The following is a 115,343-nucleotide window of genomic DNA, read 5'->3' on the forward strand; positions in this document are numbered from 1 at the left end:
ACAAGTTCCGACCAAACAGGTTATGCCATGCTGTTTCAGTCGTGACGCGGATAGGCAGATAATGTTCCGGATCAGCACCGACATGCAGTTCTGACACAAAATGGTCATGTTGAGCCAGGTATTCTTCGACACGATCCCACAGGGCATCGAATTTCTCTGTATCGATGGGGCGGTTAATGGTGCCCCATTCGATCAGATCCGAGGTGCTGGGCTCATCCACGATAAAGCGGTCCATGGGTGAACGGCCGGTGCGTTCACCCGTAGTGACTACCAGGGCACCATTGGCCGCCAGTTGGCCTTCACCACGTTGCACAGCCAGCTCAATCAACTGGGCATTGCTTAGGTTCGTATAGGTTTTCACAGCACTCTCGTCAATGGTCGTCATATTTGATGTGTCCTAAGGCGTTGCCGTTCCGCAAACGAAATCCCCTGCAGCAGGGTGGTTCAAGATGAATTCGTCGATATGTCAGCGAAACTATCGGTAAAACTCTCTCGAGTTAGCTTAATGATTTCGAGGGGAATTCTGCCAAGGCCCACGAAAATGGGTCGTTATTATGTCAAAAAATGCATAGGGGGCGAAGTCATTCTCGTTCGTTACGCGTGACTAAAAAGCCATGTAGCACCATTACATAATTTTTCTTTATAAAAAACATGTGGTTAGGTGCTTATAAGGGGTATTGGGTATGGCTTATGAGCCATTTCTTGTAGTCGGCCCGAAAGCCGACTGCAACAAGTCCTCTTTACACCTTATGCATCATCACTTTTAAGCATCACCGCTTTAGCGTGATGTTTTTGGCGTGATGTTAATGCAGTGTCGGTGCATCCTGTCCGTCAATTAATGCGTCCACCTCGGATGCGGAAAATTCATACGGAGTATTACAGAAATGACATTGGGTTCTGATGGCCCCTTGTTCGGCAATAATGTCACGTAACTCGGTTGCGCCAATATTTAAAACAGCTTGAGCTAGGCGCTCGCGTGAACAAGTGCAGCCAAAATGTAATGAGCGTGGCTCAAAAACGCGAATCGGTTCTTCGTGGAATAATCGAGTCAGCAAGGTGGCCTGTGGCAGCGTGAGCATTTCTTCGCGAGTGAGTGTTTGGGCCAGTGTTGTTAAGCGTTCCCAGGCATCAGGATCTTGATTTTGCTCATCATCGGGTAAGCGCTGAAGGAAGAAGCCTGCTGCGGTGTCATCGTTGGCCGCGAGCCACAGCTTGGAAGGTAGCTGTTCTGATTGAGAAAAGTACGCTTCAAGGCAGCTGGCAAGATCGGGTTGATCAAGTGCGACGATACCTTGGTAGCGGTGACCCTCTTTCGGGTCAATCGTGATGACCAGCTGACCACCGCCAAGCAATGTTTGAAAATCGCCTGTAGGGGTTGTCTGTTCATCATAGCGAGCGATGGCGCGTAGCTGACCGCCAGGATTTGATTCTGCCATTAATAAGCTGACAGGCCCTTGCCCTCGGACTTCTAAGCTGAGCGTGCCGTCTATTTTGACGGTGGCTGTCAGTAAGGCAACGGCAGCCAGGAGCTGTCCCAGCTCGCGGGTGATATCCGGCGAGTAATGATGGCGCTGAAGCACTTCGCCAAAGCTGTCATGCAGTGTGACCAGCTCGCCTCTAACGGCTGTCTGGTCAAACATGAAGCGTTGGATTTGATCATTATCGATACTCATGGATGAGGGGCTCTCATTTATTCTGTATTGCGACGCTTGAATTGATGAATCTGGCGTCGGGATTTTTTATCAGGCCGGTGATCAGGCGCAAGTTGAGTGTCGCGCATGAGTTTACGGCTGGCGGCTTGTTGGGCTCTGTGCGCTTGGCTACGCTCGGTTTCCTGATAAAGTTTTTGGGCTTCTGAAGCGGGGCCGCGCTTCTCTGAAAGGGCCTCAACAATCACTTCCATTTGTTCGTGGCCGCGTGAAAGCTCAAGGCGTGTGCCTATTTTGAGGCCGCGCCCTACTTTGGGCCTTTGCCCGTCACAGCGTATTTTACCCCCTTCAATGGCGGCCTTTGCCAGCGAGCGGGTTTTATAAAAACGAGCTGCCCATAACCATTTATCAAGACGAACGGTGGACTGTTGATCCGAGCCCAAGGGGTTGTCGTTATCAGTGGCGTGTGAGGTTTTGGACATAGTGGGTCTCATGATTGGGTCAAATGATAAAACTGATCAATCGCCGGGTATTCAGTCAAGGTTCTTTCCGGTGAACGGCTGTCCGGTTGTGCAATTGTCAGTAACCACTGAATGCCATAATGCCGAGCGCTGTTTAATACCTGCTCGTTATCATCAATCAGTAATGTCCGTTGTGGTTTGAAAGGAGAACGTTGATTCAACGCATGCCAAAATACGGGGTCTTCTTTGGGGAGACCGAGATCGGCTGAACTCACGATTTCATCGAGGTACTCAGTAAGGCCTGTGGCCTCAAGTTTCAAGGCCAACCCCGGACGATCGGCATTGGTGGCCAAAATGACTTTGGGGTCGGCCTGTTTGAGCCATTGTAAGAAGTTTAGGGCATCAGAACGAAAGCCAATCAGGTGCTGCACTTCTCGTTTTAAGGCCAAAATGTCGACACCAAACTGATCACTCCAGTAATCCAAGCTATACCAGTTTAAGGTACCTTTTTCTGCCATGATACGAGGAATGATATAATCACGTGCTGCATTCTGATCCAACCGGTGTAATTGAGCGTAGCGTTGTGGCAAGTGTTCAAGCCAGAAATGACTGTCGAAATGAAGGTCCAGTAGGGTACCGTCCATATCGAGCAATACTGTATCGATTTGATGCCAGTCAATCATCGAAGACCTCTTGCAGCGGCGAGCGTTAAGGGTTCATTTATTAGCGTAATACGCTCAGAGTGAGTGGCATTGACGTTCTCCATACGTGTCGATAAATGAAATGACACGATGTGATCGGCGCCACTTGCGTCTTTATGAGATGGCCCTCATTGTAACGGATCATCACTCAGGGTGTCCTCATTCCCCTGATGCCCAATGAGCCCAAGCCCGGAGCCAGAGGTACTCATGCCAGACAGACCTAAAATCCTCTCTAGTCGGATGGTGGCGCATAGTCGCCTGTTTGAAGTTGAATCGTTGGATCTGCGTTTTTCTAATGGGGCCGAACGAACCTATGAGCGACTGGTGAATCATGGTCATGGGGCTGTGATGGTGGTTGCTGTCGACTTAGACTGTCGTGTTTTGATGATTCAAGAATATGCCGGGGGCTTACACGAGTACTGCTTGACCTTGCCTAAAGGGTTGGTGGAGCCAGGGGAAGATGCCCTGGCAGCGGCTAATCGTGAGCTGATGGAAGAAACCGGATTTGGCGCTCATCACCTTGAACCGTTGGTCGATTTGAGTCTGGCGCCCGGCTATATGGATCATCGGATGCAAGTGGTGTTGGCACGGGGGTTGTATCCCGCCAAGTTAGAAGGTGATGAACCGGAGCCTTTGATTGTGTCATGGCATCGGTTGGATGATATTTTGTCCTTATTAAACCGAGATGATTTTCACGAGGCGCGAGCAGTTGCCGCTTTGTTCATTGCTCGGGAACGATTGATTCAGGTTGGTGATCGAGGAGCAACATGATGGTGCTTGAACACCCCTCCCGGATGGCTCGGGAGTTGGGGCGTATTTGTCGGGATGCCAGTGCGGCGATAATGAAAGTCTATAACCAACCCCAGCAGCAGTGGGATGTGAAGACTAAAGCCGATGACTCTCCCGTAACCGCCGCTGATTTAGGCGCGCATAAAGTCATTATGCGCGGTCTGAGTCAGATGATGCCGAGGCTACCGGTATTATCTGAGGAGTCAGCCAATGTGGCCTGGTCAGCGAGAAGTCAATGGGGCCGTTATTGGTTAGTTGACCCCCTCGATGGCACGCGTGAATTCCTTGATCGTAATGATGAGTTCACGATTAACATTGCCATGATTGAGCATGGCCAACCGTTATTTGGCATGGTGCATGTCCCCGTGACTGGCGTGACTTATTACGGTGGGCGTTCCTGTGGCAGTTATCGACAAGGTTTAGAGGGGGAGCCGGAACGCTTGGAAGTGCGATCTCTTCGGTTGCCTCAAATTGATGTGGTGGCCAGTCATCGTCATGGTAATGAGCAGATTCAACCGTTGCTTGATGCGATGCAGCAACAAGGGATGAATGTCGCGCGTCGGCAGATCGGCAGTTCTCTTAAACTGTGTATGATCGCAGAAGGTCAGGCGGATTTTTATCCGCGTATCGGCCCCACCTGTGAATGGGATACCGCTGCTGCTCAAGCGGTGATCGAAGGGGCTGGCGGCAAAGTGCTGGATCTTAATTTCAAAACGCTGGCGTACAATCAGAAAGATTCACTGATGAATGCGTGGTTTATGGTCCTAGGCGACCTGCACCATCCTTGGCAAAACTGGCTCACGCCTGCATTGGAGCAGCTGAGGTTGGATGAGCAGGAGGCCGCCGAAGCGGACTCCTGATGTCTTTCCATCGGTAACGGGTTCATCTGTATTGGATGATCGTACTGAAATATTAGTCTTCGAGTTGATAATCAATGCGAGTCACGACACGGATTTTTTTCACCTCCGGCGTATAACTGTCGAGATCATTGATACTGAAGTAACCCTGTTCTGCATGCCGAATGCCGCCAACCTGGGCGCCGGAATCACGTGCAAAGCGTGCTGCCGCTTCTCGGGCATTGGCGGTTGCTTGGGCGATCATTTCCGGCTTGATATCATTTAAGCGTGTAAATAAAAACTGTGGGCGGTATTCATAGCTTTGGGTCAGCGCTACTCCTTGGCGAATGACTTGTCCCACTTTTTGCATCGTGGCTTTCACGCGGGCGACGTCATGGGTTCTCACCAGTAACGTTGGGCTAGACTTGTAACGTGCTTTAGGCTGTTGATTGCCATAGTTATTGATTTGCATATCTTCAATACTGGGCATCGACATTTGCAAGTCTTCGGCTTTGAATCCTGCATCGAGTAGAAACTGGCGTAACAAATCTGCCTGACGCTCGACCTCTTGTTGTACTTGATCGAGCTGATTACCTGTGACCAGAAAGTTGAGCGGCCAGAGAGCGAGGTCGGCGTCAACCTGGCGTTCCGCCAGCCCCTTTACGCTGACTTGGCGGCGACTGTCCTGATAGGCATTTAACGCTTGTGCGATTAAGGCTGCCGCGATCACTATCCCCAATGAGACAATGGCGGCGCCGAGCCAAGCGTGTGATGGCTTATTCTGATCGGTCGTCATGACATGGAGCCTCCTGCCGGTTGAAATCACTGTTCAGCATAATTTAAAGCATGACACTGAGACTTGGCTATTGTCGGCAATGAGCGGCAGTCCATATGGCCTCAATCTATGCGGCCCCCATCGGTAAGTGAGGACCCTCATTCAGCGTCAATATTTTGGCGCCATTTCACTGTGCTGTGATGATTCTTAATTGAAATCAACACACTTCAGCCCCATACCTGTGGCAGAGGCCATCTCGGCCAGGCAATCATAGCGTCGGAGACAGATTATGAGTGAGCACGATAGGCCACACGATGATGATATTGAAATCGCAACGGATGACATTGAGCCTGAAATCAGCTCTTCTGGCATGTTAGCGCTCCCTGAAGATGCGCTTCCGGAAAAAATTTATTTGATGCCGACTCATAACCGGCCCTTCTTTCCGGCTCAGATTCAACCTTTAGTGGTGCCACGGCGACGCTGGGAAGACACGCTCGAGCAAGTAGCCGAAGATGAACATCATGTGATGGGGCTGATTTATGCTGGAGAAGAGCCCCAGGCCGATATTGATCCTCACGAGATGCCACATATCGGAACCGCGGTGCGTATTCACCGCGCTCAGACAGAGGGCAACCGGCTGCAGTTTTTAGCGCAGGGTTTGAAGCGTTTTCGCATCAAGCGTTGGCTGACAGATGAAGCCCCTTACTTGGTTGAGGTGGAATACCCGCGTGAGCCGCTCGAAGATACTGACGAGGCGCATGCATATGCGATGTCCATTATCTCCGGGATCAAAGAGCTGTTACCGATTAACCCGCTTTATGGGGAAGAGTTAAAGCATTACTTGAATCGCTTTAATCCCAATGAGCCTGGTCCCCTAACGGATTTCGCCGCCTCGATTACTGCGACCTCTGCTAAAGGCGACGAATTGCAGCGGGTACTGGAAACCTTAGCCGTGTTGCCGCGGATGCAAGTGGTGTTACCGCTGCTGCGCAAAGAAGTCGAAGTCGCCAAGCTGCACAACAAAATCAGCGAAGAGGTGAATGAAACCATTCAGGAGCGCCAGCGCGACTTCTTCCTGCGTGAACAATTGAAGGTGATTCAGCGCGAGCTGGGGATTACGAAAGACGATAAAGAAGCGGAAGCGGAAGAGTTTGCCCAGCGTCTGGAAGGCAAAACGCTGCCGCAGAAAGTGGATGATAAAATTCAAGAAGAGCTGAATAAATTATCCATGCTTGAAACCGGCTCGCCGGAATATGCGGTTACACGTAACTATCTGGATTGGATTACCAGTCTGCCTTGGGGGATTCAGGTTGAGGATAACCTCGATCTGGCGCATGCCCGCAAGGTTCTGAATGATGATCATGATGGTTTGGACGATGTCAAAGATCGGATCGTTGAATTCCTCGCTGAAGGTCATTTCAAAGGCGGCGTGGGTGGTTCGATTATTCTGCTGTCAGGTCCTCCCGGTGTCGGTAAGACCTCTGTCGGGCGTTCCATCGCCTCTGCATTGGGTCGGCCTTTCTATCGCTTCTCGGTTGGCGGTATGCGTGATGAAGCTGAGATTAAGGGGCATCGTCGGACTTATATCGGTGCCATGCCTGGTAAGCTGGTCCAGGCATTAAAAGAGTCTGAGGCCGAAAACCCGGTCGTGTTACTTGATGAAATCGACAAAATGGGCAGCAGTTTCCAGGGTGATCCCGCTTCAGCGTTGCTTGAGGTGTTGGACCCTGAGCAAAATGTGAATTTCCTCGATCACTATTTGGATGTGCGCCTGGATTTATCCAAAGTCCTGTTTATCTGTACCGCCAATCAGCTGGATACGATCCCCGGCCCGCTATTGGACCGTATGGAGAATATTCGTCTGTCTGGTTACATTGCAGAAGAAAAACTGGCGATTGCCAAGCACCATCTCTGGCCTCGCTTGCTTAAGCGAGCAGGCTTGTTGAAAAAACAAGTGGATATTACCGAGCCCGCCTTAAAGCAGATTATTGAAGGCTATGCTCGAGAGGCGGGTGTACGCCAGTTAGAAAAACAACTGCACCGGGTGTTGCGCAAAGCTGCAGTCAAACTGATGGAAGACGAGGAAACCTCTATCCGCGTCGGTCTCAAACAGTTGGAAGATTATTTGGGTGCACCGATCTTCCGCAAAGATCCGCTGATGGCTGGCGTTGGGGTGATTACCGGCTTGGCTTGGACCTCTATGGGAGGGGCCACGCTGTCGGTGGAAGCTAACCGTATTCACGGCCTTGATCGTGGTTTCAAATTGACCGGTCAGCTCGGAGATGTGATGAAAGAGTCCGCTCAAATTGCCTATAGTTATATTATGGGCCATTTGAAGACGCTTAATGCTTCTGCTGACTTTTATGATAAGAGCTTTATCCACCTGCATGTGCCGGAAGGGGCAACCCCCAAAGATGGCCCTTCTGCAGGGGTGACGATGGCGACGGCATTGCTGTCACTGGCTCGGAATGTGAAGCCCAAGCCCGTTGCCATGACCGGTGAACTGACTCTCACCGGGCAGGTGATGCCGGTGGGCGGTATCCGCGAGAAGGTGATTGCGGCACGTCGTAGTGGGATCTATGAACTCATTCTGCCGGAGGATAATCGTCGGGATTATGATGAATTGCCGGATTATCTGAAAGAAGGGATGACCACCCATTTTGCTCGTCGTTATAGTGATGTCGCAGCCGTTGCGTTACCCGAGACTAAATCAAGCCGTAAGCGCTCGAACGGATAATGCTCTTGCTGGTCCCCTATCTCATGGCGGCGCTTTGATCGCCCGCCATGAGGAACACTGGAATGCGTTCCCATTAAGGAACGCATTCTTTATAATTAAGTGTATTGCTATCTACTTCGGGCGGCAAAATGGGACTTCAGGAAATTGCAGTGGGTGGAATTTTTCTCAGTCCAATGTTGATCTTTGCACTCATGGGCTTTGTGGCTGCTGTGATTGTGCGCTGGGGGTTGCACCGGTTTTTACGCCGACGTGTTTGGTGGCACGAAGCGTGGTTTGATGCCTCCCTTTTCATTGTCCTGACGGCAGCTTCTGCATTCGCACTGTCTTGAGCGAATCGTGGGCGCAGGTTTCTTTTTTTGTGGTCTCTCCTACTGTGTATGTGAGCGGTGTACAGACGCGACTGCAGACCGTTCAATTCATTCGATATTGACTCCCCCCAAGCGCTACTGAGAAAGGCGTATTATGCGAAAAGGCTTACGGATTCTAGTGACACTGTTGGTGGTTGCGGCGGCGATAATGGCTGGGCTGTGGTTATGGCATTATTACCTCTACACCCCTTGGACTCGTGATGGCCGTGTACGCGCAGAAATTATTACGATTGCGCCTGATGTATCCGGTTGGGTGGACGAGTTATCGGTTCAGGATAACGGCTGGGTCTCAAAGGGGCAGAAGCTGTTTACCTTGAATGATCAGCGCTACCTCGCCGCAGTCGATAAAGCTAAAGCGGTTGTGGCCAATCGTGAAGCGACGCTGGCGCTGAAAAGGCATGAATCTGAACGACGCAAGCAGTTAGGTCGCGAGGCGATCAGTGCTGAGGATCAGGAAGTGGCACAAATTAATCGCGATGTCGCTGCTGCCGATTTACAGCAGGCTCAAGCCGCATTGGCCAGTGCTGAAATCGATTTAGATCGAACCCTTGTCCGAGCACCGGTTGAAGGCCATGTGTTGAATATGCATTTGAATGCGGGTAACTATGTCAAAGCGGGTCAAGCTGTGATGGCTTTGGTCAAAGCCGATTCTTTCTATGTGACCGGTTATTTTGAAGAAACCAAGATGCCTGATATTCATCAGGGCGACCCGGCTGAAGTTATTTTAATGAATGGCGACACTCATTTAAAAGGCCATGTGGCGGGCATTGGCCGTGGTATTGCCGATACGAATACGGCGACCAACAATCAATTATTGCCGCAAGTTCAGCCCACCTTTAATTGGGTTCGATTGGCGCAGCGTATTCCCGTGCGCATCACGCTGGATGAGGTGCCAGACGGCACGCTGTTAAGCGCCGGAATGACGGCAACGGTAAGGATTCTCAAAGCACCAGAACGTCATGAGCCGGATGCCCAGGCTTCTGAGCATTAGGCCCCACTGTTATGAATCCTTTTTTTGAGGCCTATCTGACCCCGTCAGCCAGTGCCGTAAAGTTTGGCATAAAGGCGACGTTGGCGATGTTCGTCGCCCTATACCTTGCGCTATGGCTGGATTTGGATCGCCCTTATTGGGCGTTGATTTCAGCCGCCTTCCTGCAAATTCGTCCGATGAGCGGCATGGTGATTGAAAAAGGCCTTTGCCAGCTCGGCGGTACGGCCATTGGCGCGCTGGTGGCGATTGTCATTATGTCACTGTTTGCACAAGCCCGAGTGCCGGCGATTGTGTCGCTGACCTTGTGGATTATGCTCTGTAGTTATGCCTGCTCCTTGTTACGCAATAATTATTCTTTTGGTTGCGTGATGGCCGCCGTCACGGCCATGTTGGTGGTGGTTATTTCAGGCAGCAATCCGGGAAGTGTATTTGATGTCGCGGTCGCTCGTTTGTCTGAGTTAGGGCTCGGCGCGATTTGTGCCACTTTGATTAGCTCTTTGTTATGGCCCACTCGGGTCAGTGATCATCTGGCACAGCAAGCCGATAAAGTGGTTAATGAAGCCTTTTTACAAGCGGCTCAGCGATTAGAAGGCAGCGATGTTGAGGCCGATCTCCAAGCGTCTCTGACTGGGAGCCTACAGCCATTGACGATGCTGGAAACCGACAGTCAGGCGGCTCGATTTGAAGATCCCGATGGCAATGCGAGAGTTAGGGCGACACATGTCTTGACCCGGCATACCTTGCGTTTACTGGCGACCTTGCAAGCGATGAACCGTATTTTAAGGGATCGGGAAACCGTTATTGATACGGACTTGCGTGAACTTATTGTGGCGACTGGGGAGGGGTTTCGCGAGTCAGAACAAGTCAAAGGCGTTGCCCCGGCCAAGCAGCATATTCATGCGCTTCGTCACCGGGCTCACCAGCTATCTTTGGCTGGCCGTGAGCCTTTACAGCAACGTATCGGTCATGGATTAACGGAAATTCTAAACCATGCACTGGTGATGCTGGATGCCCGTCAGGCGATCAGTGCGCCGAGTGGGCGTAAGTTAAAAAGTGCCCCTCTATCCTGGCATCGGGATCACCTCGCCGCCTCTTTAAATGGCATGCGTTCAGGCATTGTCTTTGCACTGCTTGCCCTCTTTTGGTTGGCGACAGGATGGCAGAATGGGCAAGTGGCCATGTTGTTGGGAACGATGTTCTCGACCTTCTTTGCCAGCCGTGAGAATCCGGTAGCGATGGCGATGATGTTTTTTAAAGGAATGCTGGCCGCGATTCCAAGTGCTTTCTTATTTGGTCACGTGCTGTTATCTCAGGCTGATGGTTTTATTCCTTTGGTTCTGGCGTTCGGGCCGCCTCTTTTTTTGGGGCTGATGGGCGCTGGTAATATGAAAATCATGGGGTATTGCCTGCCTTTTACCGTGTTTAATATTCTGCTAACGATGCCCGGTAACGGGATGGATTTTTCTTTTGATAGTTTTGTGAACCGGGCCTTGGCGGTCATTATCGGGCTCTCTGCTGTGGTGATGAGTTTCCGATTGATTCCTGGTTTGGGGGCAACCATCCGACGACGGCGCCTAGTTGCGGCCATTGGACGTGATTTGGATGAACTTCCCCGACTCCCTGTGAACGAGGCTGAAAGCCGATTTGTGGGGCGTATGGCGGATCGTATTTTGGCGATGGCACGTCATGACGATACCTTGCCTGAACAACGTCGACATTTATTTGGTATTGGGCTCGTTGGACTTGATATGGGGCACAGCTTATTACGGCTGCGTCGACGACTCCCTCAAGAAGACAATGTGTCCCGCGCTTTGGCGCGTTTTCGCCAAACCTTAGCTGAAGCCTATGTGGCCAGTGCTTATGGCCGTGAAATCACCGGTGAGCTATCAGTCGCCGCCCAGCAGTTGATCTCGGCGGTCGAGACAACAGAGGTGATGACGCCTGAACGTTTGGCTTTATTTCAAGGGCTGTTGCAACGCTTGGAACTGACGCTGTGTCAGCAAAGTGAGCGCATCGCTGAACATTATGTGACCTGATCAGGCGGTTTTGACGTCCCTTTGAGGTCTCATCGTTTCAGTGGAAGTCAGGGTACTGAATCGCCGTAATGATCCAGCTGATGTCTGGGCCTTCGCCCTGGGGCTGAGTGACGATGTCATCGAGCCCTTTCCCTAAAAGCTGGCGCACAAAAGGCGCATCAATGCTGAGTGCGCCTTTAGAGGCATCGGCTTCATCTGGTCCGACGATACGATAGTGAGCTTCGGCTCCCGTGTCTTCATCTTCGAGGGTTACTAGGGCGCCAAAATAAATTTTGCCGGGGTCGGCCGGTAATCGGTCAACGACTTGTAAGGCATCAAGCCGGATATCCAGATAGCGGATGCGTGATAAGGTTCGATTCAGTTCGCGTTTGTTATAGGTGTAGTCTGCGTTTTCACTGCGGTCGCCGTTGGCGGCGGCTTCATTCACCTTTTGTGCTAACTCAGGATGCTTGACCCGCCATAACCACTCACGGGTCGATTTGAGGCGTTCGTAACCCGCCGGTGTGATTAAATTTGTTTTATGCTCGGCACGGGGGTCTTTCGACGGATCCCGCCAGCGACTCATATTTCGTCCTTTCATATCACGAGTGCCCTACGTTTGATCACATACTTCAATACAGGAACCCCTGAGGGCTCAAGTGAGCCCTCAGTGTCAATATGGTGTTGTGGCTGTCCGGTATCGCGCTGCTTAAGTATGGAATTGACGAATACGGGCACGCAACTGTTCCGCATTATCTGACAACTGCTGACCCGCATCGACCAATTGTTGAATGTCATGACGTGTTTGATCGGCCACGTCGGTAATACGCGTTAGACTTGCGCTGATTTCTTCGGCGACCTGACTTTGCTCTTCAACAGCACTGGCAATTGCAGCATTTTGGGATTCTAGATCGGCAATGGACGTCGTGATTTCGGCAAAGGCTTGGCCTGCTTGAGTGGCGCCTTCGACTGTTTCTTCGGCCAGCGCTCGGCTGCTCGACATGACATTAACCGCATCGCGTGCACTATTTTGCAGGTTGCGAATCATCGTTTGTATTTGCTGTGTGGAGTCATGAGATCGACTGGCTAGCGAGCGCACTTCATCCGCCACAACCGCGAACCCTCTTCCGGCATCACCGGCTCGAGCGGCCTCAATGGCTGCATTAAGAGCCAGCAGGTTGGTTTGTTCGGCAATGCCCTCGATGACCTCCAAAATTGTACCAATTTCACTGGTGCTGGTATCGAGTGCCTGAATCACACTCCCGGCCTGTTCTAGTTGGCGGGCCAATTCCTGTACACGTTCATTGTTCTGGTTGATGGTTTCCAGGCCGTTTTGCGCTTGCTCACGTACTCGGTTGACTTGTTCGCTGGCATTTTCTGCTGAAGAGGCGCTGTCTTGCGCGGTTGCCGCCATTTGCTGCATGGCCGTAGCCGTTTGTTCCGTTTCCTGTTCTTGGTTTTCTGCACCTTGACGAGTTGAGGAAGCAATATGGTTCAGCTCTTCAATGGTATGGGTGAGTGATTCAGCTGAATTACCCGCATGTTCTACAACTTCCTGGAAGCGGTCCAGCATGTGATTAAATGCGGCTGCCATTTGTCCTAGTTCATCCTGACTGTCGACGACGACACGACGGCTTAGGTCGCCGGAAGCACGAACCTCTAACATAATGTGTTGAAAACGCGTCAGGCGTTGTGTGATTGCGCGGATAATTAATAGCGCTGACCCCCCCACGACGATGGTCAGAATGACCACCGTCAGGGCATAGGCCCGTAACGCTTCCCAGAAAATACTGGTCATATCATCCAGGTAAATACCATTGCCAACAATCCATCCCCAGGGTTTGAATCCTTTGACATAGGCGATTTTTTTGACCGGGTCATCATTCGGAGCATTCGGTTTTGGCCATAAATACTCAATGAAACCTTCATCTTTTTGCTTGACGACTTTAACGAATTCGGCAAATAGTTTTTTACCTGTTGGATCCGCAAAGTTGGAGAGATCTTTTCCATCCAATGTGGGCTTAATCGGATGCATCACCATAACGGCTTGCATATCATTCACCCAAAAGTACTGTTGCTTTCCGTAATGTAAGCTTTTGAGGGCTTCTAGGGCCTCATGTTGTCCCTCGGCATCATCTAGCTCACCTGATTGAACACGCTGATAGTAGTGTTCAATCAAGCTATAGGCGGTTTCAACTTCATGCCGGGTTTGCTGTTTGCGATCAGCCAGCAAGTTATGAGTTAAAGACCAGAGAGAAACGGCGACCAGAAATGCGGTGCCAGTGACCATTAATCCAATGATCGCCCAGAGTTTATATTTGATTTTGATCTGGCTGAGCCGGAATGCCATGAAGTCCATCCCTCTTATTTTATAAGCACACCATCATGAATGGAGAGTGATCGAGTGTGCAAGCGCTGATGAGTCGATTATCCGGGTTTAGCATGGTATGTCGTTGACTGTTCGTCGAGCTCGCATGATTTATAAGATATAATCAGCATGCTTGTTTACGCTACACTATATTCAATGGGGGCAGAAGATTGAATCTTGATCCATTCGTCTTGTGGTCTATCTTTTGTTCTCCGCGTGTTACGATCGACCTTATCATTATAAAGTGCACTTCACGGCATGTGCTAGAAACATGGTTCGGACCCGCTGAAAGGTGATGTGGCACCTAGGGGGATTGAAGAGAGGAGGTATAGCCGTAGAAAGAATGTGATATAAAAGTGACCATCCTATTCAGTCATGCGTGAAGGATGTGGGTGTAGAAGGGATTTGTTAGCCTATTCTTTTTACTCTGGAGATCCGTCACATGACACCCTCTGATGCCCTTGCAAAACCCCACCAAGATGATTGGACACTGACTTCACAGCAGTGTGTCTATCAAGGTTTTTTTTCATTGGATAAACTGATTCTGAACCACCGACGCTTTGATGGCAGTTGGCAAACGGGGGTTACCCGTGAGTGTATGCGTCGAGGAATGGCGGTCGGTGTTTTAGCTTATGATCCTTGGCAAGATTCCGTGGTCTTGGTTGAGCAATTTCGTGTTGGCGCGCTTAATCATCGTCAAGGCCCCTGGTTGACGGAGTTAATTGCTGGGCTGGTTGAGTCTGGTGAAACGGTGACTGACGTCGCTATCCGAGAAGCTCAAGAAGAAGCCGGCTTGTCATTATTGGATTTAAGCCCCATCTATACTTACTTCAGCAGTCCCGGTGGCAGTGATGAAACGGTGAGCCTCTGGTGTGCCATTGTCGATAGCCGAGGTGTAGGTGGTTTGCATGGTTTGGCTGAAGAGCATGAAGATATTCAAGTTAAGGTGATGTCTCGTACTGACGCTCTCGCGTTGATGGGGCAGGGGGTTGTCGATAATGCGATGGCATTGATTGGGCTTCAATGGCTGGCGTTAAACGCTCAGAAACTCCAAACCCGTTGGGCCACGCAACCTGTTGGGCAATTGTCACCTTTGAGTGATGGCGATATTTCTGATTGATGATCTGGAGTAACTTTTATGCTGTGTGATCGTAATGTGTATGATCATACCTATACCTATCGGTGTGACGCTTGGGCGTTGAATAGGGTTTGGCATGTCCGTTCAGCATAATCGGCCGAATCGCCGAGCCAAACCTTATGTCGCTGATTTAAATCGGCTACAGGCTGAATGTGCCGCAAATTACCACCTACTTTGTCGCTTGATGCCTGAGGATGGAGAGCAAGCCAGCTGGCACTTACATGGCCATGGTCGTGACATGGGGGATGTCAGTCTGAAGCGACTCGAGCGTAGTCGCTATACAGATGTCGTGGAAGTCGTACAAGGGCCCCACTGGCATGATTGGCTAGCACCGACGCGAATGAAAGTGCGTGTTTATCATGATGCCCAAATGGCAGAGGTGGTGGCCTATCAAAGTCGTTATGCTCAGCACGGGCGCTATGAGTACCCTAATGACGCCATGTTTCAGCCTGATGAGAAAGTTCAGCTCAATGGCTTTTTGGGAGAGTGGCTCAAACATTGTATGGCTTATGGCCATAGTCAAGACAATCCGGTCGCAGGTCTGCTTTCCCGTTCATGATGTCATCTTCTACTTTCCTATTAAATTATTCATTGATGGGTCAGGCTGTGTAAGATTATCCACAATCGATGGGTGTATCTTTGTGGATAGTTTGAGGGTAACAGGTATGAGCCTTGCCTGACTCTTCTCATTCTTTTGTTGATTAAGTCTTAACCATCTCGTTTAATCATCGCCCCAATCTGCGCTGGTGCTGCGCCGGAGGCTTTATGTCACATCATCCCCATATGATTATTGGTTGGAAAGAGGTCGTGAGTCTGCCGGATCTCAAACTAGAGCTGTGCGCCAAAATTGATACCGGGGCGAGAACGTCTGCCCTTCATGCGACACAAATTGAGTTCTTTGAACGTGAGGGGCGCCCTTGGGTGCGCTTTCTTACTGCGCATGAACAATTGGTGAATACGACAGCGATCAGTTGTGAAGCACCGTTATATGGCCATCGAGAAGTTAAAAGTTCTAATGGTGAGCAGCAGATTCGACCTGTGATTAAGACTCATCTTGAAATGGGTGAATTTCGCGAGTCGATACATTTGACCTTGGTTGATCGGAGCTCCATGAAATATCCCATGCTGTTGGGGCGGCGAGCGATGGAGCGTCATATCTGGGTGGCACCAGGGGCGGCTTATTTATTAGGCCAGCCTTGATCGGATTGGCACAGATTTTAATGCCTTGTCATGATGGGGTTGTTCCCGATAGTTATATTGATCGTCGGTGATTCATTATCTCAATGGTTCACTGGCGGTACTTCAAATGCTGAGCTTATTAGTCCCATTCGGGCGAGCTGCGCTTGAAGTATTGATTGCTGAGAGGTTGCTCTCTGCGGAGGATTCATGCGTATTGCGGTTTTATCGCGGAATAGCCAGTTATATTCCACACGGCGTTTGGTTGAAGCGGCTCAAGAACGAGGCCATGAGGTCAAAGTGATTGATACGTTGCGTTGTTATATGAACATTGCAATGCATCGGCCTCGGATTCATTACAAAGGGCAAGTGCTGGATGATTTTGATGCTGTGATTCCCCGTATTGGTGCTTCACTGACGTTTTATGGCTGCTCTGTCGTGCGTCAGTTTGAAATGATGAATTGTTACAGTCTGAATGAATCTGTGGCTATTGCCCGCAGCCGGGATAAGTTACGCTCACTACAGCTGTTATCGCGTAAAGGGGTAGGCTTGCCCGTGACCGGCTTTGCACATTCCCCTGACGACATCCCTGACCTGATTAAAATGGTCGGTGGCGCGCCTTTAGTGATTAAGTTGCTGGAGGGGACTCAGGGGATTGGTGTGGTCTTGGCTGAGACTGAGAAAGCGGCTGAAAGTGTGATTCAGGCGTTTATGGGGTTAAAAGCCAATATTATGGTGCAAGAGTATATCCGTGAGGCTTGCGGTGCTGATATTCGTTGTTTTGTCATCGGTGATCGTGTGGTCGCTGCGATGAAGCGTCAAGCGATGCCGGGAGAGTTTCGCTCGAATCTGCACCGTGGTGGTTCATCTTCTCTCATTAAAATCACCCCTGAAGAACGCTCTACTGCGATCAGGGCGGCCAAGGCCATGGGGTTAAGAGTCTGTGGTGTTGATTTGCTGCGCTCTAACCATGGCCCGGTGGTGATGGAGGTGAACTCCTCGCCGGGGTTGGAGGGCATCGAAACCGCGACTGGGCAAGATATCGCCGCTAAAATTGTGGCTTATATTGAAAAAAATGCGGGTCCTAATCAGACCAAGACCCAGGGCAAAGGGTAGTGGTCAGGTTGAGGGTTCGATACTTTCGATCAATATTATTTTTCAATCAATATTTTTTCGAGCACGTCTGATCAAATTCGTACTTTTGACCTGAACAGGATAGGGGCAACGTCATGCTGGATGCAGCGCTGGATTGGCAATCACCATTATTACAGGAAGCTGCCATCAAACTGTATCAGCAACAGTCAATCCAGGCTGATGAAGTGTCAGCCCCGCTAATTTCTGCCTTACTGGATAGCCACTGGTTGATCGCTGATGAGCTGTCGCAGCATTATGTGCTGACGGATCGAGGGGCAACTGGAATAGAGCAACTGTTGGATCTTCGTGTACCTCATTGGCGTCGGTTAGCGGATCACCTGGATGAAGGGCTTGGCGAGCAGCGCCGACAGATGCTGACCAAATGGCACTTCCTAGAAGAGCGTTTGCGATCGGATGTGCCTCATGTGCTGAATCGAAACGTTGCTGAGGCGTCTTTGGGGTGTGAGGCTCAATACTTGAATGATCCGCTCTTCAATGAGCCTTTACCCGATATCAAGCTGACGGAAGATCGGACCTTACATTTGCGGGGGCACTTGGACTTGCAGCTGCGGCGTGAGAGCAGACCTGCGATTGCGTTATCGGCGATCTGGGCGCAGCTCCATGAAGCGGTATTGTCTGAGCGTGATCTGCTGGATGTGACTGAGCCTGAAGGCGACATGCCTTTTATGGTGATGACGGTGGAGGACCGAGGCGTCTTTATGGATTTGCCGGTGCCTGATCAGTTGCTGCTCGTCTGGGCTCCCGGCCCAGATACCACCTTGGTGTCACAGCTATTGCGCTGGATTCCCCAGTTTGTGCCCCATGTCCATTTTGGTCATTTGGATCATCGAGGCTTGTTATTGGCCGAGCAATTGGGTCGTGAGAGTCTGCGCCCGGTACGACGCTTTATTCCTGGTTTTTGGCAGGAGTACTGTGAGCTTTATGCCGAACCTGTCGTGTCAGAGCAAGCTCGAGGCGAGCCTTGGCAAGGACACATTAAATCTGTAGCGCTCCTGGATTTCCTGATGCGTGAAGGGCTATGGATGAAACAAAGCCCATTGGTGTTGGATGTGCGCCTGCACGACGAGATTCGTCGTTTGTTGGGCTGAATACCTTGATGATGTCTCAGAACGGTCGCTAAACACTGTTGGTTTAAGTGCCGCGGGTTTGCCCCAGCTGATAGAGAAAAAGAGCTTGGTAAAAGGCGTGTGGTAAGTGAATACGTCAAAAAGGCGAGGGAAGTGGCGTCAGGGAAAAGATGAGCTGTGAAGCGTTAGTCTAAATAAGTGGCCCTGAAGTCAGTATCTCAATAGAGTTTAATGAAGGACAGAGTTTAATGAAGTGACGTGTGTTTAAACGGAAAAAGCCCGCTGTTTGAACAGCGGGCTTTTTAAATCCTGGCGCGCTCGGGAGGATTCGAACCCCCGACCCCTTGGTTCGTAGCCAAGTGCTCTATCCAGCTGAGCTACGAGCGCATTCAAGGCTGATTATCTTGTCACTCGACAGCGGGAGTGTGTTATTTAATTAATGATAAGTCATTATCTTAATCAATAACCTCTTGAAGATGGCGCGCTCGGGAGGATTCGAACCCCCGACCCCTTGGTTCGTAGCCAAGTGCTCTATCCAGCTGAGCTACGAGCGCATCATTGATCTGCCAAAATCAATCTAACTTATGAAATAAGTTAAATGATCTTGGCGGAGAGGGAGGGATTCGAACCCTCGATACGGGATAAACCGTATACTCCCTTAGCAGGGGAGCGCCTTCAGCCTCTCGGCCACCTCTCCTCAAGAACGGGGCATATAGTACCATGAAATTTGTCGCTGTCTACCCCTGTTTTTAAAAAATTCAGTAAGTTGCAGTACATTCAAAAAGCTAGGTCTTTCATCAGCGGAACGAGATGAGTCTTTTCCACATAAAAAAACGCCGCCTAGATGGCGGCGTCGTGATACCGGGGCGAGTGATCACTCGTCTTCAGCTTTCTCGCGCTGAATCCGTTGATAAATCTCTTCACGGTGAACGGCAACTTCTTTTGGGGCATTCACACCGATACGGACCTGGTTGCCTTTGACACCCAGGACTGTAACTGTAACTTCATCCCCTACCATTAAAGTTTCACCGACACGGCGCGTCAGGATTAACATGGCGGAATCTCCTTATTAGAAACAGACTTCCAGAATCGTTCGTTCAAGCAAGTACGATGTCCTCGTAAGCCTCTGGTTTGACGTTAAGTCAATGCTGAGGTTCAGACATCTGATAAAAAAGTGCTTCAGTAGTTCGATGCATCCTCATCGCGACAACCTACTAAATCACTCAATTATTATCGGGTAGAAATGAAGAATTTAAAATATTTTTTTACGATTGATGACATTGTAAAAACACTATCGGAAGCACAACGGCTTCCGATAGATTGAATATGCATTAAATTCAACAGTCTCAGCACCCCATCGCGTCGTTAGTATAGACACAATGAGGTACTTTTTGAGTGCTATTTTTTAGCGCTCTTTTTGATCCTGTGCAGCTTTAGATGTTTAATCATCTTCGCTCGGTTTATCTAGGCCAAACGCGGTATGCAGCGCACGAACGGCTAGCTCTAAGTGTTTTTCGTCAATCACGACGGAAATCTTGATTTCTGAGGTCGAGACCATGCGGATGTTAATGTTTTCTTGAGCCAGCACTCGGAACATTTTAGAAGCAATACCGGCATGTGAACGCATGCCCACACCGACCAACGAGACTTTGACAATACTGTCATCTCCTCGCAATTCCCCCCCGCCTAAGTCTGGAATCACCGTTTCTTCCAGAATCTTACGCGTTTGTTTGTAATCACCTTTGGCGACAGTAAAAGTGAAGTCGGTATAGTCACCGGCAGGGGCGACGTTCTGCACGATCATATCGACTTCAATATTGGCATCGGCAATCGGACCGAGAATACGGCCCGCAACACCCGGGACGTCGGGGGTATTCAGCAGGGTCAGCTTGGCTTCATTGGCCGTAAAAGCGATACCGGAAATTAACGGCTCTTCCATGGAATCCTCGTCTTGGTCAGAGTCAGCAACAATCAGAGTGCCCGGGCCTCCATCTTCGAAGCTAGAGAGCACCCGGAGCGGGACATTGTATTTACCGGCAAACTCGACAGCGCGAATTTGCAGCACTTTGGAGCCCAGGCTTGCCAGCTCCAGCATTTCTTCGACGGTAATGCTGTCGAGGCGCTGAGCTTTTGAGCAGACCCGCGGGTCGGTGGTGTAAACACCATCCACATCGGTATAGATTTGGCATTCATCGGCTTTGAGGGCCGCTGCCAGGGCGACGCCTGTGGTGTCAGAGCCGCCACGGCCTAGTGTGGTGATGTTGCCTTCTTCATCGACTCCTTGGAAGCCTGCGACAACAACAACACGCCCGGCGTTCAGGTCTTCACGCATTTCGTCCGTTTCAATACGCTGAATGCGGGCTTTTGTATGGGCGCTATCGGTAAAAATACCGACCTGAGCGCCCGTGTAAGACGTTGCTGGAATGCCTAGTTTTTGCAGCGCCATGGCCAATAAGGCAATGGTGACTTGCTCACCGGTCGATACCAACATATCCAGCTCGCGGGGAGACGGTTCATCGTTGATTTCGCTGGCCAGCCCAATGAGACGATTAGTTTCGCCGCTCATGGCTGAGACCACGACCACGACATCATCGCCGTTTTCGCGAAACTTGCGTACGCGTTCTGCGACAGCCATGATGCGCTCAACAGAACCGACTGAAGTCCCTCCAAATTTTTGTACGTAGAGTGCCATAAGGTTCCCGTGTCGGTAAGTGGCTGATTAAAATGAAAAAACCGGGCCCTTCAGGAGGACCCGGCTTACCTCACTGACTCATCTGTTCGACGACCCAGCCCTGAACCGAAGTTAATGCATCCGGTAATGCTGAGGGGTCTGTGCCCCCAGCTTGGGCCATATCCGGGCGGCCGCCACCTCGCCCGCCTACTTGTTCGGCGACATGATTTACCAGCTTGCCAGCATGCACAAATTGCTGTGCCTGCCCCGTAACTCCGGCAATCAAATTCACTTTACCGTCATGGCTTGCCGCTAACAAAATGGCCGCATTCGGCAGCTTCTGTTTGAGCTGGTCCATGAGACCACGTAGACCTTTGCCATCGGCACCTTCTACGGTTTTCACCAGTAGCTGGATATCGTCTTGCAGTGCGATCGCCTCATCGGCTAATGCATTGCCGGCGTTGGCGGCTTGCTTGGCTTTTAGCTGCTCAAGTTCACGCTCTAGTTCACGATTTCGGCCTTGTAGGGCGTCTAATCGTTCACTTAGCTGCTCTGGTTTAGCCTTAAGGCTTGCGGCAGCTTGCTGCAAGCGCTTCTCTTGCTCCGTCAACCAACGTAGCGCGGCTTCTCCGGTGATTGCCTCAAGGCGACGAACCCCCGATGCGATACCTGACTCAGCAATAATATGCAGCAGACCAATGTCACCGGTTCGGTTGACATGGGTGCCCCCACACAGCTCAACCGAGAAGTGATCGGTGCCCATGCTTAGCACACGGACTTGGTCCCCATATTTCTCACCAAATAGTGCCATCGCGCCTTTTTGTTTCGCGGTTTCAATATCGGTGAGCTCGGTGGTGACGGGGGTGTTAGCACGAATTTGACTGTTGACCAGGGTTTCAATTTCACCCAGCTCTTCAGCGGTTAAGGCTTCGAAGTGACTAAAGTCAAAGCGTAATCGCTGACTATTGACCAGTGAACCTTTTTGCTGCACATGATCGCCCAACACTTGTCTTAGCGCGGCATGTAACAGGTGGGTGGCGGAGTGATTGAGTGCTGTGGCCAGGCGAATGCGATCATCAACGACGGCATCAACCATCTGGCCTAAGGTTAACGTGCCTTCGACCATTACACCGTGATGCAATGTAGCGGTGCCCACGGCGGTCGTGTCTTTCACTTCAAAGCGATGGCCATTCAGGCCAATAATACCGCTGTCACCGACCTGACCGCCTGACTCGGCATAAAAAGGCGTACGATCCAGTACGATGACACCTTCGTCGCCTTCGGCCAGTTGTTCAACACTATTGCCCTCTTGCAGCAATGCGACAATTTGGCCTTTGTCAGTGGTCTGGTCATAACCGGTAAAATCCGTGTCGACATCGACGCGAACCAGTTCATTGTAGTCAATGCCAAACTGGCTAGCGGCTCGGGCGCGTTCACGCTGGGCTTCCATCGCGGATTCAAAACCGTCAAGGTCCAGCGTTAAATCACGTTCGCGCGCGATATCACCGGTCAGGTCAACCGGAAAACCGTAGGTATCATAGAGCTTGAAGACCACTGCACCTGGAATCACTTGGCCTTTCAGCTCGGCCAGATCTTGTTCCAGAATTTGCAAGCCGTGTTCCAGTGTGCGAGCAAACTGTTCTTCTTCTTTGGCCAGTACTCGCTCGATCATTGCCTGTTGATCTTTGAGCTCGGGATAGGCTTCTCCCATTTCAGCGACCAGTGCCGCCACAATGTGATGGAAAAAGCTACCTCTTGCCCCCAATTTGTGGCCATGGCGACAAGCTCGGCGGATAATACGACGCAGCACATAACCGCGACCTTCATTCGAAGGCATCACGCCATCGGCAATCAGGAAGCTGCAAGAGCGAATATGATCGGCCACAACGCGCAGTGAAGGCTGGTCTTCGTTAGTGCAGCCAATCGCTTGTGCTGATGCGTTCAATAAGTCTCGGAAGAGGTCGATTTCGTAGTTGGCGTGCACGCCCTGCAAAATCGCGCTGATACGCTCCAGGCCCATCCCTGTATCTACCGAAGGTGCGGGCAGAGGTTGCATTTCACCGCTGCTTTGGCGATTGAACTGCATAAAGACGATGTTCCAAATTTCAATGAAACGGTCGCCATCTTCTTCCGGTGAGCCAGGCGGGCCGCCCCAGATGTGTTCGCCATGGTCGTAGAACACTTCGGTACAAGGTCCACAAGGGCCGGTATCGCCCATCGCCCAGAAGTTATCCGACGCGTAAGGGGCCCCTTTGTTATCACCAATACGGATAATCTTGTGGTCAGGAAGACCGACTTGCTTGTGCCAGATGTCATAAGCCTCATCATCATTTTCGTAAATGGTGACGAGTAACTTCTCGACGGGTAGGTTTAGCCATTCTGGCGAAGTGAGAAACTCCCAGGCAAAGGCGATTGCATCTTGTTTAAAATAATCACCAAAGCTGAAGTTCCCCATCATCTCAAAGAAGGTATGGTGACGGGCGGTGTAGCCGACGTTTTCCAGGTCGTTATGCTTGCCGCCAGCACGTACACACTTCTGTGCTGTGGTGGCACGCGTGTAAGGGCGTTTTTCGGCCCCCAGGAAGCAGTCTTTAAATTGGTTCATCCCTGCATTGGTAAACAGCAGGGTCGGGTCGTCGTGCGGTACCAGCGAGCTGGAACGGACGATCTGATGGTTCTTTGACTCGAAGAACTTCAGAAAGGCCTGGCGAATTTCAGCAGTCTTCATCGCTCACATCCGAAGAATCACGGGATTTCCCACTGCTTAGGCAAGCGGGTCAAAGGGGGTTATTATACGAGGTCGCTGAAAAAATGATAACTACAGCTGCCTATTGCGCTGACAGGTATCATAAAAGTGGACGTGCATTGAGGGAAGCTCTGTTCCGTCGGTCGTTCAGTAAGCCGCTTGAAGGGCTTGATAGGTCTGCTCGCTGCTGAAGCCTCGTTGTTGTAAAAAACGTATCATTTTAGACTTCTGATTGGGCGTTGTGGGCGAGGCCTCCGGCCCAAAACGCTTATACAGAGCGGTTGTCGCTTGATTGATCCAGTCGATACCTTCTTCTTCTGGTGTGATCTCAAGTGCCCACTCAATTAACTCATCACTGACCCCGCGTTGTTTTAACTCATACCGAACTTTGACTGGGCCTTGGCCTTTGAGTAAGCGTTGGCGGGTGAAAGAGGCGGCGAAACGTTGGTCTGAAAGCCAGTTTAAGTTTTCCAGTTCATCTAGCAAGGCATCAAGGACTTCGGGTGAAGGCGGAGTGAAATCTTGGCTTTGCTTTGGGGCAAGACGGAGCTTCTGTGCCAGTTCCTGGCGACTGTGCTCTCGTTGAGCCAGCAGTCGAACGGCGCGATCGTAATGCCAAGGGGCTTGATCAGCAGCCTCCCCAGAGGCTGCTGTAGGGGTCTCAATCAAGGTCTTGTCAAACACCTTTATTCGCCATCTTGTTCAGTAGATGCCTGTTTGCTAGAGGCGTCCGGTTGTGCTTCAGCCGCTTCTTGAGGATCAACAGGCGTAAGGTCTTTCAGCAGCTCAGCGCGAATTTGAGTTTCAATTTCTTCCATTACGGCTGGGTTATCTTCCAAGAATTGGGCGGCGTTGGCCTTGCCTTGTCCAATTTTGCTGCCTTTGTAGCTATACCAAGCGCCGGCCTTATCGACCAGCTTGCACTGAACGCCCAGGTCGATGACCTCTCCTGCATGATAAATGCCTTTGCCATACAGAATCTGGAATTCAGCCTGCCTGAAGGGCGGCGATACTTTGTTCTTGACTACTTTGACGCGGGTTTCATTGCCGGTCACTTCATCCCCTTGTTTGACTGCACCAATACGGCGGATATCCAGTCGAACAGAGGAGTAGAATTTCAAGGCATTCCCACCGGTTGTGGTTTCTGGACTGCCGAACATCACGCCAATTTTCATTCGGATCTGGTTAATAAAGACCACCAAACAGTTGGCATTTTTGATGTTGCCGGTAATTTTGCGTAGTGCCTGAGACATTAAGCGCGCTTGCAGGCCTACATGGGAATCCCCCATTTCACCTTCGATTTCCGCTTTGGGCGTCAACGCGGCGACTGAATCCACAATAATGACATCGACTGCACCAGAGCGGACCAGCATGTCGGTGATTTCCAGGGCTTGTTCACCGGTATCGGGCTGGGAGACCAAGAGATCATTGACCTCAACGCCTAATTTTTCAGCATAGGTGGGGTCCAGGGCATGCTCTGCATCGACAAAGGCACAGGTTTTACCCTGTTTTTGTGCCTGGGCAATGACCGACAACGTCAGCGTCGTTTTGCCGGATGACTCAGGGCCATAAATCTCAACAATACGACCATAGGGTAAACCACCAATACCCAAGGCAATATCCAGGCCTAAAGACCCTGTGGACACTGCAGGCATGGCCACGCGCGGCTGATCGCCCATGCGCATGATGGCCCCTTTGCCAAATTGACGTTCGATCTGGGAAAGCGCTGCACCCAGCGCACGCTGGCGGTTTTCATCGACAGCCATGGGCAGTCCTCACGTTTTAGAGTTGATCTCAAATTGATTGATCTTGAGCTTGGTTATTCAACCCAGAAGGCGTCAATCAATCAGGTCATGAATCAATGGTCACTATCAGTTTATGCTGAGAGTGAATGATAATTGGCTGTATAGATTACCAGTATTTTGGCGAACTTCAAACCTACTTAAACCGGCTTCAATGATTCTCTGTGGGTGATGGCCGCTGTGTGGCGTGTTGGATCCATTGAATGAGCCCTGTCAGGGCTGCTTCCAGCGCTTGTAAGCGCACTGCTTGGCGGTCACCGTCAAAATGATAACAATGGGTCGTTTGATTTTCAGTATTGCCCCAGGCCAACCACACGGTGCCGACGGGCTTTGTTTCAGTGCCGCCGCCCGGCCCTGCAATGCCGCTGATGGCCACTGCGAGATTAAGGCCACGATGTTGGCAGACACCGCTGACCATCGCACGTGCGACAGGTTCGCTGACGGCGCCGTGGGTATTTAATGTGGCCTCGGGGACCTCCAGCCATGACATCTTGGCCTCATTGGAGTAACTGACCACACCGCCATCTATCCAAGTTGAGCTACCGGCTCGATCAGTCAACGCCGCCGCCACCAAGCCGCCGGTACACGACTCTGCTGTACCAATTTGCCAGTCAGTACCTTCAGGGTCTACTTGGTTCAACGTCTCGAATAATTGGTCTAGCGCTGACTGAATACTGGCATGCTCAAAATACATACCCCCTCCTTATGTCGTGGGTGTCGCAAGCGCGTTTTTTGATTTTGCTTCATCTCGATCTATTGCGTTATGGCCGCTGACCTCGACTTAGAACAGGCCTCATGATGAGCGGCTGTTTCTGATCGAATGAGTGACGACGAATGAATGGCGATTAATGCCAGCTAGAGCTAAGTGAGACAATTTACCACAGTGACCCTCTTCAGATTGCTTGGTAGATTTTGCTTCGTATTGACAACTGGGAGATGTCGATGTTCTGACGTCTAAATGAGATGCAATGTTTGGCGCTTGGGAGGGCTTTCATGCAAGGGTTTAACCGATGTTACTTTACGCCATTATCTCGTTGTATCATCTTAATGACGGGGCTCACACCTGTCATTGCTTGGTCTCAAACCCCATCGCATGAGTCAGAAACAACTCGTTTACCCCCTGTGGTCGTGACATCGGTGATGCCAGCTGCAGGTCTGGTGATTGAGGCAGACCCCAAGCAAGCCCGTCAGCCTGTTCCGGCCAGTGATGCGGCTGATTATCTAAAAACTATTCCTGGCTTTTCAGCGATCCGCAATGGCGGCACTAATGGTGATCCAGTATTGCGAGGCATGTTTGGTTCTCGACTGAATCTATTGGTTGATGGTGGTGAAATGATCGGCGCCTGCCCCGCACGAATGGATGCCCCCAGCTCTTATATTTCCCCTGAAAACTATGATCGTTTGACGGTCATTAAAGGGCCGCAAAGTGTGCAATATGGTGCTGGAGGTTCGGCCGGTACCATCCTGTTTGAGCGAGACCCTCAATACTTTGAAAAGCCTACCTTAGAGGGCGATGCTCAATGGCAAGTGGGCTCCAATGGGCGTAATGGTCAACGTTTGGATGCAACGGCGGGTAACTCATTAGGCTACATCCGTTTAGCCGGTAACCATGACCGCGCTGATGACTATGAAGACGGCAGTGGTCATAAAGTCCCCTCTAAATGGAAAAAGTGGAACACGGATATGGTCGTGGGCTGGACGCCAGACCGAGACAATACGCTGGAACTCCGTGCGGGTACGGGTGATGGTGAAGCACGCTATGCTGGGCGCGGTATGGATGGCAGTCAGTTTGAGCGGGAGAGTTTTGGATTACGCTTTGAATCACGCAATTTTGACGGTGCTTTGGATAAGCTCGAAGCGCGTTACTACTACAATTATGCCGATCATGTGATGGATAACTACAACCTGAGAACCCCTTCAGGGATGGGCATGATGGGCAGTGCTATGGCCTCTAATGTCGATCGAAGAACTCAGGGCCTTAACTTTAAAAGTACTTGGTTGGGTGACGATTGGCAGATTGTTGCTGGATTAGATGCACAAACCAGTAAACATCGAAAACGGTCAGCCATGGGGCGAGGGGCTTACCGTCATCAACCTTGGCAGCAAGATGCAGAATTTAACCAGTACGGTGTATTTGGTGAATGGATGCAATCGATCACTGAACAAGGGCGTGTGATCAGCGGGATACGCTTGGACCATATTGAAGTAGATGATGATCGTTCGGCTGCCAGTAGCCCCACCGGCGGTGAGCAGCGTGACAAAACACTCCCCAGTGGTTTTATTCGTTATGAGGTCAATCCCTCTTCATATACGCAATATTATATTGGGGTCGGCCATGCTCAACGCTTCCCTGACTACTGGGAGCTGTTCTCCGCTGACCAAGGTCCGGCAGGTACGGCTAATGCGTTTGATGGACTGGAGCCCGAGAAAACAACGCAATTGGATGTGGGGGCGCAGTTTAAGCAAGGTGACACCGAAGCCTGGATCTCAGCTTATGTGGGCCAGATTGATGACTATATCCTCTTTACCTACCAAGGTGCTGGTGGCATGGCCAAGAGCACCGCTGACAACGTGGATGCCCAAATCGCTGGGGCAGAGCTGGGTGGGCGCTATACCTTGTTACCTGGGCTGACAGGTGAAGCTTCACTGGCCTATGCATGGGGGCGTAACCGCGATGATCATGATCCCCTGCCGCAAATGCCGCCATTAGAAGCACGTTTTTCCACCTACTATGAACAAGGCGACTGGCGTTTGGGGGCCCTGTGGCGGCTCGTGGCTGCGCAGCACCGGACTTCTGAAGGACAAGGGAATGTTGTCGGGCGTGATCTGGGTGACAGCGCTGGATTTGGTATCTTCTCGATGAATGCGGCTTATCGTCTGCTCCCCGAACTGACCTTGACGGCCGGTGTCGACAACTTGTTTGACCGCACCTACAGCGAACACCTTAACTTGGCCGGTAATGCAGGCTTTGGCTTTCCTGGCGATACCCGATTTAACGAACCGGGTCGTTTGATGTGGGGCAAGGTCGACTGGCGTTTCTAATTTAGAGCGCTAGAGGCAATCTGCTGAAATCGCCCAATTTCGTTCTTTCGTTTCAACCAACCCTATGCTCAAGGGTTCCCTTTGCGGGCTTATATCGCCCGCTTTTTTTTGTGGCTTTTTCAGGGCTGCTTGATGGCGCGTGAGCGCTGGGGCTCTCCCTCTTGCCTACGGACGTGTTACGCTAGGCGGCTATTTTATGCCCATTTTTAAGTCCTCGTTTTTTGATCTGTTAGCCGCAATAGGATGTATCTTCCTGCCATGAGTAAAGCCAGCGCTGATTTAACCGCCCATACCCCAATGATGCAGCAGTATCTCAAGATCAAACGGGAGCACCCTGAGATTTTGCTGTTTTATCGCATGGGGGATTTTTATGAGTTGTTTTATGACGATGCCAAGCGTGCGGCGCGGTTGTTGGATATTACGCTGACGGCGCGAGGTCAGTCGGCCGGGGCGCCGATTCCAATGGCGGGGATTCCTTATCATTCGGCAGAAGGCTATTTGGCACGCTTGGTCAAGGCCGGTGAGTCGGTCGCGATCTGTGAGCAGGTGGGCGATCCGGCGACCAGTAAGGGGCCGGTGGAGCGCCAAGTGGTGCGGATTGTCACCCCAGGAACGCTGACGGATGAGGCTTTGTTGGATGAGCGTCGCGATACCTTGTTGGTCGCGTTAACGTCGCGTCAGGCTGAGTCGGTCGTGTATGGCATTGCGGTACTGGATGTCTCCTCTGGGCGTTTTAATGTATTGGAAGTCGAAGGTGAAGATGCCTTGATGACCGAGTTGGCCCGCTTGTCTCCAGCGGAGTTATTGTTGGATGAGGCGCAAGGGTGGTCCAGCACTTTGACTGAGCGACCCGGTGCACGGCTGACGGCACCTTGGCATTTTGATGCTGATACCAGCATGCGTTTGTTATGCCAGCAATTTCAGGTACAGGATCTGAGAGGGTTTGGTTGTGATCATTTGACCTTGGCCCTCTGTGCTGCTGGGGCATTGCTGCAATATGCGCGTGATACTCAACGCAGTGAGTTGCCTCATATTCGGGGTTTGCAAGCGGAAGAAGGTGAAGCGACGATTTTGATTGATGCGGCCAGTCGCCGTAATTTGGAGATCGATCAAAACCTAGGGGGCGGGCAGGACAATACGCTGTTTTCTGTGATGGATGCGACGTCGACGCCAATGGGCTCGCGCTTGTTACGTCGTTGGCTACATCGCCCTCTGCGAGATCAAGCGCGTTTGCAAGCGCGCCAAAGCGCGGTACGGGCCATTTGCGATGCACACGCGGATGACGCCTTGGCTGAACCTCTTAAGGCCATAGGGGATATTGAACGAATTTTAGCCCGTGTGGCGTTGCGTTCTGCCCGACCTCGGGATCTGGCCCGACTGCGGGATGCGCTGGCCCAGGTGCCGCAGTTGAAGTCGCAATTAAAGACGTTGGAAGCGCCTTATTTACAGACGTTGGATGACACCATTCAACCTTTTCCTGAATTGGCTGATGAGCTGGCGCGAGCGGTCATTGAGTCACCACCTGCGGTGATTCGTGATGGTGGTGTGATTGCTGATGGTTATGATCCTGAATTAGATGAATTGCGTTCTCTGCGCGATAACGCGGGGGATTTTCTGCTGCAACTGGAGCAGCGCGAACGTGAGCGTACTGGGCTGAGTTCACTGAAAGTCGGATATAACCGAGTACATGGCTATTACATCGAAATTGGCCGGGCACAATCAGACCAGGCGCCTATTGAGTATCAACGCCGACAAACACTGAAAAATGCAGAGCGTTTTATTACCCCCGAACTGAAACAGTTTGAAGATAAGGCGTTGTCGAGCCAGAGCCGTGCCCTGACACGTGAAAAAGCGCTTTATGAAGGGCTGTTGGATCGACTGAATGACGATCTGGGCGACTTGCAGCATACGGCGATGGCGTTAGCGGAGTTGGATGTGCTCAATGGGTTTGCTGAGCGCGCGCAAACGTTGGACCTTTGCTTACCGGTGCTCGACAGTCGTCCAGGCATTGATATTCAAGCGGGTCGCCACCCCGTGGTTGAACAGGTGGTGCGTGATCCTTTTGTGCCCAATGATCTGCATTTTGATGAGTCGACTCGGATGTTAGTGATTACTGGGCCGAACATGGGCGGTAAGTCGACTTATATGCGACAAGTGGCCTTGATTGTCTTGCTGGCTCATGTCGGCTGTGCCGTGCCTGCTGATGCGGCGCGTATAGGCCCGGTTGATCGGATATTTACCCGGATTGGGGCCAGTGATGATCTGGCGTCGGGGCGCTCCACTTTTATGGTGGAAATGACGGAAACCGCGAATATTCTGCGTAATGCTACAGCCCAGAGCTTGGTGCTGATGGATGAGGTAGGCCGCGGCACCAGTACGTTTGATGGTCTTTCGTTAGCCTGGGCGGCGGCCGAAGAGCTGGCCGATATCGGGGCCTGGACATTGTTCGCTACGCACTATTTTGAGCTCACCAGTCTGCCAGACAGCCATCGTGAAGTGGCGAATGTGCATTTATCGGCGACGGAGTATGGGGATGAGCTGGTCTTTATGCATAAGGTGAATGCTGGGCCGGCCAGTCAAAGTTATGGCCTGCAAGTGGCGCGTTTGGCCGGAGTTCCAGGCAAAGTGGTGGATCGTGCCCGAGCACGTTTAGTGCAATTGGAAGATCAAGAGGTGGCTCAGCAGCAGTCCGCTCGAAGTGAGGTGTCTGCGACTGTTGTCGCCGCGGTTGATCAGGCTGAAGCGTCGGTGCCCTCAGCTGAGGACGTCGGGCCTTTGCAAGGCGATATGTTCGCCAGCTTGCCACATCCGGCTATTGAGGCGTTGCGCCAGGTGAATCCGGATGACATTACACCGCGGCAGGCGATGGAAGCACTCTACCAACTGCGGGATCTACTTTAGTGTTTTGGGGCGACCCTTCAGTATTTAGGGCAAATTTTAAGTATCTGGAGGGCTTTAGGCTTTTCGTTGTAGTGATGAAAATACACCATCGCTGAGCGAGCGCAAAATTATCTCGATGAAAGACGATATAATTAATTTATAGCCATATGATTCGAGTCAGTGCTTGAGTCGGATCATAGGCATCGCTAGAATCAGATCGACTTTTGATGATGTTTTCTTATAACTATTTGGTCTGTCGTCAAGATTATCTTGAAACTGCCAAAACCGCTGATGCGCCCGGCACCTGCCGGACACGTTTTTGAGGAGAAGCCGATGGCATTTGTGGTCACTGATAACTGTGTTCGATGCAAGTACACCGATTGCGTCGAGGTCTGCCCGGTCGATTGTTTTTATGAAGGGCCTAACTTTTTGGTCATCGAACCGGACGAGTGTATTGATTGTGCTCTGTGTGAGCCCGAGTGTCCTGCTCAGGCTATTTATTCGGAAGATGAAGTGCCGGATAACATGACGCAATATATCGAGCTCAATGCCGAACTCTCGCAGGTTTGGCCCAATATCACCGAGAAGAAAGATCCAATGCCGGATGCGGCACAATGGGATGGCGTGGCGGATAAACTCCAGTATCTTGAGAAATGAGTGTTCCGGTCGCTGATATGTTGTGACAAATCGCGAGCGCATCAGGGGTTACCCTTTGTCTCGGACCATCCGCTTGGGTGGTGATGGAAACGCCCGTTTTAGGCTCATCTGATGTTCGTTTGATCTGAACTGACATCTGACCTGACTTGAGCCTGAAACTGGCGTTTTTCTTATGGGCCTGTCATCTTTATGTCATTCGGTGCTTGCATGCTCAAGTTCAGCATGTGCTGCGAGGAGGTGCCGTATGGCCAGTTCCGGACTTGATTTGTCCTGCCTGAGCAATACCCAGCTTCACCAGTGGTTGAATGACTATCGATGGCAGCATCATCGCCGTCATGTGCCTCGAGCGCTGAGACGTTTGACGGCTACCTTAGAAAACCTGCTGAATATTCCTGCTGTTTCTTCTCCCTGTAAGCCCCCAGATCGTCGTGCTTGGCTATTAGCCTTACAAGGACGACATGCCCAGATGCGCCGTATTTTGGATGTTATTCGTGATCATTGGCAGCTGCCCAGTATTCGTAAGATGCCCAAGCGGTTATTAGATGGCCTGATCCTCTGTCTGGATCAGCTTATGACGGATACTTTGCTGATGTTGCAAGCCAGTCAAAATGAAGCGCGTCGTGACCCTGATCAGCTCCCCTCTCAAGAGCGACCTAAAGGTGCCCCCCAACAGCCGGATCTCAGTGCTGCTTTTCGTCAAGGGCGTCAAAGCGGGGCCTGGGCACGCCTGCGATATTTGGCGTATTTACTTTATGGTCAGCGTTGTCACTGTTGCGGTGCTCATGCCCATGAAGAGCGGTTAACGGTTGATCATATCTTACCGCGTTGTCATTACCCGGAACGTGCACTGGATATTACTAACCTACAGTTGCTGTGCCGCCGCTGTAATGTGGCGAAAGGCGATTGGGATACGACCGACTGGCGCCCAGATGAAGATCGTCTGGCGGCTTATTTACTCTCGCAAACCTTGGCGAAAACGTCATTGGGGCACTTGGGGCATCAGGTGCAAGAAGTGCGTCAACGTGCTCATCATCAAGCACAAAGTCGCCAGACTACGGCGCCGGATATGGCCATTGAGCCTTGGTCTTCAGAAATTTAGTGGTGTGGGTGTCCGTAGACGACATTGAAAGCACACTCGCGCTATGATTTTGCATCACGGTTGCGAATCATCGCTCTGCATCAGGATAAGGTGAATCATGGCGCGTTTGTTATTGATATTAGGCGATCAGTTAACTGAATCATTGGCCAGCCTGAAAGCCGCAGACCCCAGTCAGGATCATGTGCTAATGGCTGAGGTGAATCAAGAAGCCCGCTATGTGCGTCATCATCCGCAAAAGATTGCCTTGATTTTCAGTGCAATGCGTCACTTTGCGCAGCATCTACAAGCACGGGGGTGGACGGTTCATTATGTGAAGTATCGTCCACCCGCTGAGGGCGCCGCGCAGACGCTATTGGACGTGGTGAAAGCACAGTTACATCGTATGGATTATGACGCGCTTTGGGTGACCCACTGTGGTGAATATCGTCTGCATAGTGAAATCCTTCACCATTGGGCGAATCAGTTGGGTGTGCCTGTTGAGTGCTTTGAAGATGATCGCTTTGTGGCCACGCTGATGCAGTTTCGTGACTGGGCTCAAGAACGAAAAACGCTGCGCATGGAGTATTTTTATCGACTGATGCGTCGTCAGACGGGGTTGCTGATGACCGAAGATGGACAACCCGAAGGTGGGCAGTGGAACTGGGATGCCGACAATCGGCGAGCCTGGAAAGGAAAAACTTGCTCACAATATCCATTGCCCGAGCCGCTGGTCTTTCAGCGCGATGAGATTGATCAGGCTGTGCTCGATTTGGTCGCGGCGCAGTTCGATCACCCCGGACAGTTGCAGCCGTTTCAGTGGGCCACGACGCGGACTGATGCACTCAAAGCGCTTGACCATTTCATGACTTATCGATTGCCTCACTTTGGTGATTTTCAAGATGCCATGGCATCGGGTGAGCCGCAGTTATTCCACAGCTTGTTATCGCCTTATTTGAATTGTGGCCTGTTATCGCCGATGGAGGTCTGTGAAGCCGCCGAAATCGCCTATCGTGAGGGGCGGGTGCCTTTGAATGCCGCTGAAGGATTTATTCGCCAGATTATTGGCTGGCGGGAATATGTGCGTGGCCTCTATTGGTTGATGGCACCTGACTATAGCGAACTCAATCATTTTAATGCACAGCGTTCGCTGCCCGAATACTTCTGGCATGGACGCACGCACATGCGATGTCTCCAAGCCGCGCTCACGCAAACGTTGGATACGGCTTATGCGCATCATATTCAACGTTTGATGGTGATTGGCAACTTTGCCCTCTTGTCAGGTTTGTCGCCACAAGCGGTGTGTGGTTGGTACCTAGCGGTTTATATTGATGCCTACGAATGGGTTGAGCTACCGAATACGCTGGGCATGGCACTCCACGCTGATGGCGGTGTTCTGGGGAGCAAGCCTTATGCCGCATCAGGGCGTTATATTCAGAAAATGTCTGATTATTGTCGTGACTGCCATTACCAGGTCAATACAGCCACAGAGGCGGATAGTTGCCCATTCAATAGTCTCTATTGGCACTTTTTAGCGCGTCATCGTGATCAGTTGATCGATAATCCGCGTATGACCATGATGTATCGTCAATTCGACAAGATGGCGCCTTGTAAGCAGCAAGCCTTACTTGATCGCGGGCAGGCCTGCTTAGATCAATTGGCGACGCTTTAATGGCACACCACCTGGTTACGGCCTTGGGATTTAGCCTCATATAAGGCTTCATCGGCGCGTTTGAAAAGGGTGTCAGGGGAGTCGCCTGGCTGGTAATCACTGACTCCAATACTGACGGTATAGGACGGGATGCCCTCTTGCTGTTGGATGGCTAACTGTTGGCGCAGATGGTCGGCTTTTGATTGTGCCTGATCTAAGGTGAGCTGGCGCATGACCATGGCAAATTCTTCTCCGCCCAGGCGGAAAATGGTGTGTGGTTGATCCAATTGCTGGCGCAGTTGCTGCACCAACTGTTGTAGCACTTGGTCGCCTAAGTCGTGACCATAGGTGTCATTGATTTGTTTGAAGTGGTCGACATCCAATAATGCGAGGCAAAAAGGTGTCCCCCTTTGTGCCAAATTTATGGCCACTCGCATGTGTTCATCCCATTTATGCCGATTATAGGCCCCCGTGAGTTTATCGGTTGTGGCCAGCTCAATCAGTCGTGCTTCAACTTCTTCACGGTTATGGATCGCGTCAGACAACTGTGCTACCAGTTGATTGAGATCTTGTTCTAAATCGGCCAGTTCATCATGGTGATGTTGTGTGTTTGTTGAGGCCTGTAGGGGAGCGTGTTGGCGAATGGCTGATTGGATGTGCGAGATCTGTGATTGAATGTGACCTAAGCGTTGACGGAGTGTCTGCACGATGTAAATCGTCAGATATAGCCCAATGGTGAGTGCTGCGATGCCTAATATGGCATTCACTTGCATGAAACCCTGTTCATGTTGCTGTGCGTAGTGAGCAATCTCTTGTGTCATGGTTTCCAGCGTCAGCAACAGGGATTCAGTACTTTGATCCAGTTGTTGGTCAATGGTTTTGATCTGCTGCCACTGGGCTGCGGTATCGAACTGAGGTGTCGCGGCCTTTTGCAGTAATGTGTGGGCTTGCTGCTGGAACTGGCGTCTTAGACTGTGGAGCTGTTGTATCTGATGAACGACTTGCCTGTGTTGCTTGGCTTCAAGATAAACGCGGTCGTGTTGTAAGCCTGCTTGCAAGGATTGCATGATGGATTCAAGCGATAGCGTCATGTGCTCATCATGACGATTGATTTGCTCCAGCAATTGAGCACGGGTTGTCGGATCGGTATGTGCAATGCCATAAGTGGGATGGAGCTGTTCGATCAGGACGTCTTGTTTGAGCTGGAGTGTTTCGATATTCGCTAGTGTCGTCGTCAATGGGATATCGACTTCGGCCACTTCGCGCATTTCCTGATTGATACTTTCTAGTTTGTAGACCGAGTAGATAATGACGATCAATAGAAAAGATAAAAGCACGACTGACAGGCTGCTGATGCGGCGAGTCAGTGATTGGTTCAGCCAATTCAAAATCATCATGAGTTGTTTAACTGCTTAATTATCGAGTGGTTTGATGTTTGAGCCAATAAATCTGGATACGGGGCTCTTCATCAATTTTGGGTATGTGTCCCGAGATGTGATAGACCCTTTAGGCAAGGTGATGCATATGAGGGTTGTTATCAAGAGAGCATTGGACCGCCAACGCTGACTGCTCGTCAATGCCAACTGACTTGGTTGCGCCCTGCTTTTTTGGCTTCATAAAGTGCTTGATCAGCCCGTTTTAAGAGTGATTGAGCGTTATCAGGCTTCTGGTAACTACTCCCCCCGATGCTGATAGTAATTGAAGGTAGAGGCGCCCATTGATGAGCCTCGATGAGGCTTCGCAAGGTTTCGGCTCGTTTTTGAGCCGCTGAGTCGTCGGTGTTCAGCATTAGGATGGCAAACTCTTCTCCGCCCAAGCGAAAAATTCGACACTGTTGTAATAAGTGCTCGCTCAGCGTTTGTGCCAATACGTATAGCACTTGATCGCCCACATCATGACCATGCTGATCATTGACTTGTTTGAAGTAGTCCACATCAACTAATAACACTGAAAAAGGCTCACCAGTGGTCGCACGGTCCAAAGCCTGGCTGATTTGTTCATCCCATTTATGGCGATTGAAAATGCCAGTGAGCTGATCGGTGGTCGCTAATGTGAGCAAATGCTGCTCGACCTGGTCTCGGTTTTGCAATGTTTCAGACCAATGGTTCAGCATTTGCCTTAAATCTTGCTCTAGACCAGACAGCTCATCTTGATGTCGGGGAGGAGCAAACCCATTTTGCTGAGCTTGAACGGGCGATGAAATGGTTGAGTTCGTTTTTGATGGCCCGTCAAGGTGAGGTTGAGTGGGCTTCGTTGCAGGATGATGCAGGCTATTTTGCAAATTTTTAATCTGCGTTTGAATATGGCCCAAGCGTGTCCGAAATGACTGAATAATGTACAGCGTGAGGTAAAGCCCAATTCCCAGTGCGCTGATCCCCAGTGTGGCATTGATCAGCATGAAGTTGCGTTCTTGATGCTCTGATGTTGTGGCTATGGTTTGGGTGAGCGTTTCTATCTGAGCCAGTAGTTGGCTCATTTGGCGATCTAACTCGGCCTCTTGTTGATGAAGCGGTGCCCAGAGTGTCTTAGGAAGGGCGGGTAATTGGTCGATGATCCGAATCGTTTGGTCACTGTAGCTTTGTTGCAAACGGCGTAGCTGGTGAATCTGCTGAACCAGGGATCGATGCGCCTTAATGTCTAAGCGGATGCGTCGACGATGTAGACCCGTTTGGATAATCGATTCCAGTTGAGCGAGGGCTTCGTGGGTATCCAAAGTATGGCGACCAATACGGCCGATTAAGCGGGCTTGTTGTTCATGGTCCAGCGTCGCTTGGGCATCCAATTCATGCAGGCGAGCCAGTAGAAGATCCTGCTGTAATTGATACTTATCGATTTGTGAAATGGTATCGGTAAGCGGAATATCGATATCCGCCACTTCTCGCATTTCTTGATTAATCGACTGTAGCTTATAGACGGAGTAAAGGATAACGATCAATAAAAAAGACAGCAGCACGAAGGATAATCCGCTGATTTTTCGAGTCATTGACGCATTGAGCCATTTTAACATGGGCGTTTGCTATTTAGTGTTTGAGTCCAGCTTAATTCTCGAGCCCAACGATCCTTCTGAGGCGCAAGCGGCTGTTTATTCATGTAGCTGATGCGGGAGCGGTTGTTGCGTTAAACGATCCAGTTGCGCTTCCGAAATCAGCACGAGCACCGCTTCCAGATAAAGCTCTTCGTGCATGGCGGGGTTGTGTTTCATTTGGCCGTCTGCCAGTCGTCCTGCCACGGGCAGGCCCAGATCTTGCTCGCTAAACCATTTGACCAGTAACCCCCAGCGCCCGGCGTAAGGGCCTGTCACCATGACCAGTTCATCTTCATCGGTTGACAGCAAGTTTTCGATGAAAGAGGCGCTGCCCTCAGCCGTAATCGAGCGCACCAGCATTTCAGGATAGGCACGAATCGGGCGTATCACCGTTGAAGCGCCTGCAGCGTTGAAGCGTTCGCGGTCTTCGTCGGTGACGCACTCAGCGATGAGATAAGCCTGAGTATTCAACTCTCTTAAACGGCACAGGGCGCTGAACGTCACCGCATCCGCATGCTGATCGCGTTCATCTTCGGCCAGAATGACCAGTGTACTGGCGCTGTCCGCATTGGCGCGTAAGAGCACATCACGGGCATCAACTCTGCCATGATGATGGACCAGCCCCAATGCGAGCAGCGACTCGGGCAGGCCGTTAGGAAACGCTTCGGTGATGATGGCCACATCCAACTTACGGCCTCCCGGTGCATGGCGCAAGTGATGCATTAAGCGTTTGAGGTAACGTTCGGCATCAAAGGCCGGTGCATTGACAATTAAGACATGGTGTTTCATGTGCCAGTTCCAAAGCCCTTGTCTCTGTCGGTTGCGTCGCCATTGGTAATGTTCCACCACCAATGAAATGGCAACAGTCATGGCATAAATGCCGCCCAGCATGAAGATGATCGTCGCAATGCGTCCACCAGGGGTTTCTGCAGAAAAATCGCCGTAACCGACCGTCGTCACTGTGACCAATGTGAGCCAGAGTGCATCTTCTGGATTGAGCCCCTCAAAATACATCATGGCCCAGGTGTGCGCGATAATCAGCAGTAGGGTGATCAGTACAATGCGCCCAGTTTTGCCTGATTGATGCGATGCTCCCAAACGACAGCGCCAAGGCGTTGCTTTGTGAACATGTTGCCAGAGCCAACGGGTGAGCACTGATTCAGTCTCCTAGCATGTTATATCGAGGGCTTATATGGTTGATAGGGGGGCAATCATCACCAGTCGATGATCAAGCGCCAGTCGCCGTTGGCATTGAGCCAGTAGCAGTTGGTATTGGTTCCCCTCAGGAAAGGGACAATCTATCATGAGTCGGCGAAAATTAAGATCAGGAGATCCCGCATGGATTGTATTTTTTGCAAAATTATTAATGGTGAGCTGCCAAGTAAGGTCGTCTATGAGGATGATCATGTACTGGCTTTTCATGATTTAAGCCCTCAGGCGCCTACGCATGTGCTGATTATTCCGAAAAAGCACATTTCAACTTTGAACGATCTTCAGGACGAGGATGCCGCTTTAGTTGGGCGCCTGCAACTGACCGCGGCCCGTTTAGCGAAGGAGTTTGGCTTTGCTGAAGACGGCTATCGAGTGGTCATGAACTGCAATGAAGCAGGAGGGCAGACGGTTTGGCATATTCATATGCACCTACTCGGAGGCCGTGCCCTGACCTGGCCGCCAGGTTGAAATTTGTCACGGTAACGTATCACATGCTCGCTTCCAGAAACGCTCTAGAAGCGAGCCGACTGGCAAAACCATCAGAAAGCATCTGTACTGTGAATGAAGTTTATGCTGTGATGCACAAAATAGGCTGATTAGCTGCCAAGGCGCTGATATGAAGCAAGATGACATCGGGCGACCTGTGGTGTGATTGGCTTGATGTGATTCGATTTCCCCCTTGATCGGTCACTATGAAGTGTTCGCTATTTCATTCTCAGGAAAGGAGTCAACTGATGGACGATGCAGTCAAGCAGGTTTTAGCCCCCCACGCCCCCTCGCGAGATGATTTAACACACCGTCAATTGCAAAGCTTTCTTGACGAAGCACGACGCTTCGATAATCCGCCTCCGACTGCGGTGGTGCATCCTGTGGATTTTAATAGCCTGGATGGTGCCTTGGAGGCGGGAGAAGAAGGCCTGATTGAGCCGCTGCTGATTGGCCCTCGTAATAAAATTGAGGCGGTTGCGGAAGAAGGCGGACTGTCTCTGAAAGGGGTTACCATTATTGATGTTGAACATAGTCATGCCGCTGCGGAAGAAGCGGTTCGACTGGCGCGATGTGGCGAAGTGCATGCCTTGATGAAGGGGAGCCTCGGGACCTCTGAACTGTTAGGTGCGGTGGTTGATCGTCAGAAAGGGTTGCGTACAGAGCGTCGTCTTTCTCATGTCTTTGTGCTGGATGTGCCTAGTTATCATAAGCCGCTGTTGGTTTCGGATGCCGCGATCAATATTGCTCCAGATTTGATGGCGAAAAAAGACATTCTGCAGAATGTGATTGATTGTGCTCAAGCGCTGGGTGTGTCCCAACCTAAGGCTGCACTCTTATCTGCGGTAGAAAAAGTGAAGGCGAACATGCAGTCTACTTTGGATGCTGCCGCTTTGTGCAAAATGGTTGACCGTCACCAGATTACGGGTGCCATTGTGGATGGCCCCTTAGCGTTCGATAATGCCATTTCTCTGGAGGCGGCCAAGGCCAAAGGGATTGACTCTCCGATTCCTGGCGATGCCGATATTTTGCTGGTACCGGATCTAGAGTCCGGCAATATCCTCGCCAAGCAGCTGCAGTATCTGGCCGGTGCCAGTGCTGCTGGCATCGTAATGGGCGCACGAGTGCCGTTGGTTTTGACCAGCCGCGCGGCTAAACCATTAGAGCGTTTATCTTCTTGTGCCGTTGCGGTTTTGGTGGCCCATCAAATGGGACGCCTATAACAGGTAAGGACCAAGGGCTATAGGCCTGGCCCATTGAGCTCATCTGCTTAATGGGTCTCATTAACTCGATGGATCTCATTAAATCAACTGGCATTGGAGTGGTGGTTCATGGATATGATTTTGATTGTAAATGCCGGCTCATCCAGCCTGAAGTGTTCGCTGTTTGATATTGTCGAGGGCGATGTCCGCCAGCATTACCGTGTCAAAGTCGCTAACCTGGCGGGGCCGGCTCGCCTGGAGATTCGGGATCACCTGGAAGACCCGGATGGCGTCCTGGTCGATCGCGAAGAGCTGAGTATTGAGTTGTTGGATGTGATTCACGGGAATGCGCATGCTCAGGCACTGAAAGTGGTGCTCGATTGGCTCAACGTTCATCTGCCTCAATCACGTATTGTCCGGGTCGGTCATCGCGTGGTCCATGGGGGGGATCGTTACAGCGAGCCGGTACGCATTGATGATGAGGTGTTGGGTTATCTCAAGACCTTGATTCCGTTAGCACCATTACACCAGCCTTATAATGTGCGTTTGATTGAGCTTTGTCGTGAGGCGTTGACGGATGATATTCCGCAAATGGCTTGTTTTGACACCGCTTTCCATACCACCATCCCCGATGTGGCACAGCATTACGCCTTGCCCAGACGATTGACTGAAGCGGGTGTGCGCCGTTATGGATTTCATGGTCTGTCTTATGAGTATATTCATGACAAGCTATCGCGCTTGGATGCAGATCTTTCGGAGCGCAAGTTAGTGGTGGCCCACTTAGGCGCTGGAAGCTCTATGTGTGCGATCCAGGCGGGCAAGAGTCAAGCTTCAACCATGGGCTTTACTGCGGTCGAAGGCCTGCCGATGGGGTCGCGCTCGGGCCAGTTGGATCCGGGGGTTTTGCTCTACCTTATGCGTGAGCATGATATGGGGGTCGATGATATCGAGCACATGCTCTACAAAGAGTGTGGCTGGCTGGGGGTGTCGGGTATCTCCAGCGATATGATGACACTGAAGCAATCGGATAATCCGCATGCACGTGAGGCGATCGAGATGTACGCCTATCGGATTGCTCAATTTACAGCGGCTATGGCGGCAGCGCTGAGCGGTATCGAAGTCTTTGTGTTTACGGGCGGGGTTGGCGAAAATGATGCCGATTTGCGTGCTCGAGTGGCTGAATTGAACGGCTGGTTGGGCATGAAACTGGATGCCACACGTAATCACAGTGATGAATATTTGATTTCTGCTGACGATAGCGCGATCAAGGTTTTTGCCATTCCCACTAATGAAGAAAAAATGATTGCGCGCCATGTCTTACGCTTAACCACCTAAACTAACTAGTTGAGTGGTTGAGTGGTTGAGTGGTTGAGTGGTTGAGTGGTTGAATGAATGAGAGGTGCCTCAATAATATGATCGAATATTAATAGGGCACCTCTTGAATCACCGCATATTGATCTGGATGCGGCGCTTTATTGATTCACACTTGCATCCCCTGAAGGTCGGGGTAGGATGAGCTTCAATATAGGATTCTCATTAAGATGGCAGAACAGGTGTTGTGATTATGGCGTCGACTCAAGACTCTCCTTCCCAGGTGCCTATGCCTTCACAGGTGCCCGCGTTACCTCAGACTTCCGCAAAGCCACACCGAAATTTGTCGCGTGTTGATTTTTTATTGACCCAAGCGGATACCATTTTACGCACTTTGGTCCCTCATGCAGCTCAGCCTTATCGACCTAATCCGGCTCGAGGTCATGAAGAAACGGAGATGAGTGATACCGAACGGCGTCATGCCGCTGGCTTGATGCGGATCAATCATACCGGTGAGGTGTGTGCTCAGGGGTTGTATCAAGGTCAGGCCGCGACAGCGAAATTGCCTAATGTGCGTGAGCAGATGGAACAGGCCGCGCGTGAAGAGATTGATCATTTGGCTTGGTGTGATCTGCGCTTGCAAGAGCTCGACAGCCACACCAGTATACTCAACCCCATTTTTTATGGTCTGTCTTTCGGTATTGGTGCGACGGCGGGGGCTTTGGGTGATAAATATAGCCTGGGGTTTGTGGCGGCCACTGAGCAGCAAGTGTGTAAACACCTGGATGAACATATGCTGGGTTTACCGCAGCAAGATCGTCGATCTCGGGCCATTTTGCGCCAAATGCATGAAGATGAAGCTCACCATGCGCAAACAGCCCTGAATGCGGGCGGGGTGAAATTCCCGGCCCCTGTTAAAGGTTTGATGACATTGATGTCGAAGGTCATGACCAAGAGTGTCTATAAGCTGTAAACCGCCTTATCGTCATTAGCCACGGCTCATCGGACTGATGCGATGTTGGACTAAATGAGCAGGGTCCAGCAACCGTTCTAAAGTCGCGCGATCCATATCCGTCATGGCTTCGGCCATCTCGATAATGGGCCGGTTTTCGGCATATGCTTTTTTGGCGATTTCTGCCGCTTTTTGATAGCCGATAATCGGATTCAGTGCGGTGACAAGAATCGGGTTACGGCCCAGCGCATGCTGGATGACATCTTCACGAACTTCAAAACCGGCAATGGCTTTTTCGGCCAGGTGTTCCGCCGCATGGGCCATTAGACTTTGCATGTGGAGCAGGTTGTCACCGACCAGCGGCAGCATCACGTTTAATTGGAAGTTCCCCGCCTGCCCCGCAACGGTAATGGCCTGTTCAAGCCCCATCACCTGTGCCGCTGCCATAGTGACGGCTTCTGGAATCACCGGGTTTACTTTACCCGGCATGATGGAGGAGCCCGGCTGCAAGGCGGGTAAGGCAATTTCGCCCAAACCTGCCAGCGGGCCTGAGTTCATCCAGCGTAAATCATTGGCAATTTTCATCAAGGCGACAGCGAGGCGTTTGAGGCTGCTGGCATGGCTCACGGCTGGATCCTGACTGGAAAGGGCCATGAATCGGTTGTCAGCGGGTTTGAGCGTTAGCCCGGTAGCCTCACTCAAATAACGGCAGGTTTTCGCGGCATGATCTGGGTGGGCATTAATCCCCGTGCCTACGGCAGTGCCTCCTAATGCCAAGGCATGCAATTCTTCGCGATCTTGCTGGAGGCGCTCACGCGCACTGCTGATTTGTGCCTGCCAGCCGCCCAGTTCTTGAGCAAAGGTGACGGGCATGGCGTCCATCAAATGAGTTCGACCGGTTTTGGCGATCTGACCGACTTCTGCTGTTTTATCGGCGAGTGCTTTTTCCAGCATTTTCAATGCCGGCAGTAATTGTCGATCAAGCTGAAGCGCCACTGAGAGGTGCAGTGCAGAAGGAATGATATCGTTACTGCTCTGGCCCAAATTGATGTCGTCATTAGGGTGAACGGCTTCGCCAAGCGCTTCAGTCGCAAGGTGCGCTAACACCTCGTTCATATTCATATTACTGCTGGTGCCAGAACCGGTCTGATACACATCAACAGGGAATTGATCGTGATGCTCCCCGGCGATGATTTTGTCGGCGGCTTGGCTGATCGCCTCGGCGACCTTGGGGTTGAGCAGTTCGAGATCTTGGTTAGCTCGCGCCGCGGCTTGTTTAATTAAGGCGAGGGCTTCAATAAACAGCGGGGGCATACCTCGGCCGCTAATATGGAAGTTATCGACAGCCCTTTGCGTTTGGGCGCCATATAAAGCGCTGACCGGTACCGCGACTTCACCCAAACTATCGCGTTCAATGCGAGTCGCAGTCTCGTGTTGATTCGTGGTTTTGCTTGAACTCGTGGTGTGACTTGAAATAGTGCTCATTGTCGTCTCCTAGACAGAATGAGGATCCTTCTTAGTCTAAGATAATCGTCTCTTTCGGTAAATGAAACTTATTCCTATTAAGATGATAGAATGATGAATCCACTTTTTGATGACAGACGTGATTAATCCACCGCTTCAGGGGCGATGATTTCATAGTCATGGGTGATCTCAACACCGGCGGCATTCAACATAATTGATGCTGAACAGTACTTCTCAGCGGATAAGCTGACTGCGCGTGCCACTTGTTTATCTTTGAGTTGCTCGCCTTTGACCACAAAGTGAAGGTGGATCTTGGTGAATACAGCAGGAATGGCGTCGGCACGTTCGGCTTCAATCTCGACATGGCAATCGCTGATGGTTTGACGTGATTTTTGTAAGATTGTGACCACATCATAGCTGCTGCAGGCACCAAGCCCCATTAATAGGAGCTCCATCGGGCGTGCAGCTGTATTGCGGCCGCCCGATGATTCCGGGCCTTCGACTACAATGCTGTGTCCAGAGCCAGACTCAGCGAGAAAGCGGACGCCATCGGTCCATTGCACACGGGCTTTCATTCAGATTCCTCAGTCAGGATGAATCATTGACGCCATCCGTAGATTGGCGGTCGTTGCTGTTCGGCTATGAGGCCTCTTGGGGCGAGTGTTGCGGGAAAAACAAGGCTTGTAATGCCTGACCCGGATCGGGCGCACGCATAAAGGCTTCACCCACTAAAAAGCCATATACTTGGTGTTGCTGCATGAGATCCACATCAGCACGTCCTAGAATGCCGCTTTCTGTAATGACATAACGCTCTTCAGGCAACGACTTTAATAGATCAAAAGTGGTCTGCAAGCTGACATCAAAGGTATGCAAGTTGCGGTTGTTAATCCCGATCAAACGATTAGGCATCTGCAGTGCCCGCTCGAGTTCTTCGGCATTATGCACTTCGACTAGGACATCCATGCCCAACTCGTGCGCCAAGAGGTTGAGGTCGTGCATTTTGACATCATCGAGTGCCGCGGCAATCAGTAAAATCGCATCGGCACCAATCGCGCGGGCTTCATAGACTTGATACTCGTCGACAATAAAATCTTTACGGATTGCCGGGAGACTACAGGCTTCACGGGCTTGTTGCAGGTAACGCTCATGGCCCTGAAAAAAGTCATGATCGGTCAAGACAGATAAACATGCCGCGCCGCTTTGCTGATAACGCAGGGCGATTTCGGCGGGCACGAAGTCATCACGCAAGACGCCTTTGCTAGGCGATGCTTTTTTAATCTCGGCGATAACGGCGGGCTCTGCCCGTTGGATACGCTCGATCAGAGCATCACTAAACCCGCGAACGGCATCCCCATGTTCGGCGCGTTCGCGCATTTGGGGAAGGTTGATCTGGTGGCTGCGGTTGGCCACTTCTTGATGCTTGCGATCAATGATGCGCTTCAAAATAGTGGGCGTATCAGTCATAGCAGTTATCTCTCAGCAAATACGCGGGTAAAGTCGACGAGAGCACGTAGACGCTCTTTGGCCAGCTCTGAGTCAATGGCATCTTGTGCCATGGCGACCCCTTCGGCCAGCGTATCGGCGATATCCGCGACATACAAGGCGGCACCGGCATTCAACAGCACGGTATCCAGTGCAGCGCCTGGTTCATTGTCCAGAACTCGCTTCACCAAGGCCAGTGACTCTTCGGCAGAATATACTTTGAGTTCATCCAGTGAGCCACGATCGAGACCAAAGTCTTCAGGTTGGATCACATATTCAGTGATTTCACCTTCTTTCAGCTCGGCCACATAGGTGGGAGCCGCGATCGAAATTTCATCCAGCCCTTCTTCGGAGTGCACCACCATGACATGCTTGGAGCCTAGTTTTTTTAACGCTTCGGCCATCACGGGTAACAGGGCTTTGTCATAAACCCCAATTAATTGATGTTGGGCACCTGCAGGATTGGTCAGTGGCCCCAAAATATTAAACAGGGTGCGTACCCCCATTTCTTTGCGAGGCCCTACCGCATGACGCATCGCGCTGTGATGCATGGGGGCAAACATAAAGCCTAGGTTGACCTCTTCAATGCAACGCGCGACTTGCTCGGGCGTCAGATCCAGTTTAACGCCGGCCTTATCCAGCAAGTCAGCACTACCACTGGAGGACGAGACCGAGCGATTACCATGTTTGGCCACCCGGCCGCCCGCTGCGGCGACAACGATGCTACTGGTGGTCGATACATTGAATAGGTTGGCGCCATCGCCCCCGGTACCGACAATATCGACGAGGTGTTCTCGATTCACATTGACAGGGGTTGCGAGCTCCCGCATGACTTCGGCACTGGCCGCAATTTCATCGACGCTTTCCCCTTTCATGCGTAAACCAATCAATAGGCCGCCGATTTGTGCGGGCGTGGCTTGTCCGGTCATCACCAGGCGCATGACCTCGCGCATCTCCTCATAGCTGAGATCTTGTCGGAGTACCACTTTATCGATGGCTGCTTTCATATCCATGATTATGTCCTGTCGGGTGTGTCCGCAGCAGGCGGGCGTCCGCCTGCGTGTCAATCGATTGAGTTGGTCTGTGTCTGCGGTAATGGGCTGTCTAAGGCTTAAGGTTGACGAAGTCCGCCCTCTAAACGCAGAAAGTTCGCCAGCATCTCGTGCCCTTGTTGAGAGAGAATCGACTCGGGATGAAATTGAACGCCTTCAATATTAAACTCAGTGTGACGCAATCCCATGACCAGCCCTGGTGTGGGTTCTTCGGAGTCGAGATCCTGCTGAACCACCCGCGCGGTAACTTCAAGGGTCTCAGGCATACTGTCTTCAGCGACCACGAGTGAGTGGTAGCGTGTCACCGATAAGGGGTTAGCCAACCCTTGAAATACGCCTTGCCCTTGGTGTCCGACCCAGGAGGTTTTGCCGTGCATAACCTGAGGCGCTCTGACGACTTTGGCACCAAACACCTGTGCAATACTTTGATGGCCGAGACAGACCCCTAAGATCGGGAGTTGGCCGGCAAAGTGTTGGATCGCTGCCATTGAAATCCCGGCTTGATCCGGGTCGCAGGGGCCAGGCGAGATGACTAAGTGGCTTGGGGCGCGTTGTTCGATGTCGGCCAATGTAATGGCGTCATTTCGGGCGACCTCAACGTCGGCACCCAGTTCGGCAAGATACTGCACAATGTTAAAGGTGAAGCTGTCGTAGTTATCAATCATCAATACGGACATGGGAATCTCCTGTGGCTGCTGGAGGTCGTCCAGCACGCCTGGCATTAAATTCTGATGCTGAGAAAGTATCGGCGGCCGTGGTTGGCGACTCAATTCGCCAGTAACATTAGCGGGCCGCTGGGCCATGAGACGACTGGTGTCAGGTCAGAGGTGATCTAAACCTTTTTCGACCATCGCCACGGCACGGAATAAAGCCCGGCCTTTATTCATGGTCTCTTCCCATTCCAACTGCGGGTCTGAGTCAGCGACAATACCGGCGCCAGCCTGAATATGCAGTTGGCCATCTTTGATGACTGCGGTACGAATTGCGATGGCGGTATCAATGTTGCCATTCCAGCCAATATAGCCGACAGCACCACCGTAGACGCCACGTTTGACGGGCTCTAACTCATCAAGGATTTCAAGTGCGCGGATTTTAGGCGCGCCGGATAAAGTGCCGGCAGGGAAAGTGGCTTTCAACGCATCCAATGGGCCCAGGTTCGGTTTCAGTTGGCCTGTGACATTGGAGACGATATGCATGACATGCGAATAGCGTTCGACGGCCATTTGATCGGTCACTTGGACGCTGCCGGTTTGGCTGACTCGGCCAATGTCGTTGCGGCCTAAGTCAATGAGCATGACATGTTCGGCTCTTTCTTTCGGGTCTGCGAGCAGTTCCGCTTCCAGCGCCTGATCTTCTGCTTCACTGTGGCCACGTTTACGGGTACCGGCCAGCGGGCGTACCGTGATTTCTCCGTCTTCCATCCGTGTCAGTATTTCGGGAGACGCCCCGACCACCTGAAAGTCCTCCAGGTTGATATGAAACATATAAGGGGAGGGGTTTAGGCTGCGCAATGCACGGTATAGATCCAGTGGTTCAGCGCTGAAGGGGACGCTCATGCGTTGAGACAGCACGCATTGCATAATATCGCCGGCCAGAATGTAGTCTTTGATACGGGCGACGGCCTGCTTAAACCCTTTTTCAGTAAAGCCCGACTGGAAATCACTCTCTTCCACTGGCGGCCGCCCTGTGCCCGGGCTGGTGGCATTAGCCACACTCGTGCGTAAGCGAATTTCAAGGGCATCCAGACGCTCTTGTGCCTGCAATAGGGCATCGGGTTGTTGCGGATCAGCGTGAGTAATCAGCTGTAGCTTGCCGGAGAGGTTGTCAAAGACAACAACCTGCTCTGACACCATTAACAGAATGTCGGGCACCTGGAGGGTATCGGCATGCTGAACGCCATCCAGGCGGGGCTCAATATAACGGATGGTGTCATGGCCAAAATAACCGACTAAACCGCCCGTAAATTTGGGCAGCCCTTCGATGGGCGCCACTTTGAAGCGGTTGCGAAAAGATTCCACTTCTGCCAATGGATCAGCGCATTCATAAGAGGCGATCACTTGGCCTTGATGGATATGGCGAAAGGTGTGGCCGGAGATTTCAATACGCTCTTGGCAAGGCAGGCCAATGATGGAATAACGCCCCCATTTTTCACCGCCTTGAACGGATTCAAACAGGTAGCTATAAGGGCCCTGAGCCAATTTGAGGAAAGTCGAGAGGGGAGTATCCAAGTCCGCAAGAATTTCTCGGGAAACGGGAATACGGTTATAGCCGGCAGCAGCCAGTGTCGTTAACTGGTCCTGTGTCATAAGAGATTGTCCTATACAAAACTAAAGAAAAACGCATATCGATCGAGATCACCTTTTCAGGTCACCATCGCCAGCGTTTGACTTCACGCATCAACACGTGGGTCTTGCTTATGACAATCATTGGGTTGTGTCCGGTCTCGTTTCGTTGTTTTGTGAATGCTATTTGGAATGACTTAATTGTTTGAAATGATATTAAGTCAGCAATTCAACATTTTGAATGACAAATCCTTATAAAATCTCACGTTATACCAGTGAGATCAGTGAATCAACCACTAAATCTGGACGAGCCGCTTCAATGGGTTCGCCGTGGTTGTAACCATAAGGGACTCCAATGCTGAAAAAACCAGCTGCTTTGGCGGCCAGTATATCGTTACGTGAATCTCCGACCATCCAGCAATGAGTGGGATTGACATCAAAATGCTGTGCGGCATGTAACAAGGGGAGTGGATGGGGTTTGCGTTCGGCCAGTGTATCGCCACCCAAGATAAGACCAAAATAATCGTCAAGCTGAAGCGACTTGAGAATTGGCCCGACAAAGCGCTCAGGTTTGTTCGTGATGATGGCCATAGGAATTGAATGTTCATGCAGTTGTTGCAGGGCTGTTTTGACGCCTGGATAGCAACGTGTGGCATCCCCCTTACAAGCACCGTAATGATATAGAAAGCGCTCATATAATGCGCTGATGTTTGGATCTTGAAGATCACTTAACTGCTCGCCATGATCATCTTGACACCAAGCGCGCTGAACCAGCACTTGGGCGCCATTGCCGATCCAACGACGGATATCGTCTTCAGTCGATGTGGGCGCATCAAGGTCGGTCAGCGCTCGGTTGACGGCGGTCGCCAAGTCGGGCACTGAGTCAATCAGCGTTCCATCTAAGTCAAATGCGATCAGTTGTGGACGGGAGGCCATTAAAGACATGTCAACTCCGGTGATATAGGGCGCTTTGATGATGCATATGGACACACTTGAACGCATCCGTTGATCAACTTTGTGGCTATTCTACCATGATCTGGTGAATGACCTTCCCCGTCCTGCTTAGACCTGTCTTACTTAGCTCGGCCCCGCTTAGATCAATCCCATGTGCCTTATGCATCACCACGTAAGTGAATGCTGACTTGGCATCGCACCTTTCTTGCACCGCTTTGTTCGCAGGCGCATCATCTGTCTTGACCTTTATTCATGGTGCGATGTGATCAAGCTCTTTTGGGGGTTAGCCTCTGCTTTGGGTGTTAGGCCCTGCTTTGAGTGTTAGACCCTGCTGCGTCTGAAAATACCTCTGGGCTTGATCCTTTCTGCACCGGCATTCACTTGTAGGGGAGGTCGCAATGACTTCAAAAATTTTGATTGTAGGCGGTGGTGCTGGGGGGCTTGAGCTGGCGACCCGTTTGGCCCGAAAGATCGGACGTCAGCGCTGGGGAAAACCCGCTCAGGCAGAGATCACCTTGATTGATCGTAATCCGACGCATATCTGGAAGCCGCTATTGCATGAAGTGGCCACTGGAGCGTTGGATTCCGGGCTTGATGAGGTGTCCTACAGCAGTCATGCCAAGCAGCATGGTTATCAATTTCGTCGCGGTGAAATGGTAGGCCTTGATCGTGAGCGTCGTTGTGTCACTTTAGCTGCGGTTGAAGATGACGAAGGACATACGCTTCTTCCTGAGCGGGAGTTGGCTTATGACCAGCTGGTGCTGGCTTTGGGGAGTGTCAGTAATGATTTTGGTACCCCAGGTGTTAAGGATGAATGCTACTTTCTAGATAGCCCGTTGCAGGCAGAAGCTTTTCGTAAGGCGATGCTCAGTACATTTTTACAGCATGGGCAAGATAACCGACCTTTATCAATTGCCATTGTGGGCGGCGGTGCCACAGGCGTTGAGCTCTCCGCTGAGTTGTTTAATGCATCGCGGATGCTGCACAGCTATGGTGTCACCTCGCTGACTGATGCCCAAATGCATTTGCACTTGATTGAGGCGGCGCCTCGTATTCTATCGATGTTACCTGAGCGAATCAGTCAGGCAGCCCATCAGGAACTCACCGGCCTTGGCGTTGATGTCCATACCGCGACTCGCGTCACTGAAGCGACATCAACCGGGTTGAAAACTGAAACTGAAGGTGAAATTAAGGCCGATTTGAAAGTCTGGGCGGCAGGGATCAAGGCCCCCTCATTGATGGCGCAACTGGATGGCCTGGAGGTGAATCGGCAGGGGCAATTGAAAGTACTTGATACGCTCCAAAGTGAAGGTGATCCCCATATTTTTGCGATTGGGGATTGCGCTGCTTGTCCTCAGCCTGACGACCAGTGGGTACCGCCCCGAGCTCAGGCGGCCCATCAGATGGCGGATGCGCTGTATGTGAATTTGCGGCGGCTTTCTCAAGGCAAAATGCTGAAGCCTTTTCGCTACCGTGACCGTGGCTCACTCGTTTCTTTATCGCACTTTGATGCGGTAGGCAGTCTGATGCGTAACCAGTCAACCCGGAGTCTTGTTGTTGAAGGCACTTTGGCTCGGTTGTTTTACATCAGCCTCTATCGGCTTCATCAAAAGGCGATACATGGTTGGTTGAGGACAGGGTTGCTGATGTTGGTGGATGGCTTGAATCGCTTCCTTAAGCCCAAAATGAAGTTGCATTAAGCCTTTCGTCAGTTATCGGTGAGTCGATAATCATGAATCAGTGCCGGCGTTATCGCGTCGGCACTGATGATTAGTGTTTCTGATGGGCTAACGTGATGGACTCGCTTGATGGTTTTAAAGCGCTGTCGGCATCATGGATTGATGCTCGCCTTAAGCCAGTGCCTTACGCATCTCGGCAATGACGCTGTCGTACCCATTCGGGTCACCGGTATTAAATGCGTTAAAGATGGCCGAGCCAGCTACAAAGGTATCGGCGCCAGCTTGGGCCACTTGTGCAATATTACTGGTTTTAATGCCACCATCCACTTCTAAGCGAATATCGAAACCACTGGCATCTAGCTTGGCGCGGGCCTGTTTGAGCTTTTCTAGCGTATGAGGAATAAAGGCTTGGCCGCCAAAGCCCGGGTTCACGCTCATCAACAACACCATGTCCAGTTTATCCATGACATGATCCATCAGGTGAAGTGGTGTAGCCGGGTTGAAGACCAGCCCTGCCTGACACCCCCCATCTTTGATCATCTGCAAAGAGCGATCGATATGCTCTGAGGCTTCTGGATGAAAGGTGATGTAAGTGGCGCCTGCTTCGATGAATTCGGCAATCATGCGGTCAACTGGCTTGACCATCAGATGCACATCAATAGGGGCGGTGACGCCGTGTTGTCGCAATGCCTTACACACCATCGGTCCAATCGTTAGGTTGGGGACATAGTGATTATCCATCACGTCAAAATGGACAATATCGGCACCTGAAGCAATGACGCGATCCACTTCTTCACCTAAGCAGGCAAAGTTCGCGGATAAAATAGAGGGGGCGATTTTAAAGTCAGTCATGGTCAGGGTCCTGAAGGGTCTTGTTGCTAACAGCTGTATGGGTATTGAGAATGGCTTAGGCGTTAAGGGCGATGCTGCATTGGGATGTCAGTATTAAGCACTGAGATCGATGTTGGATTATGCACTTAACCCTTGATTGATGCCGGCTGCTCGTAAAGGGCCTTATTGTACACTGTGGATATTGTGTCGTGTTGTTGTGGCTGCATTCTGGCTGAGCCTTCATGGTGCGCATCTGCATACAACGACGGTATAGACCAAGTGCCATCACGTGGCGTGATTTTTTGACGTGATGCAAGCGCTGACTTAGGGGGCTAGCCGGATCGTCTGTAGGCTAGAGCACATGCAGGCCGAAAGAAAAGTATGGGGTTAACGAAACGACTTCAACTGAGCAGAAAAAGACCTCTAGTTTTTGAGATATTGGCCGATATTTAAGGTATTGGTATTGATAAATACACATCATACGATGTTCCGAGTAAAAGGATTTTGACATGCATGTTAATAACGGTGTAGGCAGTTACTGGCTGGCCCAGCATCAGGTGGGAGGGAGAGATCCTTTGTCGGCAAGGCTAGCCAATCAAAGGCAGCCCGAGGCCTCTGGTCCGACTCCTCTGACCGCTTTAGACGAACCCGGGCAAGCCGCTAGCGACAAGGATCAGGCTTCATCATCGTCTGGCGTGACAGTCAGTTTGTCTCCTGAATCAAGACAAGCGAGTGCAGCAGCTCAAGCTGAGCGTGCGATGGCTGATAAAGCTGCGAATCAGTCGCCCTCTTTATCAAATCCTCTTTTGCATTCCGAATTTGCTGATCGGATGGGCTTGGGCTCAAGAGGGCCCGGCGCGAGTGGGGGGAATGCTGAACGAGATAAAGATATTGAGGAAAGTGGTCTGCCTCAGGAAGTGCAATCATCGCTCAAACGTATTCGTGATATGAAAGAACAGCTCAAAGAAAAACAAGAAGAGTTGAAGGCGGTAATGAATGATGCCTCACTCTCTGACGAACAAAAAAGTGAAAAGATTCAACAGCTCAATGGTGAGATTGCTCAGTTGAATACTGCCATTCAAAGTGCCCAGCAGTCGATGGGCGAGCTCATGAAGAGTAAAGGGCTGTCCAGTGAAGATCAAATGAAAGCCATGGGGCTTGTTTAGCCGCTGAACTTCACTGTGTCACAGTGTGAAGCGGGGATGTTGATATTGTGTTGCCCCATGTCTAATTCTTTCCCTCTTGTGCTGTATCTTTGTATCGGGGCGTCATCGGAAGATGACGCCCCGAAATGTCTTTGCCTATACTGGTGCCTTGTTTTCACTTGATGATGTCGCATTCGTTTCGCTGAAGTGAATCGGTTGAATAAACGGGTGATATGGATCCGCCTGGGGTGGCCTTAGTCTGTGATTACCCCGTGATTATTTTTGTTGAGACGAGGAGATCGTGCATGCGCCGTTTGGCTGTCTTGCTGTTAGGAGGGTGTTTATGCGCGCCTATGGTGCAGGCGGAGTCTGATGCACCGCCTCCTGGGGCTTTACCACCAGGGGAAGCCGAAACCTCTGCCCCAGCTGAACCCTCAAAGCCAATTGAGCGACATTTCATTGCCGATGATGACACTCGGCTTGAGACGCTGCTTGAGCGATTACCCCAACAGGAAGTGGTGCGTTTATCATTACCTGACACTGAAGCTTCTGCCCCACAAGATGATCAGACGGTTACAAAGGCGCGGGGGCAACAAACTGGCGGACAAAAGAATGGCGATCCCACCGTGCCGGATGCTATTGATGACTTGTTAGGCAATGCGCCGCCACCCGATACGCTTGCGTCTCAAACGACTAACGGGGAGGCAGACGCGACGGAAGAGGCTGATGAGGGGAGAGCACCGCCAACGTTTCCTGCGTTATGGATCCCTGCTGAAGCGCCTAAACCTGAAGGTGGTCTGATTATTTTGCCCGGTGATGGGCTACATCCTGACTGGCCGCAACAAATTCATGCACTGCGTGAAACGCTTCCACGTGCAGCCTGGAGTACTTTATCGCTGGTCTTACCCGTTTATCAGCCGCAGACATTGCCCGCGCGCCAAGGTAAGGCCGTTGAGCGTTTTAGTTATATGCCAGGCGAGGCGGAGGCTGAATCAGAAGAAGAAACGAGTGAATCTGAAGAGGCCAGTAGTGAAGCCGCTGCACCGGATATGCCACCGGTAGGCCAGGGCTCGCTTCCAACGGATAGTCTGATGGGCGATGCGGCGGGAACGGATGAAAGTACTGCCGGCGCCGATGATGAAAAGGCGACCTCGGTGGATATGGCCGCACAATTGGCGCGCCAACAAAAACGCGTGGATGCACGGCTACAAAGCGCACTGGATTGGTTGAAGTCTCAGCAAATTAACTGGAATACCTTGGTGCTACAGCATGAAGCGGCTTGGTGGTTGTTACCTCGCCTCAAAGATGGGGGCTGGCCCAAGCATGAGCCTATCGTTCTACTAGATGCCATGCCGCCTGATGGTGAGGATGCCACCGCGTTGACTCAGGCATTAGTCGACAGTGGGCGTCGGCCGATACTGGATCTTTATAACCCTTTTAATGGGAAAGAAAAGGCCGCTGCTGAAGATCGTCAGGAAGCGTATCGGCGGGCAGGCAATGATCTTGCTGTGCAGTTGCCCATTTATTTACCGCTCACCGATCGAGACGCACGTAATGCCTGGGTGGCCAAGCGTGTTGAAGGCTGGTTACGTCAATTAAAGAAAGATCATCCCATGATTACTCGGGGGCGCTTACGTTCTGAGCGCCAGTTAAAGCAGCGGCGTTCCCGTTAATTGTGTGCTTGTTGATTAGAACCACGCGTCTTATTAAAAACCACGCGCCTTATTAAAAACCACGTGCCTTGCGAATCGTACTGTATGCCTCTTGAATCATCAGGACTTTTTGCTTGGCGTTGTCCAGGGCCGCTGGGGTCAGTGATTGTGAGGCTAATTTATCGGGGTGATACTGACTCATCAGCTTACGATAAGCCCGTTTGACTTCGTCGGTACTGGCTTGGCTGTTTAAGCCTAAAATGTGATACGACTGCAGCAGTCCGCCTGGTGCATTTTGTGCGCTGTTTTTTTGCTGTGATTGCTGTTGTCTTCGTTGGCGCTGTGCGCCAGGTCCTGGGCCATAGCTGCTACTGGTTTTGCTGCGCTGCTGCTGTCCACTACCCGGAGGCGGTGGATTCTTTAAACCTTTAAGGCTGCGCACTCGGCGATGCAAACGATCAAAGTCGACCATGCTGACTTGCATTAATGGACGCAGCGTTTGTAATCGAGAAAGTTGTTCTGGCTTTGCCCCACCGTCGGCATAGACCATATTGAGTAGCATCTCAATCATAGCGAGACGCTGCTTAAGGCGGCTGTGATATCGCTGCCCCATTTTTTCCAGCAAGGGTTCAACCAGTGTGTCTGTGGCTTTGCCATGGTTGAATTGGTTGATCGCGTGTTGACGCTCCTCAGGTTTTAAACGCAGTTGCTTGAATATGGACTCAGCCGCGGCTATTTCCTGAGGAGAAACGCGTCCATCTTGCTTGGCTAAGTGGCCCAGGGTAATGAACAGGGCGTCCCGATAAAGACGCTCATCTTTACTGGGCAAACCGCGGAGCTGTTGCCACCAATCGGGTACGGGCAGTCGTTGTACCCAGCCTTTTTTCAGGCGGCTGGCATCAATGCCATAGCCCAGTAACAGGCCGACTAGGGCGCCGCCAGTGTCAGCCAGCCAGTAACCCGTCAATGCGCTTACAAGAGCGCCCCAGGGCCAGCGTTGCCATTTATCCCGTGTGGGCCATTTCATCTATCAAGTATCCTGTCATACGTCGAGCTGAAGATGTTCGTGTCTTTGCATTGAGGTCAGCTCATGATCCAGTGCGTGTAGCCTTTCTGGGGTGCCGACATCGGTCCAACGCCCCGCATAATGTTCACCTGTGACTTGCCCTTGTTGAATGGCCTCTCGAAGTAGGGGCGCCAAAGGGTAATATCCAGGAGCATGGTCGGCGATCAGTGAGGGTGATAACAGGCTCAAGCCTGAAAATGTCAGGTCGCCTGTTGCCGTCATTGATCCTGTCGACGTGAGGCCAAAATCGCCTCGTGTTTTAAACGTCGGGGTATCCACCAATATCAGGTGTGCCAGCCCTTTTAGCGGGTGTTGGCTCAGTTGTCTCAAGTCAAAATCGCACCAAACGTCGCCATTAATCAGGAGAAAAGGGGCATCACCCAATAGGGGCAGTGCTTGACGAATGCCGCCGCCAGTCTCTAATAAACAGGCTTCTTCTGAGTAATGCAGGGTGAGCCCCCAGCGTTCACCATTGCCCAACGCCTGGCGCAGTTGCTCACCTAAATAATACAGGTTAATCACTACGTCTTGGATACCGGCTGCGGCCAGTCGCTCTAGATGCCATTCAATTAAGGGCTTCCCGCCAACCGATAATAAGGGCTTAGGTGTTTTGAGCGTCAGTGGCCGCATTCGGGTACCCTGGCCTGCGGCTAAGATCATGGCGCGTCTGGGCTGGTCTGCTAATAGCGAGTCCTGACGATGTGAGCCCTGACCGTGTGCTATTTCCGGGTTGAACATGCCATTACTCATCGGGCTGTGGTGTGTTCAATTGAAGACAGACGCGGGGATAAATCTGTTGCTCCAGCCACTGTGTTATATCGGCCCATTGCGGATATTCTTGAAGCGCTTCAATAAGATGCTGCAATGTTCGGGGAATATCGGCTAAATACTGTGTTCGACCATCGCGCAAAAAGAGGCGTGCAAAAATCCCCGCGACTTTGAGATGACGCTGCATGCTCATGGTATCAAAGGCTTCTTGTAATGCCCTTGAGCTCAAGGTGTCAGCCCCCGGCACCCCGGCAACCTGAGCCTGACGGTGCCAGTGCCGGAGCCAGTGGCGTTGGCGTTGACGGGGCCAGCGCCGATAACTGTCTTTAAGCAGAGAAATGACGTCATAAGTTAAAGGGCCTCGTACGGCATCTTGAAAGTCGATAATGCCCAGTGTGCCATCGGGTTGACGCATTAAATTTCGGGAATGGTAGTCACGGTGTACGGTGACTTGTGGCTGAGCCAAAGCACATTGCACCAGTGTTTCACGCCACTGTTGAAATGATGAGCTCAACCAGGGGGGAATACGTTCGCCCAACCAGCCTTGGATCAGCCAAGTGTCGAAGAGATCCATTTCACGCTGTAGTAAATCGGCGTTATAGGTGGGCAGTGGATAATCCGCGCTGGCATCACAGGGCAGGCATTGAATATCGACGAGTTGATCGAGTGCTTGCCGGTAATCTTGCTCGACATGGGTGTCATTGAGACCTTTCAGCAAAACGCTGTCTCCAAAGTCTTCCAACAAGGCGACACCCAAGGCAAAATCGTAAGCCATCACTTGAGGGACTCGGATGCCATGGCGGCGCCAGGCTTGAGCCAAACGGATAAAAGGAAAACTATCCTCGTGTGAGGGGGGGGCATCCATCACAATTAAAGGATGTCCGCAACGGGTTTGATCGGCAGATACGCGATAATAGCGGCGAAAGCTGGCATCCCCCGCGACAGGTGTCAAAATGGCGGGGGTTGCTGGATCGATTAATGCCGCTTGTAATCCAGGCCACTGTTGTAATAACGCTAGACGACAGGCAGGCGGTGTTTTACTCATGTATCCGGGGCTCCAGGTATTGCTTTAATCCCGCTTGAGTGGTGGCATGTTGCATCAGACCAATCCGAAGCTTATGCATGGCTTAGGCGGGGTAAATCGCTATAATACCGATCCTTTTCATTGAATGCTGCATATGAGATGGCGACAGATCATATGCGCCGGCGGGAGTGAGCTTTTGTTAACGGCATTCAGATCGCCTACGGCTCGGCGTCAACAACGTCGTGTTGCCCCCCAGGGCTTGGGCCTATGGCGTTTAATGACGATACCTCTGGTGTCGATTCCCTTGCTATCTGTCGTTTGGGCCAGTACCGCGCAAGCGACTTCCCCGGATGCACCTGTTCCTGCCCTGCCTGATCCGCTGCCTGGAGCAGAACTCGATTGGGTACCGCTGCCCACGGCTCAGCCGGGGAGTCAATGCCACGGTTACTATGTTAGCCCCGCGCTGGACTTGCCCGATCGAGATCTTCCTTTTGCTGATGCTCGTCTGTTTGCTGAGAGTGATCAGGCGGATTATGACGGCCAGGGTGGGGTGCGCCTGAAAGGGGATGTTCAATTGCGCAAAGGCCCGGTGATGCTACGCAGTGATCGCGCTGAGGTGAGCCCGGATCAGCAGCATTTGAGCCTACAAGGGAACCTCACGATGCGTCGGCCTGGCGCGCTTTTGCGCGGGCGCTCGGGGCAAGTGGACAACGAGGCGGGCACGCTACGGCTTGATGAGGCCCACTTCGTGCTGCACCAGCAGCGCTTGCGGGGTGATGCGGGGCGTTTGGAGCAAGATGCTGACGGCATTATTTATTTACGTAACAGTCGTTTTACCACCTGTGCACCAGGTGACAATGCTTGGCAGTTGATCGCTGGTGATCTGGCCCTGAATCAAGCCTCTGGTTTTGGGGATGCCCATGATGTGCGATTAGAAGTGGCCGATATCCCCGTATTTTACTGGCCTTGGCTACGCTTTCCGATTGATGATCGCCGCCATTCTGGACTGCTATTTCCACGTTTGGGCTGGTCTGGGGATAATGGCTTTGATTATACCCAACCGGTATACCTGAATCTCGCGCCGAATATGGATGCGACGGTCACGCCTCGTTGGATGCAATCACGCGGGCTTATGCTCGGGACCGAGTTTCGCTATTTGGCCTCCCCTGTTCATGGCGGACAGTTCAACTATTCCTTCATCAATGAAGATGAGCGCTATGGTGACCGTGATCGCTGGTTATTTAATACCCGTCATGAAGGCCTGATCACCGGGAGCTGGCGCTACCGTGTTGATTTTAACCAAGCCAGTGACGACAGCTATTTGGATGATTTTGGTCAAAATGTCGATGTCGGCAGTGGTGATGATCTGCTCCAAATGATTGAAGTCACCGGCCAGGCGGCCGGTTGGCAAGCGGCATTGCGCTTTCGCGGGTATCAAAAGCTGGATCCGAATAGCGATCCTTTTGAGCGGACCGGCGAAGGCAAAGGTTACCAGTTATTCGATCTACGCCAGGGGCGTCGAGCGTCGGTACAAGAGTATTACCAGATGCCCCAGCTGGAAGTCTCACGAGGGTTTGGGTTGACGGAGCATGTGAGTTCGACGGTGCTGTTTGAAACCGTTCGCTTTGATCCTCTGCTGCCACAAGATGAACAGGTCACAACACAGGCCGATCCTGAGGCCTACATTCAGCGTTGGGGGACACCCAAGTCAACTCGCTTATATGGCCAAGCCAGTCTACTGGGGGAGTGGCATCAAACATGGGGCTACCTGAAACCCTCGGTGGGGGTGACTTATATTCGTCAGGATCTCGACCCTTATGAAGACAGCGTCTTAGGCCATGGCTTTAATAAGACGCCCTCTGCGACCGTGCCAATGGCCGTGCTGGATACTGGCCTTTACTTCGAGCGTGAGGCCAGCTGGTGGGGTTCTGATTATACGCAAACGTTAGAACCACGGTTATATGGGGTGCATATCCCCGATGTTGATCAGCACGACCTGCCCCCTATTTTTGACTGGTCAGAATCAGATATTACGGCTGAAAGTTTGTTTTCGCCTGATCGCTTTTCCGGGCGAGATCGTGTTGGCGATCTTTCTCGGGTGACACTCGGCGTGACTCAGCGTTGGTTGAATCATGATGATGGCCGTGAACAGTTCCGCTTCATGTTGGCCAAGGCATTTTACTTGCGTGATCGCTTTGTGACCGATAGCGCCTTGCCTGAAGATCACCCCGATCACCCTAAACACCAGGAACGGGATCAACGGGCCTATCGCTATGTCCGTAATAGTTCCAGTATCGTGGCCCAGGCGCAGTGGCAAATCAGTGATGAATTTCAGCTACGCCAAACCCTGCTTTGGGATGATCAAATTAACCGCTTGGATCGCTCCAGCACACATCTTCGCTGGCAGCCTGATTGGGGGTTGATGTCGATTGGGTACGTCCAAGCCTCTAATTATGGCGATGTCTTGGTCGGCCCGAGCCCAGGGTCCGATCAGCTTGATCAATACAGTCATTCGCGTGATGCTGATGAACAATTTGACCTCGGCATGGTCTGGAATGTGACCCCCCAAGTCAGTGTGTTTGGACGTTATTTACATGATGTGCCAACTGGGGACAGCCTCGAACAAATGGCCGGATTGAGTTACGACAGTTGCTGCTGGCAGGTCCAGCTGTTGTATCGTGACTGGGTCAGTAATACGGATCGGCCCGCCTATGATGTCAGCACCGGTGATTATGCCGATCGCGACCGCGATCATGGTGTTTTCATTCGATTCGTGCTGAAAGGGCTGGGAGGGATCGGGCAAGCCACTGATGACATTATTTCCGGAATTCCCGGCTACAGGCGTAAGGATTAACCGTAATGGGTATGATGTTAAGTAAAGCACACAAGCATTGGGCATGGTGGCTGGTCAGCATGCTGGTGGTACTGGCTTCTTCTGTGCTGGCGGCTTCCGTGCAGGCTGAAGAAGTGCCGCTGGATCGTGTGGTGGCCGTGGTCGATGATGAAGCGGTGATGCAAAGTGAGCTTGATGCACGTTTGCAGTCTGTACGTGTTCAGTTACGTGATCAAGGTATTACACCGCCTTCTGAGCAAGCATTGCGCAAGCAAGTATTGGATCGTTTAGTTTTGGATACGATTCAACTGCAAATGGCCGATCGTGCAGGGTTAGAAGTTGATGAAGAGCAGCTCAATGCAGCGATTCAACGTATTGCCCGCAGTAATCGCATGTCACTGTCTCAGTTCCGGCAGACCTTAGCTCAGGAAGGCATACAATATCCGGTTTTTCGGCGCCAGATTCGTGACCAAATGCTGATCAGCCAGCTGCGCCAACAGCGGGTCGGAGATCGTGTCCAGATTACACCCGCTGAAGTTGAGCAGTTCATGAGCTCACCGGAAGCGATCAAACATGATCCTCGTGAGTTTCGTGTCGCGCATATTTTGATTCGCTTGCCGGAGGCGCCCAGCCCTGAGCAAGTGGCTGAAGCTCAAGATCGTGCACAAGCATTACTGACCCAAATCCGTAATGGTGCTGATTTTAATCAGGTAGCTTTACAAGATTCATCCGGAGAACAAGCGCTCTCTGGGGGGGATTTGGGGTGGCGCAATGCGTTGTCCTTGCCTTCCATTTTTGCTGATGAAGTGGTCACCATGTCGGTGGGTGATGTGGCCGGCCCTCTACGCAGCAGCAGTGGCTTCCACTTGATTAAGTTGGTTGATGTGAGAGGCAATCAGCAGCACCTTGTCCAACAGACGCGTGTGCGACACATCCTCTTGGCGCCCAATGCGGTTCGGAATGATCAGGAAACATTGGCGTTGGCTAAGCGTCTGCGCCAGCAGCTGAAAAATGGTGCTGATTTTGCGGCATTAGCTGCTGAGTACTCCGACGATAAAGGCTCCAAACAAGCCGGTGGCGAGCTAGGCTGGATGGCTGCGGATCAGGTGGTTCCCGCTTTTGCTCAAGCGATGGAATCTTTATCACCTGGTGAAATCTCGGCCCCGGTAAAAAGCCGTTTTGGCTGGCACATCATTGAAGTTGAGCAACGTCGTCAATCTGACGTTGCTGATCGGCTGCGTCAGCAACAAGTCCAGCAGCTCTTGTTCCAGCGCCGCTTCGAAGAAGAACTGCAAAACTGGCTGCGCGAAATCCGTCAGGATGCTTATGTCGAAATTAAAAATTGATCGACCGCTGCTCATTACACCAGGAGAGCCTGCAGGGATTGGCCCGGAGTTAACGCTGCAGCTCATGCAGCACTGGGGTCAGCAGCCGCTGCCTGATCCAGGGTTGGGGCAGTCGCTACCTGAGGTGAATGAGCTGCGTCTGGCGGCTGTGGCCGACCCCGATATGTTGGCCGAGCGGGCCGCTACCCTGGGGATCGCGGTTCGTATCAATGTGGTGCCGACCCCCGATGCCGTGCCACCGGCCCAGGCGGGGGTTTTGAATGTATTGCCGGTGCCCCTGTCCGCTCCGGCTCAAGTCGGTCAGTTGAATCCCGACAATGCTGACAGTGTGTTGAGCGCGCTGGGGCAAGCGACTGACTGGTGTCGTAACGGCCAGGCAGCGGCATTGATCACCGGGCCTATGCACAAAGGGGTGATTAACGAGGCGGGGATTCCGTTTACCGGCCATACCGAATTCTTGCAGGCGCGTTGTGGTGTCGAGCGAGTGGTGATGATGCTGGCCACTGAAGGGCTCAGCGTTGCGCTAGTGACCACTCACTTGCCTCTCGCCCAGGTTGCTGAGGCCATTACGCCTGAACGCATCTCGCAAGTGACTCGGATTTTGGTGCATGACCTACAGACTTGCTTTGGCTGCTCTGAACCCCGAATTTTGGTTTGTGGTTTGAACCCACATGCCGGTGAGGGCGGGCATCTTGGGCATGAAGAAATCGATACGATTATACCGACACTGGATCAGTTGCGTGACGAAGGTCTGAATTTGATAGGGCCTTTACCCGCGGACACGCTGTTTACTCCTCATTGGCTCAATCAGGGCGACTGTGTGTTGGCGATGTATCATGACCAGGGCTTACCCGTCTTAAAGTTTAAAGGTTTTGGTCATGCCGCTAACATTACCTTGGGTCTGCCGATCATTCGAACGTCCGTCGATCACGGCACAGCGCTAGATCTGGCGGGACAAGGCATCGCAGATCCAGGTAGTCTGCATACCGCACTGGGGTATGCTGTGGCGATGCAACATGAACCATCTTTGCATACTAAGCAGGCCTGATTGCTTCGGGCAGGTCACCGCTAGGCTGCCTACAGGCGCTTGATTTCAAATAGGAATACCATGAGTCAACAACATAACGGACGCTCATTGGGCCATCAGGCTCGTAAGCGTTTTGGTCAGAACTTCCTACAAGATACCGGCATTATCAGTCGCATTGTGCGAGCTGTTAGGCCTTCTGGTCATGATCGCTTGGTTGAAATTGGGCCCGGTATGGGGGCTATCACTGAGCAACTGCTGGCTCAAAATGAAGGCGCTTTGGATGTCATCGAGCTTGATCGGGATTTGATTCCAGGCCTTAGAGTCAAGTTTTTCAATTATCCGGATTTCAAGATTCATGAAGCGGATGCTTTGAAATTCGATTTCAACCAATTAAAGATTGATGAGCGTCCGCTGCGGATTGTCGGTAATCTGCCTTATAACATTTCGACGCCGTTGATCTTTCATCTGTTGGCACAGTCTTGTGTCGCGGATATGCACTTTATGCTGCAAAAAGAGGTTGTGCATCGTTTGGCCGCTCATCCTGGTGGTGGGGAGTGGGGGCGCTTAAGTGTTATGGCCCAGTACTTCTGTCAGGTTGAATGCCTCTTTGAAGTCCCGCCCGAGTGTTTTATCCCACGGCCTAAAGTGGATTCTGCCATTGTCCGCTTAACGCCTTATGAGACACCGCCTTATCCCGCTGATGATCTGAAGATGCTGGATGATACGGTGCGACGTAGCTTTGCTCAGCGCCGTAAGACGTTACGTAATAATCTTAAGGGGCTCGTCGAAGCAGATGACCTTCAGCGTCTTGAGATTGACCCGCAGCGTCGCCCTGAGACATTGAGCCTGGAAGAGTTCGTTCGAATCAGCAATTGGCGCAGTCAGGAGTAGTTATGGCCACTTATGCCATCGGTGACATTCAGGGATGTTTTCATGAATTCCAAGCTTTACTGGATCATGTCGCTTTTAATGCTGATCGTGATCAGCTGTGGATCGCGGGTGATTTAGTGAATCGTGGGCCGGATTCATTATCTGTCTTGCGTTTTATTCGCGATCTGGGCGATCGGGCTCGGGTCGTGCTAGGCAATCATGATCTACACCTGTTGGCGGTCGGAATGGGGCTGCGCAAAATGCGCCGTTCTGACACCTTAGAGCGCTTACTTATTGCCCCTGATGCGCCCGAGTTACTGGCGTGGCTACAGCAGCAGCCGTTGCTGGTTCATGATGAATCCCTCGGCTATGCCATGACCCATGCGGGGATTCCTCCTCAATGGCACTTAGCCGAAGCATGCGCCCTAGCCGCCGAGGTTGAGCGGGTGTTGCGTAGTCAGCGAGCCCGTGAGTTCTTTGAAGTCATGTTTGGGAATAGCCCTGAATGTTGGCATGAACACCTGGCCGGTGACGATCGCCTTCGTTTTATCGTCAATGCATTCACCCGCATGCGCTTTATCAATGCGCAAGGTTGCCTGGAACTGAAAACCAAGGCTGAGCTGGATCAAGCGCCTGAGGGCTATGCCGCCTGGTTCACTTTTCCATTAGCATGGCGGTCTCAAACGCAACTGGTGTTTGGTCATTGGGCGGCGCTTGAAGGCCATTGCCCGACACCAGGGGTGCATGCTTTGGATACCGGTTGTGTTTGGGGCGGACCTTTAACGGCACTGCGCTTGGAAGATGGTCAGCGCTTCTCTGTGGCCAGTGAGCAAGATGCTTTGTTCAGTTAAGCGAATGAATGACCCAAGGCCGGTAAGCGTGGGGCTGTGAATAAGAGGCCGTGAATAAGGGGCGGTAAACCACTTGATCTATATTCGGATATGACAGGAGTTTTTCATGACATTTCAGCATTTGGATATGACACAAGCCCCTGAGGTATTGGCTGATGATGCAGCGGTATGTGTCGATATTCGCGATCCTAATAGCTTTGCGTTAGGGCGCATTCCGGGCAGCCTTCATTTAGATAATGATTCGATTCGTGATTTTTTAGCACAAACACCCCGAGAGTCTATCGTTGTCGTCTGTTGTTATCATGGCATCAGTAGCCAAAGTGCGGCTGAGTTCCTTAGTGAGCAGGGGTTTGCCAAAGTTTTTAGCTTGTCGGGTGGCTTTGAGCAGTGGGCCAGCCAGTATCCTGAGCAGGTTGAGCGCGATTAAGTTCACCTTAACTTCTTCTCTTCGGTTGATGATGAGGCTATGCCGAAGCCATATTGAACGCCTAAAACCTAAGAAGCCGCTTCGATGATCGAGCGGCTTTTTAGTGTGGGCTTATTTGAAGTTGGGCTGTATTACTTGAGATAGTGCTTTATTCATTGGGCGAGTGCCTTAAAAGCGTCGCCTGATTGCTGGGCCAAGATTGTATTACCAGGCGACCACAATATCGCCCTGCTGAATATTCTCAACAATCGGTAAAGCCGCGATGGTGCCTCTTGAAAAGCGCGGTTGTACCCGATCAACAGTCATCACCATATCGACATTCTGCATCTCGACAAATTCACGCTGGGTGTTGTCGTAGAAGGTGCTCAAACGATACACATTGAGGGTGTCTCCGGGTTTTAGACCGGCATCGGCGCCCGTATCGATATAGAGTTTTTTCCCATTAGTCCGAGTGATACGAGCCATAAAGGGCTGGCAGCCAATTTCATCTTCCAAACCTGAGACCATTTGCTCGATGAGTGCATCAATATGTTGACCGTAATCTGTATTCCAAAAAGCGGGGGAGGCAAAGCCGACTTTTTGTAAGCGGTTGATGTTCCAGTTGCCGCCGGTCTCAAAGTGGTGAGTGGCGACCAAGGTACCGCTGAAGCCATCATGTACATAAAGATCCACCTCGAAGCGGCGGGCAAAGCGCTCATCTTTATAACGTACGCGCTCGACGAGACCATCAAAGAAGGGGCGCTCTCCAGCCAACTCCGGATGCTCCATACCCATTTCACGAATCACGCCTGATAATACATATTGAGCGCCGAGCCGATTAGAGACTTCGACAGCATTGGTTAATGTACCGCGATCACTGATGGAGGTCGGGATCGTATCTGGGCTGTTATACATCTGATATTGGGAGGCATCCAGCATACGTAGATGATGCTGGCCCTGAAGGCGGCGAAGTAATTCCTGCGGCAGCTTTTCACTCACATCAAACAGGTCGCCCATTTTGGCTTCTTCAGGCGTTTGCAGATAAAAGTTGGTCACTGCCAAGCTACGGCGATAGCCATTGGCATAGCCTCCGCCTTGGCAGGTTTGCTCTTGCGCTGTCAAATTAGCTCTGACCGTCACATACATGATGCCGTCGCGAACTTCTTCTGACAGCACGGTCATTTCATCGACGTAACCCATGGTGCTGACAGAGACATTGTCACGACTAATGGCGCCATCGGTCATCTGTTGGTGACTGTTCACAACGGCACCGCCCTGGAGGCTGGCTTGACGCAGCGCATCGCGAATCGCCGCCCGGCGGGCACTGATCATATCCTGATGACGGACTTGGGCCGACCCTGATACTTCGACCCAATCCGCCTGAGCTTTATATGGGGTCATCAATAAGCTGAACAGCGCTAAGCTGAGCAGCATAAGGCGTAGCCCGTGGGAGATGGAGGAGTTCGGGGCTGTTCCCGTTGTTCGCATCATGTCTATCCGTCGCTTTGGGCTCGGCGCATCCGGGCCTCTAAGTTCTGCTCCGGGGTTACCCCGGAGCACCATCGCTGATCATGCCTGATCGCTATGCTAAGCGCATGACCATCCAATCAGTCAATATAATAACGATTGGTTGGCGTGGGGCCTTGAGTGGCCGCTCGTTTATGAGGCGTTTTGCCATGAACGCTCGGGACAGTGCAGTTGGGGTGAGCCACAATCCCATAGTTACTGGATAAACAGCGAGTGAATACGGGCTCTAGCACGAGTTCCAGGGTTGTCTCATAAGCACCATCTTCCAGGGCATAGGTTGAAATGACTTTAGCCCCGCGGACGATGCTATCCACATAAGCGTGGAGATCGTCATCTCGTGCCGCCAGGCTTTCAACGGTCGAACTGCCCTCAACGCGAATACCGTAAACGCGCTCAGCCAGTGCTCGGTATGCATCTAGTTTGGATGCTCGCATCGCCATCAGTTTGCGTTGGCTGCTATTCAGGCGATTGCTATTGGTGCTAGTCCCATAGCCTGTAGCACGCACCACAATGGGGTTGTCATCTATCTTTGACGGCTGGTTTTGGTAACGCCATTGCTGATGAGCACAGCCGCTAATGAATGTAACGGCCACAAGCAGGGCCAGTGAGACGATCTTGGACATGTCAACTCCGTTGATTGCATGTAAATCAGGGAAGCCAGGAACTCTAATCTGCATTATCGTACAGTAATGCGCTGTGAACAGTAACAGAACGCTATATTTTGCAGATTATTCTATTGCAGCCGTGAGAAAAAGATAGAAAAACGTACCTTTTCCCTACACTCTGCGTTCAGAGTCATGAGCTTCGAATGATGTGTTGGTGATTGACGCTCGATCCATTTGAATAGAGCCCTTATCACGACTTAATAAATGTATTTATTTTGACTCTTTTATTGCACTACTGATGAACCTATTCATTGCCCCCAGTGCCCTTCATTAGGGTCAGGATCTAGGTTATTTAGTGCTTGCCGTGGGCATAGAGATTGACTGCTCTCCTCATCGACTTTCACCCTGGTGTTTAACGGCCAGTGATTACCATTCTTTAGCTAGACGATGACAAAACTTAAGCGTTTGATTTTTCGCTAGAAAGCCAATGATTTTCTCATACTAAAACCATTGGCTTTGGTGCTATCTATAACTTATACCGATAAGCCCATTTTATAAATTAACCCCCTGTATAGAAAATACATGCAATTTTTGGGCATGATTTTCGCGCTTTTATGCCCGCCCTTTATGCGACGCTTTATGCCCACAGTTGCTCTTTTAAGCGTCTCCTTTTGCTTACAGTTGTCACGCTTTTTCGACACATGGTTTGATCATGCAGGCTGGTATTCATCAGCTCAATCATGCGCTTTTCTGATGTCTTTTTGACTGTTTTTTTGACCGTTTTCGGGTTTCATCTTTAGGGAAAAACGATGACCACCGCACTGAATGACAACACCACCGCCAATGTCCCCCCGGAGTTGCGTGAGCAGGCGATTCATCAACGGGTGATGAATGCCACCCCTTACGACAAGATCTCAACGCCGCCGGTGGATATTCAAACCGAGCCCGAGGGCAATACGGTGTTGGATGTGGTCATTCAGGCCGCTTATATGGTGCCGGTGGTCGGTAATGTGATGGCCATTGGCGATGTCGCCCGCGATATTGTCAATCTCACCGAGAACGATCGCCAGGGTAATCCCAATGTCGACAACCCGTGGCTGTGGGCCATTATGGTGATCGATGCCATCGGCATTATTCCTGCCGCAGGCAATGCTTCACGGCCGATTCGAGTCGCCGCAAGAGAGGCCTTTTTAGCCTTTGCTCGCGGTGAAGGGATCGCCATTGCGGCGGATATTCTCTGGGCTGAAGCGGGTGGTGATGCCATCGCCTTTATGGAAAAATTCCAGAGCTGGCTGCAATCCCAACAGTCGACGATTCAGAACTTTATTAATAGTGTGATCAGTGGCATTAAAGGGCTGGTCAAAGATCCGGTCGAAGGTGCCATTCAAGTCGGATTGATTGAAGCTAATCCCAGCTGGTGGGAGATCGATGAGCACGGTAAGCGCATTGTGCTCAAAGCCTTTGATGAGCTGGTCGAATGGCTCGGTGATGACAGCCGTGATGAGTTGGTCTCGGCACTGGATGATTTGGGCGTGTCGGCCAATCAAATGGTGGCCGAAGGTTTTAACCTGTTATTACCGGTCGCGGCCGCTCTGGCCGCCGCCTTGATCGAGCGTCGCAGTCGCCGTCGTGGGGTCGATCACCAAGCGATGGTCAATACCGGCGCCCCCAACCACAGCCGTCGAAATGCCGTGGTGCCGCGCAGCACCCATGATAATACCTCCCGGCCCAGCGATGTCCCGGCGGGCTGTACCGCCTGTGGGATCAATGCACCGCAGACCCACACCGCCCACCCGATCGACTATGTCATGGGCGATGAAAACCTCTGGCAAACCGATTTCAGTGTGCCCGGTCGCCTGACGGTAGAATGGACCCGGCTTTACCGGTCCAGCACCGACCAGCTGGATGACAGTGAACTGGGGGCGCGCTGGAGCAGCCCTTATCATATCCGGCTGGAACAGCATCTGACCCAGTTGTATTTCATTGATCCGCAAAACCGCGCGGTGCCTTTAGTGCCCTTGGCCATCGGCCAAACCTATGTGGAGCCCCGCGAGCATTTCACCCTCAGCCGACCGGATGAGCAGCATTACCGCATTACCTATCTGGATGGCAGTTACGACGATTTCCAGCTGATCCCCGAATCCGCCACTTTCCGGCCCGACGATCCGACGGTGCACTTCCGTCTGGTGCGTCAACAAGAGGTGGATGGCCGCGCGCTTACCTTGCGTTATCAACAAGGGCGTTTGCATGAAATCAGCGATGGCGCCGGGCTCTTGCTGCGCTGTCATTACACGGCGACCTCGTCGACACCCGGCTCAAGGCCCCACCCGGCCTCCCGGCCACTCCTCAGTCATATCGAGCGCCACTTCCCCGAGACCAATCAAGCGCCGGAAGTGCTGGCCCGTTATCACTACGATGGCCAAGGCGATTTAATCCGCCATGAGGATGCCCGCGGCTACTCGCGTGAGTACACCTATCAGCATCACCTGCTGACCCGCTACACCGACTTTAACGGTATGGGCGTCAGCCTGACCTGGGATTGGCCGAACAAGACCACCGTGCCTGAAGCCATCCCCGAAGCCCGCAGTGCCCGTTGTGTGCGCAACCGGGTGGACGACGGCAGTGATGACACCACCTTCGAATATCATCGTGACCTCTGGTACACCCGGGTCACCGATGCTGAAGGCGTCGTCCGCATCTACCGCTACAATGCCCAAAACCGCATTGAATCCATCACCTATCCCTATGATGACAGTATCGGCACCGAGCGCTGGCAATGGGATCGCCAAGGTAACCTGCGGGCGCATATCGATGGCGAAGGTCGCACTACCCATTACGACTATGATGACGCCGGTCGCCTGACCGCCATCACCGACCCGGCCAGCCGGACCACCCGCATCGAATACAATGAGCAAGGCCTGCCGACCACCCTGACCGACCCTCAGGGACGTCAGCACACCACCGAATACGATCAGCGCGGCCTGCCCACCGAAGCGATTGACCCGAGCGGTCGCACCACCCAATACCAGCACGATGAGCAGGGCCAGCTCATCGCCATGACCGACCCCCAGGGCAACACCTACCAGTATCAATGGAACGCCCTAGGCCAACTGATCAGTGCCAGTGACTGCTCCCGCAAAGTCACCCGCTACACCTACGATCATCGCGGTTTCCTGGCCTGCATCACCGATGCCAGCGGCCAACCGACGCAATACGAGCGCGATATCCTCGGCTTGCCCTTAGCCATCCATCACCCCGATGGCGCCGTCGAGCGCTTCCGCCATGATGGCGAGCGCCAACTGGTCGACTACACCGACCCGGCGGGTCAGCACACCCGCTACCGTTACAACGGCGTTCAGCTGCCGATTGAACGTCAAGACCCGATGGGCCATCGTTTCCAGTATCGCTACGACCGCCTCAACCGCTTGGTCGGGCTGATCAACCAAAACGGCGATCAATGGCAATTCCACTATGATGGCGCCGGGCAGCTGATCGAAGAATCCGGCTTTGATGGCCGCACCACCCGCTATATTCACGATGAAGCCGGGTGGGTCAGTGAAGTCCAACAAGGTGATCGTGTTGTGCGCTTCGAGCGGGACCCCCTGGGCCAACCGATCGCCCGGCGCAGCGCTCGCCCCGGCATGCCCGAGCAGATTACCCACTACGCCTATGACGTCCTGGGCCGTTTGGTCGCCGCCCGCGCCCCGGGCAGTGAAACCCGCTTTGACTATGACGACCAAGATAACCTGATCGCGGAAACCCAGCGGTTACAACTGCCCAATGGCGCCCACTGGGCCAGCGTCACCCGCCATACCCATGATGCCCTGGGCAACCGCGAGACCACGACCCTCCCGGATGGCCGTGAAATCGCCTGGCTGCGTTATGGCTCCGGCCATGTCCACGGCATGGCGTTGGATGGCGATTCCCTGATCAGCTTCGAGCGAGACAACCTCCACCGGGCCGTGACCCGCCATCAACAAGGCCAACAGACGCAACTGCGCTATGACCCGGTCGGGCGCCTGCTGGCTCAAGAAGTGTTTCAAACCGGGCCTCAGACCCATCACAATCGATCTGGGCAACGTCAAACGCTAAGTCGACGGCCGACCATAAAACGTCAGTACCAATACACCGTCAACGGCCTACTCAGCCAAGTGCAAGATCAACAGCGCGGGCAAACTCAGTACCAATATGACCCGCTGGGCCGTTTGCGCGAAGCCCTGGCTCCTGGCCAAGCCGAACGCTTTGACTTTGACCCCGCCAGCAACCTGATCGACCCACAGGACGCCGCCGCAGCGGACTCGCACACCCGCGCCACCGAATGGCGGGCGGATCTGTCCATCACCGGCCAATCATCTCAACAAGGGGGCACAAAAAGTGTCCCCTCTGTGATGGGTAACCTGCTCAAACGCTTCGCCGACACCCGTTATCACTATGATGCCCACGGCAACCTCACCCGCAGCATCACCGTCGGCGGCAGTACCTGGGAATATCGTTACGACGCCGAACATCGGATGGTCGAAGCCTGTCAATACGCCCAGGCTCCGGCCGCAGGCGACACCGCCACACCCCGAACCAAAGCCGAATACGGCTACGACGCCCTCGGCCGCCGCGTCTGGAAACAAGTCGAGATCGACGGCCAAACCCCCGAACTGACGGTCTTCACCTGGGATGGCGACCTGCTCCAAAGCGAAACCCGCTTCGAAGGCGACATTCACTCACCCGTCCGCAGCCGCCCACCGGGCCTTATTCCCGAAAACCCGAGGCGGAAATTTCCCCGACCGATCGCCCAAAAGGTCCACACCCTCGACGCCAGCGCCTTGGTGCCGACCCATACCGCGACCTATTTATACGAACCGGACAGCTTCATCCCCCTGGCCCAACTGACCGCAGGCTTCGACCACACCGCCCTCGCGGCCACCGGCACCGACCGGCAACCCCTGCGTTGCTATCAAACCCAAACGGCCACACTTTACTACTTCCAGACCGACCACCTCGGCACCCCACAAGACATCACCGACACCGAAGGCCGAATCGTCTGGAGCGGCCAATACCGAGCCTGGGGCCAACTCGCCCAAGCCCACAACGGCCAAGGCGAAAAAGCCCACATCCACAACCCCTTTAGATTTCAAGGGCAATACCACGACCCCGAAACCGGCCTTCACTACAACCGCTTTCGCTACTATGATCCTCGTATTGGCAGATTCACCACCCAAGATCCCATCGGCCTCATGGGCGGCGACAACCTCTACCAATACGCCCCCAACCCGACGGGATGGATCGACCCCCTGGGGTTGAGTAAGCAATGTTGTGGAGGGGATGTTGCAAAAAATACAGTTGGTGAATTAAGGGCAGCCGGTAAGAAAGATGCTCACCATATTATTCAAGATGCGGCTGCCAAGGATCTTCCTGGTTACAACACCAATAAAGCGCCAGGCATACAACTTGAAGGGCCAGCAAATAAAGTTGGAACACCACATAACATAGCTACGGGAGTGCAGCGTCAAGCCGGTGGCGGAACATATGCAGCTGAACGACGTATCGGTTACAAGGCACTCCGACGAGCTGGAGCGTCTCGTCAAGACGCTCGTCAACATATTCAGAATGCAGACGATTACTTTAGCGATCTAGGTGTTACTGGCTCGACACCTATGCGTACGGTGCGCAACAGAAGAGGATCAAGGTAATGGATTCAGACTTAGTAAAAGTGATTCAGACTCTCAAGAAAATAGTCGAGCTGTTGGTGCAAAAAAAGTATCGAGAGCTCGAGCAGTTGAGCGGTGGTTTCCGTTTGACCGCCGCAGAAATGGATCAAGCCATCAGTGACTATGATGAAGTTCTGGTATTACCACCTGATAGTGATTACAAAAATGTTGATGCCATAGAAGTTACTGGCTCTCAACCGAGATCGTGGTCAATTAGATATGACTTGTGGACAGAAGAGGAAGGTCGTTCCGATCTTTCGTTGGAAGCTACATTTATTGAAAATGATCAAGAAATAATGGGAGTGGAGATAGACAATATACACGTGCTGTAGATTTTTTTTAGTTCGTAGCGGTGAACAATATTACAAAGGGACCACTCTGGAGTTCAACACAGTTGAAAATGCCTTTGGGCATTGGGGCGAGGGTGTTCATATTTCTGTGTCACCCGGTGCTTAGAGATCCACGCCAACACAGCCTCCTCTTGACTCCACTCCTACCCTAAGACATTATTCGTGAGCCGCTGCACAATCAGCGGCCGGGTTTGGTCGCCCGAACAGCAAAAGGCGCACAGCGCCGTAAGGCGTTTTTTTGTGCCCGCGTTATGGTGGGCCGTGCGCGGGAGGGCTTCGGCCCTGCCGGGTTTCCTTTTGCCCCGGTCGACCAACCTGCGTACGGTCCGCCTCCTCTTGTTTGGTCGCAACGGTGGCGGACTCCAACCAGCAAAAGGAGTTTTTCGTCATGACGACAGCCCCCTCAACTCAGGCTCATTGTGCCCGTAAACCTGCCGCAGGTCCGCTCAGGTTTCACCATCGAAAGCCGTTCCCTCTTCATCATCTGCCCTTTATCGATAAAGTACCGGGCAAGCGTGGCCTGTCTTTCTGGGCTGTACCGAAAACCGGTGGTTATTCTGGCGGTTGTAAGACCGGCGAATCACTGGCACGAATCTACCTTAAACACCTCAAAACACATCACCCGGGCTTCAACGAAGGCCGCCTTCAGAGCATCGTGCTCGATATGTGCGAGGTTGAGCGCAGCGGTCACCCCGAACAGAGCGCGCGGTGTGGTCAAGTGGTCGGTTTTTTTAGCGAGCTGGAATGCTGGTTGATTGCAGCCGTTCAGCACTTGGACGGCGGGCTCGATCAGGATGAGAACAAGACCCTGCTCAAAGCCGCCAACGCGGGCCTGAACTTCAACAATGAGGCGGGCACAAGCACCTCGATTGCTGAAGATAAAGGGGCATAAGCCAGCATTTCTTCGCTTGCCAGCAAGCTCCCACAACCCTTCGATGAACCTCTGAACTTACTGTGGGAGCCTGCTGGCAGGCGATTGTGTGAAGAGCTGCAATCAAGCCAGCGATCGCTCATCAACTCATATCAATCAATGCACACTTTTCACTGGCACCATCACTCAAGGTGTTCCAATATCAAGAAACTAGGAGCTGTGAAATAGTGAGCACAGACTTTAATACCAACGCGCATGCGCAAAATTAAACATGTTAGGACTCAGGCCGAAAACCAATGAAAGACCTAAGCCACCGCAAAGAAACATATTCTTTCGATGCTGAGATTAAGGATTCGATGGGCAGAAGATTATCTGTTGATTGCAAGATTATGCTACCAACGATATGGGGAGATAAGGCTGATATTGAAGTAGCCGTCCCTCATTCTGTGATGCCAATCAGCGGTTTTGAGAATCCCTGCGAATTAAACCTATCTTGCAGTGACCCTGCGTTCCGAGTCGAACTCAGTGAACTCTGGTATCGGGATTTACCCACCTCGGTATATCCCTCAAGGCTTCACGGGGCCGCGCCAATCAAACTGACACATATTTCGAGCATGCGGGTTGTGAGAAAATGCTCACAGTCCATGAGTCTCTTCAACATTTACATCTCTAGTCCGGACATGTTGAAAAATGTTGGTAGTTGGAAGCCCAGTGAGGAAATGCTCGAAGAATTGGCGGTTATTCGGTGCCCGAAGCTTGGGCCTATCCGACTAAAACGCTATTGGGCATCAGCCGGTCTTAAGGGCACAAAAGGCTTATTATCGAGAACGGGTTTTTTGCTTGAGGCTACGCCGTCAAATGGCAAATTAGATCCGCAGGAAATCTTGGAAGGTATCGATTCCGTCTTGAAATTGATGTCTGTGTTTTTCCGCCAGAAAATCATGGTTCTTGGGTGGGAAGCCTTTCACGAGGAGGCGCACGATCGATTTTGGCAATATCCATTGGAGCCGTCTCGAACGAATTACGTAAGCGTCGAGCCAAAACGATACTTGGTTAACATCCACTCACTGCCCAAGCGTATGGAGGATGCACTCACGGCTTACCACAACCTAGATGATCAGGAGAGGAAATTTGTCGATGCTTTGTGCTATAGCCTTCGTCCAGTCACAAAAATCGGTGAGAGTGAGTGGTTTATGGCGATGTTCAGAGACCTCGAATCGATCGCTGTTAAGTCCTCAACCCCGAAACCACTTAGTGAAGGCGAAACTAGAGCGGTAGATGAGTTACGCAGCGTTGCAGACTCTTTTAAAGAGAATTGTTCAAATATGTCGGAGCGTATCAACGGCTTTGCTAACAAAGTGGAGAGAGGAGTTCCGCCTGTAACTGAGAGCATTTGCAGCTTGTTTCAAAAATATGCTGTTTGTAGCTCTGATCTTTGGGGGGTCAGTGGAAGCAAAGGCCTTGTAGGTATAAGAAACAAGTTAGCTCACGGAGGTCCCGGTAGGGTCCATCACCAAGGGCTAGCCGTTGCGACCCTCCACTTGTCTCTTTTAAACGAGCGACTAGTACACTGTATTCTTGGACTCGAAATTTCCGGCGACGAATTGCACTCTGGAAGGGATGAGTGGTTGCAACGTGGCTACATAGAGAACGTCAAAAAATATCTATTTGATGCAGCACTCTAAATCCGAGGCATATGGCGCAACGGGGCCTAACGAGTGCAGGTTGTCGGACATGTATTACGCTGCGCTCCGTACCCGCCGCAACTGCAAACGTTGAGGCTGTAGAAAAACGCGAAAGCCCATCGTTTCCAGTATCGTTACGACCGCCTCAACCGCTTGGTCGGGCTGATCAACCAAAACGGCGATCAATGGCAATTCCACTATGATGGCGCTGGGCAGCTGATCGAAGAATCCGGCTTTGATGGCCGCACCACCCGCTATGTTCACGATGAAGCTGGGTGGGTCAGTGAAGTCCAACAAGGTGATCGTTTAGTCCGCTTCGAGCGTGACCCGCTAGGCCAGCCGATCACCCGGCGCAGCGCTCGCCCCGGCATGCCCGAGCAGATTACCCACTACGCCTATGATGTGCTGGGCCGGTTGGTCGCCGCCCGTGCCCCCGGCAGCGACACCCGCTTTGATTATGACGCCCAGGATAACCTGATCGCGGAAACCCAGCGGTTACAACTGCCCAATGGCGCCCACTGGGCCAGCGTCACCCGCCATACCCATGATGCCCTCGGCAACCGCGAGACCACGACCCTGCCAGACGGCCGCGAAATCGCCTGGCTCCGTTATGGCTCGGGTCATGTCCACGGCATGGCGTTGGATGGCGATGCCCTGATCAGCTTCGAGCGGGACGACCTTCACCGCGCCGTCACCCGCCATCAACAAGGCCAACACACCCAACTGCGCTATGACCCAGTCGGGCGCCTGCTGGCTCAAGAGGTTTTTCAATCAGAGGGATTTCAAGCTAAGCCGTCATCACAGCATCAACCGGGGCGCCGACGGCCAACGATCAAACGTCAGTACCAATACACCGTCAACGGCTTACTCAGCCAGGTGCAAGATCAGCAACGCGGACAAACTCAATACCAGTACGACCCGCTAGGCCGCCTACGCGAAGCCCTCGCCCCCGGCCAAACTGAACGCTTTGACTTTGACCCGGCCAGCAACCTGATCGACCCGCAGGACGCCACCGCAGCGGATTCGCACACCCGCGCCACCGAATGGCGCGCGGATCTGTCCATCACCGGCCAATCACCTCAACAAGGGGGCACAAAAAGTGGCCCCACGGTGATGGGCAACCTGCTCAAACGCTTCGCCGACACCCGTTACCACTATGATACCCACGGCAACCTCACCCGCAGCATCACCGTCGGCGGCAGCACCTGGGAATACCGCTACGACGCCGAACACCGGCTGGTCGAAGCCTGCCAATACAATCAAGCTCCGGCCGCAGGCGACACCGCCACACCACACACCCAAGCTCAATATGGCTACGACGCCCTCGGCCGCCGCGTCTGGAAACAAGTCGAAATTGATGGTCAAGCCCCCGAACTGACCGTTTTCACCTGGGATGGCGATCTGCTACAAAGCGAAACCCACTTCGAAGGCGACATTCACTCACCCGTCCGCAGCCGTCCACCGGGCCTCATTCCCGAAAACCCGAGGCGGAAATTTCCCCGGCCAGTCGCCCAACAGGTCCACACCCTCGACGCCAGCGCCTTGGTGCCGACGCATACCGCGACCTATCTTTACGAGCCAGACAGCTTCATCCCCCTGGCCCAACTGACCGCAGGCTTCGACCACACCGCCCTCGCGGCGACTGGCACCGACCGGCAACCCCTGCGTTGCTATCAAACGCAAACGGCCACACTCTACTACTTCCAGACCGACCACCTCGGCACCCCACAAGACATCACCGACACCGAGGGCCACATCGTCTGGAGCGGCCAATACCGCGCCTGGGGCCAACTCGCCCAAGCCCACAACGGCCAAGGCGAAAAAGCCCACATCCACAACCCCTTTAGATTTCAAGGGCAATACCACGACAGCGAAACCGGCCTTCACTACAACCGCTTTAGGTATTACGATCCTCGTATTGGCAGATTCACCACCCAAGACCCCATCGGCCTCATGGGCGGCGACAACCTCTACCAATACGCCCCCAACCCAACGGGCTGGATCGACCCCCTGGGGTTGAGTAAAAAGTGTTGTGGGGGACAGCAAGAAGCAGAGTCTGCGAGAGATACAATAGCGCAACAAAGAAAAAGAAAGCATGCAACTTATGCTGGAGGATATAAAGATGGTCAAGTTGTAGCTGGATGCTCAAGCAACCCAAGGGGATGCGCTGAGGATGATATTGCTCGTCAACTCGGGCCAGATGCCCAAATGACTGGTGCAAAGGGATGGCGCAGGAACCGTGCGACTGGGGATTTAGAGTACACAGATATACCAGTATGCACTCGATGCCAGTCGAAATATTCAAGAAGCCAATTCCCGGATAATGTTAAATATGATTCAGGGGGAGCGTGGGATGAGTAAAAATTTCACTAAAGAAGATGTCATAAAAGAAATAGAGTTAATTGATTGGGATCAGGAAGAACATAATCATGAATCTGCGCTTGATATACAGGAGACATTAACTTCAATATGTAATATGACAACACCAAGCCATGCGCAGAGCCTTGGAGACAGAATTATAAGCTTAATCGCAAACAACCATTCTGGCATATACAAAACGTCTTCAGAGAAAGTTATTGATGTACTATCCAAACTACATCAAGTTCAAGATCTAAATAGTGCCGCAAAGATTTGCTCTCTATCGATCCTAAATGATTTACATTATTTTAGCCCTGAAGAGCCCGCCTCGGAGGAAGAAAAAACAAGACTGGAGAGAATACAAGAAAAACTTAAACCATATTCAGATGATAGAATAAATTTTCCGACTATAGAAAATAAAACATCATAATCTCGAGTAGATGCTATTCAAAGCCCTGTGCCGCTCATATCGAGGGTCTTCATATTTCTGTGTCATCCGGTGATTAGAGATGCGCGTAGTCGTCAACACAGCCTCCTCTTGACTCGATACCTACCCTAAGACATTATTCGCGAGCCGCTGCAAAATCAGTGGCTCGGGTTTGGTCGCTCGATTTGTAGAAGGCGCAGCATGCGCTTAACAGCGCTTTTTTTATGCCTGTTATGGCGAGCTGCGCGGGGACGCCTTCGGGTGTGCCGGTTTCCTTCTACGCCGGTCGACCAACCCTGCGCAGTTCGCCTCCATCTTTTTGGTCGAAGTGGTGGCGAACCTTCATTCAAGTAGAAGGGAATCTATCATGACGACAGCCCCCTCAACTCAGGCTTATGGTGTCCGCAAGCCTGCCGTAAGCCCGCTCAGGTTTCACCATCGAAAGTCCTACCCCCTTCATCAGCTGCCATTTATCGATAAAGCACCGGGCAAGCGTTGGCTGTCGTTCTGGGCCGTGCCTAAAACTGGTGGCTATTCCGGCGGCTGTAAAACCGGCGAATCTCTGGCACGAATCTACCTTAAACATCTCAAAAAACACCGCACAGATTTCAACGAAGGCCGTCTTCAGAGCATCGTGCTCGATATGTGCGAGGTTGAGCGCGGTGGCGACCCTGAACAAGGCGCGCTGTGCGGTCAGGTAGTGGGTTTCTTTAGCGAGTTGGAATGCTGGTTGATTGCAGCCGTTCAGCACTTGGACGGCGGGCTCGATCAGGATGAGAACAAAACCCTGCTCAAAACCGCCAACGCGGGCCTGAACTTCGACAATGAGGCGGGCACAAGCACCTCGATTGCTGAAGATAAAGGGGCATAAGCCAGCATTTCTTCGCTTGCCAGCAAGCTCCCACAACCCTTCGATGAACCTCTGAACTTACTGTGGGAGCCTGCTGGCAGGCGATTGTGTGAAGGGCTGCGATGAAGCCGGGTGGGTCAGTGAAGTCCAACAAGGTGATCGTGTCGTTCGCTTCGAGCGAGACCCCCTGGGTCAACCGATCGCCCGGCGCAGCGCTCGCCCCGGCATGCCCGAGCAGATTACCCACTACGCCTATGACGTCCTGGGCCGGTTGGTCGCCGCCCGCGCCCCCGGCAGCGACACCCGATTTGACTATGACGCCCAGGACAACCTGATCGCTGAAACCCAGCGGTTACAACTGCCCAATGGCGCCCACTGGGCCAGCGTCACCCGCCATACCCATGATGCCCTCGGCAACCGCGAGACCACGACCCTGCCAGACGGCCGCGAAATCGCCTGGCTACGTTATGGCTCGGGTCATGTCCACGGCATGGCGTTGGATGGCGATGCCCTGATCAGCTTCGAGCGGGATGACCTCCACCGCGCCGTGACCCGCCATCAACAAGGCCAACAGACGCAACTGCGCTATGACCCAGTCGGGCGCTTGCTGGCTCAAGAAGTGTTTCAAACCGGACCTCAGACCCATCACAATCGATCTGGGCAACGTCAAACGCTAAGTCGACGGCCGACCATCAAACGTCAGTACCAATACACCGTCAACGGCCTACTCAGCCAAGTGCAAGATCAACAGCGCGGGCCAACCCAATACCAGTACGACCCGCTGGGCCGCCTACGCGAAGCCCTCGCGCCGGGACAAACCGAACGCTTTGACTTTGACCCCGCCAGCAACCTGATCGACCCACAGGACACCGCCGCATCGGATACCCACACCCGGGCCACCGAATGGCGGGCTGATCTTTCAATCACCGGCACCTCGGCTCAAGACAAAAGCCGCAACGGCCCGACCGTGATGGGCAACCTGCTCAAACGCTTCGCCGACACCCGCTACCACTATGATGCCCACGGCAACCTGACCCGCAGCATCACCGTCGGCGGCAGCACCTGGGAATACCGCTACGACGCCGAACACCGGCTGGTCGAAGCCTGCCAATACGCCCAAGCCCCGGCTGCAGGCGACACCGCCACACCCCGAACCAAAGCCGAATACGGCTACGACGCCCTCGGCCGCCGCGTCTGGAAACAAGTCGAGATCGACGGGCAAACCCCCGAACTGACGGTTTTCACCTGGGACGGCGACCTGCTACAAAGCGAAACCCGTTTCGAAGGCGACATTCACTCACCCGTCCGCAGCCGCCCACCGGGCCTTATTCCTGAAAACCCGAGGCGTAAATTTCCCCGACCGATCGCCCAACAGGTCCACACCCTCGACGCCAGCGCCTTGGTGCCGACCCATACCGCGACCTATCTTTACGAGCCAGACAGCTTCATCCCCCTGGCCCAACTGACCGCAGGCTTCGACCACACCGCCCTCGCGGCGACTGGCACCGACCGGCAACCCCTGCGCTGCTATCAAGTGCAAACGGCCACACTTTACTACTTCCAGACCGACCACCTCGGCACCCCACAAGACATCACCGACACCCAAGGTCACATCGTCTGGAGCGGCCAATACCGCGCCTGGGGACAACTCGCCCAAGCCCACAACGGCCAAGGCGAAAACCCCAACATCCACAACCCCTTTAGATTTCAGGGGCAATACCACGACCGCGAAACCGGCCTTCACTACAACCGGTTTAGGTATTACGATCCTCGTATTGGCAGATTCACCACCCAAGATCCCATCGGCCTCATGGGCGGCGACAACCTCTACCAATACGCCCCCAACCCGACAGGATGGGTTGACCCGCTAGGGTTGAGTAAGCAATGTTGTGGGGGGGATGTTACAAACAGAGCATCAGGAACGCATCGACAGCTAAATAATGCTGGAGCAAGAGACTCTCACCACATAATTCAAAACGCAGCAGTCAAAAACCTCCCAGGTTATAACCGCATGGATGCTCCAGCAGTTCAATTGCAAGGGCCATCAACAACTAAAGGCTCTGAACACTATATCGCTACGCAAGTACAACGTCAGAGTGGTGGCGGTACTTATGCTGCTGAAAGGCGCATTGGATACAAAGCAATGCGCAAGGCTGGGCTGTCCCAAATCGAAGCACGTTCACACATACAACGAGCAGACGATTATTTTATGGGAGAGCTCGGTGTATCTCCTGACTCTCTTACTCGCCCTGTCGGAAACAGAAGATAGTTTATGAATAGCGAAATTAAATTACTTTTAAAGAACCTGGTTTTATTGATCGTTGGTTCAAGATACGCAGAAATTGTCAATAGAGGAGAAAATGGACGATTGTCTGCCAGTGAAATGGAAGATGCCATAAACGACTATCCTGGGGTAATTACAATACCTCCGGACACCGCATATGACACCGCATATGTTTACGATATATATGACAACAACACCGAAGCGCGAAAGATAGAGTTTGATTTGTGGTACGACGATGAAGTTAGTGATTTGACATTATCTGTAGATGTTCATAAAGATGAGAAAGGAGATTTTGTCATTACGATTGACGATATACATGTGCTTTGAACGGGATGGCAAAGACGGTCTGCTAACCCCTTTGATCAAGCAAATTACTGAAGCGGCCCTGGGGAGGCTGTTCATATTTCTGTGTCACCCGGTGCTTAGAGATCCACGTAGCCGTCGATACGACCCTCGAAGAGGGTGTTCATATTTCTGTGTCCCCCCAGTGCTTAGAGACCCACTTAGTCGCCGGCTGATCCAGCCAGCAACCTGATCGCGCCGTAAGACGCCACTTCATCGGATGTCGACACCCACAGCATCACCTCAGTACTTGGGAATACCGTTACGACGCCGAAAACATGACTTAAAGACCTGCCAGTGCGATTGTATCGTCTCCATTGTATTGGTGATATAAATCGCCTTGCGTACGTATTTAGGATATTTGAGGTCAACCATAGGCTGATCCACTGATGATGTGATGGGTGTTGATGTGATGAAAGCGTATTTAGTGGGGGGGGCGGTCCGTGATCATTTGTTGGGGTTGCCGGTAACGGATCGTGATTGGGTGGTGGTGGGGAGTACCCCCGAGGAGATGAAAGCGCAGGGGTTTGTCCCTGTCGGGCAAGATTTTCCTGTTTTTTTACACCCGAAAACGCATGAAGAATATGCTTTGGCGCGCACAGAGCGTAAAAGTGGTAAGGGGTACCAGGGTTTTACCTTCTATGCCAGTCCGGAGGTCACCCTTGAAGACGATTTAGTGCGACGTGACCTGACCATTAATGCCATGGCGCAGGATGAAACGGGGGCGCTGGTTGATCCTTTTCACGGGCAGGCGGATCTAAATGGTCGCTGGTTGCGACATGTGTCTCCCGCCTTTGTTGAAGATCCATTGCGGGTGTTGCGAGTGGCCCGTTTTGCGGCTCGTTTTGCCCCTCAAGGGTTTCGTGTTGCCCCCGAGACCCTCACGATGATGCAGTCGATTGCTGCCAGTGGTGAGCTTGCTCATTTGACGCCCGAGCGCTGCTGGCTGGAGCTGGAGAAAAGCTTACATACCCCTTGTCCTGCGGTCTTTTTCCAGGTGTTAGCTGACGCTGAGGCTTTGTCAGTTTTATGGCCAGAGTTGGCTGATTTTTTACACCAGTCACCCAATGCGCTTGTTGCGTTGAACGATTGTGCCGCCTCGGGTGCTCAAGTGGAGCAGCGTTGGGCCCAGCTGTGGGTCGGAGCAGAGGTCTCGTTGCTGGAGGCCACTGAGCAGCGGTTGAAAACACCGAACCGCTATCGGGAACTGGCCGCGCTGGCCGCACGTGCCTGGGATCATCCTGGGCTTAAGGCACATCACGCCGGAGAGGTGCTGGCTTTGTTTGAGCGCTTGGATGCCTGGCGCCGACCTGAACGGGCGGATTTGTTTTGGTCTTTATTGAGTGATTCGCCAGGACTGCTTCAACAGGCTTATGAGGCGGCGAAAGGATTAAGTGCGAAAGCCTTTGTTGAGGCGGGGCTAAAAGGGCCTGAAGTCGGTCGGGCCCTGGCGGAGGCCCGACAAGAAGCGATTGCACAAGTGATTCAATCAGCGGTGAGATAGGGCCTCAGTTTCTGCTGACTGGGGCCAATGAAAGTTCACCGGGGTCATCCATTGATCTGGGTGGGCATGTGTTTGCCAGAGTTCGGCATAGGATTCTTGGCGTCCGGGCATGCGCTGATGAGGAAATAATTCAGCCAATGGTCTCAGCACGAAGTCATGCTTCAGCACTTCGGCCCTAGGCAACAGAATACCTTCATGGACACCGCATAAGTCACCATAAGTCAGCAAATCCAAATCCAGTGCTCGGGTATAGCCCTGAGGGGGGCGCGTCGGCCTTCGGGCATAATGCTGCTCAATCTGCTTGCAGGTTTGCTGTACTTCACCGACTAAGCGGGCGGTGTTAAATGCCACCACCAAATTATAAAAAGGATCGGCGGTCAGGCCGACCGGTTTTGTTTCATAGACTTGTGACAGTGTCAGTGGCGCAAACTCATCGGCCAATGCAGTCAAGGCGACGTGCAAGTGATGGTCGCGATCAATGTTGCTACCCAAACTCAGAGTGACCAATGGCATTAGACGCTCCGTTGGCGGCTAATACGTAAGCCAACGCTGCGAGCCTGCGGTACGGCATCCGGCTTACGTAGTGTCAACGTGATTCGATGAATCAACGGATGTTGCTGTAAGAGCGCTTCGGTAATGGTCTCTGCCAGTGTTTCAATCAAGTCGTAATGACGTTGATGAATCAGCCCCAAGACGTCTTGGCTGATGCGGGCATAGTCCAAGGTGTCGCTGAGTTGTTCGCTGCGAGCGGGCTTGGCCAAGTCGGTTTCTAGGGCCAGGTCAAGCTCTAAGCGTTGTTGGATCTGCTTTTCCCAATCAAATACACCAATACTGGCTTGGGTACTCAGACCTTCAATGAGAATTGTGTCCATCAGGGGCTCTTTCGTGGATGGCTTTATTCAAAGCTTTTTATGCAAACGGTTTGACTCAAGACGGATTCAGTGAAAACGACCGCTTAAAACACTGACTTAAAAACACTGGGGCCTGCTATTCACTGTCAGCCGTCGGGCTCGATCAGGCGTTGGCGGCTGGGGGGTGGAGTTCCCAGAGTGGCCAGCGTGGGCGAAGGGCACTGAGTTCGTTCGAATCATGCTCGCCTGCTGCCATTCTGAGTGCACCAATGTGCGCGATCATGGCGCCGTTGTCGGTACAGTAAGCAGGGCGGGGATAAAAGACTTCACCTTGAAGGCCACTCATCACTTCAGCTAAACGTTCTCTCAGCTGTACATTCGCGCTGACGCCCCCTGCAATCACGAGCCGCTTTAAGCCTGTTTGCTTTAATGCACGTTTACACTTAATGACCAGGGTGTCGACCACGGCATCCTGAAAGGCAAAAGCCACATCGGCCCGAGCCTGTTCATCCAGTCGACCCTCTGTTTCCAGCTGCTTCAGTGTGGTGAGTGTGTGGGTTTTGAGCCCGCTGAAGCTGAAGTCTAAACCTGGGCGGTCGGTCATTGGGCGGGGAAAACGGAAGCGTCCTTGGGTGCCTTGCGTGGCCAGTGCGGCCAATTTAGGGCCGCCTGGATACCCCAGCTGCATCATCTTGGCGGCCTTATCGAAAGCTTCGCCAGCGGCATCATCGACGGACTCGCCCAGCAAAGTGTATTGACCGACGCCTTCGACTTGAACCAGTTGGGTATGCCCGCCAGAGACCAAGAGCGCAATAAAGGGAAAATCTGGTGCGGGTGTTTCTAACATGGGGGCTAATAAATGCCCTTCCATATGATGAACGGCCAGCGACGGGATGTTCAAACCACTGGCCAAACTCCGACCCAGTGTCGCGCCCACCAAGAGTGCGCCAATCAGACCGGGGCCTGCGGTATAGGCGATGCCATCGAGATCCGATAGCGTCAGATTCGCCTTGGCCATGACTTCACGAATCAAGGGGATCAGTTTGCGGATATGGTCACGTGATGCCAGCTCAGGCACGACGCCGCCATAAGTCGCATGCAAATCAATCTGACTGAATAGCGCGTCGGCTAATAGCCCTTGAGCGGTATCGTAAAGTGCAACACCGGTTTCATCGCAGGAGGTTTCGATTCCCAGAACTCGCATGGAAGCCCACACTAAAAAATTGAGTTTAAAGGTGTTGAGTCATGAAGACTCAACCGGGCCAGTGTCGTACTCAGACAGTATCGTCAAGCACCGCGCTTGATGGGGTGAGTCGACAACTCGCTCAAAAAGGGGGGTGAAGTATAAAACAAAAGTGAGCTGGGCGCAGGTCTCGATGTGGCGTGATTTTTTGAGCGATGAGGCCCAATTTTTGATCTGTTGAGGCACTAATGGGCGGGGGTAACATCGGATGTTGTTTGCACGATGGGTGGTGGGTGTGTAAAATCATGCGTCCGTTTAGGTCTGTGATTGGGCCTGAGAGGTGTATCACCTGTATCGGCCAATCTCAGCATGACGGTTTCTCGTGCTGTCGTTGCTTCGGCAGCCATCCGATCGAAAACCTATTATCGTTTTTAAGGACGGTGATTCCGAATGCCTTCAGTTAAAGTCAAAGACAACGAGCCGTTTGACGTCGCCCTGCGTCGCTTCAAGCGTTCCTGCGAAAAAGCCGGTGTTCTGGCCGAAGTGCGTCGTCGTGAGCACTATGAAAAGCCGACTGCCGAGCGTAAACGCAAGAAAGCAGCCGCCGTTAAACGTCACCTCAAAAAGCTGCAGCGCGAACAGCGCCGGTTCGAGCGTCTGTACTAAGCGACTGTTTGTCGGCCCAAGAGGCTGACAAATTATGCTTAGTCAGATATCGATTCGGTGTTATGCACTGAAGCTGTCTTGACGTAAGGCAATATCAGGAGCGGGCCTCGGCCCGCTCCTGGTGTCTCTAGCTCTTGTAACGATTGATCTCCATTCCTGCATTATTTTATCGATATACTTGATGTTTCAGCGGCTTTTGTAGCGTCTGCTGGATGCTCTAAACTCTTTTCTTTATTCGTTTCTAAGTCCCGGGGCGTGTCATGGCGGGTCGCATTCCTAAGCGTTTTATTGAAGATTTGGTCTCGCGTACTGATCTCGTCGAGCTGATTGGCAGTCGGGTTCGGCTGAAAAAAGCGGGTCGAAATTACTCCGGGCTTTGTCCCTTTCATAACGAAAAATCCCCCTCTTTTACGGTCAGCCCCGATAAGCAGTTCTATCACTGCTTTGGCTGTGGCGCGAACGGTGATGCCATTGGGTTCTTGATGGCGCACGATCACTTGGATTTTGTCGAAGCGGTTGAAACACTGGCCAGCCACATTGGTATTGAAGTGGAGCGTGAGCAGGACGTCTCACCACAAGAAGATGCGCGCCGTAAGGCACAACGCCAGCAGCAGTTGAGTGCTCAGGCCTGTTTGCAGCGCGCTGCTGACCACTACCGTGATGCTCTACAACAGCCTCAAGGGCAAATGGCACGGGATTACCTGAGCCAGCGGGGTCTTTCCAGCGAGATTATCGAACGTTTTGGGCTCGGGTTTGCGCCTCAAGCCTGGGATGATATGAAGCAGCATTTGGCGAAAGCCGGAGTCTCTGAAGCTCAGCAAGTAGAATACGGCATGCTGGTGCGGCATGAAGACTCTGGACGAACCTATGATCGTTTTCGTCACCGGGTCATGTTTCCCATTCGTAACCCCAAAGGTGAAGTGATCGCTTTTGGTGGGCGCGTGTTGGATGACAGCAAGCCAAAGTATTTGAACTCGCCGGAAACGCCTGTCTTCCATAAAGGTCAGGAACTATATGGCTTGTATGAGGCGCGTCAACAACCGGGTAGCCTGGATCGATTGCTGGTTGTTGAAGGCTATATGGATGTGGTTGCTCTGGCCCAAAATGGTATTCATTGGGCGGTGGCGACATTGGGGACCTCGCTGAGCGAACAGCATCTACAGCGGATATTCCGTTTAGTGGGTGAAGTGGTCTTCTGTTTTGACGGTGACCGCGCTGGGGCGCAAGCTGCAGAGCGTGCACTGCAGGCGGTCTTACCCATGATGAAGGAAGGTCGGCAAGCCCGTTTTCTGTTTTTGCCTGAAGGTGAAGATCCTGACTCACTGGTACGACGGGAAGGGCGAGCGCTCTTTAGTCAACGCGTGACACAAGCACTGCCTTTGGCTGAGTTTTTGTTTCGCCATCTGCGTCAGGGGCTTGATTTAAACCTGATGGATGATCGAGTGCAGCTGGCCGAAAAATCGATTCCCTATTTACAGCGCCTACCGGAAGGTATTCTGCTCCGGATGGTGCTCACCCGTTTGAGTCAGTTGACCGGGCTGGATGTTGCGGATTTAACGAATCGGTTACAGCAGCGTCAGCACATGGTGAATGTGCCTGCTGAAGCGGCTGGGGCCGGTACAGCGCAAGTTGCGCCTCAAGCTTATTCTGCCGCTTCATCGGAGCCTCCCCAAAAAGCCTCTGCCGATCAGGAAGGGCGTATGCTGGCTTTATTAGTTCATCATCCGGGGTTGGCCCATGATGTACCTGAGTCGCTTTCATTTAATAGCGCTTGGGGGGTATTGCTCAACAAAGTGCTGATATTTCTTCGCACACTGGAACGACCTTCGCCACAAGTGCTTATGGCTCACTGGCACGGTACTCAGGAAGGCGAGCAGCTACTGACATTAAGGCGTCGATTGGTGCCGATCCCATTTGCGGATGCCCGATTGGAACTCCAAGCGTTGCTTGAGCATCAAGCGCTACAACAGTTGGATCAAGAGCGCAAAGCGTTGCGTCATAAGCTTCGCAGTGGCGAGTTGGACAATGATGATCGGCAACGACTTTGGCAACTGGAGCGACAATGGCATGAGCGTAAGCGCAAGATTGGCCGCTTTGTTGACCCTTGATCAGCGGTCAGTGGCGAAGCTCGACTTATCGCGATGCATGCCTCTGCTGGCATCAGTTGACACCGGTGCTCCTGTATTGATAACGATGTTTTTGCGGGTGAGGGGTTGACATCGCAGGGATCGATGCCATATCACGAATAGAGGTGATGAATACAGCCACTACTGAAGACAGCAATGAATGTATTCAGCAGTTGATGTATTTAACGATTGATGTAGATAACCGCTGATATATATCACAACTCAGTGGCAGTTTGCTTGCAGTAAGCTAAGCTTGGTGTAGTCAGCGGTAAACAAGCCAAGTGATCCGAAGGGATAGCTGGCCGTGCAAGCTGATCTTGAGATCCCATCAAGCACTGTCGATCGCCTTATAATTGAGTTCATACCTATGGGGGTAATACTTCATACATGAAGGAGTTGATGAGCTGACTGTTTGAATATTCGTTGTATGAGTGCTAACTGCTTGAATAGCATCCTGTTAGTGCATAATGCATCGTAAAAGGGGTGAGGTTAGGCAGCACGGACGCGCTGATGGCTATGCGTTGAGATAGACGTGTGAGCATTTTACCTATATAATGCTGCGTTCTTCTTATATGGCGCAATAATTCATAATGCCGGCAGCACTACTTACGCCGCGGGCTATTGAAACAGCCCTGACCAGGCAGGCTCAAGTCCATACCTGGAGTTTGCATGATAAGCCGCCCTCACGTCCACATTTCTTCACTGCAGAGATAGAGGTTCTATGTCCGGGAACGCGCAAAAGCAATCTCGTTTGAAGGAATTGATTGCTCGCGGCAAGGAGCAGGGCTACCTGACCTATGCCGAAGTCAACGATCACTTACCGGAAGACATTTCCGATCCGGATCAGGTTGAAGATATCATCCGGATGATCAATGACATGGGGATTCCCGTCAGCGAGGAAGCCCCGGATATGGAAACGCTGTTGATGACCGACGGCGATTCGTCCGATGAGTCAGTCGCTGAAGAAGCCGCTGCTGCACTGGCTGCGGTTGAAAATGATGCGGGCCGTACGACAGACCCTGTGCGCATGTACATGCGTGAAATGGGGACTGTTGAACTGCTGACGCGTGAAGGTGAAATCGATATCGCGAAGCGAATCGAAGAAGGCCTTCGTGAAGTCATGGCAGCGTTGGCTTATATGCCAGGCGTTGTCGATAGCGTCTTGGCCCACTACGACGATATCGTCGCGGCTGAAAATGGTCGTCTTTCCGACATCTTTGCAGGCTTTATCGATCCGGTTGATGCCACACCGGTTGAAGTGCCTGCTGAACTGCCCGTCATCGAAACTAAGGCTAAAGATGATGATGCCGAGGATGAAGATGATGATGAAGAAAGCGAAGACGACGATGAAGAAGCGAGCGTAGGGGGGCCTGATCCGGAAGAAACCCGGATTCGCTTTACTGCCATGCGTGAGCAATTGGTCAAAGCACGTGCTCTGATCGAAAACAGTGGCTATGGCGACGCTAAAACTCAGGAAGCTTTGCAGCAACTGGGTGAAATGTTTGCGCCGATCAAACTGTCCACCAAACACTATGACCGTTTGGTCAGCCTGGTACGCGATATCGTTGATGATATCCGCGCTCAGGAACGTTTGGTGATGAAGCTGGCTGTTCGTAAGTCAAAAATGCCGCGTAAAGTCTTCATCAAGAGCTTCCCGGGTCGTGAAACTGATCTGACATGGATCGAAGAATTTACTGCCGCTGGTGACGATGTCGCCATGCGTTTAGATGCTTACAAACCTGAAATTCTGCGTGCCCAAAAGCGCATTCGCAGTCACGAACAGGATGTCGGCATCTCTGTCGCAGAGATCAAAGAAATCAACCGCCGCTTGTCGATTGGCGAAGCCAAGAGCCGTCGGGCCAAGAAAGAAATGGTCGAGGCTAACCTGCGTCTGGTGATTTCAATTGCTAAGAAATATACCAATCGGGGTCTGCAATTCCTGGATCTGATTCAGGAAGGCAACATCGGCTTGATGAAAGCCGTTGATAAGTTCGAATACCGCCGTGGTTATAAGTTCTCAACTTACGCCACTTGGTGGATTCGTCAGGCCATTACCCGTTCCATCGCAGACCAAGCGCGGACCATTCGTATTCCGGTCCACATGATTGAAACGATCAACAAGATCAATCGTGTTCAGCGTCAAATGCTGCAGGAAATGGGGCGTGAGCCGACACCGGAAGAACTGGGCGAACGCCTGGAAATGCCGGAAGACAAAGTACGCAAAGTCCTGAAGATCGCTAAAGAACCGATCTCCATGGAAACCCCGATCGGTGACGACGAAGACTCCCATCTGGGTGACTTTATCGAAGATGGCAACGTGGTTTCACCGGTTGACTCGGCTACTGGCGAAGGCTTGGTTGAAGCCACGCGTGATGTATTGGGCGGCCTGACTGCACGTGAGTCTAAAGTCCTGCGTATGCGTTTTGGTATCGACATGAATACCGATCACACACTGGAAGAAGTCGGCAAACAGTTCGACGTCACCCGTGAGCGTATTCGCCAGATCGAAGCCAAAGCGCTGCGTAAACTGCGTCACCCGAGCCGTTGTGAGCCGCTACGCTCCTTCTTGGACGAGTAAGCTCAAGGCGTGATCAAGCCATACCCCCAAAAGCCCAGGCCAATGCCTGGGCTTTTTTTGATAAAATCAACCGCTTAGCACTGGCTTCAACCGCCAGCTTTCGTTATTATAATGCGCGCTTCAGGGCCTATAGCTCAGTTGGTTAGAGCAGGGGACTCATAATCCCTTGGTCGTAGGTTCGAGTCCTACTGGGCCCACCATTTTCTCATAGCTTCCTCGTTCTACTGCCTCTTCCCTTAGCCTGTTATGATCCTATCCTTGATGATGGGGCTGCCTTGTATGGCGTTGCCTTCAGATTAGATTAAGGAATGATGACCTCATGCTGGTGTATAAAGCCACGAAACAACAATTTATTGATGATGTCCGTGCTAATGCTATTGCGGATGCCATTGAGAATGAGGTAGCACGCCGGTTGAATCGCAACTCTCCACGTAATGAGGTGCTTTCTTGGGAGAACTCGTTGCGCTTCATGATGAGTGCATTGCTTGATGACAATATTCCAGCCTCAGCGGGCGTGGCGATTGAATACAATATTCCGTTAACGAATCGCCGTGTGGACTTCATCCTGACCGGCAAGAACCACCAGCGGGACGATGCGGCCGTCATTGTGGAGCTGAAGCAGTGGCAATCCGTCGAGGTGACGAAGAAGGATGCCATCGTGCGCACTCAGCTGGGCGGCGGCGTGCGCGAGACCAACCATCCGTCGTATCAGGCGTGGTCCTATGGGGCGCTGATCGAGGACTATAACGAGACAGTACGTACTGAGTCGATCCGCCTAGTACCCTGTGCCTACCTGCACAACATGAAGCAGGGGCACGCCATCAATGATCCTTTCTACGAGTATCACACGCGTCGAGCGCCTGTATTCATCTCGCCAGATGCCTTGAAGCTCTCCGAGTTTCTAAGCCAGCACATCAAATTCGGCGACAGCAACGACATCATGTATCGGATCGAGCATGGGGTGATCAAGCCGAGTAAGAATCTGGCGGATGCGCTGGCCTCAATGATGAGGGGGAATGCCGAGTTCTTGATGATCGACGAGCAAAAACTGGTCTATGAAACCGCCATCGATCTCGCTCACCGTGCAGCCAATGGGGGGAAGCAGTGCCTCATCGTCAAGGGTGGGCCGGGCACCGGTAAATCAGTGGTGGCCATCAACTTGCTGGTAGAACTGACAAAGCGCGAGATGATGACGCAGTACGTCTCCCGTAATTCAGCCCCTCGGGAAGTTTTCAAGAAGAAGCTAACCGGCACGCACAAGAAAACGCATATCGATAATATGTTCAAAGGCTCGGGGAGCTACGTGAGCACTGAGCCAGATACCTTCCATGCGCTGATCGTCGATGAAGCGCACCGCCTGAACGAAAAGTCTGGTATGTATCAGAATCTGGGGGAAAGCCAGATCAAGGAGATCATCACCGCATCACGGCTGTCGATCTTTTTCATCGATGAGGCGCAGCGTGTGACATTGAAGGATGTGGGGACAGTCGAGGAGATTAGGCGGCGTGCGACTGAGTGTGGCGCTGAGATTCATGAACTTGAGCTGGCATCGCAATTTCGCTGCAACGGCTCTGATGGCTATTTAGCGTGGCTCGATCATACCCTTCAAATCCGCACCACGGCCAATACTGACCTGGAGGACATCGACTACGATTTCCAAGTATTCGATGATCCCAATGCTCTGCGCCGGGCGATTCTTGAGAAGAATAGAAAGGCCAACAAGGCACGCATGGTGGCAGGTTATTGCTGGCCTTGGGCGAGTAAAAAGGACAAGCAGGCCATGGATATCGTGTTACCTGAATATGGCTTTGCGGCTCAATGGAACCTCGACGACGATGGCATGTTATGGGCGATTGCTGATGATTCTGTCGACCAGATTGGCTGCATCCACACCTGTCAGGGGCTTGAGTTTGACTATGTCGGCGTCATCATCGGCGATGACTTCGTGATTCGTGACGGTCGCGTGGTAACAGACGCGGCCAAGCGGGCAGGGCAGGATCGCTCCGTGCATGGCTATAAGAAGATGCTCAAGGAACGGTCCGAGGATGCTCGGGCACAGGCGGACCAGATCATCAAGAACACCTATCGTACACTGATGACGCGAGGTCAGAAAGGCTGCTACGTCTATGCCACAGACCCTGAAACCCGAGCTTATTTCGCGGCTTTTGCTCGGGCTTCATCCGAGACAGCGCGACACGACACCGCTGAGAAAGCCCCAATCCTGGAGGGATTGCACCTCCCCATGGTGACGCGTGACGAAGCGGAGCCATTCGAGCGCCACGTTCCGGTCTATGACCTCAACATTGCGGCGGGTGAATTTAGTGAAGTGCAAGTCGCTGAAGCTGAATACTGGGTGGAGTTGCCCGATTTTATGAAAGTCAGCCCAGGATTATTTGTGAGCCAGGTCGTCGGTGAATCCATGAACCGACGTATTCCTAACGGGTCTTGGTGTTTATTCCGCGCTAACCCGGGCGGTACACGGCAAGGCAAAATTGTTTTAGTGCAACATCATGCTATCGAAGACCCGGATTACGGCGGCAGCTTTACGATCAAGCAATACCAGAGCGAAAAGATCGAGGCATACGGCGAGTTCGTGAATCAACGTATCGTGCTCAAGCCCCAGACCAACGCCTTTGGCTACAAGGACATCGTGCTCGAGGACGAGCTTGAGGATCTGAAGGTCATCGGCGAATTCCTGTCCGTGTTGTAATGGGAGTGAATCGTTGTACCCAAGAATCTGTCCATGCTGTTAACAGTCAAAACAGAGCGTTGTAGCTCAGCTCTGTTAAGCGCCGTGAAAGTCTATAGAAAGCTCAAAGCCACAGGCATGGGCATACCTTTTCAGCGTTCCCCAGCTCGGGTTGGTTCCCCCTTTCTCTAATCGACTGATGTTGCTTTTTTGAGTGCCCATGCGGCGAGCTAACTCATCCTGCGTGAGTCCTGCTGCTGTGCGCATTTTCAATAAGGTGTCGATGAACTCAAACTCTTCCGCTAACGCATCATATTCATGGCGTACTTCTGGATTCTGAAATGCGCGCTCTTTTAAATGTTGAAGTTTACTCATTGCCCACCTCTTTCATTCGTGTTTTTGCAAGATCTAAATCCTTCTTGGGCGTCTTCTGAGACTTCTTCACAAAGGCATGCAAAACGTAGATACGTTCACCTTTCATGTAGCAGAAAAATGCTCGACCAATGCCTTCCTTAGCTTTAGCACGGATCTCAAAAAGACCATCTCCCATAGGTATTGTATGAGGGGGTCCCAGGTTCGCACCATGAGCCTCCATTAATTCCAAAAGCCGAATCATTCTGGCCTGAATCCTCGGCGGCATCTCGGTAATGACATCCTCAACACCGCTATAGAAATCAATTATCCACGACATTCATCATCCTTGATTGTTATCATATGGGATAACTTTTAGCCCTGCAAGTTCCCATTGCTCCAAGTTCTCGTGACCTTATACCACGCTGCTTGGGCCAATTTTCCTATATGCAGAGCTGCGCTTCCATGAAAACCGAAAGCAGGGTGCAATTATGTGAGTTTATCCGCCCTCTGTTGGGTGGTTCGAAGTGCGAGTTTTGCTTTTGGGATCATGTTGCCTACTCAAAAATGACAATAGCGGTACACTCATCAGCTTGGAACCCTTAGACCACGTGACGCTAGAGTATGAGTGGTAATCGCATTAGTCTGGTGTTTGATCAATGGCGGCTGTGTTCATCAGCCTAACTCCTACCACCAAGTGAGTCTTTTATGTCTGACCCATTCAAGTCGCTTCACGATGCCATGAATCAATTTGCCGCCGAGCGCGACTGGGATCAATTCCATTCGCCCAAGAACCTTGCCATGGCGTTAACGGTCGAGGCGGCTGAACTTCAGGAGTGTTTCCAATGGTTGACTGAAGCGCAGGCTAAGGATTTAGACGAGCAGCAGCTGGCCGCCGTGCGTGATGAAATTGCCGATGTTCAACTGTATCTGATTCGGCTGGCGGGCAAACTGGAGGTGGATATCGAAGCCGCCTGCTGGGCCAAAATGAAGAAAAATGCGGACAAGTACCCGGCCGACCTTGTGAAAGGCAGTGCTAAAAAATACACGCATTATCAGGATTGAAGTGTTGCCGTAATGTTCACTTCTGACTTGAACCGCGACGGAAGTTCTGCTGCCAGTTTAACTTCTTCGTGGAAAATGGCCTGAAATGGCTGCTCTGTGATTGAAGTTAAACTAATGTGGTTTATTTTTTACTCTAAAACCGGAGCTTAAGGCCGTTTTTCGCCGTGAAAATAAACCATTTGCTGCATAAGATTCCGTATGGTGACGTCGTGACGACCCCGGGCTGGCACCGCACGGCGTCACCTCGGATCAGGCACACAAGCTTCACCAATGGTGCGGCGTGCCCTGGCGGTTTAACGGACTAAGTCGACTTCTCCTTATATCCTTTAAGCGCTAGGCTGTTACGCATAATTACGCCACACGCAGGGGATGACATGGCGAACAGCAGGGAACAGTGGAACGTCACCAAGGTCGTGTCTGCCGGCGGCTGGGAGTGCGTCAGCTGGCTGGAATTGCCCCACTATCGCCTCACCAAGCTTGAAGAGGAACTACTTCTCCTGGAAGTGGCCGGGAAGGACACGACCTTACTTCGGTCAACGATGTCCGCTCTGGCAAGCCCCACGACCCCGAGAAGCTGCACTACGCCCACGGCATCGCCGACCGTATCGAATGCGACGAAGCGGTAATGGCCCAGGTGCGCCGCCACAGCGAAGACCAGATGATGCACGGCCTCCTCCCGAATAAGGTCATTGACGCCGTGCTTGATGCCCTCAGCGGCCACGAGAAGCTCAGCATGCCGCTGCTGGAGCGCGAGGTTTCGCTACAGATTCTAAAGATGCTGGTGGGTAGGTCTGGACAAAATGGAAGACAAATAAATGAGTTTTCCAATTTTGATTATTAAAGGCGCAGCTAAAAGAACTCATACCCAATTTCCCTTAATATTATATTTATAGTGACGAATGAAAGTACGTAGGGCATCTGATTACTAGGAGCTACCATGTGGCATGACAACGAGACAACAGTTGACTATGTCAACTTCAGGCTTGTAGCTAAAGCCTGCGCTGAGCTAATTCGAGAGACAGGGGAAGAGCCCATCTCCGTCGGCATATCTGGTGGTTGGGGGATGGGGAAGTCCTCTCTCGTTCGCATGGTTGCATCCGAACTAGCATCTGACCAAGCAGCCGACAGCAAATCTAGTAAATTGAATGGCCAGAAGTATATAGTTATTACATTCAATCCTTGGCTCTATCAAGGATTTGAAGATGCCCGCACAGCGCTTCTGCAAACTGTAGGAGATGCTGTTCTCAAGCAGGCAGAGCAAGACGAAAAGTTGTTGGACAAGGCGAATTCGCTCGTTAAACGAATTAATCTCCTACGCTTGGCTCAGCTTGGCGGAGAAGTGGCTGCAACGATTCTCACTGGTGTTCCGGTTGGTTTAATTGGCAAAGTGGTGGACACAGGATCTGAGGCATGGAGAAGCCAGTCTGTTCAAGATGGTGTTTCGGCTGCGAGAGAGATACCTGGTGCCACGAAAGGCCTTTTAAACGAAGCTGAGCCCACATCGTTGCCCAAGGAAATCCAATCCTTTAGGGATGCGCTAGAGAATCTCCTTGAAGAGCTAGATATCACTTTGGTCGTCTTTGTCGACGACCTTGATAGATGCCTGCCAAAAACAGCGATTTCCACTCTAGAAGCGATTCGACTGCTGCTATTTCTGCGAAGAAGTGCCTTTGTTATCGCAGCGGACGATGTTTTCATTCGAGGTGCCGTACGTGTGCACTTTGCAGGTACTGGTCTTGATGATGACATTGTAACTAGCTACTTCGATAAATTGATTCAAGTGCCTTTACGTGTGCCGAGGCTGGGGCCTAATGAGACCAAAGCCTATACGGCATTACTATTCCTTGAGCGTGCCTATCGAAATGATCAACTGGACTCTGAGAGTTTTGATATTGCGAAAGAAAAAGTCGAAGCGAGGTTAAGAGAGACTTGGACTGGGAAGTCTGTAGATTTGACATTCTTGGAAAGCTTAGTTCCAAAGGAAAACACAGATCTGGTTGGACTTATGGGGTTGGCAGAGAGGCTGGCCCCCCTGTTATTTAGTGCTAGTTCAGTTCAAGCTAATCCGAGGTTGGTTAAACGCTTCCTCAATACGGTTTTTCTTAGAAAGGTGCTTGCTAGACCTCAAAATATCGACGTGGATATTCAGGTTTTATCTAAATGGCACCTGCTAGAGCGATGTGATGAAACAATTGCTAATGCCATTGCCGAGAAGGTATCTGCAACGAACGAAGGGAAGGTCGAAATTCTTCGTGAAGCGGAGGAAGCTGCAAAAGATCCAGAAAGTGAACTTCCTAAACTTTTTGGGGACAAGGCTTTTACTCGTGAGTGGCTCACGCTTGAGCCGCTTTTGGGTGACATGGACTTGCGGCCGATACTGCATCTTAGTCGTGACAGTACCATTAGAGACTTCGGTGCAGATGACCTTGATAAAGCCGGAAAGGCATTGCGTGATTCGCTAATTTCCGCTCGAACATCGAATGAAGCGTTGAGGCAGCAAATCCAACAAGCTGGAGAAGTCCAGTCTGGGCTCGCCATGGCACGTGCATGGGAAGCCAAGAGATATAGTCGATCCTGGCAGAAGCATGAAGAAGTTCTTATGCTGATCGAGGTTTGTCGAATTCATTCCAGTGTGGGATCACGGGCAGCGGCATTAATCAGCCAAGCTCCTGTCGCTCATCTCGCGCCAGGCCTTGTATCTGCGCTAACTGAGTGTGCTTGGGCGAAGGAGGTTTTGGAAAAGTGGGTGAAGGATGGAGAGACACCCGCTCCCGTGAAGAGAGCGATCACGAATGCGAGGGAACAATAAATGGGTACATCTACCTCAAGCGCTGGTGCGGGTGCTGGTACATCATTTGACCCTCCATGGTTAGACGATGCCGGGGACAGCATTGATACTGGTTGCGCGGATACTCCCTTGAGCCCCAGCACAGACCCTAGTGATGATGCTGATGGAGATAAGAGCGAAGGGGATGATGAAAACCAAGCTACACCCCCAGCTGGATCGCCCATAGCTCCACCTGGGCGATATCAACAAGCTCGAGGAGCTTTGACGGGATTTATCCGGTCTGGTAGCGACTCTGACCTTCGCCGGGGGATTTCAAGCTTCGTTAAGAAGGGTATGGGAGGAGCTTCTAGAGCTGGGAGTCGCATGCGAACTAGCGCAATTGCGGCCTCTTCTTTGGGCGGGTTCTTGGCCACAGCCCGTGATGCTACAGATCCAAGCATCAATGCATGGGTTGATTCAATTAAGCAGCGCGGACTTTCTGCGAAGAATACCGCTCTCGAAGTTGTGCAGAGGTTGATTCCATCTGGAGGTAGTGTCGATGAAGAATCTGCAAAGCATGCCATGGATAATGCTATTGCACACCTTTATGAAATGGATCCGGCAACAGATATTTTTAACCTTACAGATGACCAGATCGCCAGTTTGATGGCGTACACAGTAGCTTTCGACGTTTATAACCGGGTCCAGCTTGAGCTGGGACGAGTCTTCGAGAAGCTTAAGTATGCTCCACAGCTTGTACAAAATCGTTTGGGGCAGGTGCTCGACTACATCATAGTAGTCGTCAATAGGTCTATGGAAAAAGTCCGCGCTGGCGGGGTGGAACGCCCCATGCGAGATATCGCAAATGCAGCGTTAAGAGATGCACTGACGGTGTTTGCTGAATCATGAAAATAATATGTTCTAGTGTTGATGAATTACCCACTTCATTGCCTCCACATGCACGCGCATTCACTTTCTTGGCTTCATCATCACAGCCAGAGGTTGGTCGAATCGCCCATGGCTGGGCCAAGAAATTAGAAAAAGCGGGCTACGCGCCTTCAGTCCCTGTTTGGGACTTTGTGCTTTTTTGCTTCGCTGTCTACGCAGCCGATATAGCTGTCCTTCGTAAGGAAAGCGAGGATGGATGGACACGACAAATTGAGCTTGAAATAACTCTTAACGACCCGAGCCCATGGGAAAGAAACCGAAAGATCGCAGAGAATATGCTGCGGGTACTAACGGGTGATTTCTGGGAGCTTCGATTCCGTGAAGGCGGCCCAACTCCACCAAGAGGCCAGCGTCGACTCTGCGACCGTGACTGTGTAGCACTTCTTTCCGGTGGTCTCGACAGCTTGGTAGGTGGCATTGATATTGTTGCGAGCGGGCGAAGGCCGATTTTTGTATCGCAGCTTGCTTTTGAGGATTCAGCTCGGCAAGTTAGCTACGCCAGAGCACTTGGTGGCGGCGACTGGCATCAGCAGTGGAGTCATCGTGTTGTATTTAAGGGAAAGAAAGAAACATCTACAAGAGCTCGTTCAATGGCCTTCTATGGCTTGGCTGTTCTTGCAACATCACTCCTTTCCAGCACACAGCCAGAGGTTCTAGTGCCAGAGAATGGTTTCATTAGCCTTAATCCGCCACTGCTACCTGGAAGGATGTCTAGCCTCAGCACTAGAACTACACACCCGTTGTTCATGCGAATGCTACAGGAGTTGCTCAAAGGTTTAGATATCGAAGCGCGGTTGCACATGCCCTATCGGTTCAAAACAAAAGGGGAAATGCTTCGAGAATGTTCCGATCAGGCAGCTCTCGAAAGGTATGCTTGTGACTCCACAAGCTGTGGCCGATTTCGGACTTACAACCGAATGCATTGCGGACGCTGCGTACCGTGTATGGTTAGAAAAGCTGCAATTCATCACTGGGGGCTTGCCGACACGACAAAATACAAGTTTTCATCTCTTTCCTCATCTGGCAAGACGAGCGCAGATGATCCCATGGCGGTAGCATGTGCGGTTCTTTCTGCTGAGCAGTCTGGCATTGACTCTTTTCTTGGGGCAACTCTTTCTTTTGCGCCTCTGGACGATCGTCAAAAATATCGACGTGTTATTGAGGAAGGGTTAAGAGAGCTCGCAGTGTTGCTTCGAAAAGATGGTGTGATCTAATGGATTTTCATTGTCATCTAGACCTTTATCCTAATGCCTTGCAAGTCTACGCTGAGGCATTGGGATCGGTCGAATTTGTTTGGTTAGTGACTACTAGTCCGAGAGCTTTCTCCGCTACCTCAAAGGTTCTTCCAGCGACAGAAAGTATATTTATATCCCCCGGCCTGCATCCAGAAGTTGCCGATAAGAAAGTTAATGAGCTAGATGTTTTACTTGCACAGATAGAAAGCTGTCCAGGCGTTGGAGAGATTGGCCTTGATGGTTCTCCACGTTATAGACAGTATAGAGATCTTCAGCGGCATATATTCCAATCGGTATTAAAACAATGCGTTGCGCTCGGAGGGCGCGTCCTAAGTATTCATTCTCGGGCAGCAGCGCGAGAAACATTAGATTATCTTGAGACATACCCTGGATTTGGTACAGCCGTTCTTCACTGGTTCACGGATTCCACATCACAGCTTTTGCGTGCCAAGGAGCTAGGATGCTGGTTCAGCATTGGTCCTGCGATGCTGCATTCTGCTAACGGTAAGAAACTTGCCGGATTGATGCCAATGGATCGGGTAGTGCCGGAAAGCGATGGACCTTTCGCCAAGGTACAGGGCTCACCTGTAATGCCATGGGAAGCGATCACCGTGTCCATAAAACTTGCCGAGATTTGGGGCATAACTCTTGAGAGCTCAGCAAGGATTCTGAGGACAAACGGCTTGCGCCTAGCAGGCCTTCTTAAACCTACGGCAGGCGTTGAATAAGCAGGTTGGTGAGTTGCTACTGTTAAGACGGTTTGGCCCCGTGTGAGTCACCCAGTCGCCGGATGGTGAGCTAAGCACAACCGAATCAGACGATGCAAAAGGTCTTTTTCTTGAGTTTAGCCAGCCCCTTGCGCGCCGGACAACTACACTGCGTAAAGGTACATCACCGGTACACACACCAGCTTCGTGTGATATCCTCATCTTTCGCTAACCTACTGATTCCAAAGAATTGTACCTTTCGCTCGATTACGGTTGCTTTTCTTTGTCAATCAGTAACTTATTGTTTTAAAAGCTAACTCATAATCCCTTGGTCGTAGGTTCAAGTCCTACTGGGCCCACCATTTTCTCGTACCCTCCTCGTTCTACTGCCTCTCCCCATAGCCTGTTATGATCCTATCCTTGATGATGGGGCTGCCTTGTATGCCATCGTGTTCGTAAAACTGGCTTTTTCTCCATGAGAGATGATTACTTTCCTCTCCAACTAAGTGAGTCTTTTATGTCTGACCCATTCAAGTCGCTTCACGATGCCATGAATCAGTTCGCCGCCGAGCGGGATTGGGATCAATTTCATTCGCCCAAGAATCTGGCCATGGCGTTAACAGTGGAGGCCGCTGAGTTACAGGAGTGCTTCCAATGGTTGACTGAAGCGCAGGCTAAGGATTTAGACGAGCAGCAGCTGGCCGCTGTGCGTGATGAAATTGCCGATGTTCAGCTCTATCTGGTCCGCTTGGCGGGTAAGTTGGGCGTGGATATCGAAGCGGCATGCTGGGCGAAGATGGAGAAAAATGTAGCGAAGTATCCAGCCGATAAAGTCCGAGGCAGTGCGAAAAAATATACGCATTATCAGGATTGACGTGATGGGGGCCGTTTAGCCCTTTGCAGCAGCCTTTCTAGCCTTGTCTTGCAGTTGGTATTGAGTATCCCTCCGGATGGTGAAAGCACTCAGAATATACGCCCTGCTGAAAGCTCAGCAGGGCGTATATTTTTTCCTTTTCCTTAACGCAAGGAAATCATCGGCAGTACCACATCATCCAGCAGGCCCGTTGGATAATGCAAATTCATGACCGATTGCATGCCCAGCAAGAAGACGGCAACGCCGAGTGTGAAGAGCCCAGCGAACTTCGCTGACTTCCGCGCGATGAACAGTTGGAAGCCAAGGCAGAATAACAGTGCTGTGGTGACGAAGCCTTGGAGTGCGCTGACACCGATGAGTATAAAGAAGCCCAACATCACGCCGAGTGCTTTGAATGTGGGTTGCTGGACGCGAATCATGCCACGGCGCCAGCCATTAAAGATGACCGCGATCACAGACACTAACGTGATAAATGCGGCCAGTGTCGGAAAGGCTTTACCTAATGGCATCAGATCTCGGACATCATAAAGTGCCCACAGGCTCACAACGGCCATCATCGTTAACAGTAAGGCATCGATGCCTCCAAAGCCGCGTGACGCGAGCACATCTTCTTGCGGGGACGGAGCGGCTTCGATGGCATCATGGGTTTGATCCCGGCGTATGATCGCCTTGCGGATGACCGGTAGGAAGAAAGCCAGCAGTATCAGGCCAAGTATGATCAGTACACCTGGGCGTAGGAATGCTTCAGCACCATGGAACTGCATGCTTTGGTAGAAGTAGTTTTCTGCGCCTGGAGCCAGTACAAATCCGATCAGGAACGCTGGGCGGGACCAGCCTGCACTCTTGAACAAGACCCCGATCATACCGATCATACCGAGTGCCACCCAATCCCCGAGTGAGCGACTGGCCTGATAGGCTGCGAACAGGATTAGAATCGTGATGGCGGGTGCCAGTATGGCGAAGGGCACTCGGGTCAGTTGTGCGACAGGGCGTGCCAATACCAAGCACAGGCCTGCTCCCAGGATATTGGCCAGTGCCAGCGACCAGATAATGGTGTAGGTCATATCGAGATGGGTGGTGATCATCGACACGCCTGGCTCCAGCCCCAGAAGCAGTAAGCCCCCTAGGAATACGGCGGCAGTCCCTGAGCCCGGCACCCCAAACAGCAAGGTCGGTACCATAGCGCCACAGGCGCAGGCATTGTTGGCTGATTCTGGCGCGATAACGCCTCGAATATCACCTTTACCGAATTGGCTCGGATCTTTGGCGCTCTTGAGCGCAAAGCCGTAGGTAATCCAGTCGACGACAGAGCCCGCTAGGCCGGGAATGGTGCCGACCAGGCTGCCAATCCCGGCACAGCGGGCAACCAGCCATTTGTTCTTGAAGACATCCTTGATGCCCGTCGACCAGCCCTTGCCGAGATGGGCATGGCCATCTTTGGCGATGCTGCCACGGCTCAGTAGCAGTTCAACGATTTCCGGCAGGGCAAAGATGCCAAGGCCTACGACGATCAGTGGTATGCCATCATATAGATAGTCGATATCCAGGTTCATGCGGTATTCGCCCGTTGCCGGAGCCGCGCCGATGGCGCCGACTAGAAGGCCAAGACCGCAGGCCGCGGTGCCCTTGAACAGGTTTCCGCCGGACAGAACGGCGACCATGGTCAGCCCGAGTAGCGTCAGCACGAATAGCTCTGCTGATGAGAAGGCCAGGACTAAAGGGCGGGCGATGAGAATAAAACCGGTCAGAATGATGGCACCGATGACACCACCACAAAGAGAAGAAAGGAACGCACTGGTCAGCGCGCGCGCGGCCTGACCTTTTCTAGCCAGGGGAAAGCCATCCAGCACTGTCGCTTGCGAGGCGCTGGAGCCGGGGATACCCATCAGTACCGAAGCGAAGGTATCCCCTGTCGGGATGACCGCCACAAGGCCCATCAGCATGCCCAGTGCGTACCCGGGATCAAGACCATAGAGAAAGGGCAGGAGTAATGCCATACCCGCTATGCCACCCAGGCCTGGGATAATACCGACCAGCAGGCCGGTGAAGATGCCGACGATCATAAACAGCAGATGCGTCAGCGTGAAAACGTGTCCTAGACTGGACAGAAGAGTGTCGATCATCGGGGTACTTAACCTCTTATTCTTATCGGAGCCTAGGTGCTCTCAATGGCTTAACCGGGCCACTGCCCGGCCCGGTCATCCTATTGCGAGAGCGCCCCTTTGAACCCGGCTTCGCTGGCATTGATTCAAGCCTGTGGCTATAAGGTGCGAGCAGGCCTACGTTTTAACGTGACTGAGCTTTAGCGTGACTGCAGGCGGATATGATGGCGCTCCATCAACCACTGCTTAACCCATTCATGTTGGGTTTCGCTCAACTGCATGGCGCTCTGCAAATGTGCTGCTGCTTTTTGACCGACCATCAGCTTGTAAGGCCCGATTTTCTGTTCAGCTTCTTTGAGAAAGGCGGGGTCATCGGCCAGTGTGCGGGCAGCTTGACGGTATTGCTCCAACAGTTGGGGATCGACATCCTTAGGCACTAGCAGCATTTTTTGCATGGCGTAACCTGAGGCGAAGAACTTATGGAAAATCTGATACGCCTCGTCATTACGCGAGTGGCCGGACTGAGCCAGGTAGAGTTCTGAGAAGGTCGGCAAGTCAGGGAAGGAAGGATCGCGCTCAATATGGCCGTCCTCATTCATCATGCCGAGACTGAACAAGGGCACGGCTTGCCCGGCCTCGATCAATGGCGTGACATTGCTCTTGTAGGCCGAGGTGGTTTGGAAGTCGAGGGCGACTTCACCACGTTCAAAGGCAAGGCGTCCCTCACCACGACTTTTCATGCCAAATACTGGGCTGATCTTGAAACCGAGCATATCAAAGGCCATCAATACCGGCATTTCAAGCCCGGTCGGGGTTTGGCCTGCAAACTTCACTTCTTCTGATGCGAGTTTTTTCAGCACGCTATCGCTATCTTGTCCCAGTGAACTTGAGGCATAGACGACGCCACCTGTCGGTGCGGCTAAGATCAGCTCCCAGTCGGCATAGTGGTAGCGTACTCGGCGATCACGCAGCATCGCCGGATACTGGGTCGAAGCCGAAGTGACGATCATCTCATCGCCGTCGGCGTCAGCGCGCTTACTGAAGAGGTTAACGCCAGTGATTGAACCGCCGCCGGGCACATTATCGATGACCACCGTTGGTTGGCCGGGTAGGTCTTGGGTCACCCAGTTGGACATGAAGCGTGCCCAAACATCGGTACCGCCACCCACACCGAAAGGGACGGTCCAGGTCAATGTATCGGGCACTTCCACATTAGCGTGAGCGACGGAAGAAAGCGGCAGCACGCCCATGACAGGTAATAAACAGGCGAGTACGGTCTTAAGTGAATGCTTGAGACTCATACGCTTGAAGCTCGTGCACTTGACATTCCGGTGCTTGAGATTCCGGTGCTTGGAAAGCCCTAAGGTATTAGACATGATCTGACTCCTGATTGTTGTTGTAGGTGTTATCATCCAGTGGCACTGTTTACATGCTTGGACAGGCCATTAAGTTGTTATTTAATTCAGTCGTTATTCAATCGATCTAAAATCAATCCACTGCACACTTTTTCGAGTAATGAACGGTGGCTGATGATGGTGCTAGGGTATGTTCCGGCATTGCCAGCGAACTGGGAAGGTCGACGAAGACCTCACCGCTCATAATTTTGCGTGCTGTGCGTAGAAGCGAGACACGGCTGGGCGTCATGGGGTCGTTATTGGCATGCTCGACCTCGACATCCAGGAAACCGGCGGGATGCTCTAGTTGTACCTGCGTGGCGAGCGCTCCTGGTGCCAAGACGCCTGCCTCCACGGCCACACGCTGGGCCAAGCTGCCTTCAATACTGGTGGCAACAGCCAGTGTGATGGCACCGGTAACGGCCAATGCCGCGTGACAGCGATGAGGTACAAAGTAACGCGTACATAAGGTGCCGCTTTCTGTGCGCGGCGCAGACAGGATGACGGGCTTGGGCAGTACCGAGCCGCTGACATCCCCCATCCCCATCAATTTGCCCGCTTTCAGACGAATCTGCTCAAGACGTGCCATGGCTTCCAGGTTGGCATCCATCTCTTCGGGCTTTTCATTGCCCGCCCAGCCCAGACTAGCGCCTTCGATCAGTACGACTGGCGTAGCAGAATCAAGACATGTGACCTCCACGCCATCAATAACATCAATGACCTGACCGGTCGGCAGCAGTTTTCCCGTCTTAGCCCCCACTGCGCCGAGAAAGCCCAGTTTGATGGCACTGCCGGCACCAGGGACGCCACTGATATGGGTATCGCCTTGGTAAACGACTTGGCCATTGGGGGTCGGCACTAGGCTATCAATCAAAGTGCGCGTATTGAGGTTGTGAATTCTTAGGTGAGTGAGATCGCCATTGGCTGCAATCATGCCACTCTCGATGGCATAAGGGCCGACCGCGGCCAGCATGTTGCCGCAATTGGGAGAAAAGTCGACCTGATCACCTTCAATGCCCACCTGGGCGAATAGATAGTCGACATCGGCCTCCGGGTGAGTGGAGGGGCCGACCAGTGCGACTTTACTGGTGAGCGAGTTGCCGCCGCCAATACCATCGATCTGTAGGACATGGCCTGAGCCCATGACTTTGCGTAGCACCTCGCGGCGTCCCTCTTGGTTGTCAGGTAGATGATCCAGCCTTAGGAAGGGGCCTCTAGAGGTACCGCCACGCAGGATCATACAAGGAAGTGAATGCATCATGTTGTTACGCGCTCCTCTTTGTTTGCGCCTTCATGAAGCATCCCAGTGGTTGATATATGCATCAAATGCAAATAAAAGCTAGAATATAACCGTTTTTCGCATTAATCCGAATAATGGATCAATAGGATTATTTTATGCATAGGTTGGAATTTCTCGATCTGTCGGTCTTTGTCGAAGTGGCTGATAATCACTCCTTCAACGAGGCCGCAGAACGGTTACATATCTCGCAACCGGCTTTGTCACGACGTATCCAGAAGCTGGAAGAAATTCTGGGGGCCAAAGTGATGGAGCGAACGACGAGAAGAAGTCGTTTGACGCCTGTTGGACGTGATTTCTTACCTAAAGCGCGCAAATTGCTCGAAGATTATGAATCTTCCTTGATGGGGGTGCGTGAGCTGGCTACCTATCGAAAGGGGGTTTTGACGATCGCCTGTCTGCCCACGGCGGCCTTTTATTTCTTGCCCAGTGTGGTGCGCGAATTCAACACCGCCTACCCTGGCATCCGGATTCGTATCCTGGATGTCAGTGCCAATGAAGGTGTCGAACGAGTGGTGTCTGGAGAGGCAGACTTTGGTATTAATATGGTCAGTGCCCATCATCCGGCGGTGGATTTCACCTCGATTTATCGTGATCCTTTCGTATTGGCATTGCGTCGAGATCATCCGCTTGCACAAAAACAGTGCATTGAGTGGGGCGATCTAGATGATGTGCGCCTGATTACCGTCTCTCGTGATAGCGGCAATAGGATTCTGCTCGATAATACTTTGTTGTCAGCTGGGCTTCATCTGGATGGTTTTTACGAGGTTCAGCATTTGTCGACTTCACTCGGCTTAGTTGAGAGTGGTCTGGGGGTTGCGATCCTGCCTTCGATGGCCATGCCAGGTGCAGAGCACGAGGTGCTCTGTCAGCGTGATTTACCCGAGCCGCGTATTGATCGAACCATTGGCTTGTTACGACGTCGAGGTGAACCCTTGTCGCCGATTGCAGAGTTATTTATCGAGATTCTGCTCAAGCGCTGGAACTGATATGAGCGCTCCCAGCTGGTGGCATAGTGGGAGCGCATGGGTTCTTTCTAATACCCTTCGCTTTTTGTGAGGTGATCGTGTGAAGCGATCAGGTCAGCGAGGGATGCCCCAAGCCGCTTTCAACGCTTTTTCCCCTAGCGCGTAATACTTAGCGCGTTCTTCTTCTGGCACCATGTTGCCCCCAGTGGCCCAGGCGAGGTGTGTGGCGTTAGCCAAGTGATCGGCTAAACCGATGGGGGCCAGTGTTTCGTGGCTCGCTTTCTGTAGCCAAGCAAAACCAGGTAGACCCGCCGCAGCTGAGGGTTCGATGGAGAGCGCTTCGGCGTCAGTCATCAATTTCACCAACGCATGCAAGGTGTCGTCGTTGACGGTGTAGAGACCATCGAGCAACGGCTCCATGACTGCCCCGACAAAGGCAGAAGGTCGACCGACCGCCAAGCCGTCGGCGCAGGTGAGGTTGTCCAGACCAATATCTTGCACACTGATGCCGTTGTGTAGGCCTGAGTACATGCCTAGCAGCATGCAGGGGGAGTGGGTGGGTTCAGCAAAGAAGCAGTGGACGGCATCGCCGAAGACATGCTTGAGGCCGAAGGCCACGCCACCAGGGCCGCCGCCAACGCCGCAGGGCAGGTAGACGATCAACGGGTGTTCAGCGTCGACGGTGATCTGCTGTGCGGCCAATTGTTGCTTCAGCCGTAGGGCCGCCACGCTGTAGCCGAGGAAAAGGGTTTTAGAGTCTTCGTCATCGACAAAGTGACAACCCGGTGTGGCTAAGGCTTCTTCGCGGCCTTGGGCGACGGCGACGCTGTAGTCAGAGGTATGCTCGACGACATTGACGCCTTTGGCGCGCAACATCGCCTTTTTCCATTCGCGGGCATCGGCGGACATATGCACCGTCACCTTAAAGCCGAGCTTGGCGCTCATGATACCAATGCTCAGACCCAGGTTACCGGTGGAACCCACCACAATACCGTGTTGGGCAAATAATGCCTTAAACGGTGCGCTATCAAAGCAGGTGTAGTCGATGCCTTCATGCAGCAGGCCGTGCGCTTCGGCCAGTTGCTCGGCGTATTGCAGCACTTCATAAATACCGCCGCGCGCTTTGATCGAGCCCGAAATGGGGAGGTGACTGTCGCATTTCATCAGCAGCTGAGACGGCGTTTCAGCGCCAAGCAGGTCGGCCACGGCGTTGGCGCCATCATCAATACGGATCAGTTTGGACTCAATCATGCCCGCCCGTTCGGCGGTTTCTGGAAATACGGCTTGGAAATAAGCCGCAAAGCGCTCCAGCCGAGCGCTGGCCTCTTCGATATCGGCAAAGCTTAGGGGCAACTGCGTTTTGACTGATTCAAAGGTTGTCACCTTTGGATTGATCCACAGACGCTCGCGGCAGTGTTGTAGATCGTCGAGCACCGGGTCATGCGCAGCGCTCGCTTGAGCGATCCAGTCGAGATGGTGCGGAGTGGGTCGGTTAGGCATGATCAATGAAGTCTCAGGCTGTGCATTAAAGTTGGGTCAATAGTCTATCAAGCGAAGCCGAGAAAGCCTTCTACTTGGCTGATCGGGCTGGCGTTTTTCAGGTCATCAAGGTTGACCTGTGGACGTTCCAGGGCCTCGTCGCCAACGAATAGGGTTTCCAGTTCACGGGCAAAGGCGAGAGTCTCTAAGTCACTGCCGCGGCGGCCGATGATTTGCTCATGGACAGAGCGCCTGCCTAGCGTAGTTGAGCAATCATGGGGTCATCCCCTTTCTTTAATTTATGTGTTAATCCATCTTCAACTATCTGACCGCGCGACATGACCAGTACAATAATGGGGCGCACTTTTGAAGTGCAGACGATGGCGGGCCGTACTTTGCCCAAGGGGTTGCAAAGTTTCTTGAAATCCTCTGCCAGACGCTATCTGAAGGCGGTCGCTAGGTGGGTGGACACATTTTGGATATGGAGAACTCATGGATTATTTAAGAATTAATAAGGACGCATGGGACCAGCGAACCCAAGTCCATCTGGATTCCAAGTTTTATGATGTGGCCTCTTTTAAAAAGGGGCGTTGCTCATTGAACCCCATCGAGCTTGAGCAAGTCGGGTCAGTCCAGGGTAAGTCGCTACTGCACTTACAGTGCCATTTTGGTCAAGACACCTTGTCTTGGGCGCGCCTGGGGGCCGATGTCACGGGGGTTGATTTGTCGGCTGATGCCATTCAGCAAGCCAATCTGTTAAAGCAGTCGCTACAGTTAAAAGCCGATTTTATTGAAAGTGATGTGATTGAGTTTGGTCGGCATAATAGACGACAGTTCGATATCGTTTTTACCTCATACGGTGTCTTGTCCTGGCTGCCGAACTTAGATGACTGGGCGCAAGTGATTGCTCAGTCATTAAAAGTAGGCGGTGAGTTTCATTTGGTTGAGTTTCACCCTTTGAGCGATTTACTTTCGGGGTATGGCTATTTCCCAAGTGGGCAGCCGGATATCGAAGAAGAAGGGACTTATACGGAAAACTGTGATGGTACGACCTCAACGACGGTGACTTGGTCGCATTCTCTTGGTGAAGTGATCAATGCGCTAACGGGTGCGGGGTTAAGCATTGCGTCTTTTTCCGAGTATCCCTATAGCCCGTATGACTGCTTTGAAGGCTTGGAGTTTGTGCCGGATAAAGGCTACCAGATGTTATATCGGGATCAGCAAGTCCCCTTGGTCTATTCAGTGAAAGCATGTAAAACGGCTTCAGCCTGAGGTGCGATCTCGGTGATATCCCTCCGGCCTGTTGCTTGGTCAGGGGGATTGGGGTCAGTGCTTGATCATGACATGACGGACACAGGTGTAATCTTCCAAGCCGTACATCGACATATCTTTTCCGTAGCCCGATTGTTTTTGCCCACCATGGGGCATTTCGCTCACGAGCATAAAGTGGGTGTTGACCCAAGTGCAGCCATATTGCAAGCGACTGGCTAAACGGTGGGCTCGACCGATGTCTGCGGTCCATATCGACGTCTAGAGTATCGTTTAGGTCCTGTACGGCTCTAGCCTTGATAATGTCGCCTTCTAAAAATCTGGGGTGATCGGTCATATCTTGCTGAACTGAGAGCCCCATCCCTTCAATGACCAAACTAGGGGCCGCTGCCGAAGTCGGGCCTAACTATTGGCGGTGACTATTCAGCGATCTCGTTTGACCATAACTGAGTCAGTTGATCATTGAAGAGATCGGTACGGGGGTCATGTCAAAGAAGGCTCAAAGTACCTGATAAATGAGACTGATTATAATGTTGAAGATCTTGAGTGTTATCAATAGCAAAAAACAGAAGATGTGAAGTAAGTTTGAGTGTCTTGTGACGAGAGGTTGATCGGATTTTTGAATGTTTAGCTATTCATTTTTGGGGTTGATGGTGTTTTTTGTTTTTTTCAAAATTAATTAATGAATTTATAATGTTGGTATTTTTCTACATGTTTATTCGTTTTGATGGCGAGTAGACGCGTCGTGTGGATGCCTGCTAATGACGCTTTAAGTGTGTTTTTTAGCTTCATGGCGAGACATTATTTTTTTAAATTAATAAAATAATGTTTTTGGATTCTGGTCGTTTTAGGTATATTAAATTAGATGCTGTGAAACGCTTGGCGGTTTTTTGGGTGACATGTTCAAGGTGGTTTTTTGATTTATATCAACCGTATTGTGTCGGTAAAATGATGAGTGTGCTGGCGTAAGTCAGCCTCATTAATCAGGGAAGATGACATGCTTTCATGGATCGCTTTGATGATGGTTGTGGCCCGAGATACTGAATGATTGGTCCAGGGATTCCATGAGGGTGAACTGAATGACAAGATGCCTCCCACTATGCGGCTTTTTTCTGCTGCTCACGTCTCTATCTATCCGTGCAGATGTTATCGCCTATAGCACTTCAGGACAGGACAGTTTTCTGAATCAATTGGCACAAGCCGTTGAGCTCAGAGTGTCTGAATATAGTGCTCATTCCTATGTGGAAAGTGCTGATCATGATCTGGAAGCACAAGTTGATCATATTCGTAAATTTACCCAAGCAGATGTTGATGCCATCATCCTGACCCCTGTCAGTGCTTCGCCTGATGCAGTGAAACAGCTATTGGACGCACGCGGAGATTCGGACATTCCTTTAGTGTTCTTAAATGTCATGCCTGATCAGCATTTAGTACCGGATGGCGTGGTTGTTGTCGGCTCTAATGAAGTGGAGTCTGGCACTATGGAAATGGAAACTTTGGCTGAGCTGGCCGATTATCAAGGCCAGGTGGCGATTCTAAAAGGACAGCCCGGCCATCCTGCTGCTGAGATACGCACACAAGATATTTATGACGTCGTTGATCGTTATGAAGGCATGAAAGTCAGTTTGAACGAAACGGCAAATTGGAGCCGTAATGAAGCCTTCAACATTGTCACGCGATGGCTAAAAGAAAGCCCCGATGACTTCAATATCATCGCGGCTAATAATGATGAAATGGCGCTGGGCGCCATTATGGCTTTAGAGAAAGCGGGTGTTGATCCTAATCGTTATTGGATCGGTGGTGTCGATGCGAGTCCCGGTGCATTGCGCGCCATGAAAGCGGGTATTTTGGATGTCACGATTTTGCAGGATGGTAACGCTCAAGCTCGAAGTGCTGTTGATGCGGCGTTTAGATTAATGGCCCAACACCCCGTGGCCTCACCAATATGGGTGCCGTTTAAGCGAGTGACGCCTGATCAGGTCGACCGTTATTTGGAATAGATCAAATCGCGAGACTTGATCGTAGATTTCTGTCGCGTTTTTTGTGGTCGTTTTATCGATTCTGCCGGGAGATTCATCATGCGCTTCACGCTTATTCAACGGATTTATCTTGGGTTTGGTTTATTGCTTATCGCCGTGATAGCGCTGGTCTTGACCAACCGTTACTCACTCAGTGTGATGAATACGCAGTTGCTCGGGATTACCGATCAGATGATGCCTGCAGAGCGTTTGGCTGCGGACGTTGAGAATTGGCTGCTGGAAGCTGATCTGGCCTTGAATAATGGGTTACGCAGCGATAAGTCACAAGACATTGATCGTCATCGGGAGACGATCAAACAGGCGCTGGAGCGAATCAAAGCGACTGCGGCGCAAGTTCCGCCCCAACTGTTGGTTGCAGATCCTGATCTTAAGCAACCCGTGCAGGCCATTCAAAAAGGCCGAGAAGCGTATGAGGTACTTTCAAACCGTTTGCTCAAACAGTATGAGCAGCAGCTGAAGGTGAATGAACAAGTCCGTCAGAATATCCGCCAAGTCAGTAAATTGGATCGGCAGTTGGATAAATATCTGACGAAATACGCTGAAGCGCGGGTGATCAATCCAGAACTTCATGTCACTTTAGTGACCCTTGCACGTAATGTGCAGAGGGCGCTCAATGCGTTTAACGATTATTTGGTCCGTCAGGATATTGATCAGCTGAATAAGCAGTTATCTGGCCAAGATGTGGTAATACAAGAGACGTTCGAACAATTGAAGCAGCAAGATCCTGACTTAGGGACGCTATTTTCGTTGATGATTCCGGATTTATCTCACCAGTTGTCTGCACCGGACGGGTTGCTCAATTTGTATCGCGAACAACGTCGTTTAAGTACGCAGCTGACAGATGATTATGTCCAGGCGAAAACACATGTGGACCAAATGATGGCGTCAGCCGATCAGTTCACCGCGGCGGTTGATCGTCAGGTACAGCAGACCTTGACCGATATTGAGCAAGCACAGTCGGCGAGTTTATTCATGTTGTTACTCGTCAGCGGGGTCGCCCTGGTGGTGACGCTCTTGATTGCCTGGCTGATTGCACGCTCTATTCGAGGCAGTATTAGCGCCTTTCGTGATCAACTGGTGTTGATGACAGAAGGTGATATGCGTGTACGATTTGAAACGAAAGGGCGTGATGAGTTCAGTGAGCTGGGAGGGTATCTCAATGGCTTAGCTGGGATGATGCAAAAGGCCTTGCTAGAGTTGCGTGAAATGGCGGATCAAGTTTCGAAGGCCTCTGAACGCAATGCCGGATTCAGCCAGAAAACTCGAGCGGGGGCCGAAACGCAGAGGGCACATTTAGATACCACCGCATCGGCGATGAATCAGATGGAGAGTGCTGTCCAGGAAATTGCCGGTCGTTGCCAAAGCACCATGGAGGCGGCAGATCAGGCCAAGGGACAAATGGGTGAAACCCGAAGCAGTATTGAAATCGCGATTGATAACGTACGCGAGATGGCGCGACAAGTGGCCCAAGCGGCGCAAAGTACTCATGAATTAGATGAGTATGGGCAGAAGATCAATAGTGTGATTGATACCATTCAGGGGGTCGCTGAACAGACCAATCTACTGGCATTGAATGCAGCGATTGAAGCCGCTCGGGCGGGGGATCAAGGACGAGGGTTTGCTGTGGTGGCGGATGAAGTGCGTCAATTGGCACAACGGACTCACTCTTCGACCAGCGAGATTCAGTCAACGATTGAACTGATGCAGACACTGATCAGTAAGGTGGTCGAGGTGATGACGGCCACTCAAGCACAAAGTGAAAGCAGTATTGAAGCGGCGACCACGGCTGAATCTGGGTTGGAAGCTATGAGCAACTCGATTACCGATATGGTCGAGATGAATGTTCAGATCGCCAGTGCGACTGAAGAGCAAAGTTATACGGCTAAAGAAATTACGGAAAGCGTGGTGTCGATCAGTCGTGCGGCTGATGAGAATGTTCAAGATGCCCAGGGCAATTCGGCTCTCGCTGATGAATTACGCCAAATGGCCGTTCGTCAGCGAGATCTAGTGGCGATGTTCAAGGTATAAAAAGGGTGACATGGCTGATACCAACCGCCCAGTAGTGAACTCTGGAATGAGTCAACACTGGGGGTTGGGATTTGTCGTGATGAGGTCTGGTTCATTGACCTGGTTTGACTAGGCCGCCGTCTTCAATGAGCCGTGATATCGGTGACCATCAGTTGATATCAATCTGATAACGGAATCCCTCGGTGGGGCCTTGCGCAATGCGATACTCTAGGGGTTTACGGTTATAGCCTCGTGCGATTCGCTCGACCCGTACAGTCGGTGTGCCCTCTGCCAGTTGCAGGCGCTCGGCCACTTCATCGTGTGCGGTGGAGATGCTGAGTGTTTCTTGAGCGGAGGCAATAATTTGCCCGCACTGAGCTTCATAGAAGGGGTAGAGAAGTGGGTCGAACTCATCAGGTTGCAATTCGGCCAGGCGATGGAAGGCTTTTGCCGGTAGCCAGATATCTTCATAAAAACGACGACCATTACGGATGGTGCGCAAACGCTTCAAATGAACGACCTTCTCATCCGCGTCCAGCTCCAGTGCGTGGCGTACCGTCGCGCTAGGTGCTG

94 protein-coding genes, 4 tRNA genes and 1 pseudogene (2 of these 99 only partly in view) are annotated in these 115,343 nt (G+C 52.0%); 56 read left to right on the forward strand and 43 right to left on the reverse strand.

The window, feature by feature from the left end:
- The 4 genes from BFW38_RS02050 to yrfG all read right to left on the reverse strand — a co-directional run.
- Positions 1-385, reverse strand: partial view of a phosphoenolpyruvate carboxykinase gene (locus BFW38_RS02050; protein ID WP_068996892.1) — the 5' end (the start) only. It extends 1,175 nt beyond the left edge of the window; 385 of the gene's 1,560 nt are visible here — the first part of the coding sequence; the start codon lies at positions 383-385; its stop codon lies off the left edge, out of view.
- A 418-nt stretch (positions 386-803) separates the two neighbouring features.
- Positions 804-1,673 (reverse strand): Hsp33 family molecular chaperone HslO, encoded by an 870-nt coding sequence (gene hslO, locus BFW38_RS02055; RefSeq protein WP_068996893.1) that lies wholly within the window; start codon positions 1,671-1,673, stop codon positions 804-806.
- Between the two features lie 17 nt (positions 1,674-1,690).
- Positions 1,691-2,131: an RNA-binding S4 domain-containing protein gene (locus BFW38_RS02060; RefSeq protein WP_068996894.1), complete on the reverse strand. Its 441-nt coding sequence runs from the start codon at positions 2,129-2,131 to the stop codon at positions 1,691-1,693.
- Between the two features lie 8 nt (positions 2,132-2,139).
- Positions 2,140-2,793 carry a GMP/IMP nucleotidase gene (gene yrfG, locus BFW38_RS02065; RefSeq protein WP_068996895.1) on the reverse strand — a complete coding sequence of 218 codons (654 nt, stop codon included), beginning with the start codon at positions 2,791-2,793 and terminating at the stop codon, positions 2,140-2,142.
- Between the two features lie 225 nt (positions 2,794-3,018).
- Between yrfG and nudE the strand changes: the two genes are divergently transcribed.
- Complete coding sequence (nudE, locus tag BFW38_RS02070; RefSeq protein WP_245686047.1) at positions 3,019-3,582, forward strand: ADP compounds hydrolase NudE; 564 nt, start codon at positions 3,019-3,021, stop codon at positions 3,580-3,582.
- Positions 3,579-4,460: a 3'(2'),5'-bisphosphate nucleotidase CysQ gene (gene cysQ / locus BFW38_RS02075; RefSeq protein ID WP_218186344.1), complete on the forward strand. Its 882-nt coding sequence runs from the start codon at positions 3,579-3,581 to the stop codon at positions 4,458-4,460. The genes nudE and cysQ overlap by 4 nt, the downstream gene beginning before the upstream one ends.
- 52 nt (positions 4,461-4,512) lie before the next feature.
- Here cysQ and BFW38_RS02080 read toward each other — a convergent pair whose 3' ends face one another.
- On the reverse strand, positions 4,513-5,232 hold the full coding sequence (locus BFW38_RS02080; RefSeq protein ID WP_068996898.1) for an SIMPL domain-containing protein: 720 nt from the start codon (positions 5,230-5,232) through the stop codon (positions 4,513-4,515).
- A 268-nt stretch (positions 5,233-5,500) separates the two neighbouring features.
- On the opposite strand from BFW38_RS02080, the gene lon reads away from it, so the two are divergent.
- The 4 genes from lon (at position 5,501) to BFW38_RS02100 (ending at position 11,343) form a co-directional block, all read left to right on the forward strand.
- On the forward strand, positions 5,501-7,948 hold the full coding sequence (gene lon / locus BFW38_RS02085) for an endopeptidase La (RefSeq protein WP_068996899.1): 2,448 nt from the start codon (positions 5,501-5,503) through the stop codon (positions 7,946-7,948).
- Positions 7,949-8,076: 128 nt separating this feature from the next.
- A complete protein-coding gene (locus tag BFW38_RS02090) occupies positions 8,077-8,277 on the forward strand; it encodes a DUF1656 domain-containing protein (RefSeq protein WP_068996900.1) in 201 nt (66 codons plus the stop codon).
- 133 nt (positions 8,278-8,410) lie between these two features.
- Positions 8,411-9,307 (forward strand): efflux RND transporter periplasmic adaptor subunit, encoded by an 897-nt coding sequence (locus BFW38_RS02095; protein WP_068996901.1) that lies wholly within the window; start codon positions 8,411-8,413, stop codon positions 9,305-9,307.
- Between the two features lie 11 nt (positions 9,308-9,318).
- Positions 9,319-11,343 (forward strand): FUSC family protein, encoded by a 2,025-nt coding sequence (locus BFW38_RS02100; protein WP_068996902.1) that lies wholly within the window; start codon positions 9,319-9,321, stop codon positions 11,341-11,343.
- Between the two features lie 37 nt (positions 11,344-11,380).
- On the opposite strand, the gene BFW38_RS02105 is transcribed toward BFW38_RS02100, so the two are convergent.
- A complete protein-coding gene (locus tag BFW38_RS02105) occupies positions 11,381-11,923 on the reverse strand; it encodes a GreA/GreB family elongation factor (RefSeq protein WP_084004394.1) in 543 nt (180 codons plus the stop codon).
- 108 nt (positions 11,924-12,031) lie between these two features.
- Entirely contained in the window at positions 12,032-13,672 is a 1,641-nt protein-coding gene (locus BFW38_RS02110; protein WP_068996904.1) for a methyl-accepting chemotaxis protein, read from the reverse strand.
- A gap of 460 nt (positions 13,673-14,132) precedes the next feature.
- Between BFW38_RS02110 and BFW38_RS02115 the strand changes: the two genes are divergently transcribed.
- The 5 genes from BFW38_RS02115 to BFW38_RS02135 all read left to right on the forward strand — a co-directional run bounded on the left by BFW38_RS02115 (position 14,133) and on the right by BFW38_RS02135 (position 18,247).
- On the forward strand, positions 14,133-14,810 hold the full coding sequence (locus BFW38_RS02115) for an NUDIX domain-containing protein (RefSeq protein WP_084004396.1): 678 nt from the start codon (positions 14,133-14,135) through the stop codon (positions 14,808-14,810).
- 94 nt (positions 14,811-14,904) lie between these two features.
- Positions 14,905-15,387 carry a DUF1249 domain-containing protein gene (locus BFW38_RS02120; protein WP_068996905.1) on the forward strand — a complete coding sequence of 161 codons (483 nt, stop codon included), beginning with the start codon at positions 14,905-14,907 and terminating at the stop codon, positions 15,385-15,387.
- A 206-nt stretch (positions 15,388-15,593) separates the two neighbouring features.
- Positions 15,594-16,028: an ATP-dependent zinc protease family protein gene (locus BFW38_RS02125; RefSeq protein WP_068996906.1), complete on the forward strand. Its 435-nt coding sequence runs from the start codon at positions 15,594-15,596 to the stop codon at positions 16,026-16,028.
- A gap of 186 nt (positions 16,029-16,214) precedes the next feature.
- Complete coding sequence (gene rimK, locus BFW38_RS02130) at positions 16,215-17,120, forward strand: 30S ribosomal protein S6--L-glutamate ligase (protein WP_068996907.1); 906 nt, start codon at positions 16,215-16,217, stop codon at positions 17,118-17,120.
- A 113-nt stretch (positions 17,121-17,233) separates the two neighbouring features.
- Positions 17,234-18,247, forward strand: coding sequence for a hypothetical protein (locus tag BFW38_RS02135; RefSeq protein WP_068996908.1), 1,014 nt, complete (start codon positions 17,234-17,236; stop codon positions 18,245-18,247).
- A gap of 289 nt (positions 18,248-18,536) precedes the next feature.
- On the opposite strand, the gene BFW38_RS02140 is transcribed toward BFW38_RS02135, so the two are convergent.
- The 9 genes from BFW38_RS02140 to BFW38_RS02180 all read right to left on the reverse strand — a co-directional run bounded on the left by BFW38_RS02140 (position 18,537) and on the right by BFW38_RS02180 (position 26,139).
- A tRNA-Arg gene (locus BFW38_RS02140) sits at positions 18,537-18,613 on the reverse strand.
- Positions 18,614-18,703: 90 nt separating this feature from the next.
- Positions 18,704-18,780: transfer RNA gene (locus tag BFW38_RS02145), tRNA-Arg, on the reverse strand.
- Between the two features lie 51 nt (positions 18,781-18,831).
- Positions 18,832-18,923 (reverse strand) — tRNA-Ser (locus BFW38_RS02150).
- Positions 18,924-19,100: 177 nt separating this feature from the next.
- The gene (gene csrA / locus BFW38_RS02155; protein WP_068996909.1) at positions 19,101-19,280 is read right to left on the reverse strand and encodes a carbon storage regulator CsrA; all 180 of its coding nucleotides are present in this window, start codon (positions 19,278-19,280) and stop codon (positions 19,101-19,103) included.
- 387 nt (positions 19,281-19,667) lie between these two features.
- Positions 19,668-20,918, reverse strand: a complete 1,251-nt coding sequence (locus BFW38_RS02160; protein WP_068996910.1) for an aspartate kinase — start codon at positions 20,916-20,918, stop codon at positions 19,668-19,670.
- 70 nt (positions 20,919-20,988) lie between these two features.
- Positions 20,989-23,625: an alanine--tRNA ligase gene (gene alaS, locus BFW38_RS02165; RefSeq protein WP_068996911.1), complete on the reverse strand. Its 2,637-nt coding sequence runs from the start codon at positions 23,623-23,625 to the stop codon at positions 20,989-20,991.
- A gap of 165 nt (positions 23,626-23,790) precedes the next feature.
- Positions 23,791-24,327 carry a regulatory protein RecX gene (locus tag BFW38_RS02170; protein ID WP_175400917.1) on the reverse strand — a complete coding sequence of 179 codons (537 nt, stop codon included), beginning with the start codon at positions 24,325-24,327 and terminating at the stop codon, positions 23,791-23,793.
- A gap of 2 nt (positions 24,328-24,329) precedes the next feature.
- A complete protein-coding gene (gene recA, locus BFW38_RS02175; protein WP_068996912.1) occupies positions 24,330-25,409 on the reverse strand; it encodes a recombinase RecA in 1,080 nt (359 codons plus the stop codon).
- Positions 25,410-25,596: 187 nt separating this feature from the next.
- The gene (locus tag BFW38_RS02180; protein WP_068996913.1) at positions 25,597-26,139 is read right to left on the reverse strand and encodes a CinA family protein; all 543 of its coding nucleotides are present in this window, start codon (positions 26,137-26,139) and stop codon (positions 25,597-25,599) included.
- A 299-nt stretch (positions 26,140-26,438) separates the two neighbouring features.
- Between BFW38_RS02180 and BFW38_RS02185 the strand changes: the two genes are divergently transcribed.
- The 5 genes from BFW38_RS02185 (at position 26,439) to BFW38_RS02205 (ending at position 34,771) form a co-directional block, all read left to right on the forward strand.
- Entirely contained in the window at positions 26,439-28,487 is a 2,049-nt protein-coding gene (locus BFW38_RS02185; RefSeq protein ID WP_068996914.1) for a TonB-dependent copper receptor, read from the forward strand.
- A gap of 258 nt (positions 28,488-28,745) precedes the next feature.
- The gene (mutS, locus tag BFW38_RS02190) at positions 28,746-31,388 is read left to right on the forward strand and encodes a DNA mismatch repair protein MutS (protein ID WP_068996915.1); all 2,643 of its coding nucleotides are present in this window, start codon (positions 28,746-28,748) and stop codon (positions 31,386-31,388) included.
- A 312-nt stretch (positions 31,389-31,700) separates the two neighbouring features.
- Complete coding sequence (gene fdxA / locus BFW38_RS02195) at positions 31,701-32,024, forward strand: ferredoxin FdxA (protein ID WP_068996916.1); 324 nt, start codon at positions 31,701-31,703, stop codon at positions 32,022-32,024.
- A gap of 244 nt (positions 32,025-32,268) precedes the next feature.
- Entirely contained in the window at positions 32,269-33,123 is an 855-nt protein-coding gene (locus BFW38_RS02200; protein WP_068996917.1) for an HNH endonuclease, read from the forward strand.
- Between the two features lie 97 nt (positions 33,124-33,220).
- Positions 33,221-34,771 (forward strand): cryptochrome/photolyase family protein, encoded by a 1,551-nt coding sequence (locus tag BFW38_RS02205; RefSeq protein ID WP_068996918.1) that lies wholly within the window; start codon positions 33,221-33,223, stop codon positions 34,769-34,771.
- On the opposite strand, the gene BFW38_RS02210 is transcribed toward BFW38_RS02205, so the two are convergent.
- The 3 genes from BFW38_RS02210 to BFW38_RS02220 form a co-directional block, all read right to left on the reverse strand.
- Complete coding sequence (locus tag BFW38_RS02210) at positions 34,768-36,147, reverse strand: GGDEF domain-containing protein (RefSeq protein ID WP_084004399.1); 1,380 nt, start codon at positions 36,145-36,147, stop codon at positions 34,768-34,770. The genes BFW38_RS02205 and BFW38_RS02210 overlap by 4 nt on opposite strands.
- Positions 36,148-36,323: 176 nt before the next feature.
- The gene (locus BFW38_RS02215) at positions 36,324-37,757 is read right to left on the reverse strand and encodes a GGDEF domain-containing protein (protein ID WP_068996919.1); all 1,434 of its coding nucleotides are present in this window, start codon (positions 37,755-37,757) and stop codon (positions 36,324-36,326) included.
- A 75-nt stretch (positions 37,758-37,832) separates the two neighbouring features.
- Positions 37,833-38,930, reverse strand: a complete 1,098-nt coding sequence (locus BFW38_RS02220; RefSeq protein ID WP_068996920.1) for a potassium channel family protein — start codon at positions 38,928-38,930, stop codon at positions 37,833-37,835.
- A 183-nt stretch (positions 38,931-39,113) separates the two neighbouring features.
- Between BFW38_RS02220 and BFW38_RS02225 the strand changes: the two genes are divergently transcribed.
- The 4 genes from BFW38_RS02225 (at position 39,114) to coq7 (ending at position 42,959) form a co-directional block, all read left to right on the forward strand.
- Positions 39,114-39,455 (forward strand): histidine triad nucleotide-binding protein, encoded by a 342-nt coding sequence (locus tag BFW38_RS02225; RefSeq protein ID WP_068996921.1) that lies wholly within the window; start codon positions 39,114-39,116, stop codon positions 39,453-39,455.
- A 266-nt stretch (positions 39,456-39,721) separates the two neighbouring features.
- On the forward strand, positions 39,722-40,696 hold the full coding sequence (locus BFW38_RS02230) for a bifunctional enoyl-CoA hydratase/phosphate acetyltransferase (RefSeq protein WP_068996922.1): 975 nt from the start codon (positions 39,722-39,724) through the stop codon (positions 40,694-40,696).
- A gap of 108 nt (positions 40,697-40,804) precedes the next feature.
- Complete coding sequence (locus BFW38_RS02235; RefSeq protein WP_068996923.1) at positions 40,805-42,010, forward strand: acetate/propionate family kinase; 1,206 nt, start codon at positions 40,805-40,807, stop codon at positions 42,008-42,010.
- A gap of 265 nt (positions 42,011-42,275) precedes the next feature.
- Positions 42,276-42,959 (forward strand): 2-polyprenyl-3-methyl-6-methoxy-1,4-benzoquinone monooxygenase, encoded by a 684-nt coding sequence (coq7, locus tag BFW38_RS02240; protein ID WP_069000147.1) that lies wholly within the window; start codon positions 42,276-42,278, stop codon positions 42,957-42,959.
- A gap of 15 nt (positions 42,960-42,974) precedes the next feature.
- On the opposite strand, the gene BFW38_RS02245 is transcribed toward coq7, so the two are convergent.
- From BFW38_RS02245 to BFW38_RS02275, 7 genes are all read right to left on the reverse strand, one after another.
- The gene (locus BFW38_RS02245; protein WP_084004401.1) at positions 42,975-44,423 is read right to left on the reverse strand and encodes a class II fumarate hydratase; all 1,449 of its coding nucleotides are present in this window, start codon (positions 44,421-44,423) and stop codon (positions 42,975-42,977) included.
- Positions 44,424-44,545: 122 nt separating this feature from the next.
- A complete protein-coding gene (locus tag BFW38_RS02250; protein ID WP_068996924.1) occupies positions 44,546-44,977 on the reverse strand; it encodes an OsmC family protein in 432 nt (143 codons plus the stop codon).
- Between the two features lie 64 nt (positions 44,978-45,041).
- Positions 45,042-45,866, reverse strand: a complete 825-nt coding sequence (gene trpC, locus BFW38_RS02255) for an indole-3-glycerol phosphate synthase TrpC (RefSeq protein WP_068996925.1) — start codon at positions 45,864-45,866, stop codon at positions 45,042-45,044.
- 5 nt (positions 45,867-45,871) lie between these two features.
- Entirely contained in the window at positions 45,872-46,897 is a 1,026-nt protein-coding gene (trpD, locus tag BFW38_RS02260) for an anthranilate phosphoribosyltransferase (RefSeq protein ID WP_068996926.1), read from the reverse strand.
- Between the two features lie 98 nt (positions 46,898-46,995).
- Positions 46,996-47,613, reverse strand: coding sequence for an anthranilate synthase component II (locus BFW38_RS02265; RefSeq protein ID WP_068996927.1), 618 nt, complete (start codon positions 47,611-47,613; stop codon positions 46,996-46,998).
- A 144-nt stretch (positions 47,614-47,757) separates the two neighbouring features.
- Positions 47,758-49,242 carry an anthranilate synthase component I gene (gene trpE / locus BFW38_RS02270; protein ID WP_068996928.1) on the reverse strand — a complete coding sequence of 495 codons (1,485 nt, stop codon included), beginning with the start codon at positions 49,240-49,242 and terminating at the stop codon, positions 47,758-47,760.
- A gap of 243 nt (positions 49,243-49,485) precedes the next feature.
- The gene (locus tag BFW38_RS02275) at positions 49,486-50,163 is read right to left on the reverse strand and encodes a phosphoglycolate phosphatase (protein ID WP_068996929.1); all 678 of its coding nucleotides are present in this window, start codon (positions 50,161-50,163) and stop codon (positions 49,486-49,488) included.
- A gap of 407 nt (positions 50,164-50,570) precedes the next feature.
- On the opposite strand from BFW38_RS02275, the gene BFW38_RS02280 reads away from it, so the two are divergent.
- The gene (locus BFW38_RS02280) at positions 50,571-51,872 is read left to right on the forward strand and encodes an NAD(P)/FAD-dependent oxidoreductase (RefSeq protein ID WP_068996930.1); all 1,302 of its coding nucleotides are present in this window, start codon (positions 50,571-50,573) and stop codon (positions 51,870-51,872) included.
- A gap of 150 nt (positions 51,873-52,022) precedes the next feature.
- Here BFW38_RS02280 and rpe read toward each other — a convergent pair whose 3' ends face one another.
- Entirely contained in the window at positions 52,023-52,703 is a 681-nt protein-coding gene (gene rpe, locus BFW38_RS02285) for a ribulose-phosphate 3-epimerase (RefSeq protein WP_068996931.1), read from the reverse strand.
- A gap of 488 nt (positions 52,704-53,191) precedes the next feature.
- On the opposite strand from rpe, the gene BFW38_RS02290 reads away from it, so the two are divergent.
- Positions 53,192-53,848: an OmpH/Skp family outer membrane protein gene (locus tag BFW38_RS02290; protein ID WP_068996932.1), complete on the forward strand. Its 657-nt coding sequence runs from the start codon at positions 53,192-53,194 to the stop codon at positions 53,846-53,848.
- Between the two features lie 284 nt (positions 53,849-54,132).
- The gene (locus BFW38_RS02295) at positions 54,133-55,500 is read left to right on the forward strand and encodes a DUF3530 family protein (protein WP_068996933.1); all 1,368 of its coding nucleotides are present in this window, start codon (positions 54,133-54,135) and stop codon (positions 55,498-55,500) included.
- Between the two features lie 52 nt (positions 55,501-55,552).
- Here the strand turns inward: BFW38_RS02295 and djlA are convergent, their stop codons facing one another.
- Genes djlA through BFW38_RS02310 form a run of 3 tightly spaced genes read right to left on the reverse strand, consistent with a single transcriptional unit; the run spans position 55,553 to position 58,358 of the window.
- Positions 55,553-56,506, reverse strand: coding sequence for a co-chaperone DjlA (gene djlA, locus BFW38_RS02300; RefSeq protein WP_068996934.1), 954 nt, complete (start codon positions 56,504-56,506; stop codon positions 55,553-55,555).
- A 15-nt stretch (positions 56,507-56,521) separates the two neighbouring features.
- Positions 56,522-57,283 (reverse strand): N-acetylmuramate alpha-1-phosphate uridylyltransferase MurU, encoded by a 762-nt coding sequence (gene murU / locus BFW38_RS02305; protein WP_084004403.1) that lies wholly within the window; start codon positions 57,281-57,283, stop codon positions 56,522-56,524.
- A 4-nt stretch (positions 57,284-57,287) separates the two neighbouring features.
- A complete protein-coding gene (locus BFW38_RS02310) occupies positions 57,288-58,358 on the reverse strand; it encodes an aminoglycoside phosphotransferase family protein (protein WP_068996935.1) in 1,071 nt (356 codons plus the stop codon).
- 175 nt (positions 58,359-58,533) lie between these two features.
- Between BFW38_RS02310 and BFW38_RS02315 the strand changes: the two genes are divergently transcribed.
- The 6 genes from BFW38_RS02315 (at position 58,534) to glpE (ending at position 65,691) form a co-directional block, all read left to right on the forward strand.
- Positions 58,534-61,191 (forward strand): LPS-assembly protein LptD, encoded by a 2,658-nt coding sequence (locus BFW38_RS02315; protein WP_068996936.1) that lies wholly within the window; start codon positions 58,534-58,536, stop codon positions 61,189-61,191.
- A gap of 5 nt (positions 61,192-61,196) precedes the next feature.
- A complete protein-coding gene (gene surA, locus BFW38_RS02320) occupies positions 61,197-62,516 on the forward strand; it encodes a peptidylprolyl isomerase SurA (RefSeq protein ID WP_084004405.1) in 1,320 nt (439 codons plus the stop codon).
- Entirely contained in the window at positions 62,497-63,564 is a 1,068-nt protein-coding gene (gene pdxA / locus BFW38_RS02325; RefSeq protein WP_139116539.1) for a 4-hydroxythreonine-4-phosphate dehydrogenase PdxA, read from the forward strand. The genes surA and pdxA overlap by 20 nt, the downstream gene beginning before the upstream one ends.
- 60 nt (positions 63,565-63,624) lie before the next feature.
- Positions 63,625-64,434 (forward strand): 16S rRNA (adenine(1518)-N(6)/adenine(1519)-N(6))-dimethyltransferase RsmA, encoded by an 810-nt coding sequence (rsmA, locus tag BFW38_RS02330; RefSeq protein WP_068996938.1) that lies wholly within the window; start codon positions 63,625-63,627, stop codon positions 64,432-64,434.
- Between the two features lie 2 nt (positions 64,435-64,436).
- The gene (locus BFW38_RS02335; RefSeq protein WP_068996939.1) at positions 64,437-65,264 is read left to right on the forward strand and encodes a symmetrical bis(5'-nucleosyl)-tetraphosphatase; all 828 of its coding nucleotides are present in this window, start codon (positions 64,437-64,439) and stop codon (positions 65,262-65,264) included.
- Positions 65,265-65,370: 106 nt separating this feature from the next.
- Positions 65,371-65,691 (forward strand): thiosulfate sulfurtransferase GlpE, encoded by a 321-nt coding sequence (glpE, locus tag BFW38_RS02340; RefSeq protein ID WP_068996940.1) that lies wholly within the window; start codon positions 65,371-65,373, stop codon positions 65,689-65,691.
- A 204-nt stretch (positions 65,692-65,895) separates the two neighbouring features.
- Here the strand turns inward: glpE and BFW38_RS02345 are convergent, their stop codons facing one another.
- Positions 65,896-67,161, reverse strand: a complete 1,266-nt coding sequence (locus tag BFW38_RS02345; RefSeq protein WP_175400918.1) for a flagellar assembly protein T N-terminal domain-containing protein — start codon at positions 67,159-67,161, stop codon at positions 65,896-65,898.
- A gap of 116 nt (positions 67,162-67,277) precedes the next feature.
- Entirely contained in the window at positions 67,278-67,820 is a 543-nt protein-coding gene (locus tag BFW38_RS02350; RefSeq protein ID WP_068996942.1) for an LPP20 family lipoprotein, read from the reverse strand.
- Between the two features lie 791 nt (positions 67,821-68,611).
- On the opposite strand from BFW38_RS02350, the gene BFW38_RS02360 reads away from it, so the two are divergent.
- The 11 genes and pseudogenes from BFW38_RS02360 to BFW38_RS02405 all read left to right on the forward strand — a co-directional run bounded on the left by BFW38_RS02360 (position 68,612) and on the right by BFW38_RS02405 (position 84,175).
- On the forward strand, positions 68,612-73,486 hold the full coding sequence (locus tag BFW38_RS02360) for an RHS repeat-associated core domain-containing protein (RefSeq protein ID WP_068996944.1): 4,875 nt from the start codon (positions 68,612-68,614) through the stop codon (positions 73,484-73,486).
- On the forward strand, positions 73,486-73,836 hold the full coding sequence (locus BFW38_RS02365; RefSeq protein ID WP_068996945.1) for a DUF7668 domain-containing protein: 351 nt from the start codon (positions 73,486-73,488) through the stop codon (positions 73,834-73,836). Before BFW38_RS02360 ends, BFW38_RS02365 begins: the two co-directional genes overlap by 1 nt.
- Positions 73,837-74,242: 406 nt before the next feature.
- On the forward strand, positions 74,243-74,746 hold the full coding sequence (locus BFW38_RS02370; RefSeq protein WP_068996946.1) for a hypothetical protein: 504 nt from the start codon (positions 74,243-74,245) through the stop codon (positions 74,744-74,746).
- A 275-nt stretch (positions 74,747-75,021) separates the two neighbouring features.
- Positions 75,022-76,410, forward strand: a complete 1,389-nt coding sequence (locus tag BFW38_RS02375) for a hypothetical protein (RefSeq protein WP_068996947.1) — start codon at positions 75,022-75,024, stop codon at positions 76,408-76,410.
- Positions 76,411-76,530: 120 nt separating this feature from the next.
- Positions 76,531-76,884, forward strand: a pseudogene (locus tag BFW38_RS18550) (hypothetical protein); the annotation flags it as partial.
- Between the two features lie 639 nt (positions 76,885-77,523).
- Positions 77,524-78,771 (forward strand): RHS repeat-associated core domain-containing protein, encoded by a 1,248-nt coding sequence (locus BFW38_RS18555; protein ID WP_281180445.1) that lies wholly within the window; start codon positions 77,524-77,526, stop codon positions 78,769-78,771.
- The gene (locus BFW38_RS02385; RefSeq protein WP_068996949.1) at positions 78,764-79,198 is read left to right on the forward strand and encodes a hypothetical protein; all 435 of its coding nucleotides are present in this window, start codon (positions 78,764-78,766) and stop codon (positions 79,196-79,198) included. The genes BFW38_RS18555 and BFW38_RS02385 overlap by 8 nt, the downstream gene beginning before the upstream one ends.
- 364 nt (positions 79,199-79,562) lie before the next feature.
- On the forward strand, positions 79,563-80,066 hold the full coding sequence (locus tag BFW38_RS02390; protein ID WP_068996950.1) for a hypothetical protein: 504 nt from the start codon (positions 79,563-79,565) through the stop codon (positions 80,064-80,066).
- A gap of 88 nt (positions 80,067-80,154) precedes the next feature.
- The gene (locus tag BFW38_RS02395) at positions 80,155-82,314 is read left to right on the forward strand and encodes an RHS repeat-associated core domain-containing protein (RefSeq protein WP_068996951.1); all 2,160 of its coding nucleotides are present in this window, start codon (positions 80,155-80,157) and stop codon (positions 82,312-82,314) included.
- 3 nt (positions 82,315-82,317) lie between these two features.
- Positions 82,318-82,656: a DUF7668 domain-containing protein gene (locus tag BFW38_RS02400; RefSeq protein WP_068996952.1), complete on the forward strand. Its 339-nt coding sequence runs from the start codon at positions 82,318-82,320 to the stop codon at positions 82,654-82,656.
- Between the two features lie 427 nt (positions 82,657-83,083).
- Positions 83,084-84,175 (forward strand): tRNA nucleotidyltransferase/poly(A) polymerase-related protein, encoded by a 1,092-nt coding sequence (locus BFW38_RS02405; RefSeq protein WP_069000151.1) that lies wholly within the window; start codon positions 83,084-83,086, stop codon positions 84,173-84,175.
- On the opposite strand, the gene folK is transcribed toward BFW38_RS02405, so the two are convergent.
- The 3 genes from folK to tsaD all read right to left on the reverse strand — a co-directional run bounded on the left by folK (position 84,161) and on the right by tsaD (position 86,230).
- On the reverse strand, positions 84,161-84,688 hold the full coding sequence (folK, locus tag BFW38_RS02410; protein ID WP_068996953.1) for a 2-amino-4-hydroxy-6-hydroxymethyldihydropteridine diphosphokinase: 528 nt from the start codon (positions 84,686-84,688) through the stop codon (positions 84,161-84,163). The two genes, BFW38_RS02405 and folK, sit on opposite strands and share 15 nt — an antisense overlap.
- Complete coding sequence (gene folB / locus BFW38_RS02415) at positions 84,688-85,047, reverse strand: dihydroneopterin aldolase (protein ID WP_068996954.1); 360 nt, start codon at positions 85,045-85,047, stop codon at positions 84,688-84,690. Before folB ends, folK begins: the two co-directional genes overlap by 1 nt.
- A gap of 142 nt (positions 85,048-85,189) precedes the next feature.
- Positions 85,190-86,230, reverse strand: a complete 1,041-nt coding sequence (tsaD, locus tag BFW38_RS02420) for a tRNA (adenosine(37)-N6)-threonylcarbamoyltransferase complex transferase subunit TsaD (protein WP_068996955.1) — start codon at positions 86,228-86,230, stop codon at positions 85,190-85,192.
- A 429-nt stretch (positions 86,231-86,659) separates the two neighbouring features.
- Here tsaD and rpsU point away from each other — a divergent pair, with 429 nt between their 5' ends.
- From rpsU to BFW38_RS02445, 5 genes are all read left to right on the forward strand, one after another.
- Complete coding sequence (gene rpsU / locus BFW38_RS02425) at positions 86,660-86,875, forward strand: 30S ribosomal protein S21 (protein ID WP_068996956.1); 216 nt, start codon at positions 86,660-86,662, stop codon at positions 86,873-86,875.
- Between the two features lie 260 nt (positions 86,876-87,135).
- Positions 87,136-88,983 carry a DNA primase gene (gene dnaG / locus BFW38_RS02430; RefSeq protein ID WP_068996957.1) on the forward strand — a complete coding sequence of 616 codons (1,848 nt, stop codon included), beginning with the start codon at positions 87,136-87,138 and terminating at the stop codon, positions 88,981-88,983.
- Between the two features lie 739 nt (positions 88,984-89,722).
- Positions 89,723-91,579 (forward strand): RNA polymerase sigma factor RpoD, encoded by a 1,857-nt coding sequence (gene rpoD / locus BFW38_RS02435; RefSeq protein ID WP_068996958.1) that lies wholly within the window; start codon positions 89,723-89,725, stop codon positions 91,577-91,579.
- Between the two features lie 123 nt (positions 91,580-91,702).
- Positions 91,703-91,779: transfer RNA gene (locus BFW38_RS02440), tRNA-Ile, on the forward strand.
- Positions 91,780-91,898: 119 nt separating this feature from the next.
- Entirely contained in the window at positions 91,899-94,289 is a 2,391-nt protein-coding gene (locus BFW38_RS02445) for a DNA/RNA helicase domain-containing protein (RefSeq protein WP_068996959.1), read from the forward strand.
- Positions 94,290-94,364: 75 nt separating this feature from the next.
- On the opposite strand, the gene BFW38_RS02450 is transcribed toward BFW38_RS02445, so the two are convergent.
- Positions 94,365-94,643: a helix-turn-helix domain-containing protein gene (locus BFW38_RS02450; protein ID WP_068996960.1), complete on the reverse strand. Its 279-nt coding sequence runs from the start codon at positions 94,641-94,643 to the stop codon at positions 94,365-94,367.
- Positions 94,636-94,959 carry a type II toxin-antitoxin system RelE/ParE family toxin gene (locus BFW38_RS02455; protein ID WP_068996961.1) on the reverse strand — a complete coding sequence of 108 codons (324 nt, stop codon included), beginning with the start codon at positions 94,957-94,959 and terminating at the stop codon, positions 94,636-94,638. Before BFW38_RS02455 ends, BFW38_RS02450 begins: the two co-directional genes overlap by 8 nt.
- A gap of 368 nt (positions 94,960-95,327) precedes the next feature.
- Here BFW38_RS02455 and BFW38_RS02460 point away from each other — a divergent pair, with 368 nt between their 5' ends.
- The 7 genes from BFW38_RS02460 (at position 95,328) to BFW38_RS02495 (ending at position 102,215) form a co-directional block, all read left to right on the forward strand.
- The gene (locus BFW38_RS02460; RefSeq protein WP_068996962.1) at positions 95,328-95,684 is read left to right on the forward strand and encodes a nucleotide pyrophosphohydrolase; all 357 of its coding nucleotides are present in this window, start codon (positions 95,328-95,330) and stop codon (positions 95,682-95,684) included.
- 625 nt (positions 95,685-96,309) lie between these two features.
- Positions 96,310-96,525, forward strand: a complete 216-nt coding sequence (locus tag BFW38_RS02470) for a hypothetical protein (RefSeq protein ID WP_068996964.1) — start codon at positions 96,310-96,312, stop codon at positions 96,523-96,525.
- 96 nt (positions 96,526-96,621) lie between these two features.
- Positions 96,622-98,493 carry a KAP family P-loop NTPase fold protein gene (locus tag BFW38_RS02475; protein ID WP_068996965.1) on the forward strand — a complete coding sequence of 624 codons (1,872 nt, stop codon included), beginning with the start codon at positions 96,622-96,624 and terminating at the stop codon, positions 98,491-98,493.
- Between the two features lie 312 nt (positions 98,494-98,805).
- Positions 98,806-99,360, forward strand: coding sequence for a Qat anti-phage system associated protein QatB (gene qatB, locus BFW38_RS18025; protein WP_342668858.1), 555 nt, complete (start codon positions 98,806-98,808; stop codon positions 99,358-99,360).
- Positions 99,357-100,613 (forward strand): Qat anti-phage system QueC-like protein QatC, encoded by a 1,257-nt coding sequence (gene qatC, locus BFW38_RS02485; protein ID WP_245686048.1) that lies wholly within the window; start codon positions 99,357-99,359, stop codon positions 100,611-100,613. Before qatB ends, qatC begins: the two co-directional genes overlap by 4 nt.
- The gene (qatD, locus tag BFW38_RS02490) at positions 100,613-101,362 is read left to right on the forward strand and encodes a Qat anti-phage system TatD family nuclease QatD (RefSeq protein WP_068996968.1); all 750 of its coding nucleotides are present in this window, start codon (positions 100,613-100,615) and stop codon (positions 101,360-101,362) included. The genes qatC and qatD overlap by 1 nt, the downstream gene beginning before the upstream one ends.
- A 496-nt stretch (positions 101,363-101,858) precedes the next feature.
- The gene (locus BFW38_RS02495) at positions 101,859-102,215 is read left to right on the forward strand and encodes a nucleotide pyrophosphohydrolase (RefSeq protein WP_068996969.1); all 357 of its coding nucleotides are present in this window, start codon (positions 101,859-101,861) and stop codon (positions 102,213-102,215) included.
- Between the two features lie 143 nt (positions 102,216-102,358).
- Here BFW38_RS02495 and BFW38_RS02500 read toward each other — a convergent pair whose 3' ends face one another.
- The 3 genes from BFW38_RS02500 to BFW38_RS02510 all read right to left on the reverse strand — a co-directional run bounded on the left by BFW38_RS02500 (position 102,359) and on the right by BFW38_RS02510 (position 106,972).
- Positions 102,359-104,338: a tripartite tricarboxylate transporter permease gene (locus BFW38_RS02500; protein WP_068996970.1), complete on the reverse strand. Its 1,980-nt coding sequence runs from the start codon at positions 104,336-104,338 to the stop codon at positions 102,359-102,361.
- A gap of 179 nt (positions 104,339-104,517) precedes the next feature.
- The gene (locus tag BFW38_RS02505; RefSeq protein WP_245686049.1) at positions 104,518-105,693 is read right to left on the reverse strand and encodes a type 2 periplasmic-binding domain-containing protein; all 1,176 of its coding nucleotides are present in this window, start codon (positions 105,691-105,693) and stop codon (positions 104,518-104,520) included.
- 112 nt (positions 105,694-105,805) lie between these two features.
- Positions 105,806-106,972, reverse strand: a complete 1,167-nt coding sequence (locus BFW38_RS02510) for a 4-oxalomesaconate tautomerase (protein ID WP_068996971.1) — start codon at positions 106,970-106,972, stop codon at positions 105,806-105,808.
- 134 nt (positions 106,973-107,106) lie between these two features.
- Between BFW38_RS02510 and BFW38_RS02515 the strand changes: the two genes are divergently transcribed.
- Positions 107,107-107,997 carry a LysR family transcriptional regulator gene (locus tag BFW38_RS02515; RefSeq protein WP_068996972.1) on the forward strand — a complete coding sequence of 297 codons (891 nt, stop codon included), beginning with the start codon at positions 107,107-107,109 and terminating at the stop codon, positions 107,995-107,997.
- A 93-nt stretch (positions 107,998-108,090) separates the two neighbouring features.
- On the opposite strand, the gene BFW38_RS02520 is transcribed toward BFW38_RS02515, so the two are convergent.
- Positions 108,091-109,476 (reverse strand): D-serine ammonia-lyase, encoded by a 1,386-nt coding sequence (locus BFW38_RS02520; protein WP_084004408.1) that lies wholly within the window; start codon positions 109,474-109,476, stop codon positions 108,091-108,093.
- Positions 109,477-109,947: 471 nt separating this feature from the next.
- Between BFW38_RS02520 and BFW38_RS02525 the strand changes: the two genes are divergently transcribed.
- Positions 109,948-110,727, forward strand: coding sequence for a class I SAM-dependent methyltransferase (locus BFW38_RS02525; RefSeq protein ID WP_068996973.1), 780 nt, complete (start codon positions 109,948-109,950; stop codon positions 110,725-110,727).
- Between the two features lie 54 nt (positions 110,728-110,781).
- Here the strand turns inward: BFW38_RS02525 and BFW38_RS17585 are convergent, their stop codons facing one another.
- A complete protein-coding gene (locus BFW38_RS17585) occupies positions 110,782-110,979 on the reverse strand; it encodes an aldehyde dehydrogenase family protein (protein ID WP_084004409.1) in 198 nt (65 codons plus the stop codon).
- Between the two features lie 824 nt (positions 110,980-111,803).
- On the opposite strand from BFW38_RS17585, the gene BFW38_RS02530 reads away from it, so the two are divergent.
- Both BFW38_RS02530 and BFW38_RS02535 read left to right on the forward strand, forming a co-directional pair.
- Positions 111,804-112,724, forward strand: a complete 921-nt coding sequence (locus BFW38_RS02530) for a sugar ABC transporter substrate-binding protein (RefSeq protein WP_068996974.1) — start codon at positions 111,804-111,806, stop codon at positions 112,722-112,724.
- 78 nt (positions 112,725-112,802) lie between these two features.
- A complete protein-coding gene (locus tag BFW38_RS02535; protein ID WP_068996975.1) occupies positions 112,803-114,791 on the forward strand; it encodes a methyl-accepting chemotaxis protein in 1,989 nt (662 codons plus the stop codon).
- A gap of 148 nt (positions 114,792-114,939) precedes the next feature.
- Here BFW38_RS02535 and BFW38_RS02540 read toward each other — a convergent pair whose 3' ends face one another.
- A protein-coding gene (locus BFW38_RS02540) for a GntR family transcriptional regulator (RefSeq protein WP_068996976.1) crosses the window boundary here: on the reverse strand, positions 114,940-115,343 show its 3' portion. The gene runs 331 nt beyond the window's last position; the window shows 404 of its 735 coding nt (coding positions 332-735); its start codon lies off the right edge, out of view — the gene reads right to left on this strand; the stop codon is at positions 114,940-114,942.

This window comes from Terasakiispira papahanaumokuakeensis (assembly GCF_001709345.1).
GTDB lineage: Bacteria > Pseudomonadota > Gammaproteobacteria > Pseudomonadales > Halomonadaceae > Terasakiispira > Terasakiispira papahanaumokuakeensis.

Excerpts from the sequence above, each read along its gene's own strand:
- hslO (WP_068996893.1), bottom strand. The coding sequence starts at position 1,673 with ATGAGTATCGATAATGATCAAATCCAACGCTTCATGTTTGACCAGACA.
- BFW38_RS02060 (WP_068996894.1), bottom strand. The coding sequence starts at position 2,131 with ATGTCCAAAACCTCACACGCCACTGATAACGACAACCCCTTGGGCTCG.
- yrfG (WP_068996895.1), bottom strand. The coding sequence starts at position 2,793 with ATGATTGACTGGCATCAAATCGATACAGTATTGCTCGATATGGACGGT.
- nudE (WP_245686047.1), top strand. The coding sequence starts at position 3,019 with ATGCCAGACAGACCTAAAATCCTCTCTAGTCGGATGGTGGCGCATAGT.
- cysQ (WP_218186344.1), top strand. The coding sequence starts at position 3,579 with ATGATGGTGCTTGAACACCCCTCCCGGATGGCTCGGGAGTTGGGGCGT.
- BFW38_RS02080 (WP_068996898.1), bottom strand. The coding sequence starts at position 5,232 with ATGACGACCGATCAGAATAAGCCATCACACGCTTGGCTCGGCGCCGCC.
- lon (WP_068996899.1), top strand. The coding sequence starts at position 5,501 with ATGAGTGAGCACGATAGGCCACACGATGATGATATTGAAATCGCAACG.
- BFW38_RS02090 (WP_068996900.1), top strand. The coding sequence starts at position 8,077 with ATGGGACTTCAGGAAATTGCAGTGGGTGGAATTTTTCTCAGTCCAATG.
- BFW38_RS02095 (WP_068996901.1), top strand. The coding sequence starts at position 8,411 with ATGCGAAAAGGCTTACGGATTCTAGTGACACTGTTGGTGGTTGCGGCG.
- BFW38_RS02100 (WP_068996902.1), top strand. The coding sequence starts at position 9,319 with ATGAATCCTTTTTTTGAGGCCTATCTGACCCCGTCAGCCAGTGCCGTA.
- BFW38_RS02105 (WP_084004394.1), bottom strand. The coding sequence starts at position 11,923 with ATGAAAGGACGAAATATGAGTCGCTGGCGGGATCCGTCGAAAGACCCC.
- BFW38_RS02110 (WP_068996904.1), bottom strand. The coding sequence starts at position 13,672 with ATGGCATTCCGGCTCAGCCAGATCAAAATCAAATATAAACTCTGGGCG.
- BFW38_RS02115 (WP_084004396.1), top strand. The coding sequence starts at position 14,133 with ATGACACCCTCTGATGCCCTTGCAAAACCCCACCAAGATGATTGGACA.
- BFW38_RS02120 (WP_068996905.1), top strand. The coding sequence starts at position 14,905 with ATGTCCGTTCAGCATAATCGGCCGAATCGCCGAGCCAAACCTTATGTC.
- BFW38_RS02125 (WP_068996906.1), top strand. The coding sequence starts at position 15,594 with ATGTCACATCATCCCCATATGATTATTGGTTGGAAAGAGGTCGTGAGT.
- rimK (WP_068996907.1), top strand. The coding sequence starts at position 16,215 with ATGCGTATTGCGGTTTTATCGCGGAATAGCCAGTTATATTCCACACGG.
- BFW38_RS02135 (WP_068996908.1), top strand. The coding sequence starts at position 17,234 with ATGCTGGATGCAGCGCTGGATTGGCAATCACCATTATTACAGGAAGCT.
- csrA (WP_068996909.1), bottom strand. The coding sequence starts at position 19,280 with ATGTTAATCCTGACGCGCCGTGTCGGTGAAACTTTAATGGTAGGGGAT.
- BFW38_RS02160 (WP_068996910.1), bottom strand. The coding sequence starts at position 20,918 with ATGGCACTCTACGTACAAAAATTTGGAGGGACTTCAGTCGGTTCTGTT.
- alaS (WP_068996911.1), bottom strand. The coding sequence starts at position 23,625 with ATGAAGACTGCTGAAATTCGCCAGGCCTTTCTGAAGTTCTTCGAGTCA.
- recA (WP_068996912.1), bottom strand. The coding sequence starts at position 25,409 with ATGGCTGTCGATGAAAACCGCCAGCGTGCGCTGGGTGCAGCGCTTTCC.
- BFW38_RS02180 (WP_068996913.1), bottom strand. The coding sequence starts at position 26,139 with ATGTATTTTGAGCATGCCAGTATTCAGTCAGCGCTAGACCAATTATTC.
- BFW38_RS02185 (WP_068996914.1), top strand. The coding sequence starts at position 26,439 with ATGCAAGGGTTTAACCGATGTTACTTTACGCCATTATCTCGTTGTATC.
- mutS (WP_068996915.1), top strand. The coding sequence starts at position 28,746 with ATGAGTAAAGCCAGCGCTGATTTAACCGCCCATACCCCAATGATGCAG.
- fdxA (WP_068996916.1), top strand. The coding sequence starts at position 31,701 with ATGGCATTTGTGGTCACTGATAACTGTGTTCGATGCAAGTACACCGAT.
- BFW38_RS02200 (WP_068996917.1), top strand. The coding sequence starts at position 32,269 with ATGGCCAGTTCCGGACTTGATTTGTCCTGCCTGAGCAATACCCAGCTT.
- BFW38_RS02205 (WP_068996918.1), top strand. The coding sequence starts at position 33,221 with ATGGCGCGTTTGTTATTGATATTAGGCGATCAGTTAACTGAATCATTG.
- BFW38_RS02210 (WP_084004399.1), bottom strand. The coding sequence starts at position 36,147 with ATGATGATTTTGAATTGGCTGAACCAATCACTGACTCGCCGCATCAGC.
- BFW38_RS02215 (WP_068996919.1), bottom strand. The coding sequence starts at position 37,757 with ATGTTAAAATGGCTCAATGCGTCAATGACTCGAAAAATCAGCGGATTA.
- BFW38_RS02225 (WP_068996921.1), top strand. The coding sequence starts at position 39,114 with ATGGATTGTATTTTTTGCAAAATTATTAATGGTGAGCTGCCAAGTAAG.
- BFW38_RS02230 (WP_068996922.1), top strand. The coding sequence starts at position 39,722 with ATGGACGATGCAGTCAAGCAGGTTTTAGCCCCCCACGCCCCCTCGCGA.
- BFW38_RS02235 (WP_068996923.1), top strand. The coding sequence starts at position 40,805 with ATGGATATGATTTTGATTGTAAATGCCGGCTCATCCAGCCTGAAGTGT.
- coq7 (WP_069000147.1), top strand. The coding sequence starts at position 42,276 with ATGCCTTCACAGGTGCCCGCGTTACCTCAGACTTCCGCAAAGCCACAC.
- BFW38_RS02245 (WP_084004401.1), bottom strand. The coding sequence starts at position 44,423 with ATGAGCACTATTTCAAGTCACACCACGAGTTCAAGCAAAACCACGAAT.
- BFW38_RS02250 (WP_068996924.1), bottom strand. The coding sequence starts at position 44,977 with ATGAAAGCCCGTGTGCAATGGACCGATGGCGTCCGCTTTCTCGCTGAG.
- trpC (WP_068996925.1), bottom strand. The coding sequence starts at position 45,866 with ATGACTGATACGCCCACTATTTTGAAGCGCATCATTGATCGCAAGCAT.
- trpD (WP_068996926.1), bottom strand. The coding sequence starts at position 46,897 with ATGGATATGAAAGCAGCCATCGATAAAGTGGTACTCCGACAAGATCTC.
- BFW38_RS02265 (WP_068996927.1), bottom strand. The coding sequence starts at position 47,613 with ATGTCCGTATTGATGATTGATAACTACGACAGCTTCACCTTTAACATT.
- trpE (WP_068996928.1), bottom strand. The coding sequence starts at position 49,242 with ATGACACAGGACCAGTTAACGACACTGGCTGCTGCCGGCTATAACCGT.
- BFW38_RS02275 (WP_068996929.1), bottom strand. The coding sequence starts at position 50,163 with ATGTCTTTAATGGCCTCCCGTCCACAACTGATCGCATTTGACTTAGAT.
- BFW38_RS02280 (WP_068996930.1), top strand. The coding sequence starts at position 50,571 with ATGACTTCAAAAATTTTGATTGTAGGCGGTGGTGCTGGGGGGCTTGAG.
- rpe (WP_068996931.1), bottom strand. The coding sequence starts at position 52,703 with ATGACTGACTTTAAAATCGCCCCCTCTATTTTATCCGCGAACTTTGCC.
- BFW38_RS02290 (WP_068996932.1), top strand. The coding sequence starts at position 53,192 with ATGCATGTTAATAACGGTGTAGGCAGTTACTGGCTGGCCCAGCATCAG.
- BFW38_RS02295 (WP_068996933.1), top strand. The coding sequence starts at position 54,133 with ATGCGCCGTTTGGCTGTCTTGCTGTTAGGAGGGTGTTTATGCGCGCCT.
- djlA (WP_068996934.1), bottom strand. The coding sequence starts at position 56,506 with ATGAAATGGCCCACACGGGATAAATGGCAACGCTGGCCCTGGGGCGCT.
- murU (WP_084004403.1), bottom strand. The coding sequence starts at position 57,283 with ATGTTCAACCCGGAAATAGCACACGGTCAGGGCTCACATCGTCAGGAC.
- BFW38_RS02310 (WP_068996935.1), bottom strand. The coding sequence starts at position 58,358 with ATGAGTAAAACACCGCCTGCCTGTCGTCTAGCGTTATTACAACAGTGG.
- surA (WP_084004405.1), top strand. The coding sequence starts at position 61,197 with ATGGGTATGATGTTAAGTAAAGCACACAAGCATTGGGCATGGTGGCTG.
- pdxA (WP_139116539.1), top strand. The coding sequence starts at position 62,497 with ATGTCGAAATTAAAAATTGATCGACCGCTGCTCATTACACCAGGAGAG.
- rsmA (WP_068996938.1), top strand. The coding sequence starts at position 63,625 with ATGAGTCAACAACATAACGGACGCTCATTGGGCCATCAGGCTCGTAAG.
- BFW38_RS02335 (WP_068996939.1), top strand. The coding sequence starts at position 64,437 with ATGGCCACTTATGCCATCGGTGACATTCAGGGATGTTTTCATGAATTC.
- glpE (WP_068996940.1), top strand. The coding sequence starts at position 65,371 with ATGACATTTCAGCATTTGGATATGACACAAGCCCCTGAGGTATTGGCT.
- BFW38_RS02345 (WP_175400918.1), bottom strand. The coding sequence starts at position 67,161 with ATGATGCGAACAACGGGAACAGCCCCGAACTCCTCCATCTCCCACGGG.
- BFW38_RS02350 (WP_068996942.1), bottom strand. The coding sequence starts at position 67,820 with ATGTCCAAGATCGTCTCACTGGCCCTGCTTGTGGCCGTTACATTCATT.
- BFW38_RS02360 (WP_068996944.1), top strand. The coding sequence starts at position 68,612 with ATGACCACCGCACTGAATGACAACACCACCGCCAATGTCCCCCCGGAG.
- BFW38_RS02365 (WP_068996945.1), top strand. The coding sequence starts at position 73,486 with ATGGATTCAGACTTAGTAAAAGTGATTCAGACTCTCAAGAAAATAGTC.
- BFW38_RS02370 (WP_068996946.1), top strand. The coding sequence starts at position 74,243 with ATGACGACAGCCCCCTCAACTCAGGCTCATTGTGCCCGTAAACCTGCC.
- BFW38_RS02375 (WP_068996947.1), top strand. The coding sequence starts at position 75,022 with ATGAAAGACCTAAGCCACCGCAAAGAAACATATTCTTTCGATGCTGAG.
- BFW38_RS18555 (WP_281180445.1), top strand. The coding sequence starts at position 77,524 with ATGGGCAACCTGCTCAAACGCTTCGCCGACACCCGTTACCACTATGAT.
- BFW38_RS02385 (WP_068996949.1), top strand. The coding sequence starts at position 78,764 with ATGAGTAAAAATTTCACTAAAGAAGATGTCATAAAAGAAATAGAGTTA.
- BFW38_RS02390 (WP_068996950.1), top strand. The coding sequence starts at position 79,563 with ATGACGACAGCCCCCTCAACTCAGGCTTATGGTGTCCGCAAGCCTGCC.
- BFW38_RS02400 (WP_068996952.1), top strand. The coding sequence starts at position 82,318 with ATGAATAGCGAAATTAAATTACTTTTAAAGAACCTGGTTTTATTGATC.
- BFW38_RS02405 (WP_069000151.1), top strand. The coding sequence starts at position 83,084 with ATGAAAGCGTATTTAGTGGGGGGGGCGGTCCGTGATCATTTGTTGGGG.
- folK (WP_068996953.1), bottom strand. The coding sequence starts at position 84,688 with ATGCCATTGGTCACTCTGAGTTTGGGTAGCAACATTGATCGCGACCAT.
- folB (WP_068996954.1), bottom strand. The coding sequence starts at position 85,047 with ATGGACACAATTCTCATTGAAGGTCTGAGTACCCAAGCCAGTATTGGT.
- tsaD (WP_068996955.1), bottom strand. The coding sequence starts at position 86,230 with ATGCGAGTTCTGGGAATCGAAACCTCCTGCGATGAAACCGGTGTTGCA.
- rpsU (WP_068996956.1), top strand. The coding sequence starts at position 86,660 with ATGCCTTCAGTTAAAGTCAAAGACAACGAGCCGTTTGACGTCGCCCTG.
- dnaG (WP_068996957.1), top strand. The coding sequence starts at position 87,136 with ATGGCGGGTCGCATTCCTAAGCGTTTTATTGAAGATTTGGTCTCGCGT.
- rpoD (WP_068996958.1), top strand. The coding sequence starts at position 89,723 with ATGTCCGGGAACGCGCAAAAGCAATCTCGTTTGAAGGAATTGATTGCT.
- BFW38_RS02445 (WP_068996959.1), top strand. The coding sequence starts at position 91,899 with ATGCTGGTGTATAAAGCCACGAAACAACAATTTATTGATGATGTCCGT.
- BFW38_RS02450 (WP_068996960.1), bottom strand. The coding sequence starts at position 94,643 with ATGAGTAAACTTCAACATTTAAAAGAGCGCGCATTTCAGAATCCAGAA.
- BFW38_RS02455 (WP_068996961.1), bottom strand. The coding sequence starts at position 94,959 with ATGTCGTGGATAATTGATTTCTATAGCGGTGTTGAGGATGTCATTACC.
- BFW38_RS02460 (WP_068996962.1), top strand. The coding sequence starts at position 95,328 with ATGTCTGACCCATTCAAGTCGCTTCACGATGCCATGAATCAATTTGCC.
- BFW38_RS02470 (WP_068996964.1), top strand. The coding sequence starts at position 96,310 with ATGGCCCAGGTGCGCCGCCACAGCGAAGACCAGATGATGCACGGCCTC.
- BFW38_RS02475 (WP_068996965.1), top strand. The coding sequence starts at position 96,622 with ATGTGGCATGACAACGAGACAACAGTTGACTATGTCAACTTCAGGCTT.
- qatB (WP_342668858.1), top strand. The coding sequence starts at position 98,806 with ATGGGAGGAGCTTCTAGAGCTGGGAGTCGCATGCGAACTAGCGCAATT.
- qatC (WP_245686048.1), top strand. The coding sequence starts at position 99,357 with ATGAAAATAATATGTTCTAGTGTTGATGAATTACCCACTTCATTGCCT.
- qatD (WP_068996968.1), top strand. The coding sequence starts at position 100,613 with ATGGATTTTCATTGTCATCTAGACCTTTATCCTAATGCCTTGCAAGTC.
- BFW38_RS02495 (WP_068996969.1), top strand. The coding sequence starts at position 101,859 with ATGTCTGACCCATTCAAGTCGCTTCACGATGCCATGAATCAGTTCGCC.
- BFW38_RS02500 (WP_068996970.1), bottom strand. The coding sequence starts at position 104,338 with ATGATCGACACTCTTCTGTCCAGTCTAGGACACGTTTTCACGCTGACG.
- BFW38_RS02505 (WP_245686049.1), bottom strand. The coding sequence starts at position 105,693 with ATGTCTAATACCTTAGGGCTTTCCAAGCACCGGAATCTCAAGCACCGG.
- BFW38_RS02510 (WP_068996971.1), bottom strand. The coding sequence starts at position 106,972 with ATGATGCATTCACTTCCTTGTATGATCCTGCGTGGCGGTACCTCTAGA.
- BFW38_RS02515 (WP_068996972.1), top strand. The coding sequence starts at position 107,107 with ATGCATAGGTTGGAATTTCTCGATCTGTCGGTCTTTGTCGAAGTGGCT.
- BFW38_RS02520 (WP_084004408.1), bottom strand. The coding sequence starts at position 109,476 with ATGCCTAACCGACCCACTCCGCACCATCTCGACTGGATCGCTCAAGCG.
- BFW38_RS02525 (WP_068996973.1), top strand. The coding sequence starts at position 109,948 with ATGGATTATTTAAGAATTAATAAGGACGCATGGGACCAGCGAACCCAA.
- BFW38_RS02530 (WP_068996974.1), top strand. The coding sequence starts at position 111,804 with ATGACAAGATGCCTCCCACTATGCGGCTTTTTTCTGCTGCTCACGTCT.
- BFW38_RS02535 (WP_068996975.1), top strand. The coding sequence starts at position 112,803 with ATGCGCTTCACGCTTATTCAACGGATTTATCTTGGGTTTGGTTTATTG.